Below are 115343 nucleotides of genomic sequence, written 5' to 3' on the forward strand. Positions count from 1 at the left end.
GCGGATGAACCGCAGTCATACCGCCGAAAGCTATCTGCGCCTGATCGAACGCATCCGCGCAGCGCGGCCTGATATCATGATGTCAGGCGATTTCATCGTGGGCTTCCCCGAGGAGACAGACGAGGACTTTCAGGCCACGTTGGATTTGGTCGAGCAGGTCAGATACGGATATGCGTATTCGTTCAAGTATTCCACGCGCCCCGGAACCCCTGCCGCCGAACGGTCTCAGGTTGATCCTGAGGTGGCGGATGACCGCCTACAGCGTTTGCAGGCCATGATCACGCGGCACCAGCGCGAAATTCAGGATGCGATGGTCGGGCGAAATGTCCGCGTGCTGTTTGAGAAACCCGGCCGTCTGCCCGGGCAGATGGTCGGAAAATCCGAGTATCTTCATTCGGTTCACGTCTCGGATGCCGATGTCGAGGTGGGTGAGTTGAGAGACGTGCGCATCACCAGCTCAGGCTCGAATTCGCTGGCTGGCAGGTTGCTTTGACGCGACATTTTTCGTGTCGTTGCGTCATGGTTGAATCTTATGGAAAAATTTACCCTTGATTTATGACTTGGAACTATGTTCCGAGAAAAGTGATATTTTTTAGGGGTATACGGCTCTAGCCGTCCCTGAGGTCGTTTTTGCGTCGCCCAGTATCAAGGGCGTGGCCATGGAGAGTGCGAGTGAAGGTTTTGAATCTTATCAATATACTCAAATTCAAACTGCCACTTTCTGCTTTGGTTGCATTTGTGTTTCTTTCCGGCGCGGTAACGGCTGGCAACCTTGAAGAAGGTGTTTCAGATCCTCCCATCGTCAGCCCCAAGCGTTTCGACAGCGACGTCAGTGCGTTTTATCTTGGCTTGACCGGCGGATACGCGACCAGTGGAACGGATCGCTTTGGCCTGACAACGCCCACCGATACATTTGCGATCGGTGAATTGGATCTAAGCGGTTCCTATGGTGGTGTACGGGCAGGATGGCGGGGTATTCTACCGGCCAAGCAAGGCCGCGACTATGTCTACGGGTTTGAAATCGGATATGACTTCGGTTCGCTGGATGATGATGTCACAACGCAAATCGGGGGCATCACTGTGGACGGTGGATCCGAAGTCTCGGACGTTGTGTCGATTCGCTTCCGAAATGGCCTTACCAACAAAAGCGGCACGGTGTTGTATTTCCTCTCGGTGGGTTATGTGAACGGTGACGTTGAAACCACGAACAGCTTGTCTCTTGGGCCTACGGTTCAAAGCTTTGCAGAAAGCGACTCGCGCAACGGGTTTTCCGCCAGCATTGGTGCGGAACACAATTTGAACGCCAATTGGTCGATTACAGGCGAATATGAATACGTTCAGTTTGATTCCAAGGACATCGTCTTTGAAAATGGATTTTCCACCAAGTCGACACCGCGGTATCAGGGTTTGCGATTTGGCTTGAATTACCGGTTCTGAACAACCGGCTTTTTGCCAGTTTTTTATGCCTGCGCGGGTTTTCAAACCGGACTGTGATCGGCGGTTTCGACATCAGTTACGGAAAATTTGAAACTGTGACTTGCACCCACCAAGAGTTGTTGTCTACGCTCAAGGTGAAACGCCAAGACAGGAGAACGTATTGGCCATCGGTGCCCTGAACCCACCGCAAAATGAAATGCCCCAGCGTGAGGCGTTTGTTGAATTCCCAGACAACCGGTTGTTGATTGATCTGTGCGGCGAATATGACCGCAATCTGACTGATATTGAGCATAAATTATCCGTTCAGATCGTGCGACGCGGAAACCAGTTGGTTGTGATGGGCGAGGAAGATGCCCAGAAACAGGCAATTGAGGTCCTTCAGGCCCTGTACACCCGACTTGAGGGTGGGCGCGAGGTCGAAGCAGCAGATGTGGATCGCGAACTTCGTATGGGGGGATCTGAAAAAGGCACCGGAAGCCGCGACGGTGACCAGCTTGAAATGTTCAAAGGTGGCACGGTTGAGATCAAGACCCGCAAAAAGCTGGTTGAACCGCGTACCGATGCGCAAAAGGCTTATGTGCAATCCCTGTTCAATAACGAACTGGCCTTTGGGATCGGTCCGGCAGGGACAGGTAAAACCTATCTGGCCGTCGCGGTGGGCGTGTCGATGTTCATTGGCGGCCATGTAGACCGTATCATCCTCAGCCGTCCTGCGGTCGAAGCGGGTGAGAAGCTGGGTTATTTGCCCGGTGACATGAAGGACAAGGTCGATCCGTATATGCAGCCGCTTTATGATGCGCTGAACGACTTTCTTCCCGGCAAGCAATTGGCCAAGCTGATCGAAGAAAAACGAATCGAAATTGCTCCGCTTGCCTTTATGCGCGGTCGAACGCTGGCGAATGCCTTTGTTGTTCTGGACGAGGCGCAGAACGCCACGACCATGCAGATGAAAATGTTCCTGACCCGGTTGGGCGAAGGCAGCCGGATGGTAATTACGGGCGACCGATCGCAGGTCGATCTGCCGCGCGGGGTCCAATCGGGGCTTGCCGATGCCGAGCGTTTGCTGAAGACGATCCCGAACATCAGCTTCAACTATTTCACCTCGAAGGATGTGGTGCGGCACCCGCTTGTCGCTGCGATTATCGAAGCGTATGAGGCTGACTCGGGTCGTGAAACCGGATAGTTTCAAAGGCCCTGCGGGGACTTTGAAAGAGACAGAATGAATCTTGAACTAACGGTTGAGGACACGCGCTGGCAGGGGTTGGAGCCCTTGGCCACGCGCGCTGTGACCGCTGTGCTGGCCCATCAGGGCGTGGATTCCGAATTGTGTGAGATAAGCCTTCTTGCCTGCGGCGACACTCGCATCGCCGAGTTGAACGCGGAATTTCGCGAAAAACCCATTCCGACCAATGTTCTGAGCTGGCCAGCCGATGATCTGGCGGCTGAGATCGCGGGTCAGGAACCCGCTTGTCCAAGCCCGGATTTCACCGGAGAAATCGCACTGGGCGACATCGCAATTTCCTATGATACCTGCGCACGCGAAGCCAATGAGGCGGGGAAACCTTTCGAAGATCACGTGACACATCTGCTTGTTCACGGAACATTGCATTTGCTGGGATACGATCACGTTCGTGACCCCGACGCCACTTTGATGGAGGGTGTCGAGGTCGAGATACTTGGCAAACTGGGTATTGATAACCCATATATAGTTTAATACGGGCCCATTCGGGCCGATCATTTGGAATGGGAAAATGGGCGATACAGACGGCAGTTCTACGGCGGCGCAGGGCGCGCAACCAAAGGACGGCGACAATGACATAAGAGAGAAAACGGGTTTCTTTTCTCGAATAGTGGACGCGTTCTCGACCCAGAACGTCGAAGAGGTTGCTGCGGCCAACGGACACGAGGCCGACAAGAGCCAGCCACGGGGCATGATCAACCTGCGGCGTATGCGCGTCGAAGATGTGGCCATCCCAACGGCAGAGATCGTGTCTGTATCCTCGACCATCACCAAAGACGAATTGGCGCAGGTTTTTCGTGACAGCGGGCTGTCGCGGATACCGGTATACGAGGGGACGCTTGATACACCGCTTGGGTTTGTGCACCTCAAGGATTTTGCCCTGACGCATGGGTTCAACGGAACGTCCTCTGAATTTGATCTGGTGTCGATGCTGCGGACCCTGTTGTTTGTGCCGCCGTCAATGCCGATTGGGGTCTTGTTGACCAAAATGCAGACGGAACGCCGGCACATGGCGCTTGTGATAGACGAGTATGGCGGCGTTGACGGATTGCTGACGATCGAGGACCTGATTGAACAGGTGGTCGGTGAGATTGCCGATGAACATGACGCCGACGAAAGCCAGCTCTGGGTTGAAGAGAAGCCAGGTTGCTATGTGGTTCAGGCCCGTGTCCCGCTTGAAGAATTCGAAGCCGAGATCGGGCGCTCGCTGACCAGCCACGAGGATGTCGACGAAGAAGAGATCGACACGCTGGGCGGTTTGGTCTTTATGCTATCGGGGCGTGTCCCTGCACGTGGCGAAGTTGTTCTGCACCCCGAGGGGCCAGAGTTCGAAGTCTTGGATGCCGATCCGCGCAGGATCAAACGCTTGCGTGTCATGTTGCCGGATATCGTTGCATGAACCCTGCACAGGGCTTGCCTATTTGGTTAAGGCTGGTGTTGGCGTTCATATTGGGCGCGGTAACTGCGTTTGGTCTGGCGCCATTCGGGTTTTGGGCTGCATCCATTGCAGCGTTACTTGCTTTGGCGCCCCTGTACTTGGCAACGGAAACGCGGGCACAGGCGGCTTGGCTGGGGTGGGCCTTTGCGACGGGCTATTTCGCTCATGCGTTAAGTTGGATCATTGAACCGTTCCTTGTGGACGCGGAACGTCATGCCTGGATGGCACCCTTTGCGCTTGTGTTCATGGCCGGAGGGCTGGCGCTGTTCTGGGCGCTGGCCTTTTGGGTGGCGCGCCGCCCGGGGCAAGGCGCAATTGGTCAGGCTTTGTTTCTGACCATCGCGATATCCTTGGCAGAGTGCGCGCGCGGCTACGTACTGACCGGATTTCCATGGGCTGGGTTGGCGCAGATTTGGGTCGCCACGCCCTTCGCTCAGGTTTTGGCGCTGGTTGGTCCATATGGGGTAGGCGCTCTGACGCTGTTGGCAACATTGCCTATGGGAGCCGCTCTGACGCAACGATCCTCGTTTGCGTTGCCTGCGTGCTTGTCTGTGGGAGTGGTGTGCTTGGCCGTTGGTTATGCTGCTTTTCGGCCTGATGTTACCGAAACGGGGCATATCGTACGCCTAATTCAGCCCAACGCGCCGCAACACCAGAAATGGGACCCGGACTATGCGCCGCTGTTTTTTGCGCGTCAGATTGAGTTCACGGCCGCGCAGCCAAAACCCGATTTGATTGTCTGGCCGGAAACCTCGGTGCCGGCTTGGTTGGGCAGCGCGCAACCTTACCTGGATGTTGTCGTGGATGCGGCACAGGGGACGCCGGTCTTTTTGGGTATTCAACGCGGGGACGGGCCTCGGATCTACAACTCGATGATCTACCTGAACGAGGACGGTCAACAACAAGGGCTGTACGATAAACATCACCTTGCCCCGTTCGGAGAGTACGTGCCGCTTGGCGACCTCATGGCGCGAATTGGTATCTATGGCATGGCTGCAACCACGGGCAGCGGGTTCAGCGCTGGGCCGGGCGCTGCCTTGATGGATGCGGGTGCGCTGGGTAAGGCACTGCCTTTGATTTGCTACGAAGCGGTCTTTACCCAGGATGTTCTGTCCGCTCCGGGACGTGCCGATTTCTTGTTGCAGATTACCAACGATGCGTGGTTTGGAACGCGATCAGGCCCTTATCAACATCTTGCACAAGCCCAGATGCGGGCCATTGAGCAGGGATTGCCCATGATGCGGTCAGCCAATACCGGGGTGTCGGCAATGATTGACCCGCTGGGCCGCATCACTCGGTCGCTTGCTTTGGGTGAGGCCGGGTATGTCGATGCAAACCTGCCAAAGCCTTTTGCGGTCACACTTTATTCAAGGATTGGTGACATACCCATCTTTTTGCTGCTGGTCGGAGCGTTTGCGCTGCTTTGGCGCAACGCTCGGAGAGAGGGCGCGTAATTTCGGATTGACCCGATGATTTTGCGGGCGTATCCCATCGAATGCCTGTCACAACGGCTTCCTGGCGTGATGGGGAAATCTTAATGGAGCACTTTCATGTCCCGACAGAACTACACTTTCACTTCGGAATCCGTATCCGAAGGGCACCCGGATAAGGTTTGTGACCGGATTTCCGATGCCGTCCTAGACGCTTTTCTGAATGAAGAACCCGAAGCGCGCGTCGCGTGCGAAACCTTCGCAACGACTGACCGCGTTGTCATCGGCGGAGAAGTAGGTCTGTCTGATCAGGAAAAACTGCACGATTACATGGGCCGTATCGACGAGATCGCGCGCGCTTGTATCAAGGATATCGGCTATGAGCAGGACAAGTTTCACCACGAAACCGTCGAGGTGACGAACCTGCTACACGAGCAGTCCGCGCATATCGCGCAGGGTGTTGATGCCTCGGGCGACAAGGACGAGGGCGCGGGCGATCAGGGGATCATGTTTGGTTATGCCACGACTGAAACCCCTGCGCTGATGCCAGCCCCGATCCAGTACTCCCACGCGATCCTGCGCCGTCTGGCCGAGGTTCGCAAAAACGGCACCGAGCCCGCGCTGGGTCCGGACGCGAAATCGCAACTGTCCGTCGTGTACCGTGACGGCAAGCCTGTGGGCGTCAGCTCGGTCGTGCTGTCGACACAGCATCTGGATGAGGCGCTGTCCTCGGACGATATCCGCGCGATTGTTGAGCCCTACATAACCGAAACTCTACCCGATGGCTGGCTGTCGGCCGACACAGAATGGCATGTGAATCCCACCGGCAAATTTGTGATCGGCGGCCCCGATGGCGATGCGGGCCTGACCGGGCGCAAAATCATCGTGGACACCTATGGCGGTGCCGCGCCTCATGGCGGCGGTGCGTTCTCGGGCAAAGACCCAACCAAGGTGGACCGTTCGGCTGCTTACGCTGCACGCTATCTGGCCAAGAACGTGGTGGCCGCGGGCATGGCGGAACGCTGCACGATTCAGCTTAGCTATGCGATTGGCGTATCCAAGCCTTTGTCGATCTATGCGGATACGCATGGTACTGGGCAGATTTCGGATGCCGCGATCGAAAAAGCCGTCGGTCAGGTGATGGACCTGACGCCGCGCGGCATTCGCCAGCACCTGCAGATGAACAAGCCGATCTACCAGCGCACGGCGGCTTATGGCCACTTTGGCCGTGAACCCGACGCGGATGGCGGTTTCAGTTGGGAACGCACCGATCTAGTGGACGCCCTGAAATCGGCTGTCTGATTGTTATCCAAAGGTGCGCCCTAACGGGCGCGCTCTATTCTGGTGCTTTTTGAGGGTGGCAGGTCTGTTGAGTGGACCGGGCCGCCCTCTTGTGTCCGTGGTGTCTGCACAGTATGGGCTTCGCCCATGAGCAACCAGACACCCCAACGCCCCCGCAGAAACTTTTATGGCCGCTTCAAGGGCAAGACCCTGAAGCCCAGTCAAAAGACGTATCTAAGTGAAGACCTCGATGCGTTGTGCCCCGGCGCGGTCGATTGGGAGAGTAACCCCGAACGCGCGCCGCTGGATCTGCAGGCGCTGTTTGGCGGACGGGATGTTTGGCTTGAGGTCGGTTTTGGTGGCGGTGAGCATCTGGTGCATCAGGCTGCCTGCAACCCCGGTATCGGTATTATAGGTGCCGAGCCCTACATCAACGGCGTCGCGATGTTGCTGGGCAAAATCCGGCAGGCGGGGGTTGAGAACCTTGCCGTTCATCCCGGCGATGCGCGCGACCTGTTCGACGTGCTGCCCGAGGCCAGTATCTCGCGCGCCTTCCTTCTCTATCCTGACCCATGGCCCAAAACGCGGCACCACCGCCGCCGCTTTGTGACGCAAGAACATCTGGAGCCACTTGCCCGCGCCTTGAAGCCGGGTTCAATCTTTCGCGTGGCAACGGACATTCCCGACTATGTTCGCCAAACGCTGGAAGAAGTGCCGCGCGCTGGTTTCGAATGGCTGGCCGAGCGTCCCGCCGATTGGCGTGAGCCGTGGGACGATTGGATTTCCACCCGCTATGAACAGAAGGCCCTGCGCGAGGGGCGCGTGCCCCATTACCTGACCTTCCGCCGCAAGGGCTGATTGTCGCTGGACCATCTGGCCCCAATTCGCTAAGCGGCTAAGGCACTGATAGCGAAAACAGGAGCCCCCATGTCCGGACACGGTACGCCCATCCCGATGACCTCGCATCCCTGCGGCCCGTTGACCGGTACGGCAGAGGTGCCCGGCGACAAGTCGATCTCGCACCGTTCGCTGATTTTGGGTGCGATGGCGGTGGGTGAGACGAAGATCTCCGGTCTGCTGGAAGGTGAGGACGTTCTGGATACTGCCAAGGCCATGCGCGCCTTTGGGGCCGAGGTGACAGATCACGGTGGCGGTGAATGGACGGTGCATGGCGTGGGTGTCGGCGGCTTTGCTGAACCTGATCAGGTGATCGATTGCGGCAACTCGGGCACGGGTGTGCGACTGATCATGGGTGCGATGGCGACTTGTCCGATTAGCGCGACGTTTACTGGCGACGCAAGCCTGAACAAACGCCCCATGGCGCGAGTGACGGATCCGTTGGCTCTGTTCGGGGCGCAGGCCGTTGGACGCTCGGGCGGACGTTTGCCGATGACCATCGTCGGCGCGGCTGAACCTGTTCCGGTGCGCTATGAGGTTCCCGTTCCGTCGGCGCAGGTGAAATCCGCCGTGCTGCTAGCAGGTCTGAATGCGCCGGGCAAAACCGTGGTGATCGAGAAAGAGGCCACCCGTGATCATTCCGAACGGATGCTGGCCGGGTTCGGTGCAGAGATTACCGTTGAAGATACGGATGAAGGCCGGGTGATCACCCTGACCGGTCGTCCTGAGTTGAAACCGCAAGTGATTGCCGTGCCGCGTGATCCGTCCAGCGCTGCCTTTCCGGTTTGCGCGGCGCTGATCACGCCGGGCTCGGATGTGTTGGTGCCGGGCATCGGCCTGAACCCGACCCGGGCGGGCCTCTTTACCACGCTGCGGGAGATGGGCGCAGACCTGACCTATGAGAACGAGCGTGAAGAGGGTGGAGAACCCGTCGCTGATCTGCGCGCGAAGTACTCGCCGAATATGAAGGGCATCAATGTGCCGCCGGAACGTGCGGCCTCGATGATCGACGAATATCCGGTGCTGTCCGTGGTCGCGGCCAATGCCACTGGCACCACGATGATGGGCGGCGTGAAAGAGCTGCGGGTCAAGGAAAGCGACCGGATCGACGCGATGGCTCGCGGCCTGCGCGCCAATGGCGTGAGCGTGGATGAGGGCGAGGAATGGTGGTCGGTCGAGGGGCTGGGCATCGGCAACGTCCCCGGCGGCGGCACCTGCGAGAGCTTTCTGGATCACCGTATCGCCATGTCCTTCATGGTGATGGGCATGGGCGCAAAAACGCCGGTCTCGGTCGATGATGGCGGCCCGATCGCGACCTCGTTCCCGATCTTTGAACCGCTGATGGCGGCGCTGGGTGCCAAGGTGGACCGCACGTGAGCTTCACGGTTGCCATAGACGGGCCTGCAGCGGCGGGGAAGGGGACGATTTCGAAAGGGGTTTCGGCTCATTTCGGGTTCGCGCATCTGGACACCGGCCTGCTGTACCGTGCGGTTGGCCGCCGGACACTTGACGGGATGGAACCGGTCGCAGCCGCTCAGGCTTTAGCTGCTGAAGAGTTAGGGCAGGGCGATCTACGCACCGCCGAAATCGCGCAGGCCGCGTCAAAGGTGGCTGTGATCCCTAAGGTTAGGTCAGCACTTGTGGACTTTCAGCGCAGTTTCGCAACCCGCCCCGGAGGCGCCGTTCTGGACGGGCGCGATATCGGGACGGTGATCTGCCCCGAGGCTGAGGTTAAGCTGTTTGTCACCGCCAGCGCCGAAGTTCGGGCAGAGCGGCGGTATCTGGAACTCAGCGCTAATGGGTCCGACACAACCCGCGCACAGGTTCTGCAAGATGTCCGTGAACGCGACGCCCGCGATGCCGAGCGCAGCACGGCCCCGATGAAACCTGCGGAGGATGCTGTGCTGCTGGATACATCGAATCTGAGTATCGAAGCGGCGTTGGCCGAGGCGATTGCCATAGTTGAAGACGCCAAACGCAAGGCGTTTTAGAACCTTGGTGGCTCTCACGATTTTGGGAACGCTCCTCACCAAGCTTTGTTTGGTCAGTCGCCTCAGGGCTGCGTAGGGTGAATTGGTAATCCGCAGGAGCGATACCATGATCCGATTGACCTTAGCTCTGATTTTTCTGGCTGGAAGTCTGGCTGCGCAAGAAGCCGAACCACCCATGACCTATGAGCGTCTTGGGAAGATAATTTTTGCGCTGGATCCTGACGCGCAACCCCAAGGGCCGGGTTTCCAAATGACCGTTTCGGATGTTTCGGTTTTGGTGATCACGGATATCAACGCGGATCGGATGCGGGCGATGGTTTCCATCAGCAGCGCCGCTGATTTGTCGGCTGCGGACCTTCAACGCATGATGCAGGCGAATTTCGACAGCACTCTGGACGCGCGCTATGCCATTGCCAACGGCACGTTGTGGGCCGCATTCATTCACCCCCTGTCCAAACTAGATAAGGACCAACTGATTTCGGGGCTGGCCCAAACCGTGAATATCGCCAAGACGTATGGCACCCTGTATTCAGGCGGCGCTGCCGAATTCGGAGGGGGCGACAGCCAGGATCTTCAGCGTGAGCTGATTGATGAGCTGCTTAAGAAGGGCGAGGAAATCTAATCCATCTAGGGATTTGCACTATTCGTAACGCTGGGATTGCCAATAGTTGCCAGCCCGCAAAAACGGTTGAAACCGGGGCAACTTTGATGAGTTTAGCCGGTGTCATAGCGGTGATGGGATGGGGGAATCTTCACGGATTGTCACAGCTTTGAACATGCTGACAACCAAGGAGGCCTAGGCCCTAGCGAGGTATCGGAAAGCTGGTATAGTCCCCTGAAATATTGAGGGGGAGAGCTAAATGAACAACCGTTTGCGTAAAATCACTATTGTGGGCGGCGGCACCGCAGGTTGGATGACCGCGCTGATCCTTGAGATGGTGTTTTCTCGCACGTCAGCGCCAAAGGACCGACCGCGCATCTGCCTGATCGAAAGCCCGAATATTTCGACAGTGGGGGTGGGCGAGGCCACCGTGCCCCGCATGCCGGTTACGCTCCGGCAGGCGGGGATTGCCGAGCGGGATTTTTTCCGCGAGACAAACGCGTCGTTTAAACTGGGTGTGAAGTTCTGTAACTGGAACAACGACGCCAAGGGCAACCGCATCGAGTATATGAACCCTTTTGCTCATGGCCAGATGCTGGAAGGGCTGGAGGCGGCCGAATATTTCCTGCGCTTTGGCAACGGGGATCGGGACTTTACGCAATCAATCTCGCCGCACGATGATCTGGCTCGTATGTGCAAAGGCGCGCGGCCTTTGGGACAGCCTGAATTCGAGCAGAGATTTGGCTATGCCTATCACCTGGACGCTGTGAAATTCGCGGGGATGTTGACGAAGGTCTGCACCAAGCGCGGGGTCGAGCATATTCAGGATGAGGTCCAATCGGTCGAACTGGACGAGCAGGGCAATGTCAGCCATCTGATGCTGGAGCGCAAAGGCCGCCATGATATCGAGATGGTCGTGGATTGCACCGGGTTCCGGGGATTGATTATCAATCAGGCTCTGGGTGAGCCGTTCATGGATTACTCGGACTATCTACCCAATGACCGGGCCATGGCCTTGCAGGTCGAACATCCTGACCCCGAAAAGATCGAAAGCGCAACGCGGTCTACGGCGCTGGGAGCTGGTTGGACGTGGCGGGTTCCATTGTTCAATCGTGTAGGCACGGGCTATGTGTATTCCTCGGCGCACCGCACGGATGATCAAGCGGCGGATGAATACCTTGAATGGCTGGGCGACAGCGGCAAAGGTTTGGCGCCGCGTGTGATCCCAATGCGGGTTGGACGGGTGCGCAATGCATGGGTCAAGAACTGCGTGGCCATCGGTTTGTCCGGCGGGTTTATCGAGCCGTTGGAAAGCACCGCGATTCATATGATCGACCACGCGGTGCGCTGGTTCGCCGAACATCTGCCGACGCAGGCGATCGAACCGTCCTTGCGGGCGCGGTACAACCGACAGATGGACAAGCTTTATGACGAGGTGCTCGAATTCATCTGTCTGCACTATCGCTTGGGTAACCGCACGGATGATCAATATTGGATCGATGCCCGGACCGAGATGAAAATACCCGACCGGTTGGCCGAGAACCTCGAGCTGTGGCAGCACCGCTTGCCGATGCAGCACGATGTTGAGTTCGCGACGCTGTTTGATCACCGCGTTTACCAGACGGTGCTGTTGGGCAAGCAAGTCTACGATACAGGCTATGGCACAGGCATTCGTGATCGGGTGCGGCCTTTGAAAAAGCCGATCTGGTTCCAGTGGTGGAAGGGCGCGAAAGTGGATCTTGCGCAAATTCTCAAGTCTATGCCGGATCACAAGACCCTGTTGCGTGATATCCGAGGAGAGTTGGAAAAGCCCGCCTTTGGCAAAGCGGTGGCTGCGAAGCCGACGGTTGCGATGCCGGGTGCGAAACCTGCACCGGTGGCCGTCCAGAACATGCCCAACTTCGCTGAAATCCAGAGCGGCGCAAAGGATTTGCAGTTGTTCTAGAAATTGCCTGTGAGCCGGGCGGTGAAATTCGCCCGGCCGCTGGGCCGTTTGTCGGCAGGTATTGCAGGTTATAGCGCGTATCGCCCGTTATAACTTGCAGCGCCTTGGCGAACCCGCTATAGAGCGCGCGTCGACAAGGCGATTTGAGCCATAAAACAATGAGACGAGCAGGGTCGGAAACAACCGGCCCTCTTTGTTTTGCGGCATATGTCAGGTCGTCTGACCAATCCACTAAGACCGGCGGAGACAACCGCTCGGCCAGCAAAAACGTACTGTAAAGGAAAACAACGCCACATGGCTAACGCATCCATGGAGGAATTCGAAGCCCTCCTTAATGAAAGCTTCGAAATGGACACACCTGAAGAGGGTTCTGTTGTCAAAGGCAAGGTTCTGGCTATCGAAGCCGGCCAAGCCATCATCGACGTAGGCTACAAAATGGAAGGCCGCGTTGATCTGAAAGAATTCGCAAATCCCGGCGAAGCCCCTGAAATCGCTGTAGGTGACGAGGTAGAAGTCTACCTGCGCGCCGCAGAAAACGCCCGTGGCGAAGCCGTCATCTCGCGCGAGATGGCCCGCCGTGAAGAGGCATGGGACCGTCTGGAAAAAGCATATGCCGACGACCAGCGCGTCGAAGGTGCTATCTTTGGTCGCGTCAAAGGTGGCTTCACCGTCGATCTGGGTGGCGCAGTTGCGTTCCTGCCCGGCTCGCAGGTTGATGTTCGCCCCGTGCGTGACGCTGGCCCGCTGATGGGTCTGAAGCAGCCATTCCAGATTCTGAAAATGGACCGTCGTCGTGGCAACATCGTTGTTTCGCGCCGCGCAATCCTGGAAGAATCGCGTGCCGAACAGCGTGCCGAAGTTATCGGCAACCTGTCCGAAGGTCAGACCGTCGAGGGTGTTGTCAAGAACATCACCGAATACGGTGCATTCGTTGACTTGGGCGGCGTCGACGGCCTGCTGCACGTCACCGACATGGCATGGCGTCGTGTGAACCACCCGTCCGAGATCCTGACGATCGGCGAAACCATCAAGGTTCAGGTCATCAAGATCAACAAAGAGACCCACCGCATCAGCCTGGGCATGAAGCAGCTGCAAGAAGATCCGTGGGATCTGGTTGCTGCGAAATACCCGCTGGGCTCGGTTCATCAGGGTCGCGTCACCAACATCACCGACTACGGCGCGTTCGTCGAGCTGGAAGCCGGTGTCGAAGGTCTGGTGCACGTGTCCGAGATGTCCTGGACCAAGAAAAACGTCCACCCCGGCAAGATCGTTTCGACCAGCCAGGAAGTCGACGTCATGGTTCTGGAAATCGACGGTGCCAAGCGTCGCGTGTCTCTGGGCCTGAAGCAGACCATGCGCAACCCGTGGGAAGTGTTTGCAGAAACACACCCCGAGGGCACCGAGGTCGAAGGCGAAGTCAAGAACATCACCGAATTCGGTCTGTTCATTGGTCTCGAAGGCGACATCGACGGCATGGTACACCTGTCCGACCTGTCTTGGGACGAGCGCGGTGAAGACGCGATCCAGAACTACCGCAAAGGCGACATGGTTTCGGCCGTCGTTTCGGAAGTTGACGTCGAAAAAGAGCGTATCTCTCTGTCGATCAAAGCCCTGGGCGGTGACAAGTTCGCCGAAGCCGTGGGCGGCGTGAAGCGTGGCTCGGTCATCACCGTTGAAGTTACCGCAATCGAAGATGGCGGTATCGAGGTCGAGTATGAAGGCATGAAATCCTTCATCCGCCGTTCGGACCTGTCGCGTGACCGTGCCGAGCAGCGCCCCGAGCGTTTCAACACTGGCGACAAGGTCGACGTCCGCGTCACCAACGTCGACAGCAAGACCCGCCGTCTGGGCCTGTCGATCAAAGCACGCGAGATCGCAGAAGAGAAAGAGGCCGTGGAACAGTACGGTTCTTCCGACTCGGGCGCATCGCTGGGCGACATTCTGGGTGCAGCGCTGAAGTCCGGCGACTAAGCCCCGGTCATCAGCCAAAACCTAATTCACGGCCTCGCGCATATGCGCGGGGCCGTTTTTGTTGCGAATCAATATGTTCCAAAATTTGCGATCAGTTTGCGCATCACGCTCTCAATTCGAGCCCATTTCCTGTAAACCAGCAAAAAATCGTGTGAGTTTTAAGCAAAATTAAGGCTTTGCGCCCAGAGTCAACATTCCCCCAATCCGGGTTTCTTTCTATACTGCCCAGATTAGTAGACATGGTTAACCGGTCGCCTGGGAGGGTAGCGCACATGATCCGTTCAGAACTGATTCAGAAAATTGCCGACGAAAATCCGCATCTCTTTCAGCGTGATGTTGAGCGTATCGTGAATACCGTGTTCGAAGAAGTTACGGATGCCATGGCGCGTGGCGATCGTGTTGAACTGCGCGGATTTGGCGCTTTTTCGGTCAAGCAGCGCGATGCCCGCGTGGGCCGCAATCCCAGAACGGGTGAAACTGTTCAGGTTGAAGAAAAATGTGTTCCATTTTTCAAGACGGGCAAGTTGCTAAGGGATCGTTTGAACGGTAAAGCCTAGGCCATGATGCGCTACCTTCGATATGCTTTTCTGGCGATCCTCGGGATCGTTCTGATTTCGGTTTCTCTTGCCAACCGCGAAACCGTGGAATTGACGCTGATGCCACAGGCCTTTGCCGATCTGCTTGGCTTCAATTTCAGTGCGTCGCTGCCATTGTTCCTTGTGGTTCTGGGCGGCGTGGTTGCCGGCCTTGTCATTGGTTTCCTGTGGGAATGGCTGCGTGAGCACAAGCACCGCCGCGATGCAACTGCCAAGACAAGCGAAGTCCGCAAGCTTGAGCGTGAGGTCAAAAAGCTCAAGAAAAAGCAGAACGAAGGTAAAGACGAAGTTCTTGCGCTGCTGGACGAAGCCAGCTGAGGCCATCTGATGCCGGATATTTCCGTTAAAATCTGCGGCCTGACCGCACCTGATCACGTGCGCGCCGCGGCCGAGGCCGGGGCACGGTACCTTGGGTTCAATTTTTTCCTGAAGTCCCCCCGCTATGTCTCGCCCGCGCAAGCGGCCGCGTTAATGCAGGCCGTGCCGGTTGGGGTGGCTAAAGTGGCCTTGGTGGTGAACGCTTCGGACGAGGAACTGGACAGTATCACCGGGGCGGCCCCGTTTGATATGTTGCAGTTGCACGGGTCCGAAAGCGTTGACCGTGTGCGTGAAGTCAAAGCGCGCTATGGTTTGCCTGTGATTAAGGTGATCGGGGTAGCCGATGCCGAAGATTTGGCCGCAATCGACGAATACGGCGACGTTGCCGATCAGCTTTTGATTGACGCCAAGCCGCCCAAGAATGCGGTCTTGCCAGGCGGCAATGGGATGGCCTTTGATTGGCGGTTGTTGGCCGGACGCAAGTATTGGCGCAAACCGTGGATGCTGGCAGGTGGTCTGAACCCGGACAACGTGGCCGAAGCGATCCGCATGACGGGCGCGCGTCAGGTTGATGTGGCCTCCGGCGTGGAAAGCGCGCCGGGTGTCAAGGACCCTGCCCTGATCAGCGCGTTCATCAAGGCCGCTCAATAGCGCCGCTCTGGGTGTCGCGACGTACGTTTTGCCATGGCAAATCCCGCAGCTACCTCCTATGAACAACGGGTACGACGATGGAGACAGCCATGGCCAACGATCTTTTCAATTCCTTTATGTCCGGCCCCGACGAACAGGGACGTTTCGGCATATTCGGAGGGCGATTTGTCAGCGAGACGCTGATGCCTCTGATCCTGTCGCTGGAAGAGGAATATGAGAAGGCCAAGGATGATCCGACCTTCTGGGCCGAGATGGACGATTTGTGGGCCAACTATGTGGGTCGACCCTCGCCGCTGTATTTCGCGGAACGTCTGACGCAGCATCTGGGCGGAGCCAAGATTTACCTGAAACGTGATGAGCTGAACCATACTGGCGCGCATAAGATCAACAACGTGCTGGGTCAGATCATTCTGGCGCGGCGCATGGGCAAGACCCGGATCATCGCCGAAACCGGGGCAGGGCAGCACGGCGTCGCCACCGCCACTGTCTGCGCCAAATTCGGCCTGAAATGCGTGGTCTATATGGGCGCGCATGACGTACAGCGTCAGGCGCCAAACGTGTTCCGTATGCGCCTGCTGGGCGCCGAGGTGATTCCGGTGACCTCGGGCCGCGGCACCCTGAAGGACGCGATGAATGACGCGCTGCGCGACTGGGTGACCAATGTGCGAGACACGTTCTATTGCATCGGCACCGTGGCCGGGCCGCACCCGTATCCGGCGATGGTGCGAGATTTCCAGTCGATCATCGGCAAGGAAGCCAAAGAGCAGATGCACAAGGCTGAGGGTCGTTTGCCCGACACGATCATCGCCGCCATCGGCGGTGGATCGAACGCGATGGGGCTGTTCTATCCGTTCCTTGACGACAAATCCGTCAACATCATTGGTGTTGAGGCTGGTGGTAAAGGCGTCAATGAAAAAATGGAACATTGCGCGTCGCTGACCGGCGGTCGCCCCGGCGTGCTGCATGGCAACCGCACCTATCTGCTGCAGGATGAAGACGGGCAGATTCTTGAGGGCTATTCGATTTCGGCTGGATTGGATTACCCCGGTATTGGGCCGGAACATTCGTGGTTGAATGACATTGGCCGCGCCAACTATGTCTCTATCACCGATAAAGAGGCGTTGGAAGCGTTCCAACTGTGCTGCGCGACCGAAGGGATTATTCCGGCGCTTGAACCCAGCCACGCGCTTGCCCATGTGATGAAGATTGCGCCGGAACTACCCAAAGATCACCTGATCTGCATGAACATGTGCGGACGCGGCGACAAGGATGTACAGACCGTGGCCAAGTATCTGAATTTCGATATGTCGGATACCGAAGGACGCACGGCAGATTAACCTTTTAGTTCGACTAAGAAACGGCGCGCCATTTGGCAGCGCCGTTTTTGAATCCGGAGCTCGTATAGGTGGGGCGGGAGATCCTTGCCTGACCCGTTAGTCTAGTGCCGCCTTCTCCTGTAAGACGCGTAGCGGCACAACGTCCAACGCCCTTTGATGTGTTGCTTCAAGATGCACCATGGGCGCGCAACCTTCGTCATAGGCTTGGAGGAACCGCCCGGCGCACAGGCACCAGCTATCGCCCGGTTTGAGACCCGCAAAGTCGAACTCGGGGCGTGGCGTGCTCAGGTCGTTTCCAACATATTTCGAATACGCGAGAAACTCGGCCGTCATGACTGCGCAAACAGTGTGGCTGCCCTGATCCTCGGGGCAGGTGTTGCACGCCCCGTCCCGGAAAAAACCGGTCAGGGGATCGCGCGAGCAGGGAGCCAGAACACCCCCCAGCACATTTATGCTGTCCTGCTTCTGCATGACGCCATCTTACAGGCTTTGCGCAATTTTGCGGAACATTTCGATATTTTCTTCGTTCACGCCCGCCTCGCGAAAGTTGCGGTCTGCCCCGGTTGAAACGATCAGAACATCGCGGGCTTGGTCGAAATAGATATATTGGCCGTAAACACCACGCGCCAGAAACTCTCCCTCATGCGCGCCGACCGGAATCCACCATTGATAGCCATATCCGATTTTCCCTGCCTCAGTCGGTGCGCTGGGCGCGACCGCTTCGGCGATCCATTCGGCAGGGATAAGTTGCTGACCATTATGTGACCCATTCTGCAAAACAACCTGCCCAAATCGGGCAAAGTCGCGGGTGGTGAAATTCAACCCACCCAACACGAACGCGACCCCAGCGCCGTCCGTCACGTAATAGCCATCCTGCTCCAGCCCGAGCGGTTGCAAGATCCGAACCGTCAGCAATTCAGCAACGCTGCGTCCGGTGGCGCCACGGATCACCATTCCGATGACATGCGTATCAATCGAGACATACTGCCAGGTTTCCCCGGGTGTGGTGAAGCTGTCCTGAAGCGAGGCTGCAAAGTCGTCCAGCTCGCCACCCAGCGCAAGCACCCGGCCCATCCGGTTAATGTCGGAATCGTAATCCAGATAGTCCTCGTTGAACGTCACGCCGCTGGCCATGTTCAACACATTGCGTATCGTGGCACCGTCATAGGCCGAGCCTTCCAAGTCCGGTGCGTATTTTGTGACCGGGTCATCAAGCGAGTCGATCGCACCTTCGGCCAGAAGGATACCCAACAGGGAAGAGAGATAGCTTTTAGCGACCGACCACGAAATGCGCCGATCATCCGGCCCGGTGTCCAAATAATATTCCTCGAACCGGATCTGCCCATCCTGCATCACTAGCAAAGATGTTACGGTGCGGTCCTCGATCCAGCCGTCGGTGCCTTCGGGCAAATCGAAGCCCGGCCCGTAAGGCAGCTCCCAAGTTGGGCCGTCCCCACGTGGCAAGTCCACCTTTAGAAAGGCTTCGTCCATATGAGAGAAATTGTGGACGATCTTGTCCTCAGCGAACAAGGAGTTGACGGCCATAAGGCGTTGGATTTCTTCGCGTTTCCAGAAGCCAACAACAGCCGCGGCCAGCACTAGCATCAAAACGATGCGCAGCACCCATTTCAAAAAGGTTCTCATCCATTTCCTCCCATATTCGGGTGGTATTGGAACGCGATTGGGTGGGATCCGCAAATGGTACGTTGCGGCAATGTCAGTGTGTCTATTTGAATTTGTCCAACAGCCGTTGCATGGCCGATCGGTCGTCGCGTGTCGGCTGTGAATCTGGTTGTGAAATCGGCTTTGCAGTCGGCTTGGCAGGCTCAGAGGGGGACTTTGAAGACCGTGGTGGGGCTGTGCGCAAGGCGACAGCGTTCATGAACTTGCCGCCCTCTCCGTCAGCCAGATGTCCAGCACCGTCGGACACACCACGCAGGACGTCATCCAACCAGTCGCTGTCGGCCTTGGCGAAGTCACCCAAAACATAAGGTGAGACCATTTCCTTGCGCCCGGGATGACCGATCCCCAGTCGCACCCGGTCATAAGCCGGGCTGATATGTTCGTGGATCGAGCGCAGCCCATTATGGCCAGCATGCCCTCCACCTGCTTTGACCCGAACTTTGCCTGGCGCAAGGTCCAGCTCATCATGGAAAACGGTCACGTCGGTCGAGTCGAGCTTGTAAAAGCGCATCGCCTCGCCAACGGACTGGCCCGAACGGTTCATGAAAGTCTGTGGTTTAATCACAAGAACCTTTTCACCGCCCAGCCGCCCTTCGGCAATTTCGGCTTGGAACTTTGATTTCCACGGCCCGAACCCGTGATCATCCGCGATCCTGTCGACAGCCATAAAGCCAATATTATGCCGGTTTCGGGCATATTTTGATCCTGGATTACCCAAGCCGACAAACAGCTTCATTCCCACGTCCTTACTTTGCGCACCGATCTTCAATTGGTAGATGGCATGGATCAGGGGCAGTTTTCCAGCCCGTTCAGACCAAAAGAAAAGACGGGACCCAAGGGCCCCGTCCGGAAAATCTGGAACGTCGTGTCCGGATTTATTCTTCGGCTTCTTCCTTGCCGACGACTTCGACCTCATCAGGTGCCACTTCGCCCTCTTCACCTTCTTCGTCGTCGCTTGCCGACAGGCCAGTCGGTGCCGAGATGTTGGCGATCACGAAGTCACGGTCGATGGTTGGCTTGGTGCCTGCAGGCAGGTCAACCGACGAGATGGTGACAACGTCGTTGATGTTCAGACCGGTCAGATCAACAGTGATCTTCTCGGGAATTTCACCAGCGGTGCACATCAGTTCGACTTCAGGACGGACAACGGTCAGAACGCCGCCCTTCTTGATGCCGGGCGCTTCTTCTTCGTTGACGAACTCAACGGGGATGAACAGCGCGATCTTGGTGGTCCGACGCAGGCGCATCAGGTCCAGATGGGTGGGCAGGTCTTTGACAACGTCACGCTGTACGTCGCGGCAGATGACGCGCACGTCTTCGTGTCCTTCAACCTTCAGGTTCCACAGGGTCGACTTGAACCGGCCCGCTTTCAGGCGCTTGAACAAAACGTTGAACGGGATGTTGATCGGCAGCGGTTCTTTGTCGCCACCAAATACAATGCCCGGAACCATGCCGTCGCGGCGTGCTTGACGAGCGGCGCCCTTGCCTGTCCCCGTCCGTTCCAGAGCTACGAGATCAGGAATCTCACCAGCCATGATATATTCTCCAATGTTAGGGCGGGCATCCTCCAAGGCTGTATGCCCGCGTGAAGCCGCGTCCATAGCTTGATTCACTGCAATTGGAAAGGGCTTTTTGCGGGATCAGGTTTATTGCGAGGCTCTGCCTCGCGCTCCGGGATATCTAAGGCCAGATGAATGAAGGATTCCTGCTTCATCTGGCTAATAATATCCCGGGGGAGTCGCCTAAAGGGCGGCGGGGGCAGAGCCCCCCTAAACCCGATGGTCAGCCTTGCCAGCGACCGCCGAAATCCTCGGGGACCAAAAGGTTGTGGCGGCCCAAGTCGCCAACGTGGCGCTCACCGCACAGCGCCATCGTGGTATCAAGCTCTTTGTGAATGACATCCAGTGCTGTCGTGACGCCTTTTTGTCCCATTGCGCCCAGTCCATAGACAAAGGCGCGGCCGATATAGGTGCCCTTTGCACCCAGAGCCAATGCTTTGAGCACGTCTTGGCCCGAGCGAATGCCGCTGTCCAGGTGAACCTCGACATCTCCACCGACCGCATCAATGATTTCGGGCAAAACGCGGATTGAACTGAGCGCCCCGTCTAACTGGCGTCCACCGTGATTTGACACGACGATGGCGTCGGCCCCCAACTTGGCTGCCATCTTTGCATCCTCGGCGTCCAGTATGCCCTTAAGGATCACTTTGCCGCCCCATTGCTCCATCAGCTTTTCGACTTTTTTCCAGTCAAGGCTGGGGTCAAACTGTTCCGCTGTCCAAGCGCCGAGTGAGGAAGCATCCGACACCCCTTCGGCGTGGCCAACGATATTGCCGAATTCCCGCCGATGCGCGCCCAGCATTTCAATGCCCCACGCCCATTTGGTCATTAGATTGGCGACGGTTTTTGCAGTCAGTTTTGGCGGGGCAGACAGGCCGTTTTTCAGGTCCTTGTGCCGTTGGCCAAGAATTTGCAGGTCCAGAGTGATAACAAGGGCCGAGCAGTTCGCGTCTTTTGCGCGTTGGATCAGGCGTCCGACGTAGTCCTGATCTTTCATTGTATAGAGCTGGAACCAGAATGGTTTTGTCGTGTGTTCGGCCACATCTTCGATCGAGTTGATTGACATGGTGGACAGCGTGAAGGGAACGCCGAATTCTTCGGCGGCTTTGGCAGCCTTCATCTCTCCGTCGGCGTGTTGCATCCCGGTCAATCCGACGGGGGCCAATGCAACCGGCATCGCAACGTCTTGACCAATCATTTGTGATGCGGTCGAGCGCCCGGCCATGTCCACGGCGACGCGTTGGCGCAGGCGGATATCTTCGAAATCCGAACTGTTTTCGCGGAACGTTTGTTCTGTCCAGCTTCCGCTTTCGGCGTAGTCGAAAAACATCCGCGGGACGCGCCGTTCGTAGATCCGTTTAAGGTCTTCTATGTTTGTGATGACTGGCATTTGGCTTTGGCCTTTTGAATTGGTTCTTTTTTCTTACCAATTATTAGGGGGCGCCGCAACGTCGCATGTCTGCGGTCCGTTGCCGCGCCGAAGGAACGCAAAAAAACCGCGGGTGGTATAGGCCAGCCGCGGTTGATCTTATCTTAGGGTTTGTCAGTGTTTTCAGGCCGAATGGGCCCCGTCGGCCAGCGTTTTTACAAAGCTCAGTACGTCGGAAACCGGTTTGCCCGAGGCGATCTGGCTAACGATCGCGGACCCAACCACCGCGCCGTCTGCCACAGAAGCGATCGCGCGGGATTTTTCGGGTGTATTGATTCCAAAGCCGACAATGACAGGCAGATCCGTTGCTGCCTTAATCCGGGCGACCTCGGGGCCGACATTCGTTGCTTGCGCTTCGGCGGCGCCTGTGATCCCCGTGATCGAGACGTAGTATACAAAGCCCGACGTATTTTGCAGAACGCGGGGCAGGCGCTTGTCGTCGGTAGTCGGGGTTGCAAGACGGATAAAGTTCAAACCCGCCGCCTGCGCAGGCAGGCAGAGCTCTTCGTCTTCTTCAGGGGGAAGGTCTACGACGATCAGCCCGTCAATACCCGCAACCTTGGCATCGGCCAAAAACGTGTCGACCCCTCGGCTGTAGATCGGGTTGTAGTACCCCATCAGCACGATGGGGGTCGTATCATCCGTCTCGCGGAAGGCGCGCGCCAGATCCAGAGTTCTTTGCAAGGTCATACCACCGTCCAGGGAACGCTGTCCGGCGGCCTGAATCGTCGGGCCATCGGCCATGGGATCGGTGAATGGCAGGCCAAGTTCGATCACATCGACACCTGCGCCCGGCAGCCCCTTCACGATTTCGAGCGAAGTATCGAAATCAGGGTCTCCGGCCATGATATAGGCGACAAAGGCTTTCTTGTTTTCGGCCTTCAGAGCGGCAAACTTGGCGTCGATACGGGTCATCAGCAGTCCTTGCAAACAGGTTTGAACCTGATGTGCAGAAACTTTGCGCGGAAATCAATCCCGCCGGGCCAGATTGGCTTAGAACCCGTAGTGATATCGCAGGAACAGGGCATTCACACCGGGGTTGAAGCTTTCGGTGCTGGCATTGGACTTGTGCGTTACGGCCAGAGAAATAGCGTTGCCGCTGTCCAAATTGTAACCAACACCCAGAAGGCTGCGAATTTGGAAGCTGCCGCCCAAGTCGTTGTTGTCATTAGATGCGTTGTAATAGCCGGGCAGGACGCTGAGTTCGGCGAACCAGCGGTCCGAGAATGAGTAGACGCCGATCAAACCCGCACCGATATGCGTGTCGCCATCGACATCAACCGTCAGTGCTGCCCCCCAGCCCGCACTGAACCGGGTGGCCTGGTGAAACGGATTGTGCTGGTATTCCAGCGAAAAGATGGCCTGATCCTCGCCATTGCTATCGGAAAAATCAGCGTAGCCTGCTCCGAAGATTACCGATTGAGCGTGTGCTGTAGCCGCTGAAAGTAAGAAAGCAGTGAAAATAAGAAGGAATTTCATAATGCATCTTCGTCAATCTGTTCGCGATAAGTCCGACAATGATTACGTTTGGTCAACAAAATCAAGTCGCGATCAAGACACGCACTTTGACAGGGTTGTGATGTTGCAGTCCGGACTCGAACCAAGTTGAGCGGTTGGGTTGCGCATTTGCCCTTACCTGAATAGAAGACGCCGTCGTATCGCTTCAGGAGGCCGAGATGGGCTTTAAAATGGGAATCGTGGGTCTGCCGAATGTTGGCAAGTCGACCCTGTTCAACGCGCTGACCAAGACTGCCGCGGCGCAGGCGGCGAATTTCCCGTTCTGCACCATCGAGCCGAATGTGGGCGACGTGGCCGTGCCTGATGAGCGTTTGGACAAGCTGGCGGCGATTGCGTCCTCGAAACAAATCATCCCCACGCGAATGACCTTCGTGGACATCGCCGGTCTGGTCAAAGGCGCCTCGAAAGGTGAGGGGCTGGGCAACCAGTTTCTGGCCAATATCCGCGAGACCGACGCGATTGCCCATGTGCTGCGCTGTTTCGAAGACGGCGATGTGACCCATGTGGATGGCCGCGTCGACCCGGTGGCCGATGCCGATACGATCGAGACCGAGCTGATGCTGGCCGATCTGGAAAGCATCGAAAAGCGCCGCGCCAACCTGGTGCGCAAGTTGAAGGGCAACGACAAAGAGGCGGCACAGCAAGATCGCCTGCTGGCCGAGGCGCAGGCGATGCTGGAAAACGGTAAACCCGCGCGTCTGGTCGAGGTCTCGGACGAAGACGCCAAGGCGTGGAAGATGCTGCAACTGCTGACCACCAAGCCGGTGCTCTATGTTTGCAACGTGTCTGAGGAAGAAGCGGCCGAGGGCAACGAATACTCCGCCAAGGTTGCTGAAATGGCCGCCGCGCAGGGCAATTCCCACGTCATCATCAGCGCCAAGATCGAAGAAGAAATAAGCCTGTTGGAAGACGACGAAGCCCAGATGTTCCTTGAGGAAATGGGGCTGGAAGAGCCGGGCCTGGATCGTCTGATCCGCGCCGGTTACGACTTGCTGCACCTGGAAACCTATTTCACCGTCGGCCCGAAAGAGGCCCGCGCCTGGACCATCCGCACTGGCACCGCCGCCCCGCAGGCCGCTGGCGTGATCCATGGTGACTTTGAAAAAGGCTTCATCCGTGCCGAGACCATCGCCTATGACGATTACATCGCCGCCAATGGCGAGCAGGGCGCGAAAGAGGCTGGCAAGATGCGAGCAGAGGGCAAGGGCTACATCGTCAAGGACGGTGACGTGATGCATTTCCTGTTCAATACGTGAAGAAGTGCAATCGTTTCAGTAAATGTGCTATCTGAATCTGAGTTTTCCAAACTTGGTTCTATTCCGATGGGTAACGAAACAGTCGAAGCCAACAAAGCCGTAGTTCAAAGGTACATAGACGACATACAGAACGGCCATTCGCTTGATGCCATATGCGAGGTGTTCGCCGAGGATTTCATCGACCACACGGCAAGTGGTGGTGGTGCCTTTGTCGGGGGTATCGAAGGCTTGAAGCAAGGATATGCAAGCTTCTTAAGGGCCTTCCCTGATTTACATGCCTCGGTCGAAGCGCTGATCGCTGAGGGTGAAAAGGTTGTTGCCTATAAGACGCTGAGGGGAACTCATTCCGACGACTGGTTGGGCGTTCCTGCGACCGGGAGCGAGGTCGAGTTCAAGATTATCAGTATCTATAAAGTCAAGGACGGGAAGCTGTCAGAGTTCTGGGGGCTTCAGGATGAAGTTTCTCTTAGGCAGCAGTTGGAAATCAATCTGAACGGATAGGTCTGGGCGCAGTCACTTGCGGCTGAAAACTGCGTTTGGAACTGGGTTTTGGACAATCAGTCAAGTTACCAGCAAGGATATTCAAAGTTGCGCTTATTCCTGCAAATCGTTCTGTGATATCAGGTTGGCCCGTGACCCGAGATGTTCCCAAATGATAGAAATCCGCGACCTGCAACTCCTCAGCGCCTTGGCGCGGCATCAACACTTTGCCAAAGCCGCCGAGGAATGCGGGATTTCTCAACCTGCATTCTCGATGCGTATCCGCAATCTTGAGGATCGGCTGGGTGTCTCGATCGTTCGGCGGGCCAATCGGTTTCAGGGGCTGACGGAAGAAGGCGAAATGATTGTCCAGCGCGCGCGGCGTATTCTGGATGAAACCAAGGCGCTGGAACAGCAGGTGCAGGCATCCAAGGGTGAGATTACGGGGACGCTGATCCTGGGCGTGATTCCGACCGCGATTGCCTTTACTGGACGCCTGGTCAAACGCTTGCAGCAGGCCCATCCGCGCATCCTGTCGCGGATCGAAACCATGTCGGCGACCGCCATTCAGCATCGTCTGGACGAAGGCAGTCTGGATGCGGGCATCACATATGGCGACAGTATTGGCACCGACCTGCAACAGGTACAGCCCTTGTACGAAGAAACCTATGTACTGCTGGTCCCAGCGCATATGACCGAGGATTCCGGCCCGATCGCATGGGCGCAGGTGGCCGAGTTTCCCCTGAGCCTACTTGAGCCGCAGATGCAGAACCGGCGCATTCTGGATCGCATTTTTGCCGAACAGGGCCTGCACCCGCATGTGGTGGCTGAAACCAGTGGTTTCACCGCCTCGATGGTCATGGCGCGCGAAGGGCTGGCAGCAACGGTTGTTCCCCGCGTGTTGGTGCGGGCTTTGGGTGATCTGAAGGGGACGAAGGTGCTGCCTCTGGTCGATCCAGTGGTCAGCAAACCGATCTGTCTGGCAACCCTCAGCCGTGATCCAGAACTGCCGACGGTCGAGGCGCTGAGGACGGTGGTCGCCTCATTGCGGTGATAATCTGTCGTTATCGTGCGATTAAAATATGCGATTTGACGATATGCTAGTCTGATGAGACACGGGGCCTTAATCGGAGGGCATCATGGCACCATTAGACACCAAGCCATCAGGCGCACCCAAGGGCGTCTGGAAGTCAGGTAAAGGAAAGGGGCGGCATACGCCCAAAGGCCGTCAGTTCACGGATGAGGCACAGGCCGAGATCACGCGCCTGCTGGGCGACCGCCCGCGCCGCCGCGATCTGCTGATCGAATTCCTGCATTTGATTCAGGACGCGCACGGCCATATCAGCGCCGATCACATGGCCGCGTTGGCGGTCGAAATGCGCATCGGTCAGGCTGAAATCTATGAGACCGCGACCTTCTATGCCCATTTCGACGTGGTGAAAGTAGGCGACACCCCTCCGCCCGCGCTGACGATCCGCGTCTGTGATTCCCTGTCCTGCGAAATGGCCGGTGCCCAGCAGTTGCAAAAGGCTTTGGAAGACGGGCTGGACCCCGCTGAAGTGCGCGTTGTCCGCGCGCCGTGCATGGGCCGCTGTGACACCGCTCCGGTGCTTGAGATCGGTCACAACCACATCGATCACGCGACCCCCGAAAAGGTGCAGGCCGCGATTGCAGCGGGTGACACCCATGCGCATCTGCCTGACTACGAAACCTTCTCGGCCTATGAGGCAGAAGGCGGTTACGCCAAGCTGAAAGAGCTGCGCGAGGGCGGCGATTGGGAGAAGGTGCAGGAGGACGTCCTGTCCTCGGGCCTGCGTGGTCTGGGTGGTGCGGGCTTCCCGTCGGGCAAGAAATGGGGCTTTGTTCGCATGAACGAAGGCCCTCGCTATCTGGCGGTGAACGGGGACGAAGGCGAACCGGGCACGTTCAAGGATCGCTATTATCTTGAACGCACGCCGCATGTCTTCCTTGAGGGCATGCTGATCGCGGCCTGGGCGGTTGAGGCCGAGACCTGTTTTATCTACATGCGCGACGAATACCCTGCGGTGCTGGAGATTCTGCGCCGCGAGATCGCCGCGCTGGAAACTGGCGGGATTGTCGCGCCCGGTTATATCGACCTGCGCCGGGGCGCTGGCGCGTATATCTGCGGTGAAGAATCCGCGATGATTGAATCGATCGAGGGTAAAAAGGGCTTGCCGCGTCACCGTCCTCCGTTCGTGGCGCAGGTTGGGGTCTTTAACCGCCCGACCTTGGTGCACAATGTCGAGACTTTGCACTGGGTCACAAAGGTTTGCCGCGAGGGGCCGGAATGCCTCAACAGCACCGAAAAGAATGGCCGCAGGGGGCTGCGCAGCTATTCGGTCTCAGGCCGTGTGGCGAAGCCGGGTGTTTACCTGCTGCCTGCCGGATCGACCATTCTGGACGTGATCGAAGCTGCCGGGGGTATGGTAGAAGGCCAGACCTTTAAGGCGTATCAGCCGGGCGGCCCATCCTCGGGTCTGCTGCCTGCGTCGATGGATGACATTCCGCTGGACTTTGACACATTGCAGCCTCATGGCACCTTTATCGGCTCCGCCGCCGTGGTGGTCCTGTCCGATCGGGACACTGCCCGCGACGCGGCGTTGAACATGCTGCGCTTCTTCGAGGATGAAAGCTGTGGCCAGTGCACGCCATGTCGCGCGGGCTGCGAAAAGGCGGTCAAGTTGATGCAGGCCGACAAGTGGGACACCGATCTGCTGGAAGATCTGTGCCAGGTCATGGGCGATGCCTCGATCTGTGGTCTGGGGCAGGCTGCTCCGAACCCGATCCGCCTCGTCATGAAACATTTCGCTGACGAAATCTGAGGGGAGACAGAGCCATGCTAGACGCAAGCCCAACCAAGACCGTCACCTTCAACCTGAACGGCGAAGATGTCACCGTGCCCGAGGGCTGGACCATCTGGGAAGCCGCCAAGGGGCAGGGGTTCACCATCCCTCACCTGTGCCACAAGCCGCAGCCGGGCTACAAACCCGACGGTAACTGCCGCGCCTGTATGGTCGAGGTGGAAGGCGAGCGCACTCTGGTCGCTTCGTGCATCCGTCCTGCAGCGGATGGGATGGTCGTGAAGACTGACAGCGACCGCGCCGAGAAATCTCGCGCAATGGTTATGGAACTGCTGGTCGCGGACCAGCCCGAAGAAGCGCACGACGCCTCCAGCCATTTCTGGGACATGGCCAAGCTGAACGATGTCTCGGGAAGCCGTTTCCCCGCAAAAGAGGCCGAAAAGATCCCTCTGCTGGATGACAGCCACATTGCGATGCGCGTCAATCTGGACGCCTGCATCAACTGCAACCTCTGCGTCCGGGCCTGCCGTGAAGTGCAGGTGAATGACGTGATCGGCATGGCCGGTCGTGGTCATACGGCGCAGGTGGTGTTCGACCAGAACGACCCGATGGGCGATTCGACCTGTGTGGCCTGCGGCGAATGCGTGCAGGCTTGCCCGACTGGTGCGCTGATGCCCGCTACCGTGCTTGACGATCAGCAGAAAGGTGACAGCAAAGACTACGACTCTGAGACAGAAAGCGTCTGCCCGTTCTGCGGTGTGGGCTGCAAGGTCTCGCTGAAGGTCAAGGACGGTAAGGTCAAATATGTCGAGGGCATCAACGGCCCCGCCAACGAAGGCCGTTTGTGTGTCAAAGGCCGGTTTGGTTTCGACTATATCCACCACCCGCACCGCCTGACCAAGCCGCTGATCCGGCGTGAGGGTGCGCCTGAGAAGGGGCTGAATGTCGATCCGTCGGACCTGTCGACCCATTTCCGCGAAGCGACCTGGGACGAGGCGATGGAGCTTGCGGCCTCCAAACTGGTGGCTCTGCGCGACGAAGATCCGCGCAGCGTTGCGGGTTTTGGCTCGGCCAAATGCACCAACGAAGAAGCCTACCTATTCCAGAAGTTCATCCGTCAGGGCTTCAAGCACAACAATGTTGACCACTGCACCCGTCTATGCCACGCGTCGTCGGTGTCCGCTCTGATCGAGAACGTGGGATCGGGCGCGGTGACCGCTACCTTCAACGAGATCGAAAACGCGGATGTGGCAATCATCATTGGGGCCAACCCGATCGAAAACCACCCCGTCGCCGCGACCTATTTCAAGCAGTTCACCAAACGGGGCGGCAAGCTGATCGTGATGGACCCGCGCGGCGTTGGGATGCGGAAGTTCGCAGATGAGATGCTGCAGTTCCGCCCGGGGGCCGATGTTTCGATGCTGAACGCGATCATGAATGTGATCGTCGAGGAAGAGCTCTATGACAGCCAATACGTCCACCGCTGGACCGAGAACTGGGAGGCCGAGAAAGAGCATCTGCGCGCCTTCACGCCCGAGGCGATGTCGCCGATCTGTGGCATCGAACCGGATCAGTTGCGCCGTGTCGCGCGCACCTTTGCGCAGGCCAAGGCTGGTCTGATCTTCTGGGGGATGGGCGTCAGCCAGCACATCCACGGCACCGACAATTCGCGTTGCCTGATCAGCCTTGCGCTGATGACGGGCAATGTCGGTAAACCCGGCGCTGGTCTGCACCCGCTGCGGGGTCAGAACAATGTGCAGGGGGCCTCGGACGCGGGTCTGATCCCGATGTTCCTGCCGGACTACCAGAGCGTGACTGACGATGGCGTCCGCGCCAAGTTCAACGACGTTTGGAACTCGGACGATTTCTCGAACGAGAAGGGGCTGACTGTCACCGAGATCATTGATCAAGCCTATGCCGGCAACATCAAAGGCATGTATATCATGGGCGAAAACCCGGCCATGTCCGACCCTGATGTGAATCATGCCCGCGACGCGCTGGCCAAGCTGGACCTGATGATCGTGCAGGATATCTTCCTGACCGAAACGGCGAATTATGCTGACATCATCCTGCCTGCCTCGGCGCTCTATGAAAAGAACGGCACGGTGTCGAATACCAACCGTCAGGTACAGCGGGTGCGTCCCGCCGTGACCCCTCCGGGGGAGGCGCGTGAGGATTGGAAGATCACTGTCGAACTGGCGCAGCGCATCGGGCTGAACTGGGATTACACCGATGTGTCGCAGGTCTTTGCCGAGATGAAACTGACGATGGCCTCGCTGGACAACATCACCTGGGACCGGCTCGAGACCGAGACGATCACCTACCCGTCGCTGTCTGAAACCGATCCGGGCCAGTCCATCGTGTTCGGCGACGGTTTCCCACGTTCGGATGGCAAGGCGAAATTCACCCCGGCCAGCGTCATCCCGCCCGATGAAGCCCCGGATGAGGAATATCCGATGATCGCCACCACGGGTCGCCAGTTGGAACATTGGCACACCGGGTCGATGACGCGACGCGCTACGGTTCTGGACGCCGTGGAACCCGAAGCAAACTGTTCGATGAACCCGCGCACGCTCAAGCTGATGGAGATCGAACCGGGCGAGACCATCCGCCTGACAACGCGTCGCGGGACGATCGAGATCATGGTGCGTGCCGACCGCGCAATCGCCGAGGACATGGTGTTCATCCCCTTTGCCTATGTCGAGGCGGCGGCAAATATTCTGACCAACTCGGCCATCGATCCCTTTGGCAAAATCCCCGAGTTCAAGTTCTCGGCCATTCGGGTTGAGAAAATCGAAGACGCCATCGCGGCGGAATAGGTAGAAAAGGGGGTCCCAGTGGCCGCCTTTTTCTTTCCTTGACAGAAGGTTAGATGCGGCCAAACCTATCACCGCTTGGGGTGATGGAGGGTTTCATGCCGCGCCGTTTTGTCGATTTGTCCGTTCCGCTGGAAACCGGGATCGTATCCGACCCGCCGATCATGTTGCCCGAAATCGAATACCTGACTCACGACCAGACCGCAGAACAGATCATGTCCTTTTTTCCGGGCTTGCAAAAAGATGATCTGCCGGGGGGTGAAGGTTGGGCGATTGAGCGTCTTCAGATCGCGACCCATAATGGTACCCATCTGGATGCGCCATATCACCACCACTCGACCATGAACAACGGCGAACGCGCGATTACCATAGACGAGGTGCCGCTCGAATGGTGCATGAATCCAGGTGTGAAGCTGGACTTCCGGCATTTCGATGACGGTTATGTTGCGACCGCCGCCGACGTCGCGGCAGAGCTGAAGCGCATAGGTCACGATCTGCAACCGCTGGACATCGTGATCGTCAATACGTCTGCGGGAACGCGTTATGGTCAGCCTGACTATTTGATGAAAGGTTGCGGAATGGGCCGTGAGGCGACGCTGTACCTGACGGAACGCGGCGTCCGCGTGACCGGTACGGACGCCTGGAGCTGGGATGCGCCCTTTGCCCTGACCGCGCAGGAATATGCTGAGACGCAGGATGCTTCGATCATCTGGGAGGGGCATCGCGCCTCGATGGAGATCGGGTATTGCCACATGGAAAAGCTGGCCAACCTCGAAGACCTGCCGCCAACGGGGTTTGAAATCTCGTGCTTTCCTTTCAAGATCAAGGGCGCGTCGGCGGGCTTTGTTCGGGCCGTTGCGATTTTTGAGGAGGACGCAGATGACTGAACCCCTAAGCGGGCATGACGGCCCCTATGACGCGCCGGTCGAAATTCGGGGTTTCCGGGTGCTACCGGAATGGATCGACTATAACGGCCACATGAATGTCGGCTACTACGGTGTGGCCTTCGATTTGGCGCTGGAAAAGCTGATGGTCGAGCATTTGGGCCTTGGCGAAGTGCAAGTGGCGGCTTTGGGGCAGGGGCCCTATGTCTTGCAGTCGCATATGACTTTCCTGCGCGAAGTACAGGAGAACGAACCCTTCTTTTATCGGATTCGCCTGCTGGATGCAGACCACAAGAGGGGCCATTATTTTGCGCAGATGCTGTCAGAAAACGACGGTGAAGTCTGTGCAACGCAAGAGGCGTTGTTCATGAATGTCAGCCATAAGACCGGGCGTTCGGTCGCTTACCCGGACTGGGCTGCAGAACGGCTTGCCCAAATGGTGCGTGATCACGCAGGGTTGGACGCAGCCCCTCAGGCCGGGCAGGCGATTGGGATACGGCGGGCTTAGTAGTCGCGTTCGAAAAACACCCCGACACCTGTTTCCCCGCGTCCGTCAACTGTTCCGCGAACGGTGAAATTGTCGGTTACATCAAGATTCAGGTTCACCTCGGTATCGCCTTCGGTGTTCACGGTGAAATCGGTGTAGAGATTGTCACTCAAGTAAGCCCCTGCACCCAATCGACCCGCGCCGCCTTCGGTCGCTCCGATGTCCACCGAGTCTACACCGGTCGCATCCCGCAGCCCCTTGGTGGCGTCCCCGCCCGCACCGCTGAGTTGGGCAAGTGATGCAGCCATTTGCGCGATGACAAACGGCGACAACTCGGAAAAGCGGTTGCCGAACAGAAGCATCGCCAGCGCCTCTTCCGCAGGGCGCTCGGGGTCGGAAAACACGTCTACTTCCGGCGCATCTAGTGGTCCCGCGATTTCAATCGTTGCCGTGCCGTCCGACGTGCTGGCGGACGACTCGAACTCGATATAGGGGGTCAGGTCGCCTTGCAGGGTCACGATGCCTTTGGTCAGCGCAAGTCTGCGGCCCAGAATGTCCAAGTTACCACGGATCAGTTCGATTTGACCTGATGGCACCACCGAAGACGTTGTGCCGCCAATAAACAAACGACCACCAAGTTCCGCGTTCACACCGCGCCCGCGCACAAAGACAGCTTTTGGTGCCAAAAGCGCAATGTCGAGAGAAATGCGGGAAACGCTGGGCGTTGCTTCTTCGTCAACAACCAGCCCTGCGCGTTCGCGGGTGATCAAGCTGGCCGAGCCTTCGCCAATATGTTGAATGTCGGGAATAGGCGCGGCCCCAACCGCCCCGGATGCAGCGGCCAGATTGATATTTGTTTCTTCAAACGTGATCTGTCCCGCAATTGAACTGTTGCCAGCCAAAGCGCCGGTCATCGCGATTTGGCCGTTCAGCGTTGTTTCATACAAAAGCTGGTCGGTCAGAACGAGACTGTTGAGCGTTGTCGTGATATTTGCGTTGAAGGGCGGCGTCAGGTCTACCGGGCCTGCCACGACAAAGTTACCACCGGCGCGCGGCCCGCCGCTGAGGGAAATCGTCGCGCGGCTTTGGGCCAGTTCCACTGACCCGCTGATACCCGTGATGGTCTGCCCGGCACCGGGAATTGCCAAAGAGGTGCCCGAGGTGGTTACCGTTCCACTCAGCGCTTCCAAAGAAGGTTTCCCCTTTAACGCCAGATCAAACCGTGCCGTACCGTCGATCTTGTTGGGGGTAATGAACAGGTTGGCGATACCGATATTGACTCCACCTGCGGCTTTCAGGTCGGCCTCACCAGATGCTTCGTCAAATGTGCCGGAAACCTGGCTGCTGATTTCTGCGGGACCTTCAGCCGTTGTGTCGATCGTCCAAACGCCGTTGTCACGTTTCGCTGTACCATTCGCGGCAATCGTACCGGGGAATTCCGGGGCGAACCGCTCAATCCGGTTTAGTTTTGCATCAAAAACCAGATCCGCCGCGCCGTCTGAATCCACGGACCCTTCCAATGTGGCGTAGGAACTGTCCGGACCGCGCAAGTTTGCCGTTCCTTCCAGACCGGACGACGTGGGTGCCACGTTCCCCTCCAGCGTCAGTGGACCGGACAGAGTTTGTGTGATCCGCGCGACGTCATCCAGTTGGACAAAATAGTTCAACCCTCCGGCTTCGCGCGCGACTTTTCCTGATGCATTGGCTGAAATGGCCGACCCCTGCAGGCGGAAATTTCGAACCTCCAGACCCTGATCCCCGTTTTGGGCGTCCACGGTCAAGGTTGTGCGGCCATTCACAAGCTTGTCGACAAAGTCGATACCGACTTGAATGTCGTCGGCGTCCAGGTTGCCCTGAATATCAAAGGCGCGGGTCGCCAGATCGCCGCTGCCCTGGAAATTGGCGGTCACAGAACCGGTCAGGTCCCGACCCGCCATCCCCGAGAATAGGGATAGGTCTGGCACATCAATGCGCGCCTCGCCATTGCCGGATGGCTCTCCGGTCGGGTCGGTCACTGTTGCCTGTACCTGTGCGCTTAGGGCTTTGCCATTCACCGTCGCGTTTCGAATCTCGATCTGATCGGCAGAGCGTGCACCGTCCCACTGAATAGTGGTTTGGCCGGTCAAAAGCGGGTCGATGTCAGCCATGCCGGTTTGCAGGTTCCTGCCAACCACACTTGCAGTGCCGTCAAACTCCAACGTCTGAACAGTACCGGTGCCGTCGACTTCGGCGCGAAGTGAGCCGCCAAGATCGCGCTGGGCCAGACCCGAGAAAACGGACAAATCCGGTGCGTTGACCTGCGCTTGCCCGTCGATGGTCAGGTTTCCATTTGGCGTTGTGACCACACCGTTTGCCTGTGCCTGAGCCGCTTCACTGTTCAGTTCAAAAGACCGGATCGTGATGCCGTCAGACCCGCGTTTGCCGTCCAGTGAGATCGTAGTTTCCCCTGTGATCACCGGATCAATGTCGTCGCGTCCGGTGGCCAGATCGCTGCCGTCAACAAACAGCGTCCCGTCAAAACTGCCCTCAAGCGGTGACCCTTTCCCTTCGACCCGCGCCGACACCTGCCCCTTAAGGTCAAGCTTGGCGATATCCGAAAACCGCGCCAGATCGGTTGCCTCAAGCGTCGCTGATCCATCCACGGTCAATCCGCTTGTCAGACCGTCAATCAACGCGTCCAAAGCCAGTGCGTAGTCAGACCCGATCAGTTCGAACCCGGACAGGTCAAGCGATTGATCGCTGCCATAATCGAATTGTCCGTCTAACGTGATGCGCTGACCGACAGCTGTGTTCAGGGCCGGATCGGTCAGGTCGATACCAGTGACACTGGCCTGAACATCCCCGCTGACGGCCAGAGCCTCGCCTTGGTCCAGCACGCCCTGCGCGCTGATACGCGCGTTTTGCAGATTGGCCTGCGGTGATTTGAATGCGTTTGCAGTCAGGCTCAGATCCCAGAGGTTTCCGTTCTTGTGGTCGTACAGGGCGGAAATTTGCGCAGCTTCAATGGACGTTTCACCGCCAGCGACCGGCAACACGACCGCCTCACCGTCGGGCGGTGTGATGCGGCCCTGAAGGGCAGCCAGTTGGAGTGAGCCGCCTTCAGCCAGTTCCAATTCCCCCTTTAGGTTCAGCGCCTGTGTGGTCAGATCAAGATCTGACACCTCAAGCGCGCCTTCGGGTTTGGTTTGGCCGTCCACGAACAGGCGTGTGTCCGTCCCGAAGAACGGATCAATTTCTGGGGTCAGGAACGGGGTCAGATCGCCGCTCAGGTCTGTTGTAAAGGCGATCCCTTGTTGCGCGCCACCATCAGCCGCACGCAGGCGCACTTGCCCTGAAACGCGTTGTTGGTTGTCGCTGCTCAACCCGATATCGGCTGTGAAATCGGTAAGCGGCCCTGATCCCTTGGCGGTCAGGCCAATCGGGGGGCTGTCGGGGATTTTCAAGGCGGTCGAAATCAACCCGCCTGCAGCCTCGGTCACTTGCAGGTCCAGATTGATCTCGCTCGTGGCGTTTTCAAATCCTGCCGTCAGCTTGATCTCATCCCCTGCGCGGTCCAGACGGGTTACATCCAGCGATGTATCAAGCGTTCCGTCCGCCAGAGACATGTTGCCGTTGATCGAAAGGTCCGCAGCGACCCCGATCAGAGGTTCACCCAAAGACACTTCGTCAATGCGGATTTCTCCGATTTCAATTGCGACGGGCAGTTCTGGCAGTTGGAAGGGCTGCGTTTCGACGGTTGCCGCTGGTTCGTCTGTCGTCGTCGCACCGGGTGCGCGGGCAATGTCGATCTCTTGCGCGGTTAGGGAGTTGACCGAAAACCTGCCACGGATCAGCGCCAGACGGTTCCAGTCAAGCTGCGCGTCCTTGATGGTCAGCCAGACGCCTTCGTCGTCTGCGATGGTAATTTCCTCGATTGTCGCGCGCGCGCTAAGTGCACCCTGAAGGCCGGTCACCGTTACGTTCTGATTGTCGCCCGACAGCGTGTCCTGGAGAAAGTTCTCCAGCATACTGCCGCCGCCATCTTCCTGCGCGACCACAGGCGGCGCGGTCAGGATAAGTGTCGCGGCCAGCACAGGATATGAATATCGCCGTATCAAAATGCCTGTCCGATCCCGATATAAAACTGCAGGCCGTCGCCTGTGTCGCCCTGAACAGGCACCGCTAGATCCAGACGTAGCGGGCCAAATCCGCCCAAGTCATACCTGACCCCCAAACCCGCACCGGAATGAGAAGCCGCGGCGCTGGTGACAAAAGACGAGGAGTCCACCACACCATAGTCATAAAATCCGACCAGCGATATCGTCTCGGTTATTTTCCCACGCACCTCGCCGGAGAGGCCAAGAAAGGACTTACCGCCAGCAACTTCGTTTCCAACCGGGATGCCGAGGCTTTCAAAAGGTTGCCCGCGTACGGTACCGGCCCCGCCCGAGAAAAACAGGAAGTCGGGCGTCACACCATCCAGCGAGGGGCCAAGGACCGACCCGACCTGAACCCGACCGGCCAGAACGATGCGTCCTTCGGTGTTTAGGCTGGTGTAGCCGCGTCCGTCAAAGAAGAATCGAATGCCTGTTTCCGTGCCAGACAGCCCGACGAATGGCATGATCTGAGAATCCAGATAGAACCCGCGCGTCGCGCTGACCTTGCTGTCTCGTTGGTCCCATTCGGACCGCGTCGGTATAATGAAGTAACGGAACTTGCGACCATCCCCAAAGGCGTCATCGGCATTTGACCACTGAAAGCCGGCCGAGGCTTCGGCATAAAGGCGGTCTGAGAATGTGCGCCGTGCACCATAGGCCAGTGACGTGATTGTTACGTTGTAGTTGTCGGTGTTCCGACGTTCGATCAACGCGCTCCAGAATGTGTTGTCGTCCGGGCCCAGCCTGTCGGGTTGATCCAGACGAAGACCGATACGTCCGTCCAAGTCCTCGGCCCCGCCAATATTGCGAAGCGCAGCTTCGAAACGCAGCCTTTCGGCACGCCGGAATACGTTACGATGCGTCCAGGTTGCGGTCACGTCGATCCCATCGCGCGAGGCGATCTCGAACCCGAAAGTCAGGCGACGTTTCGGCAAATCTTCGAAATAGGCGTCAAAATCCAGCGTCCCATCTGGGTTCGGGGTTTCATGTTCTTCGATGGAAACCACGTTGAACGTTCCGGTCCGACGCAGGCGTGTTCCAACTTTTTGAATTTGCTCGGGCGAGTAAACCTCGCCCGACGGGAATCCGGCAACTTTTTCGATGGACCTGTGGCGCACGTCCGAGTCGCCCTTGATGAACATTTTCCCGAAGGTCAGGCGTGGCCCCGGTGCCAGATCGACACGCGCATCCAGCCTGGCCTGCGCATGCCGCGCGATGACCTGTTCGTCCTCAACCCCGGCCTTGGCGTGACCCGCGTCGCGCCAACCCTGCACACCGGCAGAGGCCGCGCGTTGAATGGCGCCGGTCGTGGCCAACTGGCCTGTTGCAAAATCTTCGGGCAACTCGGTTTCAGGGGCCAATGGAACAACGACGGCTTCGCCGAACTTGAAGGTGGGGCCCGTGTTTACTGTAATTACCGCGCGGTTGATTTGCGCGGGGACGCTGAGTGAACTGATTTCCGCCGCTTCCTGACCGTCCAGCTTGATGCTGACGACCGGGCTGAAATACCCTTCGTCATAGAGAATTTGAACGATGGTCCGGTAATCTGACAATGCGGCTGACAGAATTTCCAGCGGAGTGTCCAGACCGCGAGACTCGGCCGTTGCAACCGAAGAGGTTTCTTCGATCCGTTCCACCAACTTGCTTGGCGCACCCGGCGCGGTCAGGGTCGTTTCAAGCGCCGCAACAGATGTGGGTAAAACAAGCGAGAGAGCACCAAAAAGGCAATTCCTAAAAACGGCGTGCCGCCCGTTTCCCTGCATCTTTTGGCTCCAACTGCCCCAAATCGAGTTTTAGGTCACCGCATTGTGCAACGCGACGGTTCGTTAAAGCCATGTTAGAGCATCAATTTTCGCGCAGGGAAGAGAATTTTTGGCCGGACCTGTCGAATTCGCATTTGTGTGGTCGACCAGTCTCGGGCTTATGATCCCACGTTGCGGAACCAACGGATGATAGCTTCGCGATCTTCTGGTTCCATATAGGTCACATTGGCCGGGGGCATGGCGTGGCTGACACCCGATTGCAGGTATATCTGTTTTGCGTTTCGGGCAATGTCACCTTCGGTTTCCAGCAGCACGCCCTTAGGGGCCCATTGGATGCCCTCCCACACGGGTTCGCGGGCGTGACACATCGAGCATCGACCCAAGACGACATCATGGGCCTCTTCAAACCCTTCAGCGGCTGCAAACTTCTGCTCATACGGCGTAAGGGGCTGCGCCTCTGCCTCTTCTAGCGGTTTATACATTGGTGCCGTGGACAGCCACATGATCGCGATGAACAGCAAGGCTGTGACCAGCCATGTCCATGTGGGATCACCCGCGCGTGCGTGGCGTGTATTGAAGTAATGGCGGATCGTGACGCCCATCAAGAAGACCAGTGCAGCGATGATCCAATTGTATTCCGTCGCAAAGGCCAGCGGGTAGTGGTTCGACAGCATCAGGAATACGACAGGCAGCGTCAGATAGTTGTTGTGGGTCGAGCGCAGCTTTGCGATTTTTCCGTATTTCGGGTCCGGAGTGCGGCCGTTCTTCAGGTCATCCACCACGATGCGCTGGTTCGGCATGATGATGAAAAACACATTGGCGGTCATGATCGTCGCCGTGAACGCGCCCAGATGCAGCATCATCGCCCGACCAGTGAAAATCTGATTGTACCCCCAGCCCATCGCCACAAGCAGGACGAACAGAAGCACCATCAGCAGCGTTGGACGCTCGCCCAGGCCTGACTTGCAGAGAAAATCGTAGATCAGCCAGCCGACGGTCAGGGAAGCTGCCGAAATCGCAATACCCTGCCATAAGGCGAGATCCGCCTTTTCCGCGTCGATCAGATACAGCTCTCCGCCGACCCAGTAGACGATCATCAGCAATCCGGCACCGCTGAGCCAGGTCGCGTAGCTTTCCCATTTGAACCAGGTCAGGTGGTCCGGCATCCGTTCGGGCGCGACCAGGTATTTTTGAATGTGGTAGAAACCACCGCCATGGACCTGCCATTCCTCACCATCTGCAGGTCCGGGGATATTGCGGTTCAGGCCAAGGTCCAGCGCGATGAAATAAAAGGATGATCCGATCCAGGCGATTGCGGTGATTACGTGCAGCCAGCGCACGGCAAATGCCATCCAGTCCCAGAACACGGCGAATTCGAACATGAGAGGTCTCTCCGATTGGTTGCCGTCACACTAGGCAAACGCGGTTTTCTTCGGTATTCCCGTATATTGTCAAACTGTATCAAAAAAAACGATAAGATGTCCTATCTCGACAATATCCGAACCTTCGTCAGGGTCTATGATTTGGGTAGCATGTCCGCCGCAGGGCGCGACCTGCGCATTTCCCCTGCGGTCACCTCGGCGCGGATTTCCCAGCTTGAGGATCATCTGGGTGTCCGCCTGTTCCAGCGCACGACGCGCAACCTCAGCCCGACTGAGCAAGGGCGGGCATTTTATCCCGGCGCGGTGGCAGTTCTGGACGCGGTTGACGAGGCTGAGGCGCAGGTGGTTCATCTGACCGAAGCACCGCGCGGGTCGTTGTTCGTCGCGGCACCGCTGGGTGTAGGGCGCAGGCTGCTTGCCCCACTTGTACCTGATTTTCTTGCAGCATACCCCGAGATCGACGTTCGGCTGCGCCTGACGGACCGATCCGTTGACCTGACGACTGAAGGGTTGGATTTAGCGTTTTTCATAGGTCAGCCAGAAGACAGCACTTTGCGCATCCGGAAGATCGCGGATTGTCAGCGCGTCCTGTGTGCTGCCCCGGAATACATAAAACGTCGGGGCATGCCCAAAACCGGATCGGACCTGATTTCGGAAAAGCACGAATGCCTGAACTTGCGGTTTCCGGGTGCTGCTGAATTTCAGTGGCAACTGGGAACACCCGAGGGGGCCAAACGCTTTGCGGTGACCGGTCGGTTTGAATGTGATGATGGGGACGTTCTGACGGACTGGGCCTTGTCAGGGCAAGGTATCGCGATGAAGCCCGTTTTTGAGGTGACGGACCACCTGAAAGCGGGGCGTCTCGTCCCCGTCGCCACAGACACGCCACCGGTTTCCGTCCAGATGGCGTGTCTTTATACGCACCGCAGGCATCAGGACCCTAAGGCGCGGTTGTTTATGGATTTCATGATTGCCCGGATCGGGGACGTTGTCCGCAATTCAGAGGTTTGAGCCCTCAACTGCCGCGATAGGTTGAGTACCCGTAAGGCGACAGTAAAAGCGGCACGTGGTAGTGGGCTTCGGCATCGGACATGCCGAACCGGATGGGAACTTCGTCTAGAAACAGCGGTTCTTCTGCGGACTGACCGGTTGCGCGCAAATAGTCACCGGCGAAGAAAACCAGTTCATACGTACCGGTTGTAAAGTCGTCCTGCGGCAGGATCGGGCTGTTTGTGCGCCCGTCCTCGTTGGTTTTGGTCTCGGCCAGCTTACGGCGATTTCCGTCCGTGATTTCGAACAGCTCAATTTTCAGCCCCTCTGCCGGGCAGCCGCGCGCGGTGTCCAGAACATGGGTTGTCAGATAACCTGCCACGGGAATCTCCTAATTTCTAATCGTCTCATTGGTTTGCTGATGCTTATCACATAAAGCGCACATGTTTTGTTTGACACAGTCTGGTTTGAATTCCGAAACTTTGGGAATGCCGAAAGAAATGGAAACAGCGTTCGGATTGATTTGATAATCATCGCTGCGTTTCTGCGGTAAAGCGTAGGTAATGTGACAAAGACAAGACGGAAGACATCATGCAGCCCCCTCGTTACCCCCGCGACATGATCGGATACGGAGCCAACCCACCAGACGCCAAATGGCCAGGTGGGGCGAAATTGGCGGTTCAGATCGTGCTGAATTATGAAGAGGGCGGAGAGAACTGCGTGCTGCACGGGGACGCCGCGTCCGAGGCATTCCTGTCCGAGATCGTCGGAGCCGCCCAGTGGCCGGGACAGCGCCATTGGAACATGGAGTCGATCTATGAATACGGATCGCGAGCCGGGTTCTGGCGCTTGCACCGGTTGATGAAGGGCTTGCCGATCACTGTCTACGGTGTCGCAACGGCCTTGGCCCGTTCCCCGGATCAGGTTGCAGCGATGAAATCCGCAGGGTGGGAGATCGCGAGCCACGGCCTCAAGTGGGTTGAACATAAGGACATGCCCGAGGGTGAGGAACGCGCCCAGATTGCCGAGGCGATCCGTCTTCATACCGAGGTTGTCGGTGAACGCCCGGTGGGGTGGTACACCGGGCGCTGTTCCGAAAACACCGTGCGGTTGGTCGCCGAAGAAGGCGGCTTTTCCTACGTGGCTGACACATACGCTGACGATCTGCCTTATTGGATGAACGCTGGTGGGCGGGACCAGTTGATCGTCCCCTACACGCTGGATTGCAATGATATGCGTTTTGCCACGCCGCAGGGGTTTAACTCGGGCGATCAGTTTTATGCGTATCTCAAGGACAGTTTCGATGCGCTTTATGCAGAAGGTGAGGCGGGTTCGCCAAAGATGCTGTCGATCGGCCTGCATTGCCGTCTGATCGGTCGTCCGGGCCGGGTCGTGGCCCTGAAGCGGTTCTTGGACTACGCGCAGGGGCATTCGGATGTCTGGTTCGCGACCCGCCAGCAAATCGCCGCGCATTGGGCGGAACAGCATCCCCCTGCCTCACGGCCCAAACCGTCCGAGATGGACCGGGACGCCTTTGTCACAGCCTATGGCGGGATATTCGAACACTCTGCCTGGATCGCTGAACGTGCTTATGATCTGGAACTGGGTCCGGCCCACGACACGGCTGGCGGCTTGCATAATGCGCTGACTCGCATGTTCCGATCCGCATCGGAACCAGAGCGGCTGGACGTCCTGACGGCGCACCCGGACCTCGCAGGTAAGCTGGCGCAGGCCAAGCGATTGACGCAGGAAAGTACGTCCGAGCAGGCATCAGCCGGATTGGACGCGCTAACGGATGCTGAGCGCGACGCTTTTACGAATCTGAACACGCGCTATACGCAGAAATTCGGATTTCCCTTCATCATTGCGGTGCGTGATCACAACAAGGCTTCGATTCTGGACGCATTCCAACGCCGGATTGAACAGGACCGAGACACGGAGTTTGCCGAAGCCTGTCGTCAGGTTGAACGTATTGCCGAGTTCCGGTTGCAAGACGTGCTGCCTTCATGAAGCGGATCGCGGCAACCCCTCTGACGCACGCCGCGTTCGCGCCTTTTGGGGATGTGATCGAAGTCGCAGGCGACCCGGACAAGATCATCAATCAGGGTCAATGCGGCCGGTTCCATGACCGTGCTGAGATGGATTTTTCGGATGGCCGTGCAGGGATCAGCCTGTTTAACGCCAACCCGCGTGCCCTGCCATATCAGCTTGATATGGTAGAGCGGCATCCTGATGGCAGCCAAGCCTTTATCCCCATGACCCATCAGCCTTTTCTGGTCATCGTTGCCCTGGACGAGAACGGTAAGCCGGGCGAGCCGGTGGCGTTCATTACCACTCCGGGGCAGGCGGTGAACTATCACAGGGGCACGTGGCATGGCGTTCTAACACCACTGCACGGCCCCGGCCTGTTCGCGGTTGTCGATCGGATCGGCACAGGCACCAACCTTGAGGAATTTTGGTTCGACACGCTCTACGAAGTCGTGTCGTGACCGTTGAAGCCGCAGGATAAGCGGCAAGACCCCCGTGAACCTGACAGAGAGGACAGTAACTCATGGCTGACACTTCCATAGGGACCCCCGAACAGCTTCGGGACCCGAACTATACTCCGGCTTTGCATAAGGCGGTTCCGTTGGGCATCCAGCACGTCTTGGCGATGTTCGTATCCAACGTCACGCCCGCGATCATCGTGGCAGGGGCGGCCGGGTTCGGATTTGGGTCCAACTCACCGGACTTTCCTGAGTTGCTGTACCTGATCCAGATGTCGATGCTGTTTGCCGGCGTCGCGACGCTGCTGCAGACAGTAACGCTCGGGCCGGTCGGTGCCGCTTTGCCCATCGTGCAAGGCACCAGTTTTGCCTTTCTGCCCATCATGATTCCACTGGTCGCGGGTAAAGGCGTCGATGGCCTGGCGGCCTTGTTCGGTGGGGTGATCGTCGGCGGTTTGTTCCATGCTTTGTTGGGGACTGTGATCGGAAAAATCCGCTTTGCGCTGCCGCCTCTGGTGACCGGGCTGGTGGTCACAATGATCGGTCTGGCACTGGTCAAGGTCGGCATTCAATACGCGGCAGGAGGTGTTCCGGCCATCGGGACGCCTGAATATGGGTCGGCCCTGAACTGGTCGGCGGCTCTGGTCGTGATCATCGTCACGCTGGCGCTAAAGTTCTTCACGCGCGGGATGCTCTCTGTCTCGGCTGTTTTGATTGGCCTAGTTGCTGGCTATGGGTACGCCCTGATGGTTGGAATGGTCACGTTCGAAGCGATTGGCACAAGTTGGGATCGCGCGGCTTCCTTTGCGTTGCCGGTGCCGTTCAAATACGGGTTCGAGTTCTCGTTCGCGGCGATCATCGGTTTCTGCCTGATGGCCTTTGTGTCGGCGATTGAAACCGTGGGCGATGTGTCCGGTGTCACCAAGGGTGGGGCAGGGCGCGAAGCCACTGACAAGGAAATCGCCGGGGCCACCTATGCGGACGGTTTCGGGTCAGCCTTGGCTGGTGTGTTTGGTGGCTTGCCAAATACCTCCTTCAGCCAGAATGTCGGGCTGATCGCCATGACCGGTGTGATGAGCCGCAACGTGGTTACGATTGGCGCGCTGTTGCTGATCCTGTGCGGTCTTGTTCCAAAGGTCGGGGCGATCATCCGTACCGTTCCCATCGAAGTGCTGGGTGGTGGTGTGATTGTGATGTTTGGGATGGTCGTCGCAGCCGGTGTTTCGATGCTGTCAGATGTGGACTGGAACCGGCGCAACATGGTGATCTTTGCAATCTCGCTGTCGATCGGGTTTGGCTTACAGCTCGAGCCCAATGCGGTTCAGCACCTGCCTGACACGTTGGGCATCCTGATGAAAAGCGGCCTGTTGCCTGCAGCACTGATCGCTATCGTTTTGAACCTGATCCTGCCGCACGAACTGGCAGATGAGGCGACCGAAGAAGTCTCGGGCGGAATGTCCGGGCATGGATCGGGCAGCCTGCCGGGCGAATAGCCAAAAAAAGGCGGATTGCAGTGTTCTGCGGTCCGCTTACCCTCGGGCCATTAACCGCGCCACGTCCAGCATCCGGGCTGAAAAGCCCCATTCGTTGTCATACCATCCGAAAACGCGAACCTGACACTCACCGATCTGGCGTGTTTCGGGGCCTGCGATAACCAGAGACTCGGGGCGCGTGCGCAGGTCGGACGAGACCAACGGTTCGTCCGTCCAACCCAATACTGGCGAGGACGACACTGCCGCGCGCAATTCCTTATCGAACGCCTTGGGTGTCATACCTCGTTCCAGTGTCACAACCAGATCAACCGCTGAAACACTGGCTGTCGGAACCCGAACAGCGGCCCCGGAAATGCGCCCTGCGAGGTGGGGCAGAACCTCATCAATCAGATGCGTGGCACTTGTGGTGGTCGGCACCATCGACAACGCTCCCGCGCGAGAACGGGCCAGATCACCGCGCGGCGCGTCGACCATCGGCTGGCTGTTGGTATAGCAGTGGATGGTGGTCATATGCGCCGAGGCCACGCCCCCGATTCGATCCAGAACCTTGACCAAGGGCGCAAGCCCGTTGGTCGTGCAGGATGCGTTTGAAACAATCCGCGCGGCACCCAGTTGATCTTCGTTCGCGCCTAGAACAATCGTGATTTCGGTTGCGGGGGACGGGCCAGAGATCAGCACCTTGCTGGCCCCAGCAGTCAGACCCTGGCTGGCCACATCCGACGTTCTGGCAACACCGGTGCAGTCCATCAGGACATCAACGCCGGTCAAGTCCACCTGTGACAAGTCCGAACTATGCGTGACCGGGATTGCGCGCCCGTCTACCACCAGTTCCGCGTCACCTTGCGCGACCGTACCGGTGTAGGGGCCAAACGTGCTGTCGTATTTGAACAGATAAGCGCAGGTCTCAAGCGGTGCGATATCGTTGATCAGCACCAGCTCAACGTCGTTGTCCTGCGGCTGTGCCAGAAGCTGCCGCAGGATCGTGCGGCCGATCCGACCGAATCCGTTAATCGCGAGTTTCATGCGCAAGCTATGGCAGTGCGTTGCGCTGACCTCAATGCCCGTTTGGTGCCGGGGTCAGTTGCAGCTGACTTGCGAGAAGAACTGCCCCGAGATGTTTTGATACATGCTGCCAACAATTGGTCTGCATCCCGTGGCCTGCTGAATCGCGGTTGCGGCCTGAAGCGTCCGCAGGCGCGGCGGCGGGCCAAAGGGATTCAGATTGTTGTTGTCCCGCGTCGCGCGGTACACGACCGGCGCATCCGACACCTGCGTCACCGCCCAAGTGCGGCTCATGACGAAAACCTGTTTGGTTTCTTCCTTGGCTACAACAGGGGTTGCCTGAAAAGCAGTCAGGCCAACTGTTGCCGCCAGTGCCAGCATTGATCCGCGCAGTACCATTGAACAATCTCCAGTGCTAAAAACAGGTGTTATTTCACCAGATTCAAGCGCTTCTGTGAAGCCCTGCGCGGGAAAAAGCCGATTTGCCGTCAACGCTTGGTTAACGACAGCGGCATGTGCCGGTTTACGTCCTTGTAAAGCAGATAGCGAAATCTGCCCGGCCCACCGGCGTAACAGGCCTGAGGGCAGAACGCGCGCAGCCACATATAGTCGCCCGCCTCGACCTCGACCCAGTCCTGATTCAACCGATAGACGGCTTTGCCTTCTAACACATACAGGCCATGTTCCATGACGTGTGTTTCGGCAAACGGGATGACGCCGCCGGGTTCGAACGTCACGATGTTGACGTGCATGTCATGGCGCAAGTCCTGAAGGTCCGCGAACCGGGTGGTCGCCCAGCGCCCGTCGGTTCCGGGCATGGGGATCGGCGCAACGTCGCGCTCGTTCGTGATGATCGGGTCGGGGGCTGGCAGGCCGGGGACCGCTTCATAGGCTTTGCGAACCCAGTGAAAACGCGCGGTTTCATCGGCACGGTTGTGCAGGGTCCAGTCCGATCCGGCCGGAATATAAGCGTATCCTCCGGTTTCAAGGACGTGGACAGCCCCGTCCAAGGTCAACGCCACGGCCCCTTCGACCACGAACAGAACACCTTGTGCGTTTGCGTCTGTCTCGGGCTGGTCGCTGCCGCCGCCCGGCTGAACCTCCATGATGTACTGAGAGAACGTCTCGGCAAATCCGCTCAGGGGGCGGGACAGGACCCAAAGGCGGGTGTTTTCCCAGAACGGCAAATTGCTGGTTACGATATCCCGCATCGTGCCCTTGGGGATCACGGCATATGCGTCGGTGAACATGGCGCGGTCAGTCAAAAGCTGATCCTGCCCCGGGTGACCCCCGGTTGGCGCATAGTATGTTGGCTGTGCCATTTCGTGCCTCTAACTCGTGTTTCGGGCACTATGCTGGGATTGCACTTTCGCCTCTAGCGGCAGAGTCGCGATAGGTTTGTTCGGATTTATTTGAAGGTCGCAAGAGGACTTGGCCGCCCATTGCAGGCGGTATAGTCTGAATGACGAAGTCATTTTTGAAAGGCGAGGTATTCATGAAACCTCTGGCGGTCACGGCATTTGTTTTTGCAGCTATGGTGGGTTTTGGAACAGGCGGTCACGCCAAGCCCTTGTCGAGAATCATTGCTGAAATGGGCCTAAGCCCAGCGGACTTCAACGTGGTGAACGCGACAGCGGATTCGATGCTGGAAAATGGCGCGCCTCTGGTCGGAACGGAACGCAATTGGACCAGTCAGGATTCGGGGTCAAAAGGAACCATTCGTGTGCGCGATGTGCGGGACAATTGTGTGCATTTCCAACACTTGATCCAGCCTGAAGGCACCGAGCAGGTGCGCGAGGTCAGAACTCGCAGATGTCAGGACGCTGGTGGCGCCTGGATTCTGACCCCCTGACCAACGATCAATACCCCCGCGCGCGGTCCACTTCGTGCAGCAGGGGTTTTCCGTCGGTCAGACGCTGAAAATTCTCGGCCACATCCCCAAGGGCCTCGCCCAGATGCCAACCCGAAACATGCGGGGTGATCATCACGTTCGGGTGAGCCCAGAGAGGGCTTTGCGATGGCAGCGGTTCAGTGGACGTGACATCAAGAACAGCGTGCCCCAATGTGCCCTTGTCCAAAGCCGAGATTAGCGCTGTTTCGTCTATCAGATCCCCACGTCCAGCATTCAGCAGTTGACTGCCCGGCTTCATGGCCGCCAGCATTTCGGCATCGAACAATCCGATGGTCTGCGGGGTCGACGGCAGGATCGCGCAGACATGGTCGCATTGGCCCAATAGGTCGGGCAAGGCTGCGTCCCCGTGCACGCAAGTCACCCCGTCAAGTTGTTTGGGTGATCGGCTCCAGCCCATGACGTTGAACCCAATCGCACGCAGCATCAGGGCGCTGCGTGCACCGATATGTCCCAAACCCAGAACGCCGACGGTTTTCTCGGGAGTATAGCCCGGTGCCTTGGGCAGCCACTCCGCCTTGCGCTGGGCTGTTTCGTAGAAAGAAACGTTTCTTTGGCGATGCAGGATGTAGGTCACGAACCACTCGGCAATGCCTTGTGCAGGGGCATCCGGTTTCAGGCGCGCCACCCGAACGCGATCGGGCAGGTTTGGATTGTTGATGATCGTTTCAACCCCTGCACCCAATTTCTGAACCAGTTTCAGATTGGGAAGTTGCGTTGGGTGTGTATCGTTCAAGCCGACGACGGCAATCATCGTTATGTCGGCGGGGTCGCCGATGGTGTCTGGCGTCCTGACGTCCATACCGGGGCGCAAGCGCTTAATTTCACGAACTATGTCGCCATCACTCATCCAGTCGGAAAGTCCTGTTTCGATCAGCAAGGCCATTTTGCGCTCCGTAGTTTTTATTCCAGGTGTGGTGACGTTCTGACCACCAACCGGACGGTGTACTGGCAGCTAATTCATTCTCTTCGGGAACGTAAAGACTGGTCTCGGGGTTTGAGCAGAAATTTTCTTCGCACTTTGTGCAAACTCAGTGCTTGGCTGGTGGGCCGTATGCGATACACAGATGTCAGGCCGCCCGGACCGGCTGGAGAATTGTTTTTGGGGAAAAGGTATAGACAAGAACATGAGCGGCAACCCTGATCTGAACCAGCAGTCGTTTTTTCACATTCGTTCAGATGGGGCATTTGTCGGCAACGAAGCTGCGCGCGGTCCCTGGTCGCCAGATCATTGTCATGCCGGGCCAGTCACGGGTCTTGTTGCGCGGGCCGCTGAAACCGAAGTCGGCCCGGAAAAGATGCTGACCCGCTTGACCATCGACATGCTGCGCCCGATGCCCTTGGCGGGGTTGCGCGTGGCGGCGGAAACCACGCGCCATACCAAGACGATGGCAACGACCCGGGTCACCGTGCATGATTTGGACGATACGCTTTGTGCCACTGCAACGACCATGCATCTGGTTCGTCGAAATCTCGGGCCTGTCCCAAATGTAGCTGTACCTCCGCCCCAACTTGAAGGTGCGGTAATCGGCCCTTTCCCGATAGGCGAGACACGTCACAACCTTGGCGGCTTTGCCAACCACACCGAGATTCTGTATCCCAAGGGCGTCAGTTTTGGGCCCGGGCCCAAGGCGATTTGGATGCGCGCGCCGTCCTTGTTGTCTGATGAGGTCCAGTCGCCGATTCAGGCGCTGTGTCCTTTGGCCGATTGCGCCAACGGCTTATCATGGAATGCGCCCACGACCGAAATGGGGTTTATGAACACGGACCTGACCGTGCAAATTCACCGCGAACCGGTATCAGATTGGCTGGCGTCCGATTCAATTTGCCACTGGCAGCCGTCTGGAATCGGCCTGTCTCAGGCGGTGCTTTATGACACCGAAGGTCCGATCGGTGCGGCGTTGCAGACGCTGGTTCTGTTCCCGCAGCCCTGATTGATGGCCGAAAACCGCGCTCATGCTACGAAACGCATTGCCGGGCGCAGATGGTCATCCTATCTTTCGCATATGCGTTGGTTTTTGACCCTTTTGGCCTGTTGTGCCCCGATTCCGGCCCTGACTCACCCTCATGTCTTTATCGACACGGGGTTAGAGTTCATCGTGGATGAAACCGGAAACCTGACACATGTCCGCGTCACATGGGCCTATGATGAATTCTATTCGCTTCTGATCCTTGAAGACATGAAGCTGGATCAGGACGCGGACGGCATACTGACCCCAGCAGAAGAAGGTTTTCTTGCAGGGTTTGATGCGCAATGGGTCGAAGGATACAACGGCGATCTTTTGGTTTGGGCGGATGGGAAGCCAGTTGCCCTGTCTGGCCCGGCAGAGGCGTCTGCCAGGACTGAGGATGGTCGCATCGTCACAACTCATCTGAGGGCGGTCGAGGATGCGGCGGCACCGGCGGCGAACCTGACGGCCAAAGCTTTTGATGAAACCTATTACACCGCATACGAAGTAACGCGACCCGTTACCGTTTCCGGGCCGCATTCATGCCAGATTGACCGGATCGAGCCGGATATTGACGGGCAGTTGGCCCAGATGCAGGCGTTTTTGCGCACATTGGACGCCGACTATGATCTTGAGGAAAACGATATCCCGCTTGTCGGCGAAAACTTTGCGACCGAGATCCGTATTTCATGTCCAAATACCTGATTGTACCGGTCGCTCTGGCCATTGGATTGCTGCTTTGGTTCTGGGGCAGCGGAGGCTTCGATCAGCTTGCGGCTTGGGCGGCTGGCGAACAGCGCGCTTTCCAGAACCAGATCGCTCGCTCTTTAAGGGCCGCCCGAGCCGAGCAGCCCGAGGCGGTTGCGACATTGCTAACCGTTTGTTTCGCCTATGGGTTTTTCCATGCCATTGGTCCGGGGCATGGCAAGGTGTTGATCGGGGGGTACGGCTTGGGGCGCCGCGTTGCGTTCTGGCGCTTGTCGGCAATCAGCGTTTTGTCGAGCTTGGGACAGGCTGTAACCGCGATCGTGCTTGTCTATGCGGGTGTTCTGGTGTTCCAGATGTCACGGGAAAGCCTTGTGGGGACGACCGAACAGGTCATGGCACCTATAAGCTATGGCGCCATTGCAGCAATCGGGCTGTGGCTGGTTTTCCGAGCCTTGCGGAGCTTTGCAAGGCGGCACAAGTCCCAAACAGCCCATCACGATCACCATCATCACAACCATGGCGACCACCATCACGACCATCATCACCATGAAGGCGAAGTCTGTTCGGATTGTGGCCACCGCCACGGCCCCACCGCCGAGGAAGTTGCTAATGTCGGTAGCTTACGCGAGGCGTTGATTCTAATCGCGGGTATCGCGGCGCGCCCCTGCACTGGCGCGTTGTTTGTGCTGATCCTGACGTGGCAGATGGGCATCGCGATGGTGGGGATTGCGGGTGCGTTTGCAATGGCATTGGGAACGGCGATGGTCACGACTCTGGTCGGTTGGACCTCTTTGGGGCTACGCGGTGGTTTGCTGGCCTCGGCCTCGGCAACGCGGTTCGCACAAGTGCTGGCCCCTACCATCGAACTGGTTGCTGGGCTGATGATTGCCGTGATTGCCAGCGGGCTGTTGCTGCGCGCTATCTGACCGTATCAAAAAACTGGCTGGGGATAACCGACCTGCGCCAGATAGAGCCCTTGCGGAGGGCATACCGGGCCACAAGCCGCACGGTCAGCCGCTTGCAGCGCGGCACGCACATCTTCGGGCGTCCAAGCGCCCGCGCCAACACGTTCCAGCGTGCCGACAAAGCTGCGCACCTGATTGTGCAGGAAAGACCGGGCGCGGACGTGAAAGTGGATTTCGGGGCCGGAAAAACCCTGAACCTGTTCAACGCGCAATTCGTCCAGAGTTTTGACCGGGCTGGCAGCCTGACAGATCGAGGATCGAAACGTCGTAAAGTCATGTCGGCCGATCAGCATGTCTGCGCCTGCTTGCATGGCGTCCACATCCAGCATGTGGTTGATCTGCCAGACCTGCCCCGCGTCGTGGGTTGCGGGCGCGCGGCGCATCAGAATGCGGAACAGGTACTGCCGCTCCACCGCGGAAAACCGGGCGTGCCAGTCATCCTCGACATGTGCGGCTTTCACGATCGCTACAGGCTGCGGTTTCAAGTGATAATTCAACGCCTCTGACAGGCGGAACGGATCCCATTCCTTAGCCATGTCGCAATGGGCAACCTGTCCCAGCGCGTGCACCCCTGCATCCGTTCGACCGGCTGCAGCAATCGTATGCGCGCCGGGCTGGATACGCGACAACGCCTGTTCGATCGCCCCCTGAACGGAAGGCAACTCTTTCTGCCGTTGCCACCCGGCGAACGGCTCTCCTTGGTATTCGACTTTCAGTGCGTATCTTGGCATGGGCTGCTGGTAACGTCCTGCAACGCAACGGGCAAGGGTGGGAAAGCGCTGGTATGTCGGGTCCTCGCTGCCTATTTTGAAAGAAACGAAAACAGCGGGGCGACAATTTGGTCATCTCTTCCCTGTCAGACAGTCTGGTGCGCGGGTTTGAAACTGTCGGCGACAGCGTGTCCGAAGCCCTGTTCGAGCCGGTCATCCGTCTGGGCGTTACAGGACTGGCGCGATCTGGAAAAACGGTGTTTATCACCTCGCTTGTCGCCAATTTGCAGGACCGTGGCCGCATGACTGGTCTTGTGGCCCAGCGTGAGGGGCGGATTAACGCCGCCTATCTTCAGCCGCAGCCCGACGACACGGTGCCCCGGTTCGACTATGAAAACCATCTGGCGGCCCTGACCGGACCGCGACCTCATTGGCCGGACAGCACCCGCGCCGTGTCGGAACTGCGCTTGTCGTTCAAAGTGCGTCCCGCTGGTTTGCTTTCGGGGTTGCAAGGGCCGCGGACGGTTCATCTGGATATCGTTGACTATCCGGGTGAGTGGCTTTTGGACTTGGCTCTGTTGGACAAGTCTTATGAGGAGTGGTCGGCCGAGACATTGAACCGCATAGCAGGGCGCGCCGAGGCTGACGCGTTTCTGACGTTGGCCAAGGCCGCAGAGCCCAGAGCGGATCATGACGAATCCACCGCGCAGTCGTTGGCCAAAGCGTTTTCAGATTACCTGAACGCGGCGCGGGATGCAGGATACTATGACTGCACGCCCGGGCGGTTCCTGTTGCCCGGTGATTTGTCGGGCTCTCCGGTTCTGACCTTTGCGCCCGTGCCGGTCGAGGGAAAGCCCCATCGGCGCAGCCTACATCACGAGATGGCGCGCCGGTACGCGGCCTATAAATCTCAGGTCGTGAAGCCGTTCTTTCGCGACCATTTTTCCCGAATTGACCGACAGGTCGTGTTGGTCGATGCGTTGGGCGCAATTCACAAGGGGCCGCAGGCGGTCGAAGACATGCGCCGTGCCATGGCCGATATCCTGTCCGCGTTCCGACCGGGCCGCAATGCGTGGTTGAGCCAATTGCTTGTGGGCAAACGGGTCGAGCGTATCCTTTTTGCGGCGACCAAGGCCGATCACCTGCATCATCTGCAGCACCCCCGCCTGACCAACATCATGGAGGCCTTAACGCGCGACGCCCGCGACCGGGCGAACTTTGCCGGAGCGCAAACGGCGGCCTTGTCACTGGCGGCGCTGCGCGCGACAACCGAAGAAATCCGGTCCCATCAGGGGGCAGACCTTCCTTGCGTGCGCGGTACTCTGCCTGATGGCAAGCACGCGGCTTTCTATCCTGGTGAGTTGCCCGAAGACCCTGCCCGCCTGTTGGGGCCGGCCCGCGGCGGGGCAGGCGCATGGCTGGACGCCGATTATGGTTTCATGGCGTTTGAGCCTGCCCAACTGACATTGCGGCCGGGCGACGGCCCACCCCATATCAGGTTGGACCGGGCGGCGCAGTTTCTGATAGGAGACCGAATATGACCGTGATCCTTCGTCCGGCCCGTAGCACAGACGCCGGGGCGACCGGTGAAATCCTGCACGGTTTCGCACGCGAGCATGACTGGATGCCGGAACTGCACTCGCGCGCCGAGACCATAGCCTTTTGCGGTCGGATGATTGATCAGGACTGGGTGACTGTGGCGGAAACCGATGACAGCGTCGTGGGATTTCTGGCTTTGAACCAATGCGAAGTTCATTCCCTGTACCTTGCACCCAAGGCCCGCGGGCGCGGCATCGGGCAGCGCCTGCTGGACCACGCCAAGTCTATGCGGTCAGAACTGTCCCTGTTCGCCTTTCAGTCAAACCACCGGGCCTGCCAATTTTATGAACGCAACGGATTTGCCGAAGTCGCCCGAAGCGACGGAGCGGACAACGACGAACACCTGCCGGACATCAAATACGTCTGGAAGCGAAGCGAGGCTGCTGATGGCTAAAGGTCCCGTTGTTTTCGATCTCGATGCCGAAGAGCCCTCGGTTGACGTGTCCGCTGCGCCGCCGGTGCCGGATGTCGCGCCAGTGCAAGGGCAGGCCATGCAAACGGCGGTCAGGTTGGCGGCCAGAAAGCCCTCGGTCTTGTCCCGGTGGTTTTGGGGGCTGGCAACGGCAGCAGTTGGTGCCGTCGTTTCCATAGCCGCGTGGGATTTTGTCACTTCACTGGTGCTACGCGCGCCTGTTCTGGGATGGATCGTAACCGGTCTGTTTGGCGCGCTGGCTCTGGTCGCGCTGCTTATTGCCCTGCGCGAGTTGGCCGCGATTGGGCGGTTGTCTCGTATTGACGGCCTGCGCCGGGCCGCTGACGAGGCGCTGGCCGATGAAGACTTGAAAAAGGCCCGCGACGTTACCCAAAAACTGATCAATTTCTACAAAGGCCGCGACGATACGAAATGGGGGCGTGACCGATTGAACGAACGTATGGCCGAGCAATTCGACGCCTCGGGCTTGTTTGAACTGGCCGAAGATGAATTGCTTGTCCCACTCGATGCGGCCGCCAGCCGCGAGGTCGAAGCCGCGGCGCGTCAGGTCGCAACCGTGACGGCTCTGGTCCCGCTGGCTTTGGCGGACGTTGTGACGGCGCTGGCAGCGTCGCTTAGGATGATCCGGCGCATTGCTGAAATCTATGGCGGACGTTCCGGGTTTCTGGGGGGGTGGCGGCTGACGCGTGCCGTATTCGTGCATTTGGTGGCCACTGGCGCCGTGGCGGTTGGCGACGATCTGCTAGAGCCGGTTTTGGGTGGCTCGGTCCTTAGCAAACTGTCCCGCCGATTTGGCGAAGGGTTGGTGAACGGAGCCCTGAGCGCCCGCGTCGGTGTTGCCGCAATGGATGTCTGCCGTCCTTTGCCGTTCTCGGACCGTCATAAACCGTCGACGCGCACGATGATCAAGCGGGCTTTGACAGGTTTGTTCACCAAGACTTGACCTAACGCAAAGATTTCCTGTCTGCTGGTCCGCATTAAAGCGCCGGAGCCAGCCATGACCGAGCACGGACACAGCCAGCAGGAAATTTCCGAGAGGATCAATGCCCCTCCGGGCCGCGGCGTGCTGCGTGATGTTGTCTATGGCGGTATTGACGGTTCGGTCACGACATTTGCGATCATTGCTGGCGTGGCTGGGGCGGGTTTGTCACCGTTTGTCATTGTTGTTCTGGGATTGGCCAATGTTCTGGCCGACGGGTTTTCCATGGCAGCAGGGAACTATTCGGGTACCAAGGCCGAACTGGACAACATCCGCCGTATTCGGGCCATCGAAGAACGTCATATTGACCTTTATCCCGATGGAGAACGTCGCGAGGTCCGCGAAATCCTTGCCCAGAAAGGCTTGTCCGGGCGCGTGCTGGACGAGGCGACCGATGCGATCACGGACAACCACGAAAACTGGATAAACCTAATGATCGAGGGCGAATATGGCCTCGGAACCGTTGATCCAAACCCGTTCAAGGCTGCGATGGCCACGTTCATGGCCTTTTTGGTTGCAGGGATGATTCCGCTCTTGCCGTTTTTACTGTCGGTCGAGAACGCGTTCACGGTGTCTGTCTGGATGACGATGGGTGTGTTCTTTGCGATAGGCGCGTTGAAAAGCCGATGGTCGCTGGCCCCTTGGTGGCGGTCAGGGATGGAAACGCTGCTGATTGGTGGTGCAGCCGCGTTGATCGCGTATCTGGTGGGGTCGTTATTCCACCCATAACGGGGGCTTGTGTATCGACGGGCAATGGAACCCGCGCCATTCGCCGCAGGGGGCGGAACCTCTGGACCATCCGAAGCGGGCGTCCTATAAGCGCGGCCATGTATGACCAGATGGCCATCATTATTCGAATTATATCCCCGGCGCTCTGATATCCTGAGACGCCGGGCAAAGGTGTTTGAGACCTCGCACCGACCGCTTCGATCCATACGACGAACAGATGATCCAAAGGACGCCCCCAATGTGCGCCGAAACACCTGATTACAAAGATACGCTGAACCTGCCCAAAACCGATTTCCCCATGCGCGCCGGATTGCCCAAGCGCGAACCCGCATGGTTGGAACGGTGGGAGAAAATCGGCGTTTACGACCGCCTGCGTGAAAAACAGGGCCGCACGCCCTTTACTCTGCATGATGGCCCCCCCTATGCGAACGGCCACCTGCATATCGGTCACGCGTTGAACAAGACCATCAAGGACATGATCGTGCGGTCCCATCAGATGATGGGTTTCGACGCGCGTTACGTGCCGGGCTGGGACTGCCACGGTCTGCCGATCGAATGGAAGATCGAGGAGCAGTACCGCAAGAAGGGCAAGAACAAGGACGAAGTGAACGTCGTCGATTTCCGTCAGGAATGCCGCAAGTTCGCCGAGGGCTGGATCGACATCCAGCGGGACGAGTTCAAGCGTCTTGGCATCACCGGCAACTGGGCCGATCCCTATATCACTATGGACTATCACGCCGAGGCCGTGATCGCCGATGAGTTCATGAAGTTCCTGATGAACGGCACTCTGTATCAGGGGTCCAAGCCCGTGATGTGGTCGCCCATCGAAAAGACCGCGCTGGCCGAGGCCGAGGTTGAGTATCACGACAAGGAAAGCTTCACCATCTGGGTGAAGTTCAAGGTCGTGAATGCGGGCGATCTGGATGATGCGTGTGTCGTGATCTGGACCACGACCCCTTGGACCATGCCGTCGAACAAGGCGGTCGTGTATGGCAAGGACATCTCCTACGGACTGTACGAAGTCACCGGCGCGCCGGACGAATGCTGGGCCAGTGTGGGAGACAAGTTCCTGCTGGCCGACAATCTGGCCGCCGATGTGCTGGGTCGTGCGCGTCTGAACGACGACCAGTGGACTCGCGTCCGTGACGTGACCACGGATGAGCTGGCAGGTGTGCAACTGACGCACCCGTTGGCCGGGGCGGAGGGCGGCAATGGCGAATGGGACGACATCCGCGATTTCCGCGCGGCTGAGTTCGTGACCGATACCGAAGGGACCGGTTTCGTCCACTGTGCGCCGTCGCATGGGATGGAGGAGTTCGAGCTTTATCGCGATCTGGGCATGCTTGAGCAGGTCATCACTTATAACGTTATGGACGACGGCTCTTTCCGTGCTGACCTGCCGTTCTTTGGTGGCAAATACATCCTGTCCCGCAAGGGCGGTGAGGGTGACGCGAACAAAGCGGTCATCGACAAGCTGGTCGAGGTCGGAGGGCTGCTGGCGCGGGGCAAGATCAAGCACAGCTATCCGCATTCGTGGCGCTCGAAAGCTCCGATCATCTATCGGAACACGCCGCAGTGGTTTGCATCCGTCGACCGCAAACTGGACGACGGCATGGGCGAGATGGGGGATACCATCCGTGAACGCGCCCTGCGCTCCATCGACGAACTGGTGAAGTGGACGCCGCAGACTGGTCGCAACCGTCTGTATTCGATGATCGAGGCGCGCCCGGATTGGGTTCTGTCCCGCCAGCGCGCCTGGGGTGTGCCGCTGACGTGTTTCACAAAGAAGGGCGCTCTGCCCACCGACGCGGATTACCTGCTGCGCAATGCTGATCTGAACGCGCGCATCAAAGCGGCGTTCGAGGAAAATGGCGCGGATATTTGGTATACCGACGGGTTCAAGGAACAGATGCTGGACGGCATCGCCAACCCCGACGACTATGATCAGGTGTTTGACGTGCTGGACGTGTGGTTCGATAGTGGCTCGACCCACGCTTTCGTTCTGCGCGATCGTGAGGACGGGACCGAGGACGGCATTGCTGACGTCTATATGGAAGGCACCGACCAACACCGCGGGTGGTTCCATTCGTCCATGCTGCAGGCTTGCGGCACCAAGGGCCGCGCGCCCTACCGGAACGTGGTGACCCATGGCTTTACGCTGGATGCCAAAGGCAACAAGATGTCCAAATCACTGGGCAATACCATCGTGCCGGAAGAGGTCATCAAGCAATACGGTGCCGATATCCTGCGTCTGTGGGTGGCCCAGACCGACTATACCGCCGACCAGCGGATCGGGCCGGAGATCCTGAAAGGCACCGCCGACAGCTATCGCCGTCTGCGCAACACGATGCGCTTTATGCTGGGATCGCTGGCGGATTTCACCGAAGCCGACCGGGTCGCGCCCGAAGACATGCCGCGTCTGGAGCGTTGGGTTCTGAGCCGTCTGGCCGACCTGGATGAACAGGTGTGCAAAGGCTATGCCGCGTTCGATTTCCAGGGTGTGTTTAGCGCCGTGTTCACCTTTGCCACGGTTGATCTGTCCTCGTTCTATTTCGACGTGCGCAAGGATGCGCTCTATTGCGACGGCGACAACCTGCGCCGCCGCGCTGCGCGGACTGTTCTGGACATCCTATTCCACCGTCTGACTACATGGTTGGCCCCGGTTCTGGTCTTCACCATGGAAGAGGTCTGGCTGGAGCGGTTCCCGGGCGATGACAGCTCGGTTCATCTGGTGGACTTCCCTGACACGCCAGCCGACTGGCGCGATGCTGATCTTGAATCCAGCATGGCCAAAATCCGCCGCGTCCGCCGCGCCGTGACTGCCGCGCTGGAGGTTCAGCGCCAAGAGAAAGTCATCGGTTCCAGCCTTGAGGCCGCGCCGATTGTGTATGTTGAAGACACCGAGGTTCGTGACCTGCTGGCGACTTTCGACGTGGATGATCTGTGCATCACCTCGGGCCTGACCGTTACCGGCGATCCAGCCCCGGCCGAGGCATTTCGCGTGCCCGAGATCGAGGGGGTCGCGGTGGTGTTTGAAAAAGCCGAGGGTGAAAAGTGCCAACGCTGCTGGAAAATCCTGCCGGATGTGGGGCGCCATGCGCATGACGGCGTGTGCGGACGCTGTAACGAGGCATTGGGATAAGTTTCGGGATTTTGCGAGGCTCTGCCTCGCGCTCCGAAGTATTTTTGAACAGAAGAAGCAAGGGGCGCGACCTGATTGGGGTTGCGCCCTTTGTCAAAACGCTGTCAGCATTTCGCTATGCCGATGATTGCTGTTGAAACTCAATTTGGATGCCTCGGGGTCGAGGAGGCGGACGGGGCGATTACGCGTCTGGTTTGGAATGGGCGAAGCGCGGGCGAGGCGACGCCAGTGCTGAAGGAGGCAGCGGCGCAACTGAAGGCTTATGATCAAGGGCGATTGGAGCGGTTTGATCTGCCCTATCGTATTGCGGGATCCGAGTTCCAGCGGCAGGTCTGTGATCTGATGTTTGCGATACCCTTGGGTGAGACCAGAACTTATGGCGAGATCGCGAAAGAGTTGGGGCAACCACCGCAACCGGTTGGACAAGCCTGCGGTGCGAATCCGATTCCGGTGATCATCCCCTGTCATCGTGTGCTGGCGGCAAACGGGCTTGGTGGGTTCTCAGGTGAGGGTGGAGTTGAGACCAAGGTCGCTTTGCTGCGCCATGAACGGGCCGCCGGTTTGCTGATCTAAGGGACGGATTTCTGTTGCAATCCCGGTGCTTGAGGCCCAACTTGTATCAGATAGAGATTCAAAGGACCGAATGGTATGGCTGCTCAATCAGACTCGGCTGCCCGCAAGAAGGCAATTATCGACCGCCTGATGTCGCTGGAAGCGCAGGAACTTGCGACTGCGCAGGCGCATTATGACGCGTTTCTGAAAGATTCGCAGTTGGACGACCGTGAAGGGCACGACAAGGATGATATTGCGGCATCGCGAGAGAATGCGGACTTGGCCGCGGCTTTTGACGCGCCGGTGCATGCCCATCATGCCAAGATTGATGTGATCGAAAATACCGACTTCAGCGTGACGGATACGGTGCAACCCGGCGCTGTTGTCAAATTCAACAACCGTCGTTTCGTGGTGTGTGTCTCAACCACTCGTTTTGATGCCGATGGCAAGACTTATATGGGGATTTCGACCCAAAGCCCGATTTATCTGGCAATGGCCGGGCTTCAGCAGGGCGAAGTGTTCACCCATAACGGGACTGAATTCGAGGTTCAGGAAGTCTTGTAGTCTCGACTTCTGCGCGGCGGGACCACCTGCTGCGCAATGCCTGCTGAGACCAGATATAAACTTGTTACGACCAGCCCCCAGTGCGCCCAGCTTTCGGGGTGGAAGTCTACCCATGCGGCCCAGCCGGCAAAAAACGTCCACGCAAAGGCCATTGGCAGGGTCACGCCGCGCCAGCGCTCGGTCCTGACGGGGTGTACGAATTTGAGCGGCAGGAACATGGCCAGTGACAGCAGCGAAACCATGAGAAGGATGACCCAGAAATTGGGTTCGAGCGCGAAGATTACGATGACGAACATGTTCCAGCAGCCGGGGAAGCCGGAGAACGAATTGTCCTTGGTCTTCATCCGCGTATCTGCAAAATACATGGCGCTGGCAAAGGTTATGACAATGATCGCGAACCAGCCGGTCCAGCCGTCCATCAGACCGGATTTGAACAGGGCAAAGGCCGGGATGAATACGTAAGTCAGGTAGTCGATGATCAAATCCAGCAGCACGCCGTCAAACTCGGGGGCGTTTTTCTTGACGTGGTAGTGACGTGCCAGTGGGCCGTCGATGCCATCGACGATGAAGGACACCACAAGCCACAGATACATCAGGCTCCATTTTTCTTCGACGGCGGCCAACATGGCCAACATTGCGAAAACGGCACCGGTCGCAGTGAACAGATGGACGGAGAGAGCTTTGAATCTGAGTGTCATGCGCGTGTCATGTACGATGCGTGGACAAGATGCAAAGCAAAACGCCCCATTTGTTGAAATTGCATTTGTGTCAGGCTTTGGGATGCGTGCGGTCGTAGACTTCCATCAACCGGGCGGTGTCAACTGCCGTATAGGTCTGTGTGGTCGATAACGAGGCGTGCCCCAGCAATTCCTGTATTGCCCGGAGATCGCCGCCCGCTGACAGCAGGTGGGTTGCGAAGCTGTGGCGCAGCGCATGAGGGGTAGCGGTCGCGGGCAGGCCCAGTTGTTGGCGGGCCTTGGCCATGACCGCCTGAATGGCGCGCGGGTTCAGTGCCCCGCCGCGCACGCCACGAAACAGCGGCTTGTCTTTGGCGCGCGGATGGGGGCAGAGCGTCAGGTAACGATCAACGGCGGCGCGGGCGGCGGGCAGGACTGGGACGATGCGTTCCTTATTGCCTTTGCCGACGATCCGCAGGGATTGCGGCAAGGGCGCATCTGCGCCGGTTAGTGAAAGCGCCTCGGATATCCGCAGCCCGCAGCCATAAAGCAATGTCACCACGGCGACGTCGCGGGCCGAAACCCAATCATTGGTCGATTGCAGGTCAACCGTTTCTATCAGGGCGCGCGCAGCGTCTTCGGCGACTGGGCGCGGGAGTTTCTTGGTGAATTTGGGCGCGCGGGTTGACAGGACTGCGGTCGGTTCGAAGCCTTCCCGCTCGGCCAGCCAACGGTAGAAGCTTTTTACCGCCGACAATTTTCGTGCCAGAGATCGCGCGCCGACACCAGAACCGCGTTGATCCGCCATCCAGGCCCGCATGTCCGACACACTGATACGTGCCAGTGCCGTCAGCCCCTGAGGCTGATTATGGTGCAGGGTCATGAAGGACAGGAATTCGGTCACGTCGCTGCGATAGGCGGCCTGAGTGTTTTCTGAACGCCCTGAGAGCGCCACGAGACCCTCCAGCCAGTGCTGCAACGCGTCGCGGCAGGCTGGAGAGATTAGGCTCATGACAGCCAGTTGCGCATGGACCGTTCAAAAACACCGGCGAAGAATGTCAGCAGATCGGTGCCCAGTTGTGGCGAGAAATGGTTTGGGTCCTTGGCGCTCATGATGATCATGCCGGGTAGTCGGCCTTCGCCCAAATCCAGCCTCAGACATGCCTCGGATCGCAGATGGTCGGCTTGTTCGCCAAAAATGCGGTGCGTGGGATGAATGATCTCACGCAGGACCACTTCGCGGGCAGGGCCGCTGCGATCGAAGGTTAGGTAATTGTCGACAAAGCCGGGTTCAACGACAGTGAGAACGCCCCCCAGCTTTTCGATTGCCGGGTCTTGCTGGACCACGGTGGTTTCCAAAATCAAGGTGATGCGATCAACGCGCAATATCTCGGCGACTTCGGTGCCAAGCGCCTTGAGAAAATCCTCGAAATCCACTGGCTCCAGAAGGCGCAGGATGGCGCGGTGAACCTGATTGGTGCCTGCCAGATTTTCATAGGCTGCGGCGATAACAGACCTGTGCGTGTCCTCAAGCCTGTCCAGTCGGGCCTCAAGCCTTTGCATGGCAATGCCGCGCAGGTCGATGATGTTGTCTCCGCGCGCTTCCTCGTTGGCGGCGACGAGGGCCTGCATCAGGTCCTTGTCATCCAGCACGGCGTAAGGCTCGGCCAGAATCGCCTCGCGGAGAGTGTCCTTGAGTTTGGTGCTACTGCTCATGTCCTGTCCGGTCGTTTTTTATGTTTTGCCGCGTTATAACACGGCTTGGCGAATTTGCCTTGGGAAAAATGCCAACGTGACCGGATTTCGTGTGTTTGGGGAGAGAGCTCCCGCCTGCCGGGTCCTGATCAAAGATCAGGTCCAAGGCAGTTGGGCCGGGCGCGGCGCCTGTCGGCACCGCGCGGTCGCGCAAAGGATCAGAGGATTTTCTGACCGGTTTTAGCCCAGTCAGCAAGGAATGTTTCAAGGCCATTGTCGGTCAGCGGGTGATCCGCCAACTTCTTGATCACGCCCGGAGGCGCGGTAATCACGTCGGCACCGATGCGGGCGCTGTCGGTCACGTGGTTCACCGTGCGGATCGAGGCAGCGAGGATTTCGGTCTCAAACCCGTAATTGTCATAGATCTGGCGGATATCCGCGATCAGGTCCATGCCATCAAGGTTGATATCGTCCAGACGTCCAATGAAGGGCGAGATGAAGGTTGCGCCCGCTTTGGCGGCCAGCAGCGCCTGATTGGCCGAAAAGCAGAGGGTCACGTTGACCATCTGGCCTTCGTCGCTGAGGGTTTTGCAGGTTTTCAGGCCGGCCCAGGTCAACGGAACCTTGACGGCGATGTTGGGGGCAATCTTGGCCAGCTTGCGGCCTTCGGCGATCATGTCGTCGGCCTCGGTGGCGACAACTTCGGCGGATACCGGGCCGTCGACCAGATCACAGATCTCTTTGGTGACTTCCAGAATATCGCGGCCCGATTTCAGGATCAGCGAGGGGTTGGTGGTCACACCGTCCACCATGCCCAGATCGTTCAGTTCGGCGATGGCGTCGATCTCGGCTGTGTCTACGAAGAATTTCATGAGGGCAGTCCTTTGATGGGTTGGCCTTGGTCGCGGATGCCTTTACCCCAATAACACCGATGCTGAAACCCCCGACCCGAGGAGATGCGGTGAGCGCGCAGGAGTATTTCGACCACGGTGAGCTGGTGGCGGTTTTGACCACGCAGCCCTTGGACCGGACGCTGGATTACAAAGCGCCCGAGGGCGGGTGTTTTCTGGGTGCGTTTGTCGAAGTGCCTTTAGGCCCGCGCAAGGTTCTGGGTGTGGTCTGGGGACCGGGGCAGGGCGGATTTGATCTGGCCAAGGCGCGATCGGTGATCCGGGTGCTTGAGGTTGCGCCGATGCGCGAAGAGATGCGGCTGTTTCTGGGCAAGGTGGCCGATTATACGCTGACGCCGATGCCCGCGATGTTGCGGCTGGCAACCCGCGCGCCGGGGCTGGGCGATCCGCCGTCGATGCGCAAGGTGTATCGGTTGGGCAGTGCAGAGCCCGACCGCATGACCGATGCGCGGTCCCGCGTGTTGGAGGTGCTGCGGGAATACGGTGGCTTGGCTTTTACCCTGAAGGAACTGGCCGAGCAGGCGGGGGTCACGTCCTCGGTCGTCAAAGGGCTGGTCAAGCAAGGCGCTGTGCGCGAGGAGGACAGCCCGCGTGATCTGCCCTATCCGCGTTTGGACCCTGACCTGCCGGGCAAGCAACTGACCGCGGATCAGGCGGCGGCGGTGGCGCGGTTGCAGGCCGGGCAGCGGACCGGGGATTATGGGACCACGCTGCTGAAAGGTGTGACCGGCTCAGGCAAGACCGAGGTCTATCTGGAAGCCGTGGCTGAGGCGTTGCGCTTGGGGCGGCAAGCGCTGGTTCTGCTGCCCGAGATCGCTCTGACAGCCGAATTCCTGACGCGGGTTGAGGCGCGTTTTGGAGCGCGCCCGGCGGAATGGCATTCGGGCGCGACAATGACCGAGCGTCGCCGTGTTTGGCGGATGGTTGGGCAGGGGGAGGCGCAATTGGTCGTCGGCGCGCGCTCGACCTTGTTTCTGCCGTTCCGCGATCTGGGGCTGGTGGTGGTCGATGAGGAACACGATACGTCCTACAAACAAGAAGATGGCGTGCATTACAGCGCGCGGGATATGGCAGTGCTTCGCGCGTCGATCTGTGGCGCACAGGTGATTCTGGCCAGCGCGACGCCCTCGCTGGAAAGCTGGGCCAATGCCGAGGCCGGGAAGTATGAGCGGGTGGACCTGACAGCGCGCTTTGGATCGGCGGTGCTGCCCGAGATGAAGCCCATCGACATGCGGGCCGAACAGATGCAGCCGGGGACATGGATTTCGCCGTCGCTGCGGCAGGCGGTGCGACAGCGGATCGAACGCGGGGAACAGTCGCTGTTGTTCATCAACCGCCGCGGCTATGCGCCAGTGACGCTGTGCCGCGCGTGTGGCGAGCAGATTGCCTGTGACCATTGCGATGCGCGGATGGTCGAACACCGGTTTCTCAAGCGCCTGATGTGCCATCAATGTGGCGAGACGAAGCCGATGCCCGATACCTGCCCGTCCTGCGGGGTCGAAGGCAAGCTGGCTCCGGTCGGCCCCGGGATCGAACGTCTGGCGGAAGAGGCCGAGGCGACCTTCCCTGAGGCCAAGATCGCCATGCTCAGTTCCGACCTGTTCGGCTCGGCCCGCGCGCTGAAAGCGAAGATCGAGGAGATTGCGGAAGGCGATGCCGATATCGTCATCGGCACGCAGCTGGTGGCCAAGGGGCACAATTTCCCCAAGCTGACGCTGGTGGGGGTGATTGATGCGGACCTTTCGCTGCACGGGGCCGACCTGCGGGCAGCGGAGCGCACATTCCAGCTTATGCGGCAGGTTGCAGGCCGGGCGGGACGGGCGGACAAGCCGGGGCAGGCGCTGCTGCAGACGTTTCAGCCCGAACACCCGGTGATCCGCGCCATTCTGGCGGGCGATGAGGAAGGGTTCTGGAAGGCCGAGGCCGCTGGGCGTCAGGCCGCAGGTGTCCCGCCCTATGGGCGCATGGCTGGCATTGTGCTGTCAGGCCCCGAGGTTGGGCCGGTCTTTGACATCGGAAACGCGATGGCGCGCAACGATGCGCCTTTGCGCGCAATAGGCGCGCAAGTCTTTGGCCCTGCACCAGCCCCCATTGCGCGCATCAGGGGGCGGCATCGCATTCGCCTGCTGGTCAAGGCGCCCAAGGGCGCGCCGATTCAGGATGCTATCGCCCGGTGGATAGCGCCGTTGCGTCTAAAGGGGGATATCCGCCTGACTGTCGACATCGACCCCCAGAGTTTTTACTGACTTCTGCATTCGTGCAGGTCGGTTGTGCATCTGCCCCCTCGCCAAACGCTCAAAATGGGCGTAGAGCGATCCTATGCTGAAACCCATGCCGCTATCCGAGGCGCAGAAACTTCCGTTCTGGCGCCGCCCGATAACCCTGTTGTTCATGATGGCACTGACCATGCCCATCGCGTTCAACGGGTGGAGCGCGCTGCTCAACAACTTCGTCATCGAAGTGGCCGATTTCGACGGCGCGGATATCGGACTGCTGCACACAGTCCGTGAAATCCCCGGCTTCCTGGCCGTGGGGGTGATTGCGGTGATCATTTTCGTCCGCGAGCAGGTTCTGGCAATGATCTCATTGATCATGTTGGGTGTTGCGACCGCGGTGACAGCGTGGTTCCCCAGCCTTGGCGGGTTGCTGTTCGTGACGCTGTTCAGCTCAATCGGGTTTCATTATTACGAAACGGTCAACCAGTCGCTGCAACTGCAATGGCTGCCAAAGGACCGCGCTCCGCAAATCCTGGGCTGGCTTGTGGCAATGGGGTCGGCGGCCACAGCCGTTGTTTATGGGCTGATCGTTCTGACGTGGGATCGGCTCGGGCTGTCCTACAACATGGTTTTCATGGCGACTGGGGGGGTAACCGCATTGTTGGCGGCGTTCTGTCTGTTCGCTTACCCGCAGTTCGATGCGCCCACACCGCAAACCAAGAAGTTGATACTGCGCCGCCGTTATTGGTTGTATTATGCCCTGCAATTCATGGCGGGCGCCCGCCGTCAGATTTTTGTTGTCTTTGCAGGCTTCATGATGGTTGAGAAGTTCGGGTTTGAAGTTCACGAACTCACAGGGCTTTATCTGATTAACCTGATGATCAACATGGCCGCCGCGCCGATGCTGGGCAAAGCGGTGTCGGTTTTCGGCGAACGCCGCACGCTTATTTTTGAGTATGCGGGCCTCGCCATCGTTTTTGCGGCCTATGGCGGTATCTACTGGTTTGGGTGGGGTGTGGTGCTGGCCGCGATCCTGTATGTGATCGACCATGTTCTGTTCGCTCTGGCGCTTGCGTTGAAGACCTATTTCCAAAAGATCGCAGACCCGGCAGACATTGCGCCCACTGCTGCGGTGGCCTTTACGATCAACCATATCGCGGCGGTGTTTCTGCCCGCGCTTCTGGGACTGCTGTGGGTTGTCTCGCCCGGTGCCGTGTTCGGGCTGGCGGCTGCGATGGCCATGATCTCGCTTGCGTTGTCATTGTTGATCCCACGCCACCCGGAACCCGGAAACGAAACGATCCTGTCGAAATACGCTCCGGCCCCGGCGGAATAAGCCGGCGCTTGACCTTGGCGGCCTGTCGCCCTAGGCGCTGTGGCAACTGACACAGGAGGCCAAGATGCCCACATTCACCGCGCTGACCACTCTGACGGGAAAGAAAGCTGCCGAAGGTTTGGGCGAAGCCATGGAGCGTCTGGTGCCAGAACCCACCGGCGTCGGCGTGTTCGAGGTCGAAGACGGTTCGGGCCTGTGGGAAGTCGGCGGTTACTTCACCGAAACCCCGGATGAAACCGCACTGGCCGTGCTCGCCGCCGCGTTCGAAGCCAAACCGTTCGTGGTGTCAGAATTGCCGGAAACCGATTGGGTTGCCCACGTGCGCCGCGAATTGGCCCCCGTCGAGGCCGGACGTTTCTTTGTCTATGGAAGCCACGACGCAGACAAGCTGCCCGAAGGCCGCATCCCGCTGTTGATCGAGGCGGCAATGGCGTTTGGCACTGGTCATCACGGAACCACTCTGGGCTGTCTCAAGGCTTTGGACTACCTGCTGGACGATGGTTTTTCGGCAGACAAAGTGGCGGATATCGGATGTGGTACGGCAGTCTTGGCCATGGCCGCCGCGCGGGTTTGGGACGGGCAAATCATCGCAAGCGATATTGATCAGGTCGCCGTAGACGTCGCCGAGGCCAACCTGAAGGCAAATGGCATGGCCGGACAGGTTCAATGTGTCGAAGCGGCTGGTTTCGACCATCCCGATCTGAATTCCCTTGCGCCGTACGATTTGATTTTTGCGAATATTCTAAAAGGACCGTTGGTCGCCCTGACGCCGGAAATCGCCGCGAATCTGCGCGTCGGCGGCTATGCAATCCTTTCGGGAATCCTCAACGAACAGGCGGATGACGTTGTTACTGTTTATCTCCAAAACGGATTTAATCTGGCCAATCGTTCGGAATTTGGTGAGTGGACGACGCTAATCTTAAGCAAACAGGGCTAAATTCGGGCCATTTACAGGAGTTTTCTAGATTTTCGCCACTTTTTTGGCGCAATCTCTTTCTACCTTGAAAAGATGCAACCTGGGGGCGGTTTTTGGAGGCTGCCATGACTGGAAAACAACTTGAATTTGATCAGCGCATTCATCGCCTGAGCAAAAAACATGCCAAGCTCAGCCGCGGCTATCGCGCGACCATGCGTAAGGATGGTCTTGTCGTGATGCGGCCGCAGCGCGTGCAGTCCGCCGTACCTGCAAAGGTTCTGCTGCTGTGTCTTGTGGGCTTGTTTGCCTTCAAAACATTCTTGCTGACCAGCCTGGGCGCGTCTGCTTATCAATATCGGGTCGATAGCCTGGCTGAAGGCACAGCGGTTGAAAAAGCCGGTGCCTGGGTGATGCAAATCGATCCCATCTCGGAACGTCTCTCTGCCCAGTTGGGTAAGTACCTGCACTGAGCATTTGTCCGCTTTGACGAGAAACGCCGCGCATTGAAAGATGCGCGGCGTTTTTCTTTGCCCCCGAGGGAGGAGGAAGGGGCGAGTGAGTGGCAGGGTTGTGCTAATCCCTACCGGCGACCCTCCGCGACGACGTCAATGTCGCCCCGGCAAAGACCAATGTCTTCGAGTTCGCGGTTCGTCAGACGATTCAGCACGTTACGAGTAACGCGGGCATCGTTCCATTCGACAACGGCGGTCACTGCCGATGCAAAAAATGCGCCGATACGGCCAGCAAGGCCGAACGAGCCAGTGGTGGCGCGGGTGGTATCCAGTGCAGCCATATCCTGTTTCCTTCTGGTTAAATTTCATGTCTCGATCATTCGATCTGATCGGCATTTAGTTAGGGTGATCGGGTTCCGCAAGCGCAGAAATTGCATGTGTCCTATGCGTTTTTTGCAAGGCTTTCCAATTATGAAAAATCCTTAATTTTAAGGCCATTAACCGGTAATCTCCGTGTCGAAAACAGACGCTTTGGCGTCGCAAACTGGCAGGTTTGTCGGCCCCGGAACACAAGTGTCGTTTTTAGACTTTCGGTCAATTCGCTTGGAAAATGTTCACGCTTCGTGCTAATCGAAGGGAAAGAGCATAAAAACCCGAGCAGGCCGAGGCAAAAAGATGCGGATATTGGGCATTGATCCGGGGCTCAGGACCCTGGGATGGGGCGTCATCGAATCGCGTGGCAGCCGCCTGAGCCACGTCGCCAATGGTTTGTGCAAGTCAGATGGCGATGATCTGGGCGAACGGCTGCTGTCTTTGCACAATCAGATTGTCGAGGTCATCGCGGAATACCGGCCCGAACAGGCGGCAATCGAACAGACTTTTGTGAACAAGGACGGTGCGGGCACGCTTAAGCTGGGTCAGGCGCGCGGGGTGGCTTTGCTGACCCTTGCGCAGGCTGGGCTTGCAGTGGGTGAATATGCGCCCAACAGGGTGAAGAAAACGGTGGTGGGCGTTGGCCACGCCGAGAAAGAGCAAGTTCTGCATATGGTCAAACTTCAACTGCCGGGGTGCGAACCCAAAGGCGCGGATGCGGCGGATGCACTGGCTATTGCGATCTGTCACTCATATTACGGCGCAGCGCCACAGGCGCGGATGAAAGAGGTTCGGGCATGATCGGCAAACTGACAGGGCGCTTGGACTACCGCGCGGCGGATCACGTTCTGATCGACGTGCGCGGGGTGGGGTATATCGTCTATTGCTCGGATCGAACAATGGCGGCGCTGCCCGGTGTGGGCGAGGCGGTGTCGATCTACACTGACATGGTCGTGCGCGAGGACCTGATGCAGCTTTACGGGTTTCTGTCGCTGGTCGAGAAGGAATGGCATCGCCTGCTGTGCTCGGTTCAGGGGGTCGGGGCCAAGGTGTCGTTGGCTATCCTGTCGGCGCTGGGGCCTGATGGCGTCAGCCGGGCCATTGCGCTGGGTGATTGGGGCGCAGTCAAATCCGCCAAAGGTGTCGGCCCGAAGACGGCGCAGCGCGTCGTTCTGGACCTCAAGGACAAAGCGCCCGGTGTGATGGCGATGGGCGGTACGGTGACGGAGGCGATGGACGGCCCTGATCTTGAGATTGTTGAGGCGGTCGAACCTGCGCCCAAACGGGTTGTTAAACCTGCATCGGGTAACGCCGCGGCCTCTGCCGGTGCGTTGTCGGCTTTGTCAAACTTAGGGTACGGCCCGTCCGAAGCTGCGTCCGCTGTGGCCGAAGCTGCAGCCAGTCAGCCCGAAGCTGGCGAGGCGGAACTGATCCGTGCAGCGCTGAAACTGCTGGCCCCGAAAGGCTGAGTGAATGGTAGACGCCGATCCCACCCTGCGCCCTGATCCTCTGCCCGAGGATAACGACCGTGCCCTGCGTCCGCAGGGGTTGGATGAATTCATCGGTCAGGCCGAGGCGCGCGCGAACCTGCGTGTGTTCATTCAGTCGGCCCGGCAGCGGGGCGAGGCGATGGACCACACGCTGTTCCATGGCCCTCCGGGGTTGGGGAAGACGACGCTTGCGCAGATCATGGCACGCGAGTTGGGGGTGAATTTCCGCATGACCTCTGGCCCCGTGCTGGCCAAGGCTGGTGATTTGGCGGCCATCCTGACCAATCTGGAATCGCGCGATGTGCTGTTCATTGACGAGATTCACCGCCTGAACCCGGCAGTCGAAGAGGTTCTGTACCCCGCGATGGAGGATTTCGAACTGGATCTGGTAATCGGCGAAGGCCCAGCGGCGCGCACGGTTCGGATCGAGCTTCAACCCTTTACCCTGGTCGGTGCGACAACACGGATGGGCCTGCTGACCACACCGCTGCGTGACAGGTTTGGTATTCCGACGCGGTTGCAGTTCTACACAGTGGATGAATTGCACGAGATCGTCACCCGAAATGCTCGCAAACTGGGCGCCCCTGCTGATGACGACGGCGCGCGGGAAATCGCCCGAAGGTCACGAGGAACACCGCGTATTGCAGGTCGGTTGCTGCGGCGCGTTGTGGACTTTGCCATTGTCGAAGGTGACGGTCACATTACGCGCGACCTGGCGGACGGTGCTTTGACCCGGCTGGGGGTCGATAATCTTGGATTGGATGGTGCGGACCGGCGATACCTGACGCTGATTGCCGAGAATTACGCAGGTGGACCCGTTGGCATCGAAACCCTGTCCGCGGCGCTGTCGGAAAGCCGCGACTCGCTTGAGGAAGTCATCGAGCCCTATCTGCTGCAACAGGGTTTGATCCAACGCACGCCACGTGGTCGAATGCTGGCGCGGAAGGCGTGGACTCATCTTGGGATGGCGGCGCCCAAGGGGCAAAGCGATCTGTTTGGTTGAAGCTGGGCGTCATAGCTTTTAAGGGTTCGAACGACCCTTTTGTGACCACCGAGGATTGCGCGTGACACCCGAAGATATCCAAGCGTTGTTCACCCGCGAAAGCGGCGAGTTCCTGTTTGCACGCTGGGGTCGCCCTATCGTACCCATTGTTTTCGGCGTGGAAGACGAAACGCTGGCGACCGTCAAAGGTGCGTTTGAAGCGGTCGTCACGCTTGCCGGTCACAACATGGCCGAAACCGACCCGGAGTTGGGTGCAAACTGCATGGTCTTCTTCTTCCGTGATTGGAAGGAATTGCTCGAGGTTCCGGATCTGGACCGTTTGGTGCCCGATCTGGCCCCGTTGGTCGAGCGGCTGGTTGCGGCAGATGCCAATCAGTACCGTATCTTCAGGTTTGAAGAGGACGGGTCGATCAGGGCGGCGTTTGTGTTTCTCCGGATGGACAAGGAACTGTCCAAGGTTCCGGCAGAAACTTTGGCGCTAAGTCAGGTGGTGCAGACGATCTTGCTGTGGTCTGACGCCGCTTTTCGCAGTGCGTCGCCGCTGGCGATTGCGGGTGGCGCGACGATCCTGCGGCCGGATATTGCCGGGCTGATCCGTGCGGCCTACGATCCGGTCCTGCCGGGCGTCGCACAGGACCCATCTCACGCTCTGCGATTGTTTGCGAGGATGGAGCAGCCGCAATGAAACACGTGTATCCTGTTCAGGTTTTCTACGAAGACACCGATATGGGCGGTGTCGTTTATCACGCAAACTACCTGAAGTTCATCGAGCGTGCGCGATCCGATTATGTGCGTAAACTCGGCAACGACCAGAACGCCATGCGCGATGCTGGTATTGTCTGGGTCGTCCGCAGGATCGAGGCGGACTATCTGGCACCAGCCAAGTTTGAAGACGACCTGATCGTCGAAACCACGGTTGCTTCTGTGTCGGGCGTGCGCCTGACCATGGATCAGATCGTAAAACGGGATGAGACCGAGGTTTTTCGCGCCACGGTGACCGCCGTTTGCATGAATGCGCAGGGCAAGCCGGTGCGGCTTCCGGCAGAGATTCGCGCATTGTTGTAACAATTTGCGGGGTAGGGGTGGTTCTGTTGGCTTTTCATAACCAACTGCGTTAGCGTTTGGCAAAACAAGGCCAAAAGAACGGCCGTCAGGCAAAAACAAAGAGCAGGTTCATGGAAGCTGAAACGCTGGCGCTGGCGCAGGAGATCGACTTCTCCATGTGGGGGCTGTATGCCCGCGCGACCTTTGTCGTAAAACTGGTGATGCTGATGTTGATCGGGGCATCTATCTGGTCATGGGGCATCATTATCCAGAAAATCATCAACTATCGGGCGGCTCGGCGCGAGGCGCAGGTTTTTGATGAATCCTTCTGGTCAGGCAATCCGCTGGATGAGCTGTTCGAACAGATTGGCACGCAGCCGGACGGAAGCTCGGAAAAGATTTTCGCGGCTGGCATGATCGAATGGCGCAGGTCCCATCGCACCGATGGAGGGCTGATTGCCGGGGCAACTGCGCGTATCGACCGGTCGATGGATGTGGCGATCGCGAAAGAAGCTGAAACGCTGCAAAAGGGGCTACCGATCCTTGCGACGGTTGGCTCGACCGCGCCGTTTATCGGTTTGTTCGGCACCGTCTGGGGCATCATGAACGCCTTTATCGAGATTGCCGAGCAGCAGAACACCAACCTTGCCGTTGTTGCCCCCGGTATTGCCGAGGCGTTGCTGGCCACGGGTCTGGGTCTGTTGGCCGCGATCCCGGCGGTTATTTTCTATAACAAACTCAGCGCCGATAGTGACCGGATCGTCGGCGGGTACGAGGCGTTCGCTGACGAATTCGCGACCATCCTGTCGCGCCAATTGGATAGCTGACATGGGGGCTGCGGTTCAGCAATCCTCGGGGGGGAACGGGCGTCGGCGCGGGCGGCGTCGGGGCCGCGCCCAGCCGATGGCCGAGATCAACGTGACGCCCTTTGTCGACGTCATGCTGGTGTTGCTGATCATCTTCATGGTGGCTGCCCCTTTGTTGACTGTTGGCGTTCCGGTTGATCTGCCCAAAACTGCGGCCAGCGCTTTGCCCGGTGACAACGAAGAACCGCTAACAGTGACGCTGACGGCTGACGGGCGGGTACAAATCCAGACCACGGATGTCTTGCGCGAAGAGTTGATTGGTAAACTGCGCGCGATCGCGGCAGAACGGAGCAGTGACCGCGTGTTCTTGCGCGCAGATGGCGCAATCCCTTACGCGCAAGTGATGCAGGTCATGGGCGCGCTGAATGCGGGCGGTTTTTCCAATGTCGGGCTGGTGACGGATACCGGCGGCCCGACACTGGACGAAGGTGGAGAGTGAGGCCGCGCGGTGGATACCGGCACCAAGATCTCGGCGATCGCCCACGTATCTCTGATCGGATGGGCCTTGTTCGGCGGCACCTTTCGGTCCGAGCCTTTGCCTATGGCCGTTCAGGATGTTTCCGTGATCTCGGCTGAGCAGTTCGCGGCGATGACCGCCCAACGCGAAGCGCCCGAGGTGCCGACACCCTCGTCCTTACAGCAGCCTGAAGAACCGCAAGATAACACGGCTCCCCCGGAACCTGTGGAAGAGGAACAGCCAACTTCGGAAGTTTCAGAGGCGGTTGAGCCTGAACCCGACGCCGCGCCAGAGGCGGTCGAGCCGTTGCCTGAGCCTGTTGAAGTGGAACAGCCCCCTGCGCTGGACCCTCCGCCTGACACTGAAATTGCGGCATTGCCGGTCCCGCCCGGCCCCGAGGCGCAGCCGCGCTCCGCGGACAAGGTCGCGCCCGAGCCGGTTGCCCCACCGCCGCCCGAAGCAGCTCCGGATGATATCGAAACACCGGCTGTGTCACTGGACGAAGGCGCAGAAATCCAGCAAGAGCAGCAAGATCAAACCGCCCCGGAGGAAGCCACGGATGAGATCGTGACCGAGGCTGAAGAGGCCAAGGAATACGCGCCCCGGTCGTCCCCGCGCCCTCAGGTCCGTCCAAGAAGGCCAACACCGCCAGCACAGACCGAAGTCGCTGAAACCGAAGAGCCAGAGCCACCGGCAGCCGACGAAAGCGCCATTCAGGACGCTCTGGCCGAGGCATTGGGTCAAGGCAACGAACCCTCTGGCCCCCCATTGACCAGTGGCGAGAAGGACGCGATGCGATTGGCCGTTTCGCGGTGCTGGAATGTTGGCTCTTTGTCAACGGATGCGCTGCAGACTGTTGTTGTCGTGGCGTTTTCACTGACGCCGGATGGTAAGGTGGTGGGCGGCAGTTTACGCATGATCGACAGTTCCGGCGGGTCTGCCGGGTCTGCGAGCCAGGCATATGAGGCCGCCAGACGCGCAATTCTGCGCTGTGGGGCAAAAGGATACGACCTGCCTGCTGACAAATACGCGCAATGGCAGGATATTGAGATTACATTCAATCCCGAGAGGATGCGGATCAAATGATGAGATTTCTGACCAGCTTGTTGCTGGGCCTGACGATACTGACGGCGCCTGCATATGCCCAGAACGGACCGCTGCGTCTGGAACTGGATCAGGGGATCATCGAGCCCTTGCCCTTTGCCGTGCCCAGTTTTGTCCCCGACAACGCGGCTGCGGCCCAATTCGCGCAGGACATCTCGCGGGTGGTTGCTGCTGATTTGACTGGAACCGGTCTGTTCCGTGAGATTTCATCGGATGCGTTCATCAGCCGGGTCAGCAGTTTTGATGCCCCGGTTCAGTTTGCCGACTGGAAGGCCATCAACGCCGAGGCGCTGGTAACCGGCGCTGTGAATGTGTCGGGCAATCGCCTGACAGTTCGGTTTCGGGTGTGGGATGTATTTTCGGGTCAGGAACTGGGTAATGGCCTACAGTTTGCAGGCACCACCGACGGCTGGCGGCGAATGGCGCACAAGGTGGCGGATCAGGTCTACAGCCGGGTGACTGGAGAAGGAGCCTATTTTGACAGCCGTGTCGCCTTTGTGTCCGAGAGCGGACCCAAGGACCAGCGACTGAAACGGCTGGCGATCATGGACTATGATGGCGCGAATGTGCAGTACTTGACCGACAGCGCCGCCATCGTGCTTGCCCCGCGTTTTTCGCCCACGGGCGACCGGCTGCTTTATACCAGCTATGAAACTGGCCAGCCACGCATCTATGTGCTGGACGTGGACCGCGTCCGCAGGACCGAGCTGAATACACCGGGCGGCACCATGAGCTTTTCGCCCCGTTTCTCGCCGGATGGACGCTCGATCGTGTATTCGCTGATTCAGGGTGGCAACACGGACCTGTGGAAGATGGATCTGGCGTCAGGGCAAAGTGTCCGACTGACGAACACACCTGCCATCGAAACCGCACCCAGCTATTCGCCCGATGGGTCGCAGATCGTGTTCGAAAGCGACCGCTCGGGTACGCCGCAGCTTTATATCATGCCCGCCAACGGTGGCGAAGCGACGCGGATCAGCTTTGGTCAGGGGCGCTATGGCACACCTGTCTGGTCGCCGCGTGGGGATCTGGTTGCTTTCACTAAGCAGAACAAGGGCCGTTTTCATATCGGTGTGATGCGCACGGACGGCAGCGAAGAACGCCTGCTGACCTCGTCCTTCCTTGACGAGGGGCCGACATGGTCGCCCAACGGTCGGGTTATCATGTTTACCCGCGAAACGCAGGGTGCAAGTGGTCGCGCGACGCTGTACTCGGTGGATATTTCGGGACGGAATCTGCGCCCGGTACGGACCCCAGATGGCGGAAGTGATCCGTCATGGGGGCCATTGCAGAATTGATCAGGGCAGGGGGTTGGAAAAGTTCACAAAAAAACTGCACTGTGATACAGAGACGGCAATAAACAGATAATATGACGAGGCACCTGAAATGAACGTATTGAGCAAAGTTTTGGCTTTGGGCGCGCTGAGTGTGATGGCCGCCTGTACCAGCAACGATCCTTCCGCACTGGGCGGTGGATTTGGCAGCGGCGCGAACGGGGCCATCGCGCCCGGTTCGCCAAGCGATCCGCGATCCCCGGCGTATTTCCAGCAAACCGTGGGCGACCGCGTGCTGTTCTCGGTTGACCAGTCCACGCTGACACCGCAGGCACAAACAGTCCTGCAAGGGCAGGCGGACTGGCTTTTGGCAAACCCCGATTTTGTCGCAACCATCGAAGGACATGCGGACGAACAGGGCACGCGTGAATACAACCTTGCCCTTGGAGCGCGCCGCGCAAACGCGGCCCGCGAGTATCTGATTTCGCGGGGTGTTGCGGGTAATCGCCTAACGACGGTGAGCTTCGGCAAGGAACGCCCGATCGAGATTTGCAGCACCGAGGATTGCTATTCCAAGAACCGCCGCGCGGTGACGGTGCTGACCGGTTCAACCTTGGGGTAAGACGATGAGAATTGCAGGATGGGTTCTGGCCGCGGCGGTAGCGACCGCCGGAGTGGCACAAGCGCAGGATCAGCAGACTTTGGCCGATATCCGGCAAGAGCTAACGGTGCTGCACGTGGAAATTCAGCGCCTCAAGCGCGAGTTTTCCACAACGGGCTCCCCCGCGCCAAACCTGTCTGGCAGTTCAATTCTGGAACGCGTCGACGCGATCGAGGCTGAATTGCAACGCCTGACGCGGCAGACCGAGCAATTGAATCAACGGGTCCAGAATGTCGTCACCGACGGTACCAACCGGATTGGTGATCTTGAGTTTCGTCTGGTTGAACTTGAAGGCGGCGATCTGAGTACGCTGGGCGAAACATCGACCCTGGGCGGGGACACCGAGATCACCGCAGCGGCTCCGACCGTGACAACAGAGACACCGCTGATCGCCGAACAAGGCGAACTTGCCATTGGTGAACGCGCTGATTTTGACGCCGCTGCACAATCTCTGGCCGACGGTAATTTTCAGGCGGCGGCCGATCAGTTTGCGCTGTTTGAAACGTCCTACCCCGGAAGCCCCCTCGCACCAGAGGCCCACCTGAAGCGTGGACATGCGTTGCAGGGGCTGGGTGACACCCGCGAGGCTGCGCGCGCGTTTCTGGCCAGCTTTACGGGCGATTCCGAAGGCACGTTTGCGCCCGAAGCCTTGTTCGAACTGGGCGCGGCGCTTGGACGATTGGAGCAGATTGATCAGGCCTGCATAACCCTTAGCGAGGTTGGAGTGCGTTTTCCGGGTTCGGCTGCGGCCTCGGCTGCGACGCAGGAAATGGCTTCGCTGGGCTGTTCTTGACCGAAATTTCAGACATTTTGCTATCCGAGATCAGGGCGCGGCTGGGAGCAGATTTTCCAGCCCGTTTGGGCATTGCGGTGTCGGGCGGTGGCGACTCGGTCGCGTTGCTGCATCTATTGAAAGATATCGCCGGGCAAAAGCAGGTGGCGTTGTTTGTTGCGACGGTTGACCATGGACTTCGCCCCGAGTCCTCAACAGAGGCGGACTGGGTGGCACAGCAGGCAAAATCGCTTGGCGTGCCGCACGAAACTCTGATCTGGAACAACTGGGATGGCCGGGGAAACCTTCAGGACCGCGCGCGACAGGAGCGTTACGGGTTGCTGGCGGACTGGGCCCGCAGAAACGACTTGGGCGCGATTGCGCTGGGCCATACTGCAGATGATCAAGCCGAAACCATTCTGATGCGTCTGGGGCGGGCCGCGGGTGTGACGGGCTTGTCTGGAATGGCTGATTCAATCAAGCGGAACGGCGCGACTTTCCTGCGTCCGATGCTGGGCGTTACGGGCCTTCAGTTGCGCGACTATCTGACGGAAATCGGTGTGGACTGGATAGAAGACCCATCGAATCACGACATGAGATTCGACCGGATCAAGGCGCGGGACGCGCTGAAATCGCTTGGGGGCTTGGGAATTTCGGCCCAGTCTCTGACACGTGTTGCGCAAAATCTGGCGCGGGCGGATGAAGCTTTGGCGCTATATACGCAAGACTCGGCACGGCAGGTTCTTGTTGCGGATACGGGGGCCGTGTGCTGCGACCAAGCCGGATTCGCGGCTTTGCCTGCTGAGGTTCAGCGCCGGTTGGTGCTGGGCAGTTTGGCGTGGATTGCCGGACCCGGCTATCCCCCACGACACACAGCCACCGAACAAGCAATCGAGGCGATTGAGCTTGCAAAACCGGGCACGATTGGGGGCTGCATTCTGATCCCAAAGGGCAATAAAACGTGGATTTGCAGAGAGCTAAACGCCGTGAAGGAAATGCGCTGCGAAATTGGACAAGACTGGGATGACCGTTGGGTTTTGACCGGCCCTTCTGCGCCCAATGCAACGATTGCGCCATTGGGCGACGCAGGGCTACGTTCAGCGTCAGAGTGGAGGGCTCTTGGAAAACCCCGCGAGGTGCTGGTATCATCACCCGCAGTATGGGACGGCGAAACCCTTTTGTCCGCGCCTTTGGCAGGTTTTACGAACGGTTGGCAGGCAGAATTGACGGCGGAAAGGTCCGACTTTCATTCTTCGTTTTTATCGCATTGAACCTGCTTGAATCATCTCTATTTTATAGAGCAACCCGGCAGACCCCCACCTGCCGAAATCTTTTGGGAGATTTTCCTTGGGCAACGCTCGTAACATCGCCTTCTGGGTCGTTCTGTTTCTGCTGATCCTTGCACTGTTCAATTTGTTCAGCGGACCAGGCGGAACGCTTCAGAGCAATGAAAGAACTTATTCCGATTTCGTGACCGCTGTTGAAGGCGGCGAGGTCAAGAATGTGACGCTGGATGGTGAACAGATTCGCTATACCACGCAAAGCGGCGCAAATTATGTGACGATCAAACCGGGTGACGCCGAGGTCACCAAGCTGTTGATCGACGAAAATATTCCGGTGCGCGCTGAAAAGCAGCAGCAATCCGGGTTCCAGTCCTTCCTGATCACGCTTTTGCCATTCCTGCTTCTGATCGGTGTCTGGGTCTATTTCATGAACCGGATGCAAGGCGGCGGCAAAGGTGGCGCGATGGGCTTTGGCAAGTCCAAGGCCAAGATGCTGACCGAAAAGCATGGGCGGGTGACCTTTGACGACGTGGCCGGCATTGACGAGGCCAAGGAAGAGCTGGAAGAGATCGTCGAATTCCTGCGCAACCCGCAGAAATTCAGCCGTCTGGGTGGTAAAATCCCCAAAGGCGCGCTGCTGGTTGGCCCTCCGGGCACTGGTAAGACGCTGCTGGCCCGCGCGATTGCCGGTGAGGCTGGCGTGCCCTTCTTCACCATCTCAGGCTCAGACTTCGTCGAGATGTTTGTGGGTGTGGGTGCGTCTCGTGTACGCGACATGTTCGAACAGGCCAAGAAAAACGCACCTTGCATCGTGTTCATTGACGAGATCGACGCCGTGGGTCGCCATCGTGGTGCCGGCTATGGCGGCGGCAACGACGAACGCGAACAAACGCTCAACCAGTTGCTGGTTGAGATGGACGGGTTCGAAGCCAACGAAGGCGTGATCATTCTGGCCGCGACCAACCGTAAGGACGTTCTGGACCCTGCGCTGCTGCGTCCGGGCCGGTTTGACCGTAACGTGACGGTCGGCAACCCCGACATCAAAGGCCGTGAGAAGATCTTGGGTGTGCATGCGCGCAAGACGCCTCTGGGCCCTGACGTTGACCTGCGCATCATCGCGCGCGGTACTCCGGGCTTCTCGGGTGCGGACTTGGCGAACCTCGTGAATGAGGCCGCGCTGATGGCGGCGCGTGTAGGCCGTCGCTTTGTCACCATGGAAGACTTTGAGAACGCCAAGGACAAGGTGATGATGGGGGCCGAGCGCCGCTCGATGGTGCTGACCCAGGATCAAAAGGAAAAGACCGCCTATCACGAGGCCGGCCACGCCGTAGTTGGTCTGGAGCTGCCGCTGTGCGACCCAGTCTATAAAGCAACGATTATTCCGCGCGGCGGTGCGCTGGGTATGGTTGTGTCTTTGCCTGAAATGGATCGCCTGAACTATCACCGGGACGAATGTGAGCAAAAGCTGGCCATGACCATGGCAGGTAAGGCTGCCGAAGTCATCAAATACGGTGAAGACCATGTGTCGAACGGCCCCGCCGGTGACATCATGCAAGCCAGCCAGCTTGCGCGCGCCATGGTTATGCGCTGGGGCATGTCGGACAAGGTTGGCAATATCGACTATGCTGAAGCGCATGAGGGCTATCAGGGCAACACCGCTGGTTTCTCGGTCTCGGCCCATACAAAAGAGCTGATCGAAGAAGAGGTGAAACGCCTGATCCAGCAAGGATATGAGCGTGCGCACAAGATCCTCACCGACAAGAACGAGGCGTGGGAACGTCTGGCGCAAGGTCTGCTGGAATATGAGACGCTGACCGGCGACGAGATCAAGCGCGTTATGAACGGTGAATCGCCCAGCGAAGGTGACGACGAAGGCGGCAGCCCGGATGAGGGCGGTGCGCCAAGCGTCACGGCGATCCCGAAAACCAAGGTTAAGAAATCTCCGCCCGATGGTGGCATGGAGCCGGAACCGACCACTTAACGCTAAAACCCGAGCCAAGGCTCGGGTTTTTCTTTTCTTTCCGGCAAACCTGCCGGCTAGTTGCCCGAAGATTGTGGCGGTTATAGGGGGCAGAACATGCCGGTCCTGCGAGAAACAGAATTCACGGGTGAAATCGTTTGGCTGGGTCACGTTCAGGCGGGGCAGTCGATCCGAGCATCTGCCGTCCCTGAGATGTCTTTGGGTTTTGCAGGTGCAGCGGGCGAGCGGCATGAGGGGGTGAACCGTTCCTCTTGCGTGCGGATGAAGAATCTCTACCCACAGGGCACTGAGATCCGCAATGTGCGGCAATTGTCCGTGTTGTCCGAAGATGAGATGCAGGCGACGGCGGCTGAGATGGGGCTGGACGCGCTGGACCCCTCTTTTCTGGGGGTCAGCATCCTGTTGCGTGGAATACCGGACTTTACGCATGTACCGCCATCCTCGCGGCTTCAGGGGCCCGATGGCGTCACGATCACGGTAGATATGGAAAACCGCCCCTGCGTGATTCCTGGTCGCGAGGTCGAGTCCGATCTGCCCGGTCACGGTGCGGCGTTCAAGCCCGCAGCGAAGGGGAGGCGGGGTGTGACCGCATGGGTCGAGCGACCCGGTGTGTTGAAGCTGGGCGATCGTATGAAGCTGTTCGTTCCCGATCAGCGCGCCTGGGCACCTTAAGTCACAGGTTTTCCGATGGGAAACGATCAAAGTTACGTGACGCCATCCTGTAAGTGACGCTACGCCGTTTCGGGGCTTGATTATGTCGGAATCCACATTCATTGCCGGGGTTCACAACTGTATGGGTTGATCAGCGCCGACGCCCTGCGTTGGTTTTGCACGGCATTCAATCAGGGACCCTGCCCAATGAGCTACAAATCCGACATCGAAATCGCCCGCGAAGCGAACAAGAAGCCGATTCAGGAAATCGGCGCCAAGATCGGCATCGAGTCCGCCGATCTGCTGCCCTATGGCCACGACAAGGCGAAAGTCAGCCAAGACTTCATCAACTCGGTTCAGGACCGGGAAGACGGCAAGCTGATCCTTGTTACCGCGATCAACCCGACCCCTGCGGGTGAAGGCAAGACCACCACAACCGTTGGTCTGGGCGACGGCCTGAACCGCATTGGCAAGAACGCGATGATCTGTATCCGCGAAGCTTCGCTTGGCCCCAACTTTGGCATGAAGGGCGGCGCTGCAGGTGGCGGTTACGCGCAGGTTGTTCCGATGGAGGAAATGAACCTGCACTTCACAGGCGATTTCCACGCCATCACCTCGGCCCACTCTCTACTGTCGGCGATGATTGATAACCACATCTATTGGGGCAACGAGTGCGACATCGACATCCGTCGCGTTGCATGGCGTCGTGTGGTCGACATGAACGACCGTGCGCTGCGTCAGATCACTGCTTCGCTGGGCGGTGTGTCGAACGGCTTTCCTCGTGAGGCAGGCTTTGACATCACTGTTGCGTCCGAAGTCATGGCGATCTTGTGCCTGGCCAACGACCTAAAAGATCTGGAACAGCGACTGGGTGATATCATCGTGGCCTATCGCCGCGACAGGACTCCGGTCTATTGCCGCGACATCAAGGCCGAAGGCGCAATGACCGTTCTGCTGAAGGACGCGATGCAGCCGAATCTGGTGCAAACGCTGGAAAACAACCCGGCCTTTGTACACGGTGGTCCGTTTGCGAACATTGCACACGGCTGTAACTCGGTCATCGCAACCAAGACCGCGCTGAAAGTGGCCGACTATGTCGTGACCGAAGCGGGCTTTGGGGCCGATCTGGGTGCCGAAAAGTTCATGAACATCAAGTGCCGTAAGGCGGGCATTGCTCCGTCGGCTGTGGTGCTGGTCGCCACCGTGCGTGCGATGAAGATGAACGGCGGCGTGGCCAAGGCCGATCTGGGTGCCGAAAACGTCGACGCGGTTCAGGCGGGCTGCGCCAACCTGGGTCGTCACATCGAGAACGTGAAGTCGTTCGGCGTACCAGTTGTGGTTGCCATTAACCACTTTGTCACCGACACCGACGCTGAAGTGCAGGCTGTCAAAGACTATTGCGGTGAACACGGTGTCGAAGCGATCCTGTCACGTCACTGGGAACTGGGTTCAGAAGGCTCTGCACCGCTGGCTGAAAAAGTTGTCGAGATCGTCGAAGGCGGTTCCGCGAACTTCGCGCCGATCTATCCCGATGAAATGCCTTTGTTCGAAAAGATCGAAACCATCGCCAAGCGCATTTACCGCGCGGACGAGGTTCTGGCTGACAATAAGATCCGCAACCAGCTTCGCGATTGGGAAGAGGCGGGTTATGGCAATTTGCCGGTCTGCATGGCGAAAACGCAATATTCCTTCTCGACCGATCCGACCCTGCGCGGCGCGCCCAACGGTCACTCGGTCCCGGTGCGTGAGGTTCGCCTGTCCGCAGGTGCCGGCTTCATCGTGGTTGTCTGCGGCGAGATCATGACCATGCCCGGTCTGCCCCGCAAACCGGCTGCGGAAACCATCTGCCTAAACGACGCAGGTGAGATCGAGGGCTTGTTCTAAGCCCCCAAATGAGACATCTCGTGGTCCGGGGACATCCCCGGGCCATGAGGAGACGAACATGCCCACTCTGACACCACCGCAGGACTGCAATTCAATGCAGGAATTGCGGGCTCAGATCGACAAGCTGGACCGTCAACTGATCGAGAAGTTGGTGGCGCGCGCGGGATATATCGACCGTGCCTCGCAGTTGAAACCGGCCGAGGGGCTGCCCGCCCGCATTCCGGACCGTGTCGAAGAAGTGGTGCAGCGCGTGCGCGCAAGTTCGGACGATCTGGGCATGGACCCGGACCTGGCCGAGCAGATGTGGCGCATACTGATAGAGTGGTCGATTGCACGCGAGGAACGTGTTCTCGGCTCTGACTGACCGGGCGTTTCAAGCGCCCGCTCCGTTTTCAAGGAAGGGATGACAGGATGGTAGCCCAGGTTATTGACGGTAAGGCGTTCGCAGCAAAGGTTCGCGCGCAGGTGGCTGATCAGGTCACTAAGTTGAAAGAGGAAAACGGAATCACGCCCGGTCTGGCGGTGGTTCTTGTGGGTGAAGACCCCGCTAGCCAGGTTTATGTCCGTTCGAAAGGCAAGCAGACGGTCGAGGTCGGCATGAACTCGTACGAGCATAAGCTGGACGCCGAAACCTCGGAAGACGACCTGCTGGCGCTGATCGACAAGCTGAACACCGACCCGGCGGTGCATGGCATTCTGGTGCAGTTGCCGCTTCCCAAACATCTGAACGAAGACTTGGTAATCAACTCGATCGACCCGGCCAAGGACGTCGATGGGTTTCACATTTCGAATGTGGGTCTGTTGGGCACAGGCCAGAAGTCGATGGTGCCTTGTACCCCGCTGGGATGCCTGATGATGCTGCGCGACCATCATGGTTCATTGTCCGGAATGGACGCTGTGGTGATTGGCCGTTCGAACATCGTGGGCAAACCGATGGCGCAACTGTTGCTGGGAGATAGCTGCACCGTGACCATTGCGCATTCGCGCACCAAGGACCTTCCGGACGTTGTCCGCCGCGCCGATATCGTTGTGGCCGCCGTGGGACGCCCCGAGATGGTGCCGGGCGATTGGATCAAGGAAGGCGCAACCGTCATCGACGTGGGCATCAACCGGATCGAACGTGACGGCAAGAACAAGCTGGTGGGTGACGTGGATTATGCCAGCGCCGCGGAACGCGCGGGTGCGATCACTCCGGTTCCAGGCGGTGTCGGCCCAATGACGATTGCCTGCCTGCTGGCCAACACGGTGACGGCCTGCTGCCGTGCCAATGGTTTGTCGGAACCCGAAGGCCTGACGGCCTGACGGTCGGGCCTCGGTAGTTTATAAGCTAAACATTTAGGCCGGTGAGCATGACGCTCATCGGCTTAAATGTTTCATTAGGATAAATTAAGTTTGTTCCCTCGGGGTTTGAATGTTCTTCGATCGGTGATATTTCATTTTTCCCAGCCAGTTACGATCTGATCTTGTTGTGGCTTGGTGTGTTGTGAAATGTGACTGTAGGTTTTGTTCGAACAAGCATGAAGACGACGCTTCGCTCAATTCTGGCCGAATTTACCTTGCAACGGGGCGTGGCAGGTTTGGTGTTCCTGCCCTTGTTGGCGATCGCGTTTCAACCGTTTCCGGGCATATCCCTGTCTTTCTTGCCGCGCCTCCTGTTTTGGTGTGGTGCTATGGCCCTTGCGTTGGCGTTGACGTGGTTCGTTAGAAAGCTGTTTTTCGAATACCTTTCATTTGTCGAGTTCCGAGGGCGTGATGTTGCCCAAGTCGCCTTGGTCTTCGCCCTGTTCGTGCCGTCAGTCTGGTTGTTCGCCTGGCTTCTGCTTGCTGCCCAAGGGGAACAGGCGCCGGGAATTCTTTCGGTTGCGTCTTATGGCGGTTTGTTCGCAACCGGCCTTGTTTTGGTGCGAAGCAAACCTTTGGAAACCAGCCCGGATCAGGCCCCAGAACCTCAGAAACCACGGCTGCTGAACAGGTTGCCACATTCTTTCCAAGGTCAGGTGTTTCGGCTGGCGGTTAGGGATCACTCGGTTGACGTCGTAACGTCCGAGGGCACATTTACTATTCGGTCCCGGTTTACTGACGCAATTGCCGAAATGGAGCCCGTAAATGGCCATTGCACGCATCGCTCGCATTGGGTGGTCGACGCGGCCGTGTCCGGTGTTGAACGGCAGGGCGGCAAGATTTTCCTGCGGCTCAAGAACGGCGAGCTTGTTCCAGTAAGCAGGAAATATAAGCCTGAGTTGGAATGTGACGGTATCATCCAATAGGACGTCACCGTGGCATCGGGATCATCCGCGCGTGGGTGCCTGTCAAAATCGCTATCGCATCATCTTGCATCAGGTCGCATAGAACCTCGGCAGTACTGTAAAGCCCACCCGTATACGTTCCGTAAGCGGGTAAAATCAGCCGCTCACTGTCGGTCAGAAAGGCTGGTCTGGTGATGGAACTACCGCGCGCCCGAAGACGCGCTTTGGGGTGGTAGTGGCCGGAAACTTCGGCCTTGGCGTTGGGCTGCGCGATGTGGCGAAAGATCAAAGGCTCAACCTCAAACTCGGCCAGATGGCTACCGCCCAGTTCGACGGGGCCGGGGTCGTGATTTCCTTCGATCCAAATCCAGCGCCGCCCCGCCTGCAACGTTGTAATCCGGATCTTTTCCTCTGGGTCCAAACCAATTAGAGACTCCAGATCGTCAAAGCTGTCGCCTAGGCAGATGACAGTTTGGGCATTGGTCCGCGCGATATCTGCGGCCAAACGTGACAGTGTGTCCTGGCTGTCATAAGGCGGCAGCGATGGCCCGCCCAGACGCGCTAAACGCTCTGATTTACCAAGATGCAGGTCAGAGACACATAACAGGCCTTGATCCGGCCACCACAATGCCCCGGATCCCATCGCACAAAGGCTTTGACCGGCGAAGGAAAATGTCAGGTCGTTCATGCTGTGTTCTTTGCGAGTTTAAACCTGTTGTGCAAGAGGGTTTATGCAGGGTCCAACCCTGCCTCTTGTAACAGGCGCAGGCTTTCTTCCTCCAACAATCGTTCTTCGGCGGCTCCTTTGACGGGTACTTTTCCAACCTCCAGAAACAAAGGCGCGGCCAGAGGCGAAACACGATCCAGACGCAAAAGGTCGACCCGGTTGCCGATGCGCTCGATCATCGCTTCGATCCGTCCAAAATCCACCAAACCACGCATGGCCTCTTCCCGAGTGATTTGCATTAACAGGTGCTCAGGATCGTATTTCAGAAGCGTGTCATAGAGGATATCCGAGGAAAACGTCGCCTGCCGCCCGCTTTTGCGCTGGCCGCCTGTGTTGCGTTCGATCAGCCCGGCAATTGTTGCTGACGCTCGAAAGGTTCGTTTCATCACGGCGTTTCCGGCCAACCAGACGTCTAGCCCTTCTCGCAAGGCCTCAATTTGGAACAAGGGGCTGGGGTCGGTCACCGCGTCCAGCCCCCAAATCAACGTCGCGTAGTCGGTGGCGACAAAACCCAGTGGGGCGAGGCCCGTTTCCTCCATCCTTTTTGTCAGCAGCAGCCCAAGCGTCTGTTGTGCGTTTCGGCCCGCAAACCCGTAGACACAAAGATGTTCGCGCCCGTCACTGGGAAAGCTTTCGATCAACAGCCTGTCGCGTTGCGGTAATCGGGATATGTCGCGCTGCAGGGCCAACCAGTCGGCGGTATGCGCAGGCAATTGCGGCCAGTCCGCTTGGGCGAACATGCGCAGAATGCGGTCGCTCAACTGCGTGGAGGTGGCAAATTTGGTTCCGGAAAATGTTGCGATCTTTGGCTTGCGGTTTGCTTGGCGGCTGACCTCGACCGTCATGTCGCGTAACCCTTCGTATCGCACGATCCGTCCACCGATCAGGAACGTATCACCGGGGGTCAATGAGGCGGCAAAAGCCTCTTCAACCTCACCCAGTGGTTTTCCGCCGCGATTGCGCCTGAGCCGTACTTTCAGCGTGTCGGTGTCCTGAATCGTCCCGAGATTCATGCGAATACGCTGCGCGGCACGCGGGTCACGCAGTTGCCATTTGCCATCAGGTCTTTGTTGCAGGCGTTGCCAGCGATCATACGCGCGCAGGGCATAGCCTCCGGTCGCGCAGAAATCCAAACAGGCATCGAACTCAGTCCTTGCAAGTCGAGCGTAGGGGCCAGCCGTCGTCAGTTCCTGAAACAACGCGTCCGCCTCAAATGGGGCAGCAGCCGCAGCGATCAGGATATGCTGGCACAACACGTCCCGCGGCCCTGCCCCCCGCGGCTCTCCATCCAGATCGTGCGCTTTGGCGGCTTCCAGCGCAGCGATGCATTCGACCACTTCAAAGCGGTTGGCGGGTACAAGCAGGGCCTTGGACGGTGCGTTATACCGGTGATTGGCCCGCCCGATCCGCTGCACCAGCCGTTTGACGTTCTTGGGTGCACCGATCTGGATCACCAAATCGACATCCCCCCAATCGATCCCCAGATCAAGGCTGCCCGTGCAGACAATTGCACGCAGATCGCCGCGTACCATCGCAGCCTCGACCCGTTCACGCTGTTGCCGGTCAAGGCTGCCGTGGTGAATGCCAATTGGCAAGCCGTCTTCGTTGGCGAGCCACAGGTTGTGGAAGAAAATTTCGGCCTGCGCGCGGGTGTTGTGAAAGATCAGCGTCGTCTTGTGCTGGTTGATCTGCTCAAGCACAGCCGGGATGGAATAGGCTGCACCACCGCCTGACCACGGCGGCATTTCCTGCGTTTTAAGCATTCGGATGTCAGGATCCGGGCCGGGGTCAGCCTGAACAACAGGGCAGGGGTCAGGGTGACGGGCCAGAAATCGCGCGATGGCGTCCGGGTCTTCAACGGTGGCGGACAGTCCCACGCGGCGCAATTCTGGGCAGAAGCTTTGCAGTCGCGCCAGCGCCAACATCAACTGGTCCCCGCGCTTGCTTTCGGCCAACGCGTGGATTTCGTCAACGATTACGCGCTGCACGCCTTGGAACATCCTTGGCGCATCTTCATAGGACGTCAGCAGCGCCAGACTTTCCGGGGTGGTCAGCAGAATATGCGGCGGGTCGACACGCTGGCGCTTTTTCTGTGTGGCCGAGGTGTCTCCCGTCCGGTCTTCGATGCGAATTTTCAACCCGATGTCATCCGCCGGGCCGCGCAGGTTGCGCCGGATATCAGCGGCCAGCGCCTTGAGGGGCGAGACATAAATCGTGTGAAGTCCGGCATGATCCCGCGCCGCCAAATCGGACAGGGTCGGCAGGAAGCCAGCCATGGTCTTGCCACCACCCGTGGGCGCAATTAGCAGGGTTGCCGGATCAGCGGCCCGGTCGAACATTTCTTGCTGATGCGGATGGAAGGACCAGCCTTTGGCGGTGAACCAGTCGGTGATCCGGGCGGGAATCTGCGTCATACGCGCAGATTACTCGGCCCGGCCCCGAAATGGCACGGCCTTATTTGACGATTTTCTCGTCCTTGACGAACATGTTGGCCCAGGCGCGGTCGATCAGGTCGGGGCTCATCTGATAGGGGATGCCCTCGAATTCACAGATTGAGATCATCTGATCGATCAAGAAGATGGGCTGATAGTTCGCGTAGATATTGTTGATGGTCGGGTATCTGACTTTTAGCAGGTGCACCAGGGCGGCCTCATCCAACGGCATACCGCGTTTACGGGCAACCATGGCAAAGATTTTCAAGAAGTTCTCCTGGTTTGGACCGTCGATCTTGATCTTGAAGAAAATCCGGCGGAGGGCCGCTTGGTCGAAGATTTCATTCGGGTGGAAGTTGGTCGAGAAGATAACCAGCGTGTCAAAGGGGACTTCGAATTTCTCACCCGATTGCAGGCCGAGGATGTCCTTGTTTTCTTCCAATGGAACAATCCAGCGGTTGATCAGCGCCTGTGGCGGTTCAGCCTGACGCCCAAGGTCGTCCACGATAAAGATGCCACCAGTCGATTTAAGCTGCAGCGGGGCCTGATAGGTCCGCGCGGTGGGGTTGTAGACCAGGTCCAGCATGCTGAGCGAGAGTTCACCGCCAGTCACAACAGTCGGGCGTTCGCATTGAACATAGCGCGTGTCGAACCGTTTGCGGCGGCGCAAACTATTTGGATCGTCGGCTTCTTGTTCGATCGCGGTATGCACGATCGGGTCGTAGACGGTGATCACCTGACCGGCATATTCAATGGCGCGCGGGACATACACGCTGTCCCCCAAAGCATCACGAATACCGTTCGAGATTGACGACTTACCGTTACCGGGGGGGCCATACATGAGGATCGACCGACCCGCGCTGACCGCAGGGCCCAGATGATCCAGAAGGCTGTCGGGAAGAACCAGATGCCCCATGGCTCCGGTCAGTTGATCACGCGTGACCTGAATGTTCCGGATCGACTGGCGCTTGACCTGTTCGCGGTACACATCCAGCGGGACCGGCATTGCGCCAAAATATTCCGACTGGCTTAGCGCGTCCAAGGCACGTGCCTTGCCCGCATCCGTCAGTTGGTATCCCATTTCGTTGCCACTGTTCGCGTTCAGCGTACCGGTTGCCTCAAGAAGCTTTTGTTCGCGCGCGATGTCGATCAATTCCTGCGTTACCGAACCGGGCAAACACACTGCCGCGGCAACCTCGGACACAGTATCCACGTTTTTGCGAAAAATTGTCTTCAGCAGGATGTCCCGCATCATGACGATGGGAAGCTGCATTTCACCCAACCCTTTGGGGGCAGGAGGGGCCATTACCGTAGTCGTCTGCATATTCATGAGCGTCGCCCGTCTTATCCAGTATTCACGCCAATTGCCCGATGCCGGGCCACTTGCGGAAAATCTGGTCCTGCTTTGTGTCATCACCAAGGCAGGGAAAAGGCGGTCTGATGATAGTTTACGACCCGTAAACAGTCCCCAACATCAAATAGATGGCCAATCCGCCGCCCAGCGAAAAGCCCATTGGGAACTGCTTGGCGCGGTTCCAACTCTCCCAATCAGGAGCAATGGTTCTAAGGGCTGTGTTTCTGGCAAGCCGGTGGGTTACAAACGCGGCCAGTGTCGTGGATACCAGGATCATGGTCGCTGTCATGTAATCCCCCGGCCAGATAAATGCAGAAGCCGCCGCCAGAAATTTGGCGTCGCCAGCCCCCATAAGGCCCGCCGCGTTGAAGAAGATTCCAAGGATCAGGACAACCACGATATGCAGCAATTGCCAAACATACGGGGGCAACGTGATGGTAAACGGGCCGACCCAACCAGTGGTCCATTCGGTTGACCAAGGCGGCAGAACAAACAGACCTACGACAACAAAAACCAAGGCCAGCGTGATCACCGCGTGGTTCTTGATCAGCATGTCACGCAAGTCTGTGAAGGCCACGTAAAAGCAGATCGGCAGAACAAACGGTAAGAACCAGCCCGCGGCAAGTGCGGGAATGCTCATCAATCAGGCTTCCTCGAGCGCCCGGAGCGAGCGGACAGCTTCTTCGAAATGCTGTGGATGCGTCGCGATCGCTTCACGGAACAGGTTCTTGGCCGTCGTAACGTCACCCTGCTTGACCGCAGAAATCCCCATCGTATTCAGCAACATAGCACGTTCCGCCTGCGTCAGGGGGACAACAGGCATGCTGTAGTTTCCCTGTGCCGCACGCGCCAGAACAAGGTTGTTCTTGGCAGTAAACAAAGTGTTGTCCTGACGAATGGCTTCTGTGAAAAGACGCTCGGCCTCTTCGAATTCGCCACGAGACAGCTTGGAGTATCCCCAGTTGTTCATGACGCTTCCGGGGCGCGTGGTCAGCCCGACAGCAGTTTCATAGAAATGATCCGCACGCTTCCAATCTTGTTTGGAATCCGCAACGACAGCCTCGAGGCGGTAGCGCTTGAAGCTTTCGTACGTTGGCGGGATGGAATCCAGAACCGTTTTTGCCTGTGTCCAGTTGCCCGAACGCACAAGCGCGTCGGCATATTCGACCTTGTCGACGTTGGCCGCACCTTTCATGGTTGTCACTTTTTTCCATGCGGCGGCTGCTTCGGTCGTGCGTTTGGCGCGTGCCAGCGAAATTGCCAAACCGCGCTGCAGGTCGATACGGCCGGGATTCTTAGCAGCCGCACCTTGGAAATAGGTCACAGCCTCATTCGGGTCGGCCGCCGTCAGCAGAACTTCGTTCAGGTTTGTCTCGTCGATGACGTTCACTTCCTGAAACGTCTTCGCGACCTTTTCCTCTTCGGTTTCTTTTTCACAGGCAGACAGGGTCAGCCCGCACAGAACCATTGCCGGAATCAAGAATTGTTGGCGCATTTTGCGTCCCTTACTGCTCTTGCCTAAGTTACGGGAGCTTGCGCAGCTTGAATTGCCCGTCGCCTTGCTGCTCCAGTGTGTATTCTTGTTCTTCGGGTGTAGTATTAACAGGATTTTCCATTTTTGCGAGTGCTAAGCGAAGATTGTCGCGAATTGCGTCACTTTCGCCATTGTCCAATGCAAAGGCGCGCCGAAAGACCTGCGCTGCTTCGGGGTATTCGCCTTTTTCCACCAGAATAACGCCCAGATTATTCCACGCCACCGGCCAGTCTGGTTCATCGGCGACGGCACGACGCAGCAGGGTTTCAGCCGGCTTGAGCTGCCTGAGGCCAAGGTTTGCGGTGCCCATCGCCGCCATGATTTCCGGTGTCATACCTTGATCCAGGGCCGCGCGGGCAAATGAATCTAGCGCCAGGTCATATTCTCCGGCCACCAAAAGGCGATTGCCCACAACCAACGGGTCTTCAACTTGCCCCTTCGGATCAATACCCGGTGGATCCAATTGGTCCGAAACGCTGGTTTCCGTGCAAGAGGCCACCATGGTCATCACCATAGCGGCCCCTAGTGCGCGGCGAATCCCGAGTTGGACGCACCTGCTTGTTGAAATCATAGGGCTGAAGGCTCCCCTAGTTGCCACCTGCGAAGTCTGCGATGCCCTTTGCCGAAGGTCCAACAAGAATGACCAGCAACGGCGGCACCGTCAGCATCATTGTGGCAAGTGTCATTTTGGTTGGCAACTTGTTAGCGGCCTCTTCCGCGCGCATCACGCGTTTGTCACGCATTTCGCTGGCGTAAACCCGCAAAGCCTCGGCAATTGACGTACCAAAGGTTGCCGATTGGATCATCACCGTAACGAAAGAGCTGACATCCTGCACCCCACAGCGCGTGCCAAAGTCGCGCAGGACGGTGTCTTTATCCTTACCTGCCTTAAGCTCGTAGGCAACGACTTCGAATTCCTGTGCAATATCAGGGTAGGAAGCTTTCATTTCAGTTGCCACTCGGACGATGGCCTGGTCCAGAGACTGCCCGGCCTCAACGCAAACCAGCATGAGGTCCAGCGTATCGGGGAAACCGGCAACGATCGCCTCTTCCCGCTCGGCTACGCGGCGTGTGATCCAGTAGCGCGGCAGGAAATAGGCTGCGGTTGCCGGAATGATCACACGAATTGCCATTTGCGAGGGTGTGAATTCCTCGTCCCCGGCCAGCACTGTCACCAACATCACACCGATCAGGATACCGACGATCCCCAGCGCGAATTGGGCAAAGTGAAAGAATCGGACGGCATCCTTTGAGTGATATCCGGCCTGACGCAGCTTAAGCTGCATGGCCGACAGTTCTTCTTCGTTTTGCGGTTCAAGAAATGTCGCAAACTTTTCAAGCTGTTCGTTGCGACTTGCATTACGCAACTTGTCCCGCTTTTCCTTTTTGCCCTTCTTCGGAGCCGCGTTAGATCGCTGAAGCTTTTTAAGAGGATCTTCGGGCTGATTGATCATCAGCGGAACCGCAACCAGGATCATAAAGACCCCCAGCACGCCGACGACGATCAAGGGCCCGAATTCACCCAGGTTATCTTTCAGCAGGTCGTTAATTTGAGCCAAGAACTCCATGATACTTACCTCAGACCTTAATGTTTGTGAGAATGCGCATGACGATCAGGTTCAGCGTCAGCATGATCCCAACGAAGAAACAGCCGGGAATGAACCATGCGTGGTCCAGAACATCGTCATAGTAACCCGGGTCTTTCACCAGAATGAAAATCAGACAGAAGACCGGGAAACCGGATAGGAACTTGCCGGACCATTTTGCCTCGGCAGTGATTGCCTTAACGCGGCGGAACAGCCGAAAGCGCGCCCGGATCACCTGGGCCAGACCAGCCAGAATTTCGGCAAGGTTACCACCTGATTGCTGCTGAATTCCCACGGCCACAGACAAGAAGCGCAAGTCCTGCATATCCAGACGCTCGGCCAGGTCCTTCAGGGCTTCGCCGACGTCGCGACCATAGGCACACTCGTCTGCAATCACGCCGAATTCGGTGGCCAGAGGATCCTGAACTTCGTTTGCAACGATCTGGATCGTAGACACAAAAGGGTTACCAACGCGCAGCGAACGCACCATCAATTCCACGGCGTCAGGCAACTGCTCTTCCAGCAGGGCCATCCGTTTCGACGCCTTGTGGTTCACCCATGCATAGACGCCACCGACACCGATTGCGATCGAGATTGCAATGCGAAGGTAAGTGTCTGTTGCTGTGCCGATACTCAGCCCAACAAACGCAAACCCCGACAACAATGCCATTATCACGATCAACTGATGGGGTGAAAATGCAATCGCTGCTTTCTGCGCCTTGTCAGCCAGCAGAGAATAGAGCGGGATGCTCTGGGTTTTCATGTGCTGCTGCATTTCTTTCCGCAGCTGCTCAAGAACCTGTTCGCGCCCGACACCTTTATCCAGCATGTCCAGGCGCCGGTTGACCCGGCTGTTCAGACTGATGGATTTGCCGAATGCGACAAGATAGATACCTTCGACCAACGCCAGAACAGCGACGAAGATAACAACATAGATAAGGGCCTCTAACGGCAGTTGCATATCTGGCTCTCCTTACATCGTCGTTGGTTCGTAAATGGACGGGGGCAGGTCAAAGCCCCACAAACGGAAGCGTTCTGAAAAGTGGCTGCGAACGCCGGTTGCTGTGAAATGACCAATGATCTTGTTGTCTGGGGTCAATCCAACGCGTTGAAATTTAAAGATTTCCTGCATCGAGATCACATCGCCCTCCATGCCGGTGATCTCGGTGATCGAGGTCATCCGGCGCGAGCCGTCCTGTAGGCGGCTGGCCTGTACGATCAGGTTCACAGCAGATGAAATCTGGCTGCGGACCGCCTTGATGGGCATTTCGATACCGGCCATTGCGATCATGTTTTCCAAACGTGAAATACCGTCGCGGGCCGAGTTGGCGTGGATCGTAGTCATCGAGCCGTCGTGACCGGTGTTCATGGCCTGCAGCATGTCGATGACCTCGGCGCCACGCGTCTCGCCCACGATGATGCGGTCGGGGCGCATACGCAGGGCGTTTTTCAGACAGTCGCGCGGGCTGACTTCGCCTTTGCCTTCCACGTTCGGTGGGCGGCTTTCCATCCGGCCCACGTGGGTCTGTTGCAACTGAAGTTCCGCGGTATCCTCGATGGTCAGGATACGTTCGGCATCGTCGATAAAGCTGGACAGGGCGTTCAGCGTTGTCGTTTTACCGGAACCCGTACCGCCAGAAACGATGACATTCAGGCGGGTTGAAACCGCTGCCTGCAGATAGGCGGCCATTTCTTCGGTGAACGCTCCGAAATTGACCAGATCGTCAATCCCCAGTTTGTCCTTTTTGAACTTACGAATGGAAACCAAAGAACCATCAACGGCAATCGGAGGAACCATTGCGTTGAAACGCGAACCATCGGCAAGACGGGCGTCAACATATGGGTTGGATTCATCTACGCGACGACCCACAGCGGACACGATCTTGTCGATAATCCGCATCAGGTGCTTTTCATCTTTGAACGTGATGTCGCTGATTTCCAGCTTGCCCGCACGCTCAACAAAAATCTGCTGAGGTCCGTTTACCAGGATATCGTTGACCGTATCGTCTTGCAGCAACGCCTCCAAAGGACCAAGTCCTGTAACTTCGTCGTACAGTTCCTTGGTAAGCTGCGATCTGTCCTCGCGGTTTAGAACGATGTTCTTGAGTTCCAGAACTTCGCTGGCAATTGCGCTAATTTCAGCGCGCAGTTCGGATTCGCCTGCGTTTTCAAGCGCCGCGAGGTTGAGGTTTTCAAGAAGTTCGCGGTGCAACTCGATCTTGATCTCGCCAAGGCGCTCTTTGCGTTTGCGCTCGCGATCAGAGGCTGCAGGCTCTGCTGCCTTCTTTTTCACAGGGCGACGCGCGACGGCATTCGCGGAAGGGACCTGTTCAGCAGCGGGTTTGGGCGCTGCGGCTTGCGCTTGTTCCGCCGGTTGAACCGGCTGCGCTTCGGGCTGTTTCTTGTATCTTGAAAACACGGCGGCTCTCCCTTTGGGATTGTGTTATGCGGCCTCGGCGCTGCTGCTGCCCAGGCTGTGAAGAGATTTCGCAAGCTTCGCAATTTCACGACGTAGCGGGTTCTTGGCGGCAGAACTGGCCAGCGGCAGACCATGGTCGCCACTTTGCATCACCGGCTTTCCGCCATCGGGCAATTGCAGATCGATCGAAATGCCAAGGCTCTCGCCCATGCGTTTGATCCTGCTTTTTCCGTTCAGATCCGTGAATTTAGGCGCACGGTTCATCGCAAAACGCAGCTTGTTGAATGGAAGCTCTTCGGCTTGAAGTGCCCGTTTCAGGCGCAAAGCGTTCTGCGCGGACCGCATATCCAGTTCAATTAATGCGAAATACACATGTGCAGCTTGCAGAACGGTTTCGGACCACTGAACCAGTGTTGTGGGCATGTCCACAACCACATAGTCAAAGTGCCGGCGTGCCGTATCAATGACGCGCTGAATATCCTCTGATGTGATCAGATCCAGCGGGACCATATCAGACGGTGCCGTCAGGACCTGCATTTTTTCTTCATAAGTTTGAAGGGCTTGCGAGAACACGTCATCGTCCATTGACGCCGTGTCCGAGAGCATCTCAAAAACAGTTTCCCGGCGCGGCAGATCCAGATAGGTCGAAACAGTGCCGTATTGCAGGTCCAGGTCGATCAGGCAGACAGACGGGGCCTCTTTTTCCGAAATCGAAGCCAGCTCCCAAGCCAGGTTTACCGCCAGAGTCGTCGATCCGACGCCACCGGCCAGACCGTGGGTCACAAACAAAGCGCCTTCTTTTGATTCGCCCTGCGCTAGCGAAACGGCCGCTTCCTGCGCCAAAACGACCGGGTCGGGCTTGTTCATACGCTCGATTGCTTCCTGCAACTCGCCTTCTGGCAAAGGGTAGGGGACAAATTCATCCGCGCCCTTGCGCAGCAACTGGTGCAATGAAGCTGGCGTCACGTCCTCGGCAATCAGGACAACTTTGATCTTCTTTTCCTTGGCCTGCGTGATGATCTCACCCATCAGGGTAAGGTTGTCTTCGTCTTCGCCGTCAATAGCTAGGGCAACGAACTCAAGGTGATCGGCTTCAGGCTGTCCAAAAAAGGCCAAAGCCTCGGCAAACCCCAAGTCGCCCCAACGCTCACCCAAAGCGGCTTCCATGTCTTCGATCAGAAGATCAAAATTCTGGACGTCCCGGCTTATTGTGCAGGCCAGAATAGCGGTTTTATCATCTTGCGTCGTTGCGCTGGTCATTAACACAGTCCTCGTCGAGAGGGCAGCAACCTTCGCGAACCAAATGGTCCGGTCAGGCTTCTGTTGCCCTGTTGCGGCCTTATCCGGTCGCAGTTCACCCAATTGTTGAAAATGTGGCTTGGAACTTAGGCAAGAATTAGGCGCAAAAGAACCAATTGTTGGGAATTGGGCGACGATGTCGCCCAATTCAAAAGATTATTCAGAGATGTCTGTCGCGTCTACATCAGTGATGTAGCTCAGGTTGGTCGCGCTCTCGACATACTCGCGATAGATGACTTCTGCGTACTTGCCATCCAACAGCTGAGGTGCGCGATCAACAAAGCCTGAAACCTCTGTAACCGTACGCCGGTTGCGGCGGTCTCTGTTCGGCGTGTCGATCAAGGGTCGAGTTTTGCCAAAGGAAACAACGGCTTCCAGTCGCGACCGCGAGATGCCCTGACGTGTCAGGAAGGCAACCGCTGCGTCTGCACGACGCTGGCCGAGGCTTTGGTTGTAGGACTGGGATCCAACAGCATCCGTATGACCGTAAACGCGGAAGCGCGCTTCGGGGAACTGTTTGATCCAGTCTGCCTGCCGCAGCAGGATGCGCTGTGCGCTGGCATCCAACTGCGCGCTGTCAAAGGCAAAGTTGATCTGCGTTGGAACTTCGGCTGCGAACCTACGGCCCAGGATTTGGGCATATGTCAATTCGCCAGTCATGACTTGCGAATTGTTCAGAGTCGCATTTCCGAACGCACCTTGGTCAACTTCATATCCGGCCTCACGCGTACATGCGGCGACAGCGACCGAAAGACCCAGTGTGATGATCCACTTCTGCATTGGTCCTATCCTCCTTATCATTCCAGCACGTAGCCGTATGAGCTACCGAAGTCTTGCTTGGCGACTTCAGACGCACCACCGGAACCCAGACGTTCGGTTCTTGCGGTCCGGCCGTTGATGAACAGATCGAACTCGCTTGGCGGTTTGACCCGATCCGTCGGCAGAGCAAGAGCTTCACCGCGAGTCGGCGACACCAGGTGTGCGGTTACGATGACGACGAGTTCGGTTTGCTGACGCTGATATTCGGCGCTGCGGAACAGGGCACCAAGAACGGGGACGTCGCCCAGCCACGGCACCTGGTTGTTCAGGTCCGCAAAGTCGTCTTGGATCAGGCCCGCGATTGCAAAGCTTTCACCGTCGCGCAGTTCGACCGTTGTTTTGGTCCGACGTGCAACGAACGAAGGAACATTGTTACCTGCAATCGTAAAGTCCGAGTTATTGTCGATACTTGAAACAGATGTGCCCATCTCAAGGTTGATCAGATCACCGTCCACAACGCGCGGAGTAAAGATAATCTGAACACCGAAGGCCCGATACTCGATCGCGATGTTGCCGTCATCGGCAGGGACCGGAATTGGTACTTCGCCACCCGCGAGGAACTCAGCTTCCTGCCCGGACAGGGCAGACAGGTTGGGTTCCGCCAAGCTGCGCGCCAGGCCCTTTGCCTCAAGTGCTTCCAACAACAGGCGAACTTGCGTCGAACCGGCACCAAAACCGAACAGGATCGCGCCTGTGTTGGTCTGAGACACCGGAATGTTGTTGTTGATCGCGTTTTGTAGCGACAAAGCGTTGTTCAAGGTGTTGAAACCACCCGTTACGTCGCTACCGCCAAAGCCCAGCGATGCTGTAAGGCTTTTTGCGATTGAACGGCTCATTTCGGCGAAGCGTACCTTCAGCATGACCTGCTGAACGCCGCCAACCGACATCAGGTTCGAAACACGCTCGGGCGCGTAGCGCTCTGCCAGTTCCAGTGCCCGGGCCAGTTTGGCCGAGCTGGAAACAGTGCCGGACAGCACGATCCCGTCATTTGCCGTGCGGACCTCGATCGGTTCGCTTGGCAGGATCTGCCGCAGACGCTCTTTAAACTCCGAAACGTCCGGAGATACGCGGACGCGAACGTTGGCAAGCAAGTTGCCCGCCCCGTCAAACAGCGTCAGGGTGGTCAAGCCGGGGGCTTTACCCAAAACATAAATCGTGCGGTCCGAAAGCGACGAAATATCAGCAATGCCGGCGTTGGCGATGCTGAGTTCGGCAAACGGTTCCTCACTCTCTACGACAATGGCGCGGTTCATCGGGACATCGAGCGTTTCCGCCGTACCCTTCTTAACCACGCGCAAACTTTGAGCCCAGGCGGCATCGCCGACGGAACTCATTACAAGCGCCAACCCCAAAAGGGTCGCGCTAATCCAAGATTGTATTTTCATGTGACCTGCCTCTCCGATCACGCCTCGTTGTAGGTCTAGTGCCTTATGCCAGTTAACACTGCGCGACTTGTGAATTTATTGCAATAATCAATGGTTTCTGGAATTTTCCTTATGTGGATAATGCGCAACATCCAAAATAACACAAGCCGCGCAAGATGCGCGGCTTGTACGTCTAAATCGCTGATTTGGCGTCAGTTTGTGCAGGGAATCACTGTTTTCACGATCTCTCCTCCGCGCCGGGTATTTACCGTGCAAACTTCTTCCTGGACTTGCACCGGAGCAGGGGCGGCTTCTTTGATTCCCAACAGCTTTCTCTGGTCCACTTCAACCGCGCTTGCGACGGTTTCGTCCTGAACTCCTACCAGTGCCAGAGACAGTCGACCTGTGTTCTGCGCCTGTGCCAGGGCAGCAATTTGTTCAGGCGTCGCCGCGACCGTGACGGTGCGCGCGATGGTTGCACCTGTTAGGTCGGAGCCCGCCTTTTGGTCAACCGCGATAAGTTCAATGTTGGTTTGAATCAGCCGCGTGATTTCACCGCTGTTGCCAGCGATTGCACCACTCACCGATCCCGTCCAGTAAACGTCGACATTGTCACCCGGACGCAGGAAACCCGATACACCCGATGCAACATCAACACTGATTGCAAAAGCGCGTTTCCCTTTTTCAATACGCGAAGTCAGGCCAGCCGATTCTCCGGGCTTGGTCACCTTGACTTCCATCAGGGCTTCGTCCTTTTCCATTGCTCTCAGGACAAAGCGGTCGCCTTTTTTGTCTTCGGGAAACAATTCCGCCAATCCCAAAAAGGTGCCTTCGGGAATCGCATCTTCGGGCCACTGCACAACGCGAATGTCTTCCTCGGTCAGGCGCTCGCCGTATTTCAGCGCGCGGTTCGAGACCAAGACGTCAATTGTTGTGATTGTCTTTACATTCGCAAGCGCGTCCTGCGCGGCGCGCTTCTCTTTTTCAAGTTCAGCCTGAGTTTTGGAGATGTAGTCTTGTGCCAAATAGACTGCGCCACCGGCCAGAGCCACCCCGATAATCAGGACTAGTCCAAATACTGCACGCATTCGCGTCCCCTCGCTTATTCTGTTTACTCATGACGTCGCAACGAATGCGCGTCAGCTCATCCCTCGCTAATCGTGAATTGTGTCGAAAAGGGGGACAATCCTTGATTTTTTTTGCGTCCGTGGATTTTCGGTCGATCCAATCAAGCGTTACTCGGATACGGGTATCTGAAAACTGGGGTCTCGCACCTCGGCACCTCTGAGCGCATTGCCGGTTTGATTGTCCACGTGTTGAATGGATGGAGAAAGGTTTACGAAGATAATTGCGCCAAAGCCGACCAGACCCGCCGTCAAAAGAACCCAGTCGGCGGTGATGGCCCCATCTTCACCAAATAGATATTTTGCGATTCTGTTCATTTTTCAATCCAGCTTTTTGAGATAAAAAAAGGGTCGCAATCTGACGAACGCGACCCCTCTTAAAATGCTGTTCGGGCTATTAGTTGCTTGCTGCGCCGCCAATTGCCGGAACGCTTACGGATACACCCGACAGAGCCGTGTCGATTTCGCCGGCCAGGTCCGAAGTACCTGCGCCAACCTGGGTGTAAGCAACGGCTGCCAGGCCAACGATAGCTGCGGTCAGAACGACCCAGTCAACTGTTACGGCGCCGTCTTCGTCTTTGCGGAAGTTCTTGATGAACTTGATCATGTTACGTCCCTCCTAAAGGATCAAAATAGTCTGTTAAACCTCGGCGTCTTACAGAGCTTCGTCTCTCAGTCCGCTCTTGACCGTCTCGGTATGGCATTATGTTTGACTGGCGTGCGTGGCAGGAATTGGGCCAAAACCATTTTTTTTTCGCCGAATGTTAACTTTCCGGTAATTTTTTTGTCAAGCAGCTGAAATATAAAGATAAAAAATGCGAAATTAGTTGAGGCGACCCATTCGCCCGATGCAAAATTGCGCCAAATGAGGCGAAAATGCCCCAATTCCGGTGGTTTTTCTGGTTTTGGGGCCGGTTCTGGGGTTCAAATCAATCAAAAGATAAATGCATGAGGCGGGCAAAATGAATCTCAGGGACGCAATATTCTGCGTCGGTGTTGTGGCTGCGTTGTTTTTCAGCCCTGCACCTGTTGTTGCGCAATCCGTAGAACCAAGAGGCGTATATAAACGAGTCAAAGCGCCAAAGCCGGGTACGCGCCCTAAGATCACGGTTCAAATCTCGCCCGAGGAACATGCCACAGCGCCTTTCGCTCCAAGTACTGGAACCGAGATCGCTGTTCCCGAGATTGTTGCGCGGACTCGTGTTGCGCCCCCTAGCCTGCCGGGAGGGGCCGAAAAGCCCACCGGTTCCTACAAGGAGTTCTGGGAAAAGATTTCGCCCGACTTGGCGCGATCTGGCGCGGGACGCCTGGATGAGGCGATAAACGCGCTGGCTGCGATTAATGTCGCCTCGCCCCGATTGCAGACGCTTCAGAACATTGCGCAGCAGCAGGGGATTGAGATTCTTCGCTCCACCGTCGGCACGAATGTCTCACCCGCCTTGGTGCTGGCTGTGATTTCCGTGGAATCCGCGGGCCGTTCGGATGCGGTCAGTTCCGCCGGGGCGCAGGGCCTGATGCAATTGATGCCTGCGACGGCCAGACGGTTTGGCGTGAAAGACAGCTTCCACCCGGGCCAGAATATCTCTGGCGGTGTGAAATACCTGAACTGGTTGATGGAAGAGTTCGGGAACGATCCCATCCTCGTTCTTGCCGGATACAACGCCGGTGAAGGCGCGGTACGCAAACACGGTGGGGTCCCACCTTATTCCGAGACGCGCAATTACGTTCCCAAAGTGCTGGCCGCGTTTCAGATAGCACGGGCTTTGTGTTCCACGCCGCCTGAGCTGATCTCGGACGGGTGCGTGTTCCAGACGCAGAACTAAAAAAGGCCCGCCGTTCTGGTGGGCCTTTACCGTGATGCTTGTCAGTTGACGATGGTTGCTTCGGTGGCGCTTCGAATTTCGTCTTCGGTAACGCCCTCGGCGGTCTCGACGATCTTTAGCCCACCGTCCACGATATCCAGAACGCCCAGATTGGTGATAATTCGGTTCACCACCTTTTTGCCGGTAAGGGGCAGGGTGCATTTCTTCAGCAGCTTGGACTTGCCGTGCTTGTTGGTGTGATCCATCACCACGATCACCCGGCCAACGCCGGCCACAAGGTCCATCGCGCCGCCCATGCCTTTGACCAGTACGCCGGGGATCATCCAGTTGGCCAGATCGCCCTCTTCGTCAACCTCCATCGCGCCCAGCACGGCAGCGGCGATTTTGCCACCCCGGATCATGCCAAAGGATGTGGCGCTGTCGAAATAAGATGTGCGGGACAGTTCGGTGATCGTCTGCTTGCCTGCGTTGATCAGGTCGGGGTCTTCTTCGCCCTCGAACGGGAAGGGGCCCATGCCCAGCATGCCATTTTCCGATTGCAGAGTGATGTCCTTGTCGCCGACATAGTTCGCCACCAGCGTCGGAATTCCGATCCCGAGGTTTACATACATGCCGTCTTCCAGCTCTTGCGCTGCGCGGGCGGCCATCTGATTTCGGTCCCAAGGCATTATGCGTCCTCCTTCTTGCGGGTGGTGCGCTGTTCTATGCGCTTTTCGTGGCTACCCTGAATGATGCGGTGCACATAAATGCCGGGCAGGTGGATGGCGTCGGGGTCCAAGGAACCACGTGGGACAATCTCTTCAACTTCGGCCACGCAGATCTTGCCGCAAGTCGCGGCGGGGACGTTAAAGTTACGCGCAGTCTTGCGGAAGATCAGGTTGCCAGTGTCGTCGGCCTTCCACGCCTTGACGATCGCGAGGTCGGCAAAGATGCCTTCCTCCATGATGTAAGTCTCGCCGTTGAAGTCTTTGTGCTCTTTCCCTTCGGCGATCACGGTGCCCACGCCGGTTTTGGTGTAGAAACCGGGGATACCAGCGCCACCAGCGCGCATACGCTCAGCCAGAGTGCCCTGCGGGTTGAACTCTAGCTCAAGCTCTCCGGCCAGGTACTGACGCATGAACTCGGCGTTTTCGCCAACGTAAGAGCTGATCATTTTCTTGACCTGCTTGGTTTGCAGCAGGATACCGATGCCGAAATCATCAACACCCGCGTTGTTTGACGCAAATGTCAGGTCCTGAGCGCCGGACTCTTTAATTGCTTCCAGCAGAAGCTCGGGAATGCCGCACAGGCCAAACCCGCCCGCCGCAATCAGCATGCCATCCGACAACACGCCATCAAGCGCATCGGTGGCATTGGCATAGACTTTTTTCATGAAGAAACTCCCCCAATGACATGGTGATGGGCAGGTTGTGCCGCCACGTCACGGGGAAGTCAACGAATCCAAGGGGGTGGTGGTATTTCTACCTATGAGGCCGCCTTTTTGGTCGTCTTCTTGGCCGTTGCCTTCTTCTTCGGCGCAGCTTTCTTTTTAGTGCCTTTCTTGGCGGCGCGCTCGTTGACCAGTTCGATGGCCATTTCCTGCGTCACGTCCTCGGGCTTGATGTCCTTGGGAATGGTTGCATTAACCTTTTCCCATTTCACATATGGCCCATAGCGCCCGTCCAGCACTTGCATTGCCCCGCCATCGGGGTGATCGCCCAGTTCCTTGAGCGGTTTTGCCGCCGCACGCCGTCCGCGCCCCGGGTTTGCGCGTTTCTCGGCCAGCAATTCGACTGCGCGGTTCATCCCGATCTCGAACACATCGTTCGGGTCCTTGAGATTGGCATAAACCGGCTTCGCCTCGTCCGGCAGTTGGTGCATGATATATGGCCCGAAACGTCCGAAATTCGTGCTGATCATGCCGCCATCGGGGTGTTCGCCGATCTGGCGAGGCAAAGACAACAGTGTCAGCGCCTTGTCCAGATCCATGTCATCCTTGCTCCACCCACGGGGGAGGGACGCACGGGGGGGCTTTTTGTTCTCGGGCGTGGGTTCGCCGCGCTGTACATAAGGACCAAACCGACCGGATTTCAGCCAGATCTCATCGCCTGCATCTTCACCCAGCAGGCGCTCATCGCCCTCGGCCCCTTCGCCCGCGATGGGGCGGGTATAGGTGCATTCCGGATAGTTGCCGCAGCCCACAAACCCGCCTGTGCGCGAGGTTTTCAGGTGCAGCTGACCTACACCGCATTTCGGGCAGACACGGGGATCAGAGCCGTCTTCACGAGGTGGATAAAGCTGCGGGGCCAGCGCCTCGTCCAGCTTGTCCAGCACTTCGGAAATGCGCAGTTCCGATGTCTCACCAATCGCGGCTGAGAAATCGCGCCAGAACTTACCCAGCAGGTCTTTGTAGTCACGCTCGCCCGCGCTGACATCGTCCAGCTCACCTTCCAGATTGGCGGTGAATTCGTATCCCACATACTGTCGGAAGAAATTAAGCAAAAAGATCGTAACGATCCGGCCCTTTTCTTCGGGGATCAGCCGGTTCTTGTCCTTGCGCACATATTCACGGTCCTGAATCGTGGTCACGATGCTGGCATAGGTGGAGGGGCGCCCGATCCCCAGTTCCTCCATTCGTTTGACCAGGGTGGCCTCGGTATAGCGTGGGGGGGGCTGCGTGTGGTGTTGCAGGGCCAGAACCGCCTCGTTTTCAGACAGAACCGCGGCCTTGTCCTCGGCCTTGGCGAACTGATCCTTGAGCGAGGCCTTTGCAAACCGCGCCGGATCGCCCTGCGTGATCTGGGGCAAGCGCTTGTCGTCGTCATCGGCCACATCGTCGCGGCCTTCCTCATAGACGCGCATGAATCCGTCGAACATGACAACCTGACCGGTAGCGCGCAGGCCGACCTGACCATCATCGCTGCCGATCTCAACGGTGGTCCGCTCCAGCCGGGCAGCGGCCATCTGGCAGGCGATGGTGCGCTTCCAGATCAGATCATACAGCTTTCGCTGATCCTCATCCGTCACCTTCAAATCGTTGGCGTCGCGCGACATGTCGGTAGGGCGGATACATTCGTGCGCTTCCTGCGCGTTCTTGGCCTTATTCTTGTAAATGCGGGGGCTGTCAGGCACATATTCCGCGCCATAGCGGTCGGTGATGGTATCGCGGGTGGCGGCCACAGCCTCGGGGGCCATGTCGATGCCATCGGTCCGCATATAGGTAATGTAGCCGGCTTCATACAGCCGCTGTGCCACCTGCATTGCGTGGCGCGCGCCCATGCCGAATTTGCGACTGGCTTCCTGCTGCAGGGTCGAGGTCATGAATGGAGCGCTGGGGTTGCGCGCCGCAGGCTTCGCCTCGACCGAGGTCACGGTAAGAGCGCGGCTGGTGATTGCCTGAACGGCCAGTTCGGCCTGCGTGGCGTTCTTCAGGTCGTGCTTATCCAGTTTATTCCCGGCCAGAGTGACCAGACGCGCCTCATAGGTCTGACCACGCGGCGTTTCGAACAGCGCTTTGACCGACCAGTATTCAACCGGTTTGAACGCCTCGATCTCCATCTCGCGCTCGACGATCAGACGCAAACAGACGGATTGCACACGCCCCGCCGATTTCGCACCGGGCAGCTTACGCCACAGGACGGGGGACAGGTTGAAGCCCACCAAGTAATCCAGTGCGCGACGGGCCAGATAAGCCTCGACCAAAGGCATATCGACCTGACGGGGGTTCTGCATCGCTTCGGTCACGGCGTCCTTGGTGATCGCGTTGAAGGTCACGCGGCTGACCGGCGTGTCCTTTTTGATCGAGCGGCGCTTGGTCAGCGCCTCTTGCAGGTGCCAACTGATCGCCTCGCCCTCACGATCAGGGTCAGTGGCGAGGATCAGGGCGTTGTCCTCTTTCAGCGCGTCGGCGATCGCTTTGACATGCTTGCGGCTGTCATTGCCAACCTCCCATTTCATGTCGAATTCGTGGTCAGGATCGACCGATCCGTCCTTGGGCGGCAGGTCACGCACGTGACCATAAGACGCCAGAACCGTGTAGTCATCGCCAAGATATTTGTTGATCGTTTTGGCCTTGGCAGGGGATTCTACAACAACTACAGGCATTTAAGGGAAAACCTCGCTCGACGAATTTGGCGCCTTCTATGATGGTGCAAAATGTGGAGGGCAAGAGCGAATTGTCAATGCGTTCCTTTTGCCAAAGCGATTTGGCGGTGATTTCAAAGTGATACGGGTAGAACAATGGCGCATTCGTTCGATCAGGCCGATAACGATAGAAGTCCGCCGGGTTGTCTTTGGATGCGCCCGTCTAATTCCAGATCTACCAGCACCGGGCCGATTTCCCCGGCAGTGGCCGCAATATCGCGGATCAGTTGATCTTCGGCAATCGGGGACGGCCCGAGGCGCGTCAGGATCGCCACGTGCAGCGATTCTACGTTAGCTTCAGAATTGTCTGTTCGGGGGTGCTGTTCGGCTTGAACGGGTGAAGGTATTTCACGTTTGGGCAGCGCTTCGATAACGTCTTCCGCCGAGCGTACCAGAGTCGCGCCGTCGCGGATCAGCAGGTTGCACCCCGCGGCACGGGCGTCAAAGGGGTGGCCGGGCACGGCCAGAACTTCGCGCCCCTGATCCAATGCGTCGCGCGCAGTGATCAGACTGCCGGACTTGGCCGCGGCCTCGACCACCACAACCGCCTGTGAAAGGCCCGAGATGATCCGGTTGCGGCGCGGGAAATGACGGGCCTGAGGCGTCACGCCCATGGGTTGTTCCGACACCCGCAATCCGTTTTCGGCGATTTTATGGGCCAGATCGGTGTTTTCTGACGGATAGACCACGTCGACCCCTCCGGCCATGACAGCCACAGTGCCAGCGTCCAGCGCCGCGATATGGGCCGCCGTGTCGATCCCGCGGGCAAGACCGGAGACAATCACATATCCATGCTTGCCCAGATCGGTAGCCAGCCCGCGCGCCATGCGCGCACCCAACGATGAACAACTACGTGCGCCGACCATTGCAACCGATGGGTTTTGCAGCAGTGATACATCACCGACTGCCCACAACATCGGCGGTGCATCATTCAGGTCATTCAAAGCGGTCGGGAAGTCAGCGGCCCCAAGGCACAAAAGCCGCGCGTTGGCGGCTTTTGCGGCCTTGAGTTCCGCCTCAATCACACCGGGCGGGCAGATTTCATACCCTTTTATTCCGGCAGCGCGCGCCATTTCAGGCAGCGCGGCCAGCGCATTCTGCGCCGAGCCATGTTCCCGCAGCAGTCGACGAAACGTCGCTGGACCAACCTTGCGCGAGCGCAACAGACGAAGCCAGGAAAACCGATCCTCTTCCGTGGTGGGTGGGAGTGTGGGGTGATTGGAAGAAAGCTGCTCCTCGGTCATCCGTTGCTCCGCCTGATTGCAGAACTGGTTTACGGCTGGAGTGGTTAACAGCTTCTGAATCCGTTCAAATTTTTCTGGTATTTTTGTAGGTTGAACTAGCGTTTTCGCGTAACAATCTGAAAATCAATGGAAAATATAAACGCGTCGCAAGCGTGGCCTGAGCGCCGCTGGACAGCGCAAGCAGGAATCGAGGCGCAGTATTAACCCTGCGCCCCACAAAATTCGCCGCGATTCTAGTTTATGCCGCCGATCCGCCGACAGTCAGGCCGTCCATCAGAACAGTCGGCTGCCCGACGCCGACTGGCACCCATTGGCCGTCCTTGCCACATGTGCCCATGCCAGGATCTAGCGCCATGTCGTTGCCCAGCCCGCGGATACGCTTCAGGGCAGACGGGCCGTCCCCAATCAAGGTCGCGCCTTTGACCGGCGCACCGATCTTACCATTTTCGACCCGGTAGGCCTCGGTGCAGGAAAAGACGAATTTGCCGTTGGTGATATCCACCTGCCCGCCACCAAAGCCAACAGCCCAGATACCGTCCTTGATATCGGCCACCAGCGATGCGGGGTCCGCGTCGCCGCCCAGCATGACGGTGTTGGTCATACGCGGCATCGGTTTATGGGCATAGCTTTGTCGGCGGCCATTTCCGGTGGGCGCAACCCCCATCAAGCGCGCATTCTGGCGGTCCTGCATGTAACCAGTCAGGATACCGTCCTCGATCAGAACGGTGCGCGAGCTTGGCGTACCCTCGTCATCGACCGAGATCGAGCCGCGACGGTCCGGGATAGTGCCGTCATCCACCACGGTCACGCCTTTGGAGGCGATCTGCTGACCCATCAACCCTGCAAAGGCCGAGCTGCCCTTGCGGTTGAAATCCCCCTCTAACCCGTGTCCGATGGCTTCGTGCAGCAGAATACCGGGCCAGCCGGGGCCAAGCGCGACCTCCATCACACCCGCGGGCGCTGGGATGGCGTCCAGATTGACCAGTGCGATCCGCAGCGCCTCTTGTGCCTTGTCCTGCCAGTCGGAAGGGTCGATCAGCCCGTCCAGACCCACACGACCGCCCCCGCCTGCCGAGCCGCTTTCGCGCCGGCCATTCTGCTCGACGATCACCGATATGTTCAGGCGAGTCATCGGGCGTACATCACGGACGATCACGCCGTCTGGGCGCAGAATTTCGACCTCTTGCACGGCAGCCGCAATCGTTGCGCTGACCTGAACGACACGGGAATCAAGATCGCGGGCGAAGGCATCAATCTCGCGCAGGGTCTCGATCTTGACCGGGAAACTGGCGGATTCGATCGGGTCCTCGTCCGTATAAAGGCGTGTGTTGGTGGCGCGTGGCGCTCTGGCCAAGGTGCCGCCACCATCGCCGACGGCCAGGCGCGTTGTCTCTGCAGCACGTTTCAGCGCCGGGATCGAGACGTCGGTGGAATGTGCATAACCCGCCACCTCGCCCTGAACCGCGCGCAGTCCGAACCCTTCGGAGGCATCGTAAGACGCAGTGCGCAAACGCCCGTCGTCAAAGACCAGAGCTTCTGATTTTCGGCGTTCCACAAACAACTCTCCGTCCTCGGCCCCGGCGGTGGCAGATTGCAAAACGGCAAGCGCTTCGTCGTGGGGAAGGGCGCTTTCAAAGGGGCGAAACGGGTCATTCGTCATGGGTGGGACCTTTCGAGTTTGATCCAGATCAAAAATAGCGTCTGTTTGACGCAAGCATTTTGCTTTATCTACCACCCGGAATATGGTTTTTAACGCTGCCAAAGACAACGGGAGAGGTGCGACCGATTCACACCTTTTCGCCAGGGACGCAAAGATCAAACGATCAGGACAGAAAATGAAGAATGCTTTGATGCTTTCGGGGCTCATGACAGCCCTCTCCAGCCTGCCTGCCATGGCTCAGGAGCTTGAAATTATTGGCAAGCCGGTTGATGGCGGTTTGGGTTTCCAACCCGCAGCCACCAGCCTGGCCGAGGGGATTCACCGGCTGGACGGAATGATTTTGGTGATCATCACCGCCATCTGCCTGTTGGTTGCCGGACTGCTGGTCTACTGCATCGTGCGCTACAATAGCCGCGTAAACCCGACGCCGGCGCGATTCTCTCACTACACCCCAGTTGAGATCGCTTGGACCTTGGGCCCGATCCTGATTCTGGTCTTCATCGGCGCCTTCTCACTTCCGGTTCTGTTCAAGCAGCAGGAAATTCCCGAAGGTGACGTGGTTATCAAGGTCGTTGGCAACCAGTGGTACTGGACCTACGAATACGTTGACCATGACTTTGCCTTCGACAGCTATCTGCTGGGCCACCCGGCCACCTTGGACGAGGGTGCGCGCCCAGCTGACGCAGATGTCACGCCGTTCGTTCTGGATGATGCGATGCGGGCCAAGCTTGCAGATTCCGGCTATGGTGAAGACGAGTGGCTGCTGGCCACGGACACTGCCGTCGTTGTTCCGGTTGGCAAGATCGTTGTGATGCAGGTGACCGCGTCAGACGTGATCCATTCATGGACCATCCCGTCCTTCGGGGTAAAGCAGGACGGTGTTCCCGGTCGTCTGGCCGAGCTTTGGTTCCAGGCCGATAAAGAAGGCGTCTATTTCGGTCAGTGTTCGGAACTGTGCGGTAAGGACCACGCCTATATGCCGATCACCGTCAAAGTGGTTAGCGAAGAGGCCTATGAGGAATGGCTGCAGGGTGCTCTGGAAGAGTACGCGGGTCAGCCAGCCTCGTATCAGGTTGCCTCGAACTAAGCCGCAAACGGCCTAGATTGAAACAAGCAGGCTGCGCGGGGATCGCGCAGCTTTTGCCCCAAAAGGACCGGACATGAGCGACGCAAGCATCAATGCCAGCCAAGTGACCGCCACGGCGCACGTGGATGAGGCCAGCTTTGGCGATTATTTCGCTTTGCTGAAACCACGTGTGATGTCTTTGGTGGTTTTCACGGCTTTGGTGGGGCTGGTGGCGGCGCCGGTATCGGTGCATCCGTTCGTCGGTTTCTGTGCGATCCTGTTCATCGCTATCGGTGGCGGCGCGTCTGGCGCGCTGAACATGTGGTGGGATGCAGATATCGACCGGGTGATGAAACGTACCAAGGGCCGCCCGATTCCGGCTGGAAAAGTGCAGGAACGCGAGGCGCTGTCGCTGGGGCTGGCGCTGTCGGGCTTGTCCGTCATCATGCTGGGGCTGGCAACCAATTGGTTCGCAGGGGCATTCCTTGCGTTCACGATCTTCTTTTACGTTGTCGTCTATACGATGTGGCTGAAGCGCTTGACGCCCCAGAACATCGTAATCGGTGGCGCAGCAGGGGCGTTCCCGCCGGTAATCGGCTGGGTTGCTGCCACGGGCTCGATGTCGATCGAACCGTGGCTTATGTTCGCTCTGACCTTCATGTGGACGCCGCCGCATTTCTGGGCCCTGGCCTTGTTCATGCGCTCGGACTATGACGATGCCGGTGTGCCGATGCTGACCGTAACGCATGGTCGCCGTGCAACCCGCTGGCACATTTTGATCTATACTGCGCTTTTGGCGCTGCTGGCCGTAGGTACCGCGTTTTCGGGCATTGGCGGCCCGATCTATCTGACCGTAGCCGTCGTGATGAATGCCTTGTTCCTGCGGGGCGCATGGGCAATCGCGCGTCGGACCGAAGACGACTCAGAAGCTGACAACTTCAAGGTTGAGCGGAGCTTCTTCAAGTTGTCGCTGCTGTACCTTTTCCTGCATTTCGGCGCGATTCTGATCGAGGCGTTACTGAGACCCTATGGTCTGGGAGGCTGGTCATGAGTTTGCGAAAAAGCCATGAACTGCATCAGCGCCGGTTCAGCCGCAATTTGGGTGTTGGCCTGACGTTGGCCGCGTTTATCGTGATCATCTTCGGTCTGACGATCGTCAAAGTCTCGGGCACCGACTTCAATATGGCCACGCAAGAGGTGCAGAACTGATGGCGCTGTCAGGTCCTCAGAAGACTGTTGCGCAGACCGTTGGCGTGGTGATCCTGATGGGAAGCCTCGCATGGGCTGCGGTGCCGTTTTATGACTGGTTCTGCCGCGTCACCGGGTTTGGCGGCACGACCGGTGTGGCCGAGGCCGCGCCCGAGGACATTCTCGACCGTACTGTCACCGTCCGCTTTGATGCGTCCAAAGCCAAAGATATGGCGTGGGAATTCAAACCGGTCGAGCGCGAGATGGAAGTGCGCATCGGCGAGACCGGGTTGGCCTTTTATGAGGCATATAATCCGACCGATCGCCCGATTGCGGGGCAGGCGTCTTACAATGTCGCGCCGTATTCTGCGGGTGGCTATTTCCAGAAAATCGCTTGTTTCTGCTTTGAGGAACAGGTGCTTGAACCCGGCGAGCGGGTTCAGATGCCGGTAAGCTTTTTCGTCGACCCTGAAATGGTCGAGGATCTGGAAGCGAAATATGTGCATACGATCACTCTGTCGTATACATTCTACGAAATTGACCTGCCCGAGGGCTATGCCGCCCTCGATGCGCAGGCTGATACAACAACGAACTAATGCCTTTAGGTGAGGGACGCTGATGGCACACGCTAAAAACCATGATTATCACATTCTGGCCCCGTCGATCTGGCCGCTGATCGGCGCGATCGGTGGTTTTGTGATGCTTTTCGGAGCCGTCCTGTGGATGCACGGCGTTACGTCGTTCATGTTCTGGATGGGTCTGGTGGCCGTTCTTTACACCATGTTCGCCTGGTGGTCCGAAGTGGTGGCCGAAAGCCGTGCGGGCGATCACACGCCGGTTGTGCGTATCGGCCTGCGCTATGGCTTCATCCTGTTCGTAATGTCCGAGGTGATGTTCTTCTTTGCCTGGTTCTGGTCGTTCTTCAAGCATCGCATGTATCCGATGTACGACTATGCCGGCACCGAATACATTCAGCCGGATATCCACGCGGTTGATCCGTTCCACCTGCCGCTGATCAACACTCTGGTCCTGCTGCTGTCGGGTTGCGCGATTACCTGGGCGCACCACGCGTTGGTACATGACAATGATCGCAAGGCTTTGATCAATGGCCTGGCGATCGGCATTGTACTGGGTATCGCATTTACCTTCCTACAAGCGTTTGAATACTATGAACTGCTGGCCCATGAAGGCTGGGAATTCGGCGGCGATCAGTTCTATTCGAACTTCTTCATGGCAACAGGTTTCCATGGCGCGCATGTCATCATCGGGACGATCTTCCTGACGGTCTGTTTGATCCGTGCCCTTCGCGGTGACTTTACCCCAGAAAAGCACGTGGGTTTCGAGGCCGCCGCATGGTACTGGCACTTCGTTGACGTTGTCTGGCTGTTCCTGTTCTTCGCTGTCTACATCTGGGGACAAGCCCCGTTGATGTGACGCTGATCAGGTGAACCAAATGCAAAAGCCGCCCGTTGGGGCGGCTTTTTCCTTACTTGGACGCAAGATTGCGCCCCATACAATTGCGTGGTTGCAATCGGGACCGCTCCGCCCTTAACAAGACGCCGGTTTCTGCAATAAGGTCACGACCCCGCCATGCGCCGCATTTTGTTCCTGCTGATCTTTGGTGTCGCCGGTCTGGGCGTGCTGATCTCGCTAGGCATCTGGCAGATGCAGCGGCTCGCCTGGAAAGAGGGTGTGCTGGCAGAGATCGACGCACGCATTGCGGCTGAACCCGTAGACCTTCCGCAGACCGTTTCAGCAGATACCGACAAATACCTGCCAGTCACGATTTCGGGTGATATTGAGCCGGGTGAAATCCATATACTTGTTTCGGTCAAACAGGTCGGGGCGGGCTATCGGATTATTCAGTCGTTCAGTACGCACGGCCGCACCATTCTGGTGGATCGCGGTTTTGTGCCGACATCGGCAAAACAAGCTGAGCGTCTGATTGGGCCGATGACCGTGACCGGTAACCTACACTGGCCGGATGAGATCGACAGTTATACGCCCGACGCCGATATCGACGCCAACATTTGGTTCGCGCGCGACGTACCCAATCTGGCCGCTGCGCTTGGGGCAGAGCCGATACTGTTGATCGCCCGATCGGAAACCGATCCCGGCATAACGCCCTTGCCAGTGGATACGGCGGGCATCCCAAACGATCATCTGCAATACGCAATCACATGGTTTGGTCTGGCTCTGGTCTGGGCCGCGATGACCGGTTATTTCCTGTGGCGCAACCGCGCCCCTGCAAAGAGTGAAACGCAATGAAATACATCTCGACCCGTGGCCAAGCGCCGGAACTGACCTTTGAAGAGGCGATGCTGACTGGATTGGCCCGCGACGGTGGCCTGTACCTGCCCGCCGAGATTCCGGTGATGAGCCATGATGAGATCGCGGCATTGGCCGGTCTGCCCTATGAAGAAATCGCGTTTCGCGTGATGTGGCCCTATGTCAGCGGCTCGTTCTCGGAAGATGAGTTCAAAGACATCATCGCGCGAGCCTATGAAGGCTTCGGTCACGACGCCCGCGCGCCGTTGAAACAGTTGAACGAAAACCACTTTCTGCTGGAATTGTTCCACGGGCCGACACTGGCCTTCAAGGACTTCGCCATGCAACTGATCGGTCAGTTGTTCCAAGTGGCCCTGAAACGGCGCAATGACCGCGTGACCATCGTGGGCGCGACCAGTGGCGATACCGGATCTGCCGCGATTGAGGCGTTCCGGGGGCTGGACGCTGTGGACGTGTTCATCCTGTTCCCGCATGGCCGTGTGTCCGAGGTGCAGCGCCGTCAAATGACCACGCCTGCCGACAGCAATGTTCATGCGCTGGCTGTGGATGGTGACTTCGACGATTGTCAGGCGGCGCTGAAGGATATGTTCAACGATTTCGACTTCCGCGACGGGGTGAAACTGGCTGGGGTGAACTCGATCAACTTCGCGCGGGTGCTGGCGCAGATCGTCTATTACTTCTCGGCCGCCGTCAGCCTTGGCGCGCCGCATCGCAAGGTCAGCTTTACCGTGCCCACCGGCAATTTCGGCGACATCTTTGCGGGCTATCTGGCCAAACGTATGGGCCTGCCCATCGACAGTCTGGTGGTGGCGACGAACCAGAACGACATCCTGCATCGCTGCCTCTCGGGTGAGGGGTATTTCAAAGGCGACACCATCCCTTCGATCAGCCCGTCGATGGATATTCAGGTCAGCTCGAACTTTGAACGGGCGCTGTATTATGCCTATGGCGAGGACGGCAGCGCCGTGGCACAATTGATGGATGAACTGAAGACTGGCGGCTTTAACGTCAGCCAAGGCGCAATGGAGGCGCTGCGCGAAAGCTTTGACTCTGGCCGTGTGTCCGAGGATGAAACGCTTGAGACCATCAAGCAGACGCTGACCCATAGCGCTGAGCTGGTCTGCCCGCACTCGGCCATTGGTATCAAGGTCGGTGAGGAGCATCGCAAGGCAGAGGTTCCGATGATCACTTTGGCCACCGCACATCCGGCGAAATTCCCGGCGGCGGTCGAGAAGGCGAGCGGGGAGCATCCGCCTCTTCCATCCCGCATGTCTGATCTGTATGAACGTCCGGAACGGGTAACGCGGATTGCCAATGATCTGGGTGCCCTCGAGGATCATATCAAAGGGCATATCGCCGAGTGACTGTCAGACAAGACCAGCTGAAGAACGGATTTCGGATCGTCAGTGAACATATGCCGGGGCTGCAATCTGCGGCCATCGGCATCTGGGTGACCGCCGGTGGGCGGCATGAGCGGATCGAACAGAACGGCATCGCGCATTTCCTTGAACATATGGCGTTCAAGGGAACCGAGCGGCGTTCCGCGCTGCAAATCGCCGAAGCGATCGAGGATGTGGGCGGATATATCAACGCCTATACCTCGCGCGAGGTGACGGCCTATTACGCGCGTGTTCTGAAAGATGACGTGGCGCTGGCCATGGACGTGATCGGCGACATCGTTCTGAACCCGGTTTTCGACCCGCGCGAGATCGAGGTTGAGCGCGGCGTGATCCTGCAGGAAATCGGTCAGGCATATGACACGCCCGACGATGTGATTTTCGACTGGCTGCAAGAGCAGAGCTATCACGACCAGCCTTTAGGCCGCACCATTCTGGGGCCGACCGAGCGGGTCTCGGCGTTTTCGCGTGAGGATCTGTCCGGTTTTGTGTCCGAGCACTATGGGCCGGAACAGATGATCTTGTCGGCGGCAGGTGCGGTGGACCACGACGCGTTGATGAAAATGGCCGAAGAGATGTTCGGCCATCTGCATCCGCGCAAAGGTTTGATTGCCGAAGCAGCCCGGTTCACAGGCGGGGAAGCCCGACAGCAAAAGGATTTGGAACAAGCCCATTTCGCGCTGGCTTTTGAAAGCCCGGGCTACCGTGATGATGCGATCTATACGGCCCAGATTTACTCGACAGCGCTGGGGGGTGGCATGTCCTCGCGGCTGTTTCAGGAAATCCGAGAGACTCGGGGCCTGTGCTACACGATTTTCGCGCAGACCGGAGCCTATGCTGATACCGGGACCACGACGATTTATGCCGGAACTTCGGCAGATCAGGTTGGCGAACTGGCGACCATCACCATCGACGAGATGAAGCGCGCCGCCGATGACATGAACCCCGAAGAAGTTGCCCGTGCCCGCGCACAGATGAAGGCCGGAATGCTGATGGGGTTGGAAAGCCCATCGAACCGGGCCGAGCGATTGGCGCGGCTGGTTCAGA

General features: G+C 58.1%; 111 protein-coding genes and 1 riboswitch (2 of these 112 running past the window's edge). Of the genes, 70 read left to right on the plus strand and 41 right to left on the minus strand.

Going from position 1 to position 115343, the window contains the following annotated elements; all coding sequences use genetic code 11:
• The 17 genes from miaB to trpB form a co-directional block, all read left to right on the plus strand.
• Positions 1-493, plus strand: the final stretch of a protein-coding gene (gene miaB / locus GOV88_RS16005; protein ID WP_171241054.1) for a tRNA (N6-isopentenyl adenosine(37)-C2)-methylthiotransferase MiaB. Its footprint begins 827 nt before the window's first position; only the last 493 of its 1320 coding nucleotides appear in the window; its start codon lies off the left edge, out of view; its stop codon occupies positions 491-493.
• A gap of 179 nt (positions 494-672) precedes the next feature.
• A complete protein-coding gene (locus GOV88_RS16010; protein WP_171241055.1) occupies positions 673-1437 on the plus strand; it encodes an outer membrane beta-barrel protein in 765 nt (254 codons plus the stop codon).
• 160 nt (positions 1438-1597) lie between these two features.
• On the plus strand, positions 1598-2620 hold the full coding sequence (locus GOV88_RS16015) for a PhoH family protein (protein ID WP_171121773.1): 1023 nt from the start codon (positions 1598-1600) through the stop codon (positions 2618-2620).
• Positions 2621-2656: 36 nt separating this feature from the next.
• Positions 2657-3151 (plus strand): rRNA maturation RNase YbeY, encoded by a 495-nt coding sequence (gene ybeY, locus GOV88_RS16020; protein WP_171241056.1) that lies wholly within the window; start codon positions 2657-2659, stop codon positions 3149-3151.
• A gap of 37 nt (positions 3152-3188) precedes the next feature.
• Positions 3189-4076: a hemolysin family protein gene (locus GOV88_RS16025; RefSeq protein WP_171241057.1), complete on the plus strand. Its 888-nt coding sequence runs from the start codon at positions 3189-3191 to the stop codon at positions 4074-4076.
• Positions 4073-5569, plus strand: a complete 1497-nt coding sequence (gene lnt, locus GOV88_RS16030) for an apolipoprotein N-acyltransferase (protein WP_171241058.1) — start codon at positions 4073-4075, stop codon at positions 5567-5569. Before GOV88_RS16025 ends, lnt begins: the two co-directional genes overlap by 4 nt.
• A gap of 42 nt (positions 5570-5611) precedes the next feature.
• Positions 5612-5660, plus strand: a riboswitch (SAM-SAH riboswitch).
• A gap of 5 nt (positions 5661-5665) precedes the next feature.
• Entirely contained in the window at positions 5666-6847 is a 1182-nt protein-coding gene (gene metK / locus GOV88_RS16035) for a methionine adenosyltransferase (protein WP_171241059.1), read from the plus strand.
• 126 nt (positions 6848-6973) lie between these two features.
• Positions 6974-7684, plus strand: coding sequence for a tRNA (guanosine(46)-N(7))-methyltransferase TrmB (locus tag GOV88_RS16040; RefSeq protein WP_171241060.1), 711 nt, complete (start codon positions 6974-6976; stop codon positions 7682-7684).
• Positions 7685-7753: 69 nt separating this feature from the next.
• Positions 7754-9100 carry a 3-phosphoshikimate 1-carboxyvinyltransferase gene (gene aroA / locus GOV88_RS16045; RefSeq protein WP_171241061.1) on the plus strand — a complete coding sequence of 449 codons (1347 nt, stop codon included), beginning with the start codon at positions 7754-7756 and terminating at the stop codon, positions 9098-9100.
• Positions 9097-9714, plus strand: a complete 618-nt coding sequence (cmk, locus tag GOV88_RS16050; RefSeq protein WP_171241062.1) for a (d)CMP kinase — start codon at positions 9097-9099, stop codon at positions 9712-9714. Before aroA ends, cmk begins: the two co-directional genes overlap by 4 nt.
• 106 nt (positions 9715-9820) lie before the next feature.
• Positions 9821-10336: a hypothetical protein gene (locus tag GOV88_RS16055; protein WP_171125795.1), complete on the plus strand. Its 516-nt coding sequence runs from the start codon at positions 9821-9823 to the stop codon at positions 10334-10336.
• Positions 10337-10574: 238 nt separating this feature from the next.
• Entirely contained in the window at positions 10575-12260 is a 1686-nt protein-coding gene (locus tag GOV88_RS16060; RefSeq protein ID WP_171241063.1) for a tryptophan halogenase family protein, read from the plus strand.
• Positions 12261-12554: 294 nt separating this feature from the next.
• Positions 12555-14231 carry a 30S ribosomal protein S1 gene (gene rpsA, locus GOV88_RS16065; RefSeq protein ID WP_170462358.1) on the plus strand — a complete coding sequence of 559 codons (1677 nt, stop codon included), beginning with the start codon at positions 12555-12557 and terminating at the stop codon, positions 14229-14231.
• 272 nt (positions 14232-14503) lie between these two features.
• Positions 14504-14788, plus strand: a complete 285-nt coding sequence (gene ihfB, locus GOV88_RS16070) for an integration host factor subunit beta (protein WP_171241064.1) — start codon at positions 14504-14506, stop codon at positions 14786-14788.
• Between the two features lie 6 nt (positions 14789-14794).
• The gene (locus GOV88_RS16075; RefSeq protein ID WP_171122323.1) at positions 14795-15145 is read left to right on the plus strand and encodes a lipopolysaccharide assembly protein LapA domain-containing protein; all 351 of its coding nucleotides are present in this window, start codon (positions 14795-14797) and stop codon (positions 15143-15145) included.
• 9 nt (positions 15146-15154) lie between these two features.
• Positions 15155-15796, plus strand: a complete 642-nt coding sequence (locus GOV88_RS16080; protein ID WP_171241065.1) for a phosphoribosylanthranilate isomerase — start codon at positions 15155-15157, stop codon at positions 15794-15796.
• 89 nt (positions 15797-15885) lie between these two features.
• Positions 15886-17133, plus strand: a complete 1248-nt coding sequence (trpB, locus tag GOV88_RS16085) for a tryptophan synthase subunit beta (RefSeq protein ID WP_171241066.1) — start codon at positions 15886-15888, stop codon at positions 17131-17133.
• A gap of 96 nt (positions 17134-17229) precedes the next feature.
• Here the strand turns inward: trpB and GOV88_RS16090 are convergent, their stop codons facing one another.
• The 7 genes from GOV88_RS16090 to GOV88_RS16120 all read right to left on the minus strand — a co-directional run bounded on the left by GOV88_RS16090 (position 17230) and on the right by GOV88_RS16120 (position 23283).
• Positions 17230-17604, minus strand: coding sequence for a DUF2237 family protein (locus GOV88_RS16090; protein WP_171121785.1), 375 nt, complete (start codon positions 17602-17604; stop codon positions 17230-17232).
• 9 nt (positions 17605-17613) lie between these two features.
• Positions 17614-18777, minus strand: coding sequence for a serine hydrolase (locus tag GOV88_RS16095; protein ID WP_171241067.1), 1164 nt, complete (start codon positions 18775-18777; stop codon positions 17614-17616).
• A gap of 82 nt (positions 18778-18859) precedes the next feature.
• Complete coding sequence (gene pth, locus GOV88_RS16100; RefSeq protein WP_171125781.1) at positions 18860-19552, minus strand: aminoacyl-tRNA hydrolase; 693 nt, start codon at positions 19550-19552, stop codon at positions 18860-18862.
• Between the two features lie 139 nt (positions 19553-19691).
• Positions 19692-20351, minus strand: coding sequence for a 50S ribosomal protein L25/general stress protein Ctc (locus GOV88_RS16105; protein WP_171121788.1), 660 nt, complete (start codon positions 20349-20351; stop codon positions 19692-19694).
• 247 nt (positions 20352-20598) lie between these two features.
• Positions 20599-21765 (minus strand): alpha-hydroxy acid oxidase, encoded by a 1167-nt coding sequence (locus tag GOV88_RS16110; RefSeq protein ID WP_171241068.1) that lies wholly within the window; start codon positions 21763-21765, stop codon positions 20599-20601.
• A 162-nt stretch (positions 21766-21927) separates the two neighbouring features.
• The gene (gene trpA / locus GOV88_RS16115; protein WP_171241069.1) at positions 21928-22719 is read right to left on the minus strand and encodes a tryptophan synthase subunit alpha; all 792 of its coding nucleotides are present in this window, start codon (positions 22717-22719) and stop codon (positions 21928-21930) included.
• Positions 22720-22797: 78 nt separating this feature from the next.
• Positions 22798-23283 (minus strand): acyloxyacyl hydrolase, encoded by a 486-nt coding sequence (locus tag GOV88_RS16120; RefSeq protein WP_171121791.1) that lies wholly within the window; start codon positions 23281-23283, stop codon positions 22798-22800.
• Positions 23284-23480: 197 nt separating this feature from the next.
• Between GOV88_RS16120 and ychF the strand changes: the two genes are divergently transcribed.
• The 7 genes from ychF to GOV88_RS16155 all read left to right on the plus strand — a co-directional run bounded on the left by ychF (position 23481) and on the right by GOV88_RS16155 (position 32088).
• On the plus strand, positions 23481-24578 hold the full coding sequence (ychF, locus tag GOV88_RS16125; protein ID WP_171121792.1) for a redox-regulated ATPase YchF: 1098 nt from the start codon (positions 23481-23483) through the stop codon (positions 24576-24578).
• A gap of 66 nt (positions 24579-24644) precedes the next feature.
• On the plus strand, positions 24645-25079 hold the full coding sequence (locus GOV88_RS16130; RefSeq protein ID WP_171241070.1) for an ester cyclase: 435 nt from the start codon (positions 24645-24647) through the stop codon (positions 25077-25079).
• 151 nt (positions 25080-25230) lie between these two features.
• Positions 25231-26112 carry a LysR family transcriptional regulator gene (locus tag GOV88_RS16135; protein WP_171241071.1) on the plus strand — a complete coding sequence of 294 codons (882 nt, stop codon included), beginning with the start codon at positions 25231-25233 and terminating at the stop codon, positions 26110-26112.
• Between the two features lie 85 nt (positions 26113-26197).
• On the plus strand, positions 26198-27901 hold the full coding sequence (locus GOV88_RS16140) for an NAD(P)H-dependent oxidoreductase subunit E (protein WP_171241072.1): 1704 nt from the start codon (positions 26198-26200) through the stop codon (positions 27899-27901).
• 14 nt (positions 27902-27915) lie between these two features.
• Complete coding sequence (gene fdhF, locus GOV88_RS16145) at positions 27916-30699, plus strand: formate dehydrogenase subunit alpha (protein ID WP_171241073.1); 2784 nt, start codon at positions 27916-27918, stop codon at positions 30697-30699.
• Positions 30700-30794: 95 nt separating this feature from the next.
• The gene (locus GOV88_RS16150; RefSeq protein ID WP_171121797.1) at positions 30795-31583 is read left to right on the plus strand and encodes a cyclase family protein; all 789 of its coding nucleotides are present in this window, start codon (positions 30795-30797) and stop codon (positions 31581-31583) included.
• Positions 31576-32088 (plus strand): thioesterase family protein, encoded by a 513-nt coding sequence (locus tag GOV88_RS16155; protein ID WP_171241074.1) that lies wholly within the window; start codon positions 31576-31578, stop codon positions 32086-32088. Before GOV88_RS16150 ends, GOV88_RS16155 begins: the two co-directional genes overlap by 8 nt.
• On the opposite strand, the gene GOV88_RS16160 is transcribed toward GOV88_RS16155, so the two are convergent.
• From GOV88_RS16160 to GOV88_RS16170, 3 genes are all read right to left on the minus strand, one after another.
• On the minus strand, positions 32085-36164 hold the full coding sequence (locus tag GOV88_RS16160; RefSeq protein ID WP_254449252.1) for a translocation/assembly module TamB domain-containing protein: 4080 nt from the start codon (positions 36162-36164) through the stop codon (positions 32085-32087). The genes GOV88_RS16155 and GOV88_RS16160 overlap by 4 nt on opposite strands.
• Positions 36161-37966 (minus strand): autotransporter assembly complex family protein, encoded by a 1806-nt coding sequence (locus tag GOV88_RS16165; protein ID WP_171121799.1) that lies wholly within the window; start codon positions 37964-37966, stop codon positions 36161-36163. Before GOV88_RS16165 ends, GOV88_RS16160 begins: the two co-directional genes overlap by 4 nt.
• A 158-nt stretch (positions 37967-38124) precedes the next feature.
• Positions 38125-39348, minus strand: coding sequence for a urate hydroxylase PuuD (locus GOV88_RS16170; protein ID WP_171121800.1), 1224 nt, complete (start codon positions 39346-39348; stop codon positions 38125-38127).
• 96 nt (positions 39349-39444) lie between these two features.
• On the opposite strand from GOV88_RS16170, the gene GOV88_RS16175 reads away from it, so the two are divergent.
• Positions 39445-40359, plus strand: coding sequence for a LysR family transcriptional regulator (locus GOV88_RS16175; protein WP_171241075.1), 915 nt, complete (start codon positions 39445-39447; stop codon positions 40357-40359).
• 4 nt (positions 40360-40363) lie between these two features.
• Here the strand turns inward: GOV88_RS16175 and uraH are convergent, their stop codons facing one another.
• Positions 40364-40720, minus strand: coding sequence for a hydroxyisourate hydrolase (uraH, locus tag GOV88_RS16180; protein ID WP_171121802.1), 357 nt, complete (start codon positions 40718-40720; stop codon positions 40364-40366).
• Positions 40721-40929: 209 nt separating this feature from the next.
• Here uraH and puuE point away from each other — a divergent pair, with 209 nt between their 5' ends.
• From puuE to GOV88_RS16195, 3 genes are all read left to right on the plus strand, one after another.
• Positions 40930-42348: an allantoinase PuuE gene (puuE, locus tag GOV88_RS16185; protein ID WP_171241076.1), complete on the plus strand. Its 1419-nt coding sequence runs from the start codon at positions 40930-40932 to the stop codon at positions 42346-42348.
• Positions 42345-42827 (plus strand): ureidoglycolate lyase, encoded by a 483-nt coding sequence (locus GOV88_RS16190; RefSeq protein ID WP_171241077.1) that lies wholly within the window; start codon positions 42345-42347, stop codon positions 42825-42827. The genes puuE and GOV88_RS16190 overlap by 4 nt, the downstream gene beginning before the upstream one ends.
• Before the next feature lie 62 nt (positions 42828-42889).
• Positions 42890-44317 carry a nucleobase:cation symporter-2 family protein gene (locus tag GOV88_RS16195; protein WP_171241078.1) on the plus strand — a complete coding sequence of 476 codons (1428 nt, stop codon included), beginning with the start codon at positions 42890-42892 and terminating at the stop codon, positions 44315-44317.
• A 36-nt stretch (positions 44318-44353) separates the two neighbouring features.
• Here GOV88_RS16195 and GOV88_RS16200 read toward each other — a convergent pair whose 3' ends face one another.
• The 3 genes from GOV88_RS16200 to GOV88_RS16210 form a co-directional block, all read right to left on the minus strand.
• The gene (locus tag GOV88_RS16200) at positions 44354-45340 is read right to left on the minus strand and encodes a type I glyceraldehyde-3-phosphate dehydrogenase (RefSeq protein WP_171241079.1); all 987 of its coding nucleotides are present in this window, start codon (positions 45338-45340) and stop codon (positions 44354-44356) included.
• Between the two features lie 54 nt (positions 45341-45394).
• Positions 45395-45718 carry a hypothetical protein gene (locus tag GOV88_RS16205; protein ID WP_171121807.1) on the minus strand — a complete coding sequence of 108 codons (324 nt, stop codon included), beginning with the start codon at positions 45716-45718 and terminating at the stop codon, positions 45395-45397.
• Between the two features lie 89 nt (positions 45719-45807).
• On the minus strand, positions 45808-46641 hold the full coding sequence (locus tag GOV88_RS16210; RefSeq protein ID WP_171241080.1) for a bifunctional allantoicase/(S)-ureidoglycine aminohydrolase: 834 nt from the start codon (positions 46639-46641) through the stop codon (positions 45808-45810).
• A 140-nt stretch (positions 46642-46781) separates the two neighbouring features.
• On the opposite strand from GOV88_RS16210, the gene GOV88_RS16215 reads away from it, so the two are divergent.
• Positions 46782-47171 carry a hypothetical protein gene (locus GOV88_RS16215; protein WP_171121809.1) on the plus strand — a complete coding sequence of 130 codons (390 nt, stop codon included), beginning with the start codon at positions 46782-46784 and terminating at the stop codon, positions 47169-47171.
• A gap of 7 nt (positions 47172-47178) precedes the next feature.
• Here GOV88_RS16215 and GOV88_RS16220 read toward each other — a convergent pair whose 3' ends face one another.
• A complete protein-coding gene (locus tag GOV88_RS16220; RefSeq protein WP_171241081.1) occupies positions 47179-48114 on the minus strand; it encodes a glyoxylate/hydroxypyruvate reductase A in 936 nt (311 codons plus the stop codon).
• Between the two features lie 241 nt (positions 48115-48355).
• Between GOV88_RS16220 and GOV88_RS16225 the strand changes: the two genes are divergently transcribed.
• The 3 genes from GOV88_RS16225 to GOV88_RS16235 are packed head-to-tail and all read left to right on the plus strand — an operon-like array spanning position 48356 to position 50811.
• Positions 48356-49162, plus strand: coding sequence for a thioesterase family protein (locus tag GOV88_RS16225; RefSeq protein WP_171121811.1), 807 nt, complete (start codon positions 48356-48358; stop codon positions 49160-49162).
• Positions 49163-49165: 3 nt separating this feature from the next.
• On the plus strand, positions 49166-49882 hold the full coding sequence (locus GOV88_RS16230) for a DUF1007 family protein (protein ID WP_371808257.1): 717 nt from the start codon (positions 49166-49168) through the stop codon (positions 49880-49882).
• A complete protein-coding gene (locus tag GOV88_RS16235; RefSeq protein ID WP_171210978.1) occupies positions 49867-50811 on the plus strand; it encodes a nickel/cobalt transporter in 945 nt (314 codons plus the stop codon). Before GOV88_RS16230 ends, GOV88_RS16235 begins: the two co-directional genes overlap by 16 nt.
• A gap of 5 nt (positions 50812-50816) precedes the next feature.
• Here the strand turns inward: GOV88_RS16235 and truA are convergent, their stop codons facing one another.
• Complete coding sequence (gene truA, locus GOV88_RS16240) at positions 50817-51581, minus strand: tRNA pseudouridine(38-40) synthase TruA (protein ID WP_171210977.1); 765 nt, start codon at positions 51579-51581, stop codon at positions 50817-50819.
• A gap of 107 nt (positions 51582-51688) precedes the next feature.
• Here truA and GOV88_RS16245 point away from each other — a divergent pair, with 107 nt between their 5' ends.
• The 7 genes from GOV88_RS16245 to GOV88_RS16275 all read left to right on the plus strand — a co-directional run bounded on the left by GOV88_RS16245 (position 51689) and on the right by GOV88_RS16275 (position 59558).
• Positions 51689-53101, plus strand: coding sequence for a YcjX family protein (locus tag GOV88_RS16245; protein ID WP_171241082.1), 1413 nt, complete (start codon positions 51689-51691; stop codon positions 53099-53101).
• On the plus strand, positions 53098-53553 hold the full coding sequence (locus tag GOV88_RS16250) for a GNAT family N-acetyltransferase (RefSeq protein ID WP_171241083.1): 456 nt from the start codon (positions 53098-53100) through the stop codon (positions 53551-53553). The genes GOV88_RS16245 and GOV88_RS16250 overlap by 4 nt, the downstream gene beginning before the upstream one ends.
• Entirely contained in the window at positions 53546-54535 is a 990-nt protein-coding gene (locus tag GOV88_RS16255) for a YcjF family protein (RefSeq protein WP_171125735.1), read from the plus strand. The genes GOV88_RS16250 and GOV88_RS16255 overlap by 8 nt, the downstream gene beginning before the upstream one ends.
• Before the next feature lie 54 nt (positions 54536-54589).
• A complete protein-coding gene (locus GOV88_RS16260; protein ID WP_171125733.1) occupies positions 54590-55300 on the plus strand; it encodes a VIT1/CCC1 transporter family protein in 711 nt (236 codons plus the stop codon).
• A gap of 238 nt (positions 55301-55538) precedes the next feature.
• A complete protein-coding gene (gene ileS / locus GOV88_RS16265; protein WP_171241113.1) occupies positions 55539-58442 on the plus strand; it encodes an isoleucine--tRNA ligase in 2904 nt (967 codons plus the stop codon).
• 117 nt (positions 58443-58559) lie between these two features.
• Complete coding sequence (locus GOV88_RS16270; RefSeq protein ID WP_171210971.1) at positions 58560-59015, plus strand: methylated-DNA--[protein]-cysteine S-methyltransferase; 456 nt, start codon at positions 58560-58562, stop codon at positions 59013-59015.
• 75 nt (positions 59016-59090) lie between these two features.
• Positions 59091-59558, plus strand: a complete 468-nt coding sequence (locus tag GOV88_RS16275) for a hypothetical protein (protein ID WP_171241084.1) — start codon at positions 59091-59093, stop codon at positions 59556-59558.
• Here GOV88_RS16275 and GOV88_RS16280 read toward each other — a convergent pair.
• The 4 genes from GOV88_RS16280 to fsa form a co-directional block, all read right to left on the minus strand.
• On the minus strand, positions 59543-60256 hold the full coding sequence (locus GOV88_RS16280; RefSeq protein WP_171121821.1) for a phosphatidylcholine/phosphatidylserine synthase: 714 nt from the start codon (positions 60254-60256) through the stop codon (positions 59543-59545). The two genes, GOV88_RS16275 and GOV88_RS16280, sit on opposite strands and share 16 nt — an antisense overlap.
• Positions 60257-60326: 70 nt before the next feature.
• Positions 60327-61247: a tyrosine recombinase XerC gene (locus GOV88_RS16285; protein WP_171125727.1), complete on the minus strand. Its 921-nt coding sequence runs from the start codon at positions 61245-61247 to the stop codon at positions 60327-60329.
• Positions 61244-61951 carry a DUF484 family protein gene (locus GOV88_RS16290; protein ID WP_171241085.1) on the minus strand — a complete coding sequence of 236 codons (708 nt, stop codon included), beginning with the start codon at positions 61949-61951 and terminating at the stop codon, positions 61244-61246. The genes GOV88_RS16285 and GOV88_RS16290 overlap by 4 nt, the downstream gene beginning before the upstream one ends.
• 197 nt (positions 61952-62148) lie before the next feature.
• Positions 62149-62802 carry a fructose-6-phosphate aldolase gene (gene fsa, locus GOV88_RS16295; protein WP_171241086.1) on the minus strand — a complete coding sequence of 218 codons (654 nt, stop codon included), beginning with the start codon at positions 62800-62802 and terminating at the stop codon, positions 62149-62151.
• A 59-nt stretch (positions 62803-62861) separates the two neighbouring features.
• Here fsa and GOV88_RS16300 point away from each other — a divergent pair, with 59 nt between their 5' ends.
• The 4 genes from GOV88_RS16300 to GOV88_RS16315 all read left to right on the plus strand — a co-directional run bounded on the left by GOV88_RS16300 (position 62862) and on the right by GOV88_RS16315 (position 67779).
• Positions 62862-65087: a primosomal protein N' gene (locus GOV88_RS16300; protein ID WP_171241114.1), complete on the plus strand. Its 2226-nt coding sequence runs from the start codon at positions 62862-62864 to the stop codon at positions 65085-65087.
• Positions 65088-65160: 73 nt separating this feature from the next.
• Entirely contained in the window at positions 65161-66393 is a 1233-nt protein-coding gene (locus GOV88_RS16305; RefSeq protein ID WP_171121824.1) for an MFS transporter, read from the plus strand.
• Between the two features lie 64 nt (positions 66394-66457).
• Positions 66458-67330 carry a 50S ribosomal protein L11 methyltransferase gene (locus GOV88_RS16310; RefSeq protein ID WP_171241087.1) on the plus strand — a complete coding sequence of 291 codons (873 nt, stop codon included), beginning with the start codon at positions 66458-66460 and terminating at the stop codon, positions 67328-67330.
• Positions 67331-67434: 104 nt separating this feature from the next.
• Complete coding sequence (locus tag GOV88_RS16315) at positions 67435-67779, plus strand: hypothetical protein (RefSeq protein WP_171121826.1); 345 nt, start codon at positions 67435-67437, stop codon at positions 67777-67779.
• A 110-nt stretch (positions 67780-67889) separates the two neighbouring features.
• Here GOV88_RS16315 and GOV88_RS16320 read toward each other — a convergent pair whose 3' ends face one another.
• The gene (locus GOV88_RS16320) at positions 67890-68102 is read right to left on the minus strand and encodes a DUF1127 domain-containing protein (RefSeq protein ID WP_171121827.1); all 213 of its coding nucleotides are present in this window, start codon (positions 68100-68102) and stop codon (positions 67890-67892) included.
• Between the two features lie 334 nt (positions 68103-68436).
• On the opposite strand from GOV88_RS16320, the gene ruvC reads away from it, so the two are divergent.
• The 18 genes from ruvC (at position 68437) to GOV88_RS16410 (ending at position 84870) form a co-directional block, all read left to right on the plus strand.
• Positions 68437-68934, plus strand: a complete 498-nt coding sequence (ruvC, locus tag GOV88_RS16325) for a crossover junction endodeoxyribonuclease RuvC (RefSeq protein WP_171121828.1) — start codon at positions 68437-68439, stop codon at positions 68932-68934.
• Positions 68931-69602, plus strand: a complete 672-nt coding sequence (gene ruvA / locus GOV88_RS16330) for a Holliday junction branch migration protein RuvA (RefSeq protein ID WP_171121829.1) — start codon at positions 68931-68933, stop codon at positions 69600-69602. Before ruvC ends, ruvA begins: the two co-directional genes overlap by 4 nt.
• 4 nt (positions 69603-69606) lie before the next feature.
• Entirely contained in the window at positions 69607-70626 is a 1020-nt protein-coding gene (ruvB, locus tag GOV88_RS16335; RefSeq protein ID WP_171121830.1) for a Holliday junction branch migration DNA helicase RuvB, read from the plus strand.
• Between the two features lie 61 nt (positions 70627-70687).
• Positions 70688-71311: a hypothetical protein gene (locus GOV88_RS16340; RefSeq protein WP_171241088.1), complete on the plus strand. Its 624-nt coding sequence runs from the start codon at positions 70688-70690 to the stop codon at positions 71309-71311.
• Positions 71308-71691 carry a tol-pal system-associated acyl-CoA thioesterase gene (gene ybgC / locus GOV88_RS16345; protein ID WP_171121832.1) on the plus strand — a complete coding sequence of 128 codons (384 nt, stop codon included), beginning with the start codon at positions 71308-71310 and terminating at the stop codon, positions 71689-71691. Before GOV88_RS16340 ends, ybgC begins: the two co-directional genes overlap by 4 nt.
• 110 nt (positions 71692-71801) lie before the next feature.
• Positions 71802-72497, plus strand: coding sequence for a protein TolQ (gene tolQ / locus GOV88_RS16350; RefSeq protein WP_171121833.1), 696 nt, complete (start codon positions 71802-71804; stop codon positions 72495-72497).
• Position 72498: 1 nt separating this feature from the next.
• On the plus strand, positions 72499-72975 hold the full coding sequence (tolR, locus tag GOV88_RS16355) for a protein TolR (RefSeq protein ID WP_152457226.1): 477 nt from the start codon (positions 72499-72501) through the stop codon (positions 72973-72975).
• Between the two features lie 9 nt (positions 72976-72984).
• Positions 72985-74079, plus strand: coding sequence for an energy transducer TonB (locus GOV88_RS16360; RefSeq protein ID WP_171241089.1), 1095 nt, complete (start codon positions 72985-72987; stop codon positions 74077-74079).
• Complete coding sequence (gene tolB / locus GOV88_RS16365) at positions 74076-75395, plus strand: Tol-Pal system beta propeller repeat protein TolB (RefSeq protein WP_171121835.1); 1320 nt, start codon at positions 74076-74078, stop codon at positions 75393-75395. Before GOV88_RS16360 ends, tolB begins: the two co-directional genes overlap by 4 nt.
• Positions 75396-75483: 88 nt before the next feature.
• The gene (gene pal / locus GOV88_RS16370; RefSeq protein ID WP_171121836.1) at positions 75484-75993 is read left to right on the plus strand and encodes a peptidoglycan-associated lipoprotein Pal; all 510 of its coding nucleotides are present in this window, start codon (positions 75484-75486) and stop codon (positions 75991-75993) included.
• Positions 75994-75997: 4 nt separating this feature from the next.
• On the plus strand, positions 75998-76825 hold the full coding sequence (gene ybgF / locus GOV88_RS16375) for a tol-pal system protein YbgF (protein WP_171241090.1): 828 nt from the start codon (positions 75998-76000) through the stop codon (positions 76823-76825).
• Positions 76822-78075, plus strand: a complete 1254-nt coding sequence (gene tilS, locus GOV88_RS16380) for a tRNA lysidine(34) synthetase TilS (RefSeq protein ID WP_171241091.1) — start codon at positions 76822-76824, stop codon at positions 78073-78075. Before ybgF ends, tilS begins: the two co-directional genes overlap by 4 nt.
• A 76-nt stretch (positions 78076-78151) precedes the next feature.
• The gene (gene ftsH / locus GOV88_RS16385; protein ID WP_171121839.1) at positions 78152-80068 is read left to right on the plus strand and encodes an ATP-dependent zinc metalloprotease FtsH; all 1917 of its coding nucleotides are present in this window, start codon (positions 78152-78154) and stop codon (positions 80066-80068) included.
• A 96-nt stretch (positions 80069-80164) separates the two neighbouring features.
• Complete coding sequence (locus tag GOV88_RS16390; protein WP_171241092.1) at positions 80165-80740, plus strand: MOSC domain-containing protein; 576 nt, start codon at positions 80165-80167, stop codon at positions 80738-80740.
• A 186-nt stretch (positions 80741-80926) separates the two neighbouring features.
• Positions 80927-82603 carry a formate--tetrahydrofolate ligase gene (locus GOV88_RS16395; RefSeq protein WP_171121841.1) on the plus strand — a complete coding sequence of 559 codons (1677 nt, stop codon included), beginning with the start codon at positions 80927-80929 and terminating at the stop codon, positions 82601-82603.
• A gap of 58 nt (positions 82604-82661) precedes the next feature.
• The gene (locus tag GOV88_RS16400) at positions 82662-82967 is read left to right on the plus strand and encodes a chorismate mutase (RefSeq protein WP_171121842.1); all 306 of its coding nucleotides are present in this window, start codon (positions 82662-82664) and stop codon (positions 82965-82967) included.
• Positions 82968-83014: 47 nt separating this feature from the next.
• A complete protein-coding gene (gene folD / locus GOV88_RS16405) occupies positions 83015-83905 on the plus strand; it encodes a bifunctional methylenetetrahydrofolate dehydrogenase/methenyltetrahydrofolate cyclohydrolase FolD (RefSeq protein ID WP_171125710.1) in 891 nt (296 codons plus the stop codon).
• Between the two features lie 215 nt (positions 83906-84120).
• Positions 84121-84870 carry a LytTR family DNA-binding domain-containing protein gene (locus tag GOV88_RS16410; RefSeq protein ID WP_171121844.1) on the plus strand — a complete coding sequence of 250 codons (750 nt, stop codon included), beginning with the start codon at positions 84121-84123 and terminating at the stop codon, positions 84868-84870.
• Between the two features lie 4 nt (positions 84871-84874).
• On the opposite strand, the gene pdeM is transcribed toward GOV88_RS16410, so the two are convergent.
• The 15 genes from pdeM to GOV88_RS16485 all read right to left on the minus strand — a co-directional run bounded on the left by pdeM (position 84875) and on the right by GOV88_RS16485 (position 100114).
• The gene (gene pdeM, locus GOV88_RS16415; protein WP_171241093.1) at positions 84875-85537 is read right to left on the minus strand and encodes a ligase-associated DNA damage response endonuclease PdeM; all 663 of its coding nucleotides are present in this window, start codon (positions 85535-85537) and stop codon (positions 84875-84877) included.
• 41 nt (positions 85538-85578) lie between these two features.
• Complete coding sequence (locus GOV88_RS16420; protein WP_171241094.1) at positions 85579-87990, minus strand: ligase-associated DNA damage response DEXH box helicase; 2412 nt, start codon at positions 87988-87990, stop codon at positions 85579-85581.
• Positions 87991-88030: 40 nt separating this feature from the next.
• Positions 88031-89338, minus strand: coding sequence for an ATPase (locus tag GOV88_RS16425; RefSeq protein WP_171125702.1), 1308 nt, complete (start codon positions 89336-89338; stop codon positions 88031-88033).
• Positions 89339-89456: 118 nt separating this feature from the next.
• Positions 89457-90002, minus strand: coding sequence for a prepilin peptidase (locus GOV88_RS16430; protein WP_171125700.1), 546 nt, complete (start codon positions 90000-90002; stop codon positions 89457-89459).
• A 3-nt stretch (positions 90003-90005) separates the two neighbouring features.
• Positions 90006-90857, minus strand: a complete 852-nt coding sequence (locus tag GOV88_RS16435) for a lipopolysaccharide assembly protein LapB (RefSeq protein WP_171121849.1) — start codon at positions 90855-90857, stop codon at positions 90006-90008.
• A 28-nt stretch (positions 90858-90885) separates the two neighbouring features.
• Positions 90886-91410, minus strand: a complete 525-nt coding sequence (locus tag GOV88_RS16440) for a tetratricopeptide repeat protein (protein WP_171121850.1) — start codon at positions 91408-91410, stop codon at positions 90886-90888.
• Between the two features lie 73 nt (positions 91411-91483).
• The gene (locus GOV88_RS16445) at positions 91484-92464 is read right to left on the minus strand and encodes a type II secretion system F family protein (RefSeq protein WP_171121851.1); all 981 of its coding nucleotides are present in this window, start codon (positions 92462-92464) and stop codon (positions 91484-91486) included.
• 10 nt (positions 92465-92474) lie between these two features.
• Positions 92475-93443 carry a type II secretion system F family protein gene (locus GOV88_RS16450; protein ID WP_171121852.1) on the minus strand — a complete coding sequence of 323 codons (969 nt, stop codon included), beginning with the start codon at positions 93441-93443 and terminating at the stop codon, positions 92475-92477.
• Between the two features lie 12 nt (positions 93444-93455).
• Positions 93456-94901 carry a CpaF family protein gene (locus GOV88_RS16455; protein ID WP_171241095.1) on the minus strand — a complete coding sequence of 482 codons (1446 nt, stop codon included), beginning with the start codon at positions 94899-94901 and terminating at the stop codon, positions 93456-93458.
• A 24-nt stretch (positions 94902-94925) separates the two neighbouring features.
• Positions 94926-96161 carry an AAA family ATPase gene (locus GOV88_RS16460; protein ID WP_171121854.1) on the minus strand — a complete coding sequence of 412 codons (1236 nt, stop codon included), beginning with the start codon at positions 96159-96161 and terminating at the stop codon, positions 94926-94928.
• Positions 96162-96356: 195 nt separating this feature from the next.
• Complete coding sequence (locus GOV88_RS16465; RefSeq protein ID WP_171121855.1) at positions 96357-96980, minus strand: OmpA family protein; 624 nt, start codon at positions 96978-96980, stop codon at positions 96357-96359.
• Between the two features lie 17 nt (positions 96981-96997).
• The gene (locus GOV88_RS16470; protein WP_171121856.1) at positions 96998-98404 is read right to left on the minus strand and encodes a type II and III secretion system protein family protein; all 1407 of its coding nucleotides are present in this window, start codon (positions 98402-98404) and stop codon (positions 96998-97000) included.
• Between the two features lie 191 nt (positions 98405-98595).
• Positions 98596-99471, minus strand: a complete 876-nt coding sequence (gene cpaB, locus GOV88_RS16475; RefSeq protein ID WP_171121857.1) for a Flp pilus assembly protein CpaB — start codon at positions 99469-99471, stop codon at positions 98596-98598.
• A gap of 147 nt (positions 99472-99618) precedes the next feature.
• The gene (locus tag GOV88_RS16480; RefSeq protein ID WP_171121858.1) at positions 99619-99825 is read right to left on the minus strand and encodes a hypothetical protein; all 207 of its coding nucleotides are present in this window, start codon (positions 99823-99825) and stop codon (positions 99619-99621) included.
• A 79-nt stretch (positions 99826-99904) separates the two neighbouring features.
• Positions 99905-100114, minus strand: a complete 210-nt coding sequence (locus GOV88_RS16485) for a Flp family type IVb pilin (RefSeq protein WP_171121859.1) — start codon at positions 100112-100114, stop codon at positions 99905-99907.
• A gap of 355 nt (positions 100115-100469) precedes the next feature.
• Between GOV88_RS16485 and GOV88_RS16490 the strand changes: the two genes are divergently transcribed.
• The gene (locus GOV88_RS16490) at positions 100470-101330 is read left to right on the plus strand and encodes a lytic transglycosylase domain-containing protein (RefSeq protein ID WP_171241096.1); all 861 of its coding nucleotides are present in this window, start codon (positions 100470-100472) and stop codon (positions 101328-101330) included.
• 41 nt (positions 101331-101371) lie between these two features.
• Here GOV88_RS16490 and GOV88_RS16495 read toward each other — a convergent pair whose 3' ends face one another.
• The 5 genes from GOV88_RS16495 to tldD form a co-directional block, all read right to left on the minus strand.
• Positions 101372-101998, minus strand: a complete 627-nt coding sequence (locus GOV88_RS16495) for a CoA transferase subunit B (RefSeq protein WP_171241097.1) — start codon at positions 101996-101998, stop codon at positions 101372-101374.
• Positions 101998-102702: a CoA transferase subunit A gene (locus GOV88_RS16500; RefSeq protein ID WP_171121862.1), complete on the minus strand. Its 705-nt coding sequence runs from the start codon at positions 102700-102702 to the stop codon at positions 101998-102000. Before GOV88_RS16500 ends, GOV88_RS16495 begins: the two co-directional genes overlap by 1 nt.
• Before the next feature lie 92 nt (positions 102703-102794).
• Positions 102795-105413 (minus strand): type I DNA topoisomerase, encoded by a 2619-nt coding sequence (gene topA / locus GOV88_RS16505; protein ID WP_171241098.1) that lies wholly within the window; start codon positions 105411-105413, stop codon positions 102795-102797.
• Between the two features lie 152 nt (positions 105414-105565).
• The gene (gene dprA / locus GOV88_RS16510; RefSeq protein WP_171241099.1) at positions 105566-106696 is read right to left on the minus strand and encodes a DNA-processing protein DprA; all 1131 of its coding nucleotides are present in this window, start codon (positions 106694-106696) and stop codon (positions 105566-105568) included.
• Between the two features lie 238 nt (positions 106697-106934).
• Entirely contained in the window at positions 106935-108356 is a 1422-nt protein-coding gene (gene tldD / locus GOV88_RS16515) for a metalloprotease TldD (RefSeq protein ID WP_171121864.1), read from the minus strand.
• Positions 108357-108531: 175 nt separating this feature from the next.
• On the opposite strand from tldD, the gene coxB reads away from it, so the two are divergent.
• The 8 genes from coxB to GOV88_RS16555 all read left to right on the plus strand — a co-directional run.
• On the plus strand, positions 108532-109443 hold the full coding sequence (gene coxB, locus GOV88_RS16520) for a cytochrome c oxidase subunit II (protein WP_171121865.1): 912 nt from the start codon (positions 108532-108534) through the stop codon (positions 109441-109443).
• Between the two features lie 73 nt (positions 109444-109516).
• Entirely contained in the window at positions 109517-110473 is a 957-nt protein-coding gene (cyoE, locus tag GOV88_RS16525) for a heme o synthase (protein WP_171241100.1), read from the plus strand.
• Positions 110470-110631: a hypothetical protein gene (locus tag GOV88_RS16530; RefSeq protein WP_162896804.1), complete on the plus strand. Its 162-nt coding sequence runs from the start codon at positions 110470-110472 to the stop codon at positions 110629-110631. Before cyoE ends, GOV88_RS16530 begins: the two co-directional genes overlap by 4 nt.
• Positions 110631-111206, plus strand: coding sequence for a cytochrome c oxidase assembly protein (locus tag GOV88_RS16535; RefSeq protein WP_171125681.1), 576 nt, complete (start codon positions 110631-110633; stop codon positions 111204-111206). Before GOV88_RS16530 ends, GOV88_RS16535 begins: the two co-directional genes overlap by 1 nt.
• A 22-nt stretch (positions 111207-111228) precedes the next feature.
• The gene (locus tag GOV88_RS16540) at positions 111229-112044 is read left to right on the plus strand and encodes a cytochrome c oxidase subunit 3 (protein WP_171121868.1); all 816 of its coding nucleotides are present in this window, start codon (positions 111229-111231) and stop codon (positions 112042-112044) included.
• A gap of 156 nt (positions 112045-112200) precedes the next feature.
• The gene (locus GOV88_RS16545; RefSeq protein ID WP_171241101.1) at positions 112201-112878 is read left to right on the plus strand and encodes an SURF1 family protein; all 678 of its coding nucleotides are present in this window, start codon (positions 112201-112203) and stop codon (positions 112876-112878) included.
• Positions 112875-114263, plus strand: a complete 1389-nt coding sequence (gene thrC / locus GOV88_RS16550) for a threonine synthase (protein ID WP_171241102.1) — start codon at positions 112875-112877, stop codon at positions 114261-114263. The genes GOV88_RS16545 and thrC overlap by 4 nt, the downstream gene beginning before the upstream one ends.
• Positions 114260-115343: the 5' portion of a pitrilysin family protein gene (locus tag GOV88_RS16555; RefSeq protein WP_171241103.1), read on the plus strand. Its footprint extends 179 nt past the window's final position; only the first 1084 of its 1263 coding nucleotides appear in the window; the start codon lies at positions 114260-114262; its stop codon lies beyond the right edge, outside the window. Before thrC ends, GOV88_RS16555 begins: the two co-directional genes overlap by 4 nt.

This window comes from Ruegeria sp. HKCCA5491, from assembly GCF_013034565.1.
Taxonomy (GTDB): domain Bacteria; phylum Pseudomonadota; class Alphaproteobacteria; order Rhodobacterales; family Rhodobacteraceae; genus Ruegeria.

Bases quoted from the DNA above. Each gene is read 5' to 3' on its own strand.
- ybeY (WP_171241056.1), top strand. From the start codon at position 2,657: ATGAATCTTGAACTAACGGTTGAGGACACGCGCTGGCAGGGGTTGGAG.
- GOV88_RS16025 (WP_171241057.1), top strand. From the start codon at position 3,189: ATGGGCGATACAGACGGCAGTTCTACGGCGGCGCAGGGCGCGCAACCA.
- lnt (WP_171241058.1), top strand. From the start codon at position 4,073: ATGAACCCTGCACAGGGCTTGCCTATTTGGTTAAGGCTGGTGTTGGCG.
- metK (WP_171241059.1), top strand. From the start codon at position 5,666: ATGTCCCGACAGAACTACACTTTCACTTCGGAATCCGTATCCGAAGGG.
- GOV88_RS16040 (WP_171241060.1), top strand. From the start codon at position 6,974: ATGAGCAACCAGACACCCCAACGCCCCCGCAGAAACTTTTATGGCCGC.
- aroA (WP_171241061.1), top strand. From the start codon at position 7,754: ATGTCCGGACACGGTACGCCCATCCCGATGACCTCGCATCCCTGCGGC.
- GOV88_RS16055 (WP_171125795.1), top strand. From the start codon at position 9,821: ATGATCCGATTGACCTTAGCTCTGATTTTTCTGGCTGGAAGTCTGGCT.
- GOV88_RS16060 (WP_171241063.1), top strand. From the start codon at position 10,575: ATGAACAACCGTTTGCGTAAAATCACTATTGTGGGCGGCGGCACCGCA.
- rpsA (WP_170462358.1), top strand. From the start codon at position 12,555: ATGGCTAACGCATCCATGGAGGAATTCGAAGCCCTCCTTAATGAAAGC.
- ihfB (WP_171241064.1), top strand. From the start codon at position 14,504: ATGATCCGTTCAGAACTGATTCAGAAAATTGCCGACGAAAATCCGCAT.
- GOV88_RS16075 (WP_171122323.1), top strand. From the start codon at position 14,795: ATGCGCTACCTTCGATATGCTTTTCTGGCGATCCTCGGGATCGTTCTG.
- GOV88_RS16080 (WP_171241065.1), top strand. From the start codon at position 15,155: ATGCCGGATATTTCCGTTAAAATCTGCGGCCTGACCGCACCTGATCAC.
- trpB (WP_171241066.1), top strand. From the start codon at position 15,886: ATGGCCAACGATCTTTTCAATTCCTTTATGTCCGGCCCCGACGAACAG.
- GOV88_RS16090 (WP_171121785.1), bottom strand. From the start codon at position 17,604: ATGCAGAAGCAGGACAGCATAAATGTGCTGGGGGGTGTTCTGGCTCCC.
- GOV88_RS16095 (WP_171241067.1), bottom strand. From the start codon at position 18,777: ATGAGAACCTTTTTGAAATGGGTGCTGCGCATCGTTTTGATGCTAGTG.
- pth (WP_171125781.1), bottom strand. From the start codon at position 19,552: ATGAAGCTGTTTGTCGGCTTGGGTAATCCAGGATCAAAATATGCCCGA.
- GOV88_RS16105 (WP_171121788.1), bottom strand. From the start codon at position 20,351: ATGGCTGGTGAGATTCCTGATCTCGTAGCTCTGGAACGGACGGGGACA.
- GOV88_RS16110 (WP_171241068.1), bottom strand. From the start codon at position 21,765: ATGCCAGTCATCACAAACATAGAAGACCTTAAACGGATCTACGAACGG.
- trpA (WP_171241069.1), bottom strand. From the start codon at position 22,719: ATGACCCGTATCGACGCCAAGTTTGCCGCTCTGAAGGCCGAAAACAAG.
- GOV88_RS16120 (WP_171121791.1), bottom strand. From the start codon at position 23,283: ATGAAATTCCTTCTTATTTTCACTGCTTTCTTACTTTCAGCGGCTACA.
- ychF (WP_171121792.1), top strand. From the start codon at position 23,481: ATGGGCTTTAAAATGGGAATCGTGGGTCTGCCGAATGTTGGCAAGTCG.
- GOV88_RS16130 (WP_171241070.1), top strand. From the start codon at position 24,645: ATGGGTAACGAAACAGTCGAAGCCAACAAAGCCGTAGTTCAAAGGTAC.
- GOV88_RS16135 (WP_171241071.1), top strand. From the start codon at position 25,231: ATGATAGAAATCCGCGACCTGCAACTCCTCAGCGCCTTGGCGCGGCAT.
- GOV88_RS16140 (WP_171241072.1), top strand. From the start codon at position 26,198: ATGGCACCATTAGACACCAAGCCATCAGGCGCACCCAAGGGCGTCTGG.
- fdhF (WP_171241073.1), top strand. From the start codon at position 27,916: ATGCTAGACGCAAGCCCAACCAAGACCGTCACCTTCAACCTGAACGGC.
- GOV88_RS16150 (WP_171121797.1), top strand. From the start codon at position 30,795: ATGCCGCGCCGTTTTGTCGATTTGTCCGTTCCGCTGGAAACCGGGATC.
- GOV88_RS16155 (WP_171241074.1), top strand. From the start codon at position 31,576: ATGACTGAACCCCTAAGCGGGCATGACGGCCCCTATGACGCGCCGGTC.
- GOV88_RS16165 (WP_171121799.1), bottom strand. From the start codon at position 37,966: ATGCAGGGAAACGGGCGGCACGCCGTTTTTAGGAATTGCCTTTTTGGT.
- GOV88_RS16170 (WP_171121800.1), bottom strand. From the start codon at position 39,348: ATGTTCGAATTCGCCGTGTTCTGGGACTGGATGGCATTTGCCGTGCGC.
- GOV88_RS16175 (WP_171241075.1), top strand. From the start codon at position 39,445: ATGTCCTATCTCGACAATATCCGAACCTTCGTCAGGGTCTATGATTTG.
- puuE (WP_171241076.1), top strand. From the start codon at position 40,930: ATGCAGCCCCCTCGTTACCCCCGCGACATGATCGGATACGGAGCCAAC.
- GOV88_RS16190 (WP_171241077.1), top strand. From the start codon at position 42,345: ATGAAGCGGATCGCGGCAACCCCTCTGACGCACGCCGCGTTCGCGCCT.
- GOV88_RS16195 (WP_171241078.1), top strand. From the start codon at position 42,890: ATGGCTGACACTTCCATAGGGACCCCCGAACAGCTTCGGGACCCGAAC.
- GOV88_RS16200 (WP_171241079.1), bottom strand. From the start codon at position 45,340: ATGAAACTCGCGATTAACGGATTCGGTCGGATCGGCCGCACGATCCTG.
- GOV88_RS16205 (WP_171121807.1), bottom strand. From the start codon at position 45,718: ATGGTACTGCGCGGATCAATGCTGGCACTGGCGGCAACAGTTGGCCTG.
- GOV88_RS16210 (WP_171241080.1), bottom strand. From the start codon at position 46,641: ATGGCACAGCCAACATACTATGCGCCAACCGGGGGTCACCCGGGGCAG.
- GOV88_RS16215 (WP_171121809.1), top strand. From the start codon at position 46,782: ATGACGAAGTCATTTTTGAAAGGCGAGGTATTCATGAAACCTCTGGCG.
- GOV88_RS16220 (WP_171241081.1), bottom strand. From the start codon at position 48,114: ATGGCCTTGCTGATCGAAACAGGACTTTCCGACTGGATGAGTGATGGC.
- GOV88_RS16225 (WP_171121811.1), top strand. From the start codon at position 48,356: ATGAGCGGCAACCCTGATCTGAACCAGCAGTCGTTTTTTCACATTCGT.
- GOV88_RS16230 (WP_371808257.1), top strand. From the start codon at position 49,166: ATGGCCGAAAACCGCGCTCATGCTACGAAACGCATTGCCGGGCGCAGA.
- GOV88_RS16235 (WP_171210978.1), top strand. From the start codon at position 49,867: ATGTCCAAATACCTGATTGTACCGGTCGCTCTGGCCATTGGATTGCTG.
- truA (WP_171210977.1), bottom strand. From the start codon at position 51,581: ATGCCAAGATACGCACTGAAAGTCGAATACCAAGGAGAGCCGTTCGCC.
- GOV88_RS16250 (WP_171241083.1), top strand. From the start codon at position 53,098: ATGACCGTGATCCTTCGTCCGGCCCGTAGCACAGACGCCGGGGCGACC.
- GOV88_RS16255 (WP_171125735.1), top strand. From the start codon at position 53,546: ATGGCTAAAGGTCCCGTTGTTTTCGATCTCGATGCCGAAGAGCCCTCG.
- GOV88_RS16260 (WP_171125733.1), top strand. From the start codon at position 54,590: ATGACCGAGCACGGACACAGCCAGCAGGAAATTTCCGAGAGGATCAAT.
- ileS (WP_171241113.1), top strand. From the start codon at position 55,539: ATGTGCGCCGAAACACCTGATTACAAAGATACGCTGAACCTGCCCAAA.
- GOV88_RS16270 (WP_171210971.1), top strand. From the start codon at position 58,560: ATGCCGATGATTGCTGTTGAAACTCAATTTGGATGCCTCGGGGTCGAG.
- GOV88_RS16275 (WP_171241084.1), top strand. From the start codon at position 59,091: ATGGCTGCTCAATCAGACTCGGCTGCCCGCAAGAAGGCAATTATCGAC.
- GOV88_RS16280 (WP_171121821.1), bottom strand. From the start codon at position 60,256: ATGACACTCAGATTCAAAGCTCTCTCCGTCCATCTGTTCACTGCGACC.
- GOV88_RS16285 (WP_171125727.1), bottom strand. From the start codon at position 61,247: ATGAGCCTAATCTCTCCAGCCTGCCGCGACGCGTTGCAGCACTGGCTG.
- GOV88_RS16290 (WP_171241085.1), bottom strand. From the start codon at position 61,951: ATGAGCAGTAGCACCAAACTCAAGGACACTCTCCGCGAGGCGATTCTG.
- fsa (WP_171241086.1), bottom strand. From the start codon at position 62,802: ATGAAATTCTTCGTAGACACAGCCGAGATCGACGCCATCGCCGAACTG.
- GOV88_RS16300 (WP_171241114.1), top strand. From the start codon at position 62,862: ATGCTGAAACCCCCGACCCGAGGAGATGCGGTGAGCGCGCAGGAGTAT.
- GOV88_RS16305 (WP_171121824.1), top strand. From the start codon at position 65,161: ATGCTGAAACCCATGCCGCTATCCGAGGCGCAGAAACTTCCGTTCTGG.
- GOV88_RS16310 (WP_171241087.1), top strand. From the start codon at position 66,458: ATGCCCACATTCACCGCGCTGACCACTCTGACGGGAAAGAAAGCTGCC.
- GOV88_RS16315 (WP_171121826.1), top strand. From the start codon at position 67,435: ATGACTGGAAAACAACTTGAATTTGATCAGCGCATTCATCGCCTGAGC.
- GOV88_RS16320 (WP_171121827.1), bottom strand. From the start codon at position 68,102: ATGGCTGCACTGGATACCACCCGCGCCACCACTGGCTCGTTCGGCCTT.
- ruvC (WP_171121828.1), top strand. From the start codon at position 68,437: ATGCGGATATTGGGCATTGATCCGGGGCTCAGGACCCTGGGATGGGGC.
- ruvA (WP_171121829.1), top strand. From the start codon at position 68,931: ATGATCGGCAAACTGACAGGGCGCTTGGACTACCGCGCGGCGGATCAC.
- ruvB (WP_171121830.1), top strand. From the start codon at position 69,607: ATGGTAGACGCCGATCCCACCCTGCGCCCTGATCCTCTGCCCGAGGAT.
- ybgC (WP_171121832.1), top strand. From the start codon at position 71,308: ATGAAACACGTGTATCCTGTTCAGGTTTTCTACGAAGACACCGATATG.
- tolQ (WP_171121833.1), top strand. From the start codon at position 71,802: ATGGAAGCTGAAACGCTGGCGCTGGCGCAGGAGATCGACTTCTCCATG.
- tolR (WP_152457226.1), top strand. From the start codon at position 72,499: ATGGGGGCTGCGGTTCAGCAATCCTCGGGGGGGAACGGGCGTCGGCGC.
- tolB (WP_171121835.1), top strand. From the start codon at position 74,076: ATGATGAGATTTCTGACCAGCTTGTTGCTGGGCCTGACGATACTGACG.
- pal (WP_171121836.1), top strand. From the start codon at position 75,484: ATGAACGTATTGAGCAAAGTTTTGGCTTTGGGCGCGCTGAGTGTGATG.
- ybgF (WP_171241090.1), top strand. From the start codon at position 75,998: ATGAGAATTGCAGGATGGGTTCTGGCCGCGGCGGTAGCGACCGCCGGA.
- GOV88_RS16390 (WP_171241092.1), top strand. From the start codon at position 80,165: ATGCCGGTCCTGCGAGAAACAGAATTCACGGGTGAAATCGTTTGGCTG.
- GOV88_RS16395 (WP_171121841.1), top strand. From the start codon at position 80,927: ATGAGCTACAAATCCGACATCGAAATCGCCCGCGAAGCGAACAAGAAG.
- GOV88_RS16400 (WP_171121842.1), top strand. From the start codon at position 82,662: ATGCCCACTCTGACACCACCGCAGGACTGCAATTCAATGCAGGAATTG.
- folD (WP_171125710.1), top strand. From the start codon at position 83,015: ATGGTAGCCCAGGTTATTGACGGTAAGGCGTTCGCAGCAAAGGTTCGC.
- GOV88_RS16410 (WP_171121844.1), top strand. From the start codon at position 84,121: ATGAAGACGACGCTTCGCTCAATTCTGGCCGAATTTACCTTGCAACGG.
- pdeM (WP_171241093.1), bottom strand. From the start codon at position 85,537: ATGAACGACCTGACATTTTCCTTCGCCGGTCAAAGCCTTTGTGCGATG.
- GOV88_RS16420 (WP_171241094.1), bottom strand. From the start codon at position 87,990: ATGACGCAGATTCCCGCCCGGATCACCGACTGGTTCACCGCCAAAGGC.
- GOV88_RS16425 (WP_171125702.1), bottom strand. From the start codon at position 89,338: ATGAATATGCAGACGACTACGGTAATGGCCCCTCCTGCCCCCAAAGGG.
- GOV88_RS16430 (WP_171125700.1), bottom strand. From the start codon at position 90,002: ATGAGCATTCCCGCACTTGCCGCGGGCTGGTTCTTACCGTTTGTTCTG.
- GOV88_RS16435 (WP_171121849.1), bottom strand. From the start codon at position 90,857: ATGCGCCAACAATTCTTGATTCCGGCAATGGTTCTGTGCGGGCTGACC.
- GOV88_RS16440 (WP_171121850.1), bottom strand. From the start codon at position 91,410: ATGGTGATGACCATGGTGGCCTCTTGCACGGAAACCAGCGTTTCGGAC.
- GOV88_RS16445 (WP_171121851.1), bottom strand. From the start codon at position 92,464: ATGGAGTTCTTGGCTCAAATTAACGACCTGCTGAAAGATAACCTGGGT.
- GOV88_RS16450 (WP_171121852.1), bottom strand. From the start codon at position 93,443: ATGCAACTGCCGTTAGAGGCCCTTATCTATGTTGTTATCTTCGTCGCT.
- GOV88_RS16460 (WP_171121854.1), bottom strand. From the start codon at position 96,161: ATGACCAGCGCAACGACGCAAGATGATAAAACCGCTATTCTGGCCTGC.
- GOV88_RS16465 (WP_171121855.1), bottom strand. From the start codon at position 96,980: ATGCAGAAGTGGATCATCACACTGGGTCTTTCGGTCGCTGTCGCCGCA.
- GOV88_RS16470 (WP_171121856.1), bottom strand. From the start codon at position 98,404: ATGAAAATACAATCTTGGATTAGCGCGACCCTTTTGGGGTTGGCGCTT.
- cpaB (WP_171121857.1), bottom strand. From the start codon at position 99,471: ATGCGTGCAGTATTTGGACTAGTCCTGATTATCGGGGTGGCTCTGGCC.
- GOV88_RS16480 (WP_171121858.1), bottom strand. From the start codon at position 99,825: ATGAACAGAATCGCAAAATATCTATTTGGTGAAGATGGGGCCATCACC.
- GOV88_RS16485 (WP_171121859.1), bottom strand. From the start codon at position 100,114: ATGATCAAGTTCATCAAGAACTTCCGCAAAGACGAAGACGGCGCCGTA.
- GOV88_RS16490 (WP_171241096.1), top strand. From the start codon at position 100,470: ATGAATCTCAGGGACGCAATATTCTGCGTCGGTGTTGTGGCTGCGTTG.
- GOV88_RS16495 (WP_171241097.1), bottom strand. From the start codon at position 101,998: ATGCCTTGGGACCGAAATCAGATGGCCGCCCGCGCAGCGCAAGAGCTG.
- GOV88_RS16500 (WP_171121862.1), bottom strand. From the start codon at position 102,702: ATGAAAAAAGTCTATGCCAATGCCACCGATGCGCTTGATGGCGTGTTG.
- topA (WP_171241098.1), bottom strand. From the start codon at position 105,413: ATGCCTGTAGTTGTTGTAGAATCCCCTGCCAAGGCCAAAACGATCAAC.
- dprA (WP_171241099.1), bottom strand. From the start codon at position 106,696: ATGACCGAGGAGCAGCTTTCTTCCAATCACCCCACACTCCCACCCACC.
- tldD (WP_171121864.1), bottom strand. From the start codon at position 108,356: ATGACGAATGACCCGTTTCGCCCCTTTGAAAGCGCCCTTCCCCACGAC.
- coxB (WP_171121865.1), top strand. From the start codon at position 108,532: ATGAAGAATGCTTTGATGCTTTCGGGGCTCATGACAGCCCTCTCCAGC.
- cyoE (WP_171241100.1), top strand. From the start codon at position 109,517: ATGAGCGACGCAAGCATCAATGCCAGCCAAGTGACCGCCACGGCGCAC.
- GOV88_RS16530 (WP_162896804.1), top strand. From the start codon at position 110,470: ATGAGTTTGCGAAAAAGCCATGAACTGCATCAGCGCCGGTTCAGCCGC.
- GOV88_RS16535 (WP_171125681.1), top strand. From the start codon at position 110,631: ATGGCGCTGTCAGGTCCTCAGAAGACTGTTGCGCAGACCGTTGGCGTG.
- GOV88_RS16540 (WP_171121868.1), top strand. From the start codon at position 111,229: ATGGCACACGCTAAAAACCATGATTATCACATTCTGGCCCCGTCGATC.
- GOV88_RS16545 (WP_171241101.1), top strand. From the start codon at position 112,201: ATGCGCCGCATTTTGTTCCTGCTGATCTTTGGTGTCGCCGGTCTGGGC.
- thrC (WP_171241102.1), top strand. From the start codon at position 112,875: ATGAAATACATCTCGACCCGTGGCCAAGCGCCGGAACTGACCTTTGAA.